The organism is Streptomyces albofaciens JCM 4342 (genome assembly GCF_008634025.1).
Taxonomy (GTDB): Bacteria; Actinomycetota; Actinomycetes; order Streptomycetales; family Streptomycetaceae; genus Streptomyces; species Streptomyces albofaciens.
The window spans coordinates 3163793-3279135 of the sequence record NZ_PDCM01000001.1 but is presented as its reverse complement, the minus strand read 5'-3'; the positions used below and the strand labels follow the sequence as shown (position 1 = coordinate 3279135).

The following is a 115343-nucleotide window of genomic DNA, read 5'->3' as shown; positions in this document are numbered from 1 at the left end:
CGAGGGGACGACGTGCTGTGGCTGCACCCCCACCGGAATGGTCTCGATGACCTTGTACGTCTTGGGGTCGATGACGCTCACCGTGTCGGAGCCGGTGTTCGGCACGTACACCCGCGAGGGGAAGTCCTTGACCTGCGGCGCCAGTTTGCCGGGGCGGTCCGCCGCGTACAGGTCGTGCTCGTCCAGCAGCGGCGGCATGCCCGGCAGCAGGGGCCGGGCGGCCTTGGCGGGCGAGGCCGGGGCCGAGGCGCCGGGGCTGTGGCCGGCGTCCTTCGTCCCGCCGTCGCTGCACCCCGCCGCCATCAGTGCGCAGGCGACGGCCAGCAGCGCGGCCCGGTGGCCGCCGCGTACACGCTTCGGGTCTTGGATACGGGTACGGTCAGCCATCAGGTCACAAGCTCCGTTGTCGTCACCGCGCGCAGTCCGCGCCGGTGCAGGCCGTCGAGGATCGGGGGCAGCGCGGCAACCGTGCCGGGGTGCCCGAGGTGGAGGCTCACGATGGATCCGGCGCGGGCCCGGTCCAGCACGGTGCGCCGGACGGCGGGGGCGCCCGGGTCGTCCGCGTCGAGGGAGTCGACGTCGTAGGAGAGGATGTGCGGGTATCCGGCCCGGCGGGCCAGCCGGGTCACCAGCTCGGTGGCGTACTGCGTGCGGGAGGGCCGGAACCAGCTGCCGATCGTGCCGGTCAGCTTGCGCAGCCGCTGTGCGCAGCCGGTGATCTCGGCGTACGCGGCGTCCGCCGGCAGGGCGCAGATGTCGAGGTGGCGCAGGGTGTGATTGCCCAGCTCATGGCCGCCGTCGAGGATGCGGCGGGCCATCGCCGGCTGTTCGTCGAGCCAGCTGCCGACGGCCAGCACGGTCACCCGGGCCCCGGCCCGCTCGGCCTCGCCGAGCAGCGCGGTGGCGGTCTTCGGGTCGCCCTGGCCGTGGAAGGTGAGGGCGACGGCGCTGCCGCGGGGCGGGCCGTGCTGGATCTGTACGGGCAGGCCGGGGGCGCGGGTCGGCGGGCGGGCGGCGCCCGGGCCCGAGGGGCGCGCCCCCGAGGCCGGCGGGCCGGTCCCGCCCGGCGGCGGGGGGCCGGAGGCCCGTACGGACGCGGTGTCCGTACGGGCCGTCGCGCACCCGGTCGCGAGCGCACCGGCGGCCGCGGCCGGGGCGGCACGCAGCACGGAGCGACGATGCAGGGAAGTCACCCCACCATTACAGGGCAACTTGTCCGTATTCTGGCTATTTATCCGATTAAACGGAGGACGTGTCTCGGCCGCGCTGCGGCGTCCGGGCTATGCCGTCCCGCGCGTCCGGACTACTGCGGCCAGACGTCGGCCAGCATCTGCCGGGTGTCGGCGAGCAGCTGCGGAAGCACCTTCGTCTGGCCCACTACGGGCATGAAGTTGGTGTCCCCGCCCCACCGCGGCACCACGTGCTGGTGCAGGTGGGCGGCGATGCCCGCGCCGGCGACGGCGCCCTGGTTGAGGCCGATGTTGAAGCCGTGGGCACCGGAGGCGGTCCGCAGCGCGGTCATCGCCCGCTTGGTGAACTCGGCCAGCTCCAGCGTCTCGGCCCGGTCGAGGTCGGTGTAGTCGGCCACATGGCGGTAGGGGACGGACATCAGGTGGCCGCCGTTGTACGGGTAGAGGTTGAGCACCGCGTAGACGTGCTCGCCGCGGGCGATCACCAGCCCGTCCTCGTCCGACTTGGCCGGAATCGTGCAGAAGGGGCAGCCGTCCTCGGCGCCCGGTCCGGTCGGTTTGTTCTCCCCCTGGATGTACGCCATCCGGTGGGGCGTCCACAGTCGCTGGAAGGCGTCCTGTGTCCCGACTCCGATCTGCTGCTCCGGCTCACTCGTCATGCGGGCCAGCATATTCCCCGGCCCGGGCGGGAATGCGGCGAGGGGCGGCCCCCGGCCGGGACCGCCCCTCGTACACCCCGCCGACGCGGGGCCCGTCTCGGGTGCCCCGCGTGCGCGGGGCCCGTCTCACACCTGGACCCGGCGCTCCACCGCGTCCAGCATCTCCTGGATGGCCTGGGCCTTCGGGATGCCGTTCTTCTGCGACCCGTCCCGGTAGCGGAACGAGACCGCGCCGTTGGACACGTCCTCGTCACCCGCGATGATCATGAACGGGACCTTGGACTTCTGCGCGTTGCGGATCTTCTTCTGCATCCGGTCCGCGGAGGAGTCCACCTCCACCCGCAGGCCCGCCTTCTTGGCCTCGGCCGCGAACTCCTGGAGGTACGGGACGTGGTCGTCGCCGATCGGGATGCCGGTGGCCTGCACCGGGGCCAGCCACACCGGGAAGGCGCCCGCGTAGTGCTCCAGCAGCACCGCGAAGAACCGCTCGATCGAGCCGAACAGCGCCCGGTGGATCATGACCGGCTGCTGCTTGGAGCCGTCCGCCGCGGTGTACTCCAGGCCGAAGCGCTTGGGCTGCTGGAAGTCGACCTGGATGGTCGACATCTGCCAGGACCGGCCGATCGCGTCGCGCGCCTGCACGGAGATCTTGGGCCCGTAGTAGGCGGCGCCGCCCGGGTCCGGGACCAGCGGCAGGCCCTGCTTCTCGGCCGCCTGGCGCAGCGCCTCGGTGGCCTCCTCCCACTCCGCGTCCTCGCCGATGAACTTGTCGGACTCGGGGTCGCGGGTGGACAGCTCCAGCTCGAAGTCGTTCAGGCCGTAGTCGCGCAGCAGGTCCAGCACGAAGGTCAGCAGCGAGTCCAGCTCGTCCGCCATCTGCTCCTTGGTGCAGTAGATGTGCGAGTCGTCCTGGGTGAAGCCGCGGGCCCGGGTCAGGCCGTGCACCACGCCGGACTTCTCGTAGCGGTAGACCGTGCCGAACTCGAAGAGCCGCAGCGGCAGTTCACGGTACGAGCGGCCGCGCGCCTTGAAGATCAGGTTGTGCATGGGGCAGTTCATCGCCTTCAGGCGGTAGTTCTGCCCGTCGAACTCCAGCGGCGGGAACATCGCCTCGGCGTAGTTCGGCAGGTGCCCCGAGGTCTCGAAGAGGCCTTCCTTCGAAATGTGCGGGGTGTTGACGAACTCGTAGTCCGCGTCCTCGTGGCGGCGGCGGGAGTAGTTCTCCATCTCCCGGCGGATGATGCCGCCCTTCGGGTGGAAGACGGCCAGGCCCGAGCCCAGCTCCTCCGGGATGGAGAACAGGTCCAGCTCCGCGCCCAGCTTGCGGTGGTCGCGCTTCTCGGCCTCGGCGAGGAACTCCAGGTACGCCTTCAGCTCGTCCTTGGTCGGCCAGGCGGTGCCGTAGATGCGCTGGAGCTGCTTGTTCTTCTCGCTGCCGCGCCAGTAGGCGGCGGCCGAGCGCATCAGCTTGAAGGCCGGGATGACCCGGGTGCTCGGCAGGTGCGGGCCGCGGCACAGGTCCTTCCAGCACAGCTCGCCGCTCTTGGCGTCGAGGTTGTCGTAGATGGTCAGCTCACCGGCGCCGACCTCGGCGGACGCGCCCTCGGCGGCCTCCGCGGCGGAGCCCTTGAGGCCGATCAGCTCCAGCTTGTACGGCTCGCCTGCCAGCTCGGCGCGGGCGTCGTCGTCGCTCACCGGGCGCCGGGCGAACTTCTGCCCGCGCTTCTGGATCTCCTGCATCTTCTTCTCGATGCGCTTGAGGTCCTCGGGGGTGAACGGGGTCTCGACGTCGAAGTCGTAGTAGAAGCCGTCCTTGATGGGCGGGCCGATGCCCAGCTTCGCCTCCGGGAACAGCTCCTGCACGGCCTGCGCCATCACGTGGGCGGTGGAGTGCCGCAGGATGTCCAGGCCGTCCTGGCTGCTGATCTCGACGGGCTCGACCTCGTCGCCCTCGGCGACCTCGTACGCCAGGTCCTTGAGCTGCCCGGCGACGCGCGCGGCGACGACGGAACGCTCGCCCTGGAAGAGGTCGGCGGCCGTAGTGCCCGTGGTCACCACGCGTTCTTCCCGCTCGGAATCGCGTTGGATGGTCACACGGACGTCTGACACCGGTCTCTCCTGACTTCTCGGGCGCGTCAGCGTTTGCTGCGCAGCCGAATCGTACCGAGCCACCGGTCTTCCTCGCGAAACGGTTGTGCCGTGCGCTCCCCCGCGCGGACGGGCGCACCGGCCGGCGGCCCCTCCCGGCCGGTGCGCCGCGCCCGCTCAGTCGCCCGGCAGCGGCCCGCCGCACGCCTCCTCGAAGAAGTCCAGGTTCTCCTGGAGCGACTTCAGCAGCCGGTCCCGTTCGGCCTCGTCGACCTGTACGGGGGTGACGTCCGACGCGCCCGTGATGCGGCGGAAGCCACCCCGGCTCTCCAGGCGCCCGCTGACCCGGATGGGCAGGCCCACCAGGTGGGCGTGTCCGGCGATGCGGTAGTCCTCCTCGTCCAGCGCGACCCGTACCTGCATGACGTCGGCCCCGGTCAGCACCCGCAGCCGCACGGCGCCGGGACCGCCGGGCCGCTCGCGCCGCAGGCGTACCACCGCGCCGGTCACCCGCACCGGCAGCGACGGCTCGTCGCGGACGTAGCGCTGGGCCGCCGCCTGGAGCGCGGGCAGGTCGCCGGGCGAGAACTCCACCGGCTCGGGCCGGGCGGCGAACCCGGGCGGCGGGCCGGCCCCCGGCGACCACTCCACCGAGATCCGCACCCCCTCCGCCTCCCGCACCAGCGAGATCAGCGCCTCCGCCAGCTCGTGGCACACCCCCAGCTCCACGGCGGCCTCGAACGCCTCCATGCCGCCGGTCGCCCGCTGGTAGTCCGTGGCGTCGCGGGTGGCGTGCAGCGCGCGCTGGAGTCCGGCGACGGCCGCCCGGCCCGCCGCCACCGGGACGTACGCGGTCAGCCGCCGCCCGGCCGGCGCGGGCCCCACCAGCACGTCCGCCATGAACGCCTCGGCCTTGCGCTTGTGCCGCGCACCGTAATAGCCCGCCCGCCCGTACGTGCCGAGCGCGCCGGCCATCAGCATCGAGCGCGCGGCGGTCCGCAGCTGCTCCTGCGCCACCCACGGCGTGCCGCCCACCCCGTCGTCCGGCACCTCGCGCTCCCAGCGGACCTCGTCGCTGGGCACCGCGAGCGCCGCCAGCACCTCGCGCGCGGACGGCGCGGCGCTGTGCGCGAGGGCGGCCAGCGCCTCCGCGATGAGATCGGTGCTGTCCGGGAAGGTCCGGGTCTGGGGTACGAGCAGGCTGGTGCCTCCGGTGGCGCCGCCCGGCGGTGTCCAGCGGGCGTAGTGGCCGGCGGCGCCTCCCCGCCGCCGCCAGCCGTGCCGCGCCAGCAGGGCGCCGAGCACCGCCGGGTCCAGCTGAGCCGGATCCGGGAGCCGCAATTCGTATGCGTCGATCGGCCGGTGCATCAGGGTCTCCCTCCCGCCCCGACCCGCGTCATGATCTCGCAGAGCGCGCGGTCGTCGAAGATCCGCGTGGTCGGGATCCGCACGTTGGTCCTGCGCCGGCCGGTCACCCGGTGGCCGGCCAGGTTGATCCAGTAGCAGCAGTGCCGCAGTTCGAGACGGTCGTGGCCGGCCCGCAGCCAGTCCTCCTGGGTCCGCGGCACCAGCATCACGACCAGGATCTTGTGCACCGCCACGGGCGTGCGCGCCAGCTTCGCCAGGTGGTCGTTGTCCAGGGTGAAGGAGAAGCCGGCACCGGGCGGCCCGGGGGCGACCTGGTACGTGCACTTCAACTGCACCTTGATGGTCACTTCGTCGTCGACGGCGTGTCCGGGCGCGCCGTGGCTGACGTGCCAGTCGATGCCGTTGTCCGGGAAGGGCTGGGCCAGCGAGCAGCCCGACGCGGCGGCCACCGCGTGCAGATAGCCCACCTGGAGCGTCTCCATGCAGGCCGTGGTGGCGAGCGCGCCGCGCAGCGAAGCCGTGCGCGCGGGCATGGGTCCTCCCGGTTCGGGCTGCGCGAGCGTCATCGCTCAAGTGCCTTCCGGGCCGGGTCGTTCGAAGGGGCCGTCATCGTGGCGACGGCCCGTTGCTGTGTTCTTGTCCGCCTCAAGTGGTCAACAAACCAGGACGGTTCGACAACCGGAAGCCTCGGGTATCACCAGGTCGGGTGGCCGTGTCGGCCATCCGCCGCACGAGCGCGAGGAGTTGTGAGAATGCCGTGCTGGTACGACGGTCCGCTGGCCTCCTTCGACACCGAGACGACCGGGATCGACGTGGAGCGAGATCGCATCGTGTCCGCCGCCCTGGTCGTCCAGGAAACCCCGCGCAGCGTGCCCCGCGTCACCCGGTGGCTGGTCAACCCGGGCGTCCCGATCCCCGAAGCGGCCGTCGCCGTGCACGGCCTGACGGCCGAACACCTGGCGCTGCACGGCCGCTGGCCGTCGCCCGTGATGGAGGAGATAGCCCGGGCGCTGACCGACCAGTCGCTCGCCGGGCGGCCGCTGATCGTGATGAACGCGCCGTTCGACCTGACCCTGCTGGACCGCGAGTTGCGGCGGCACCGCGCCGCCTCGCTCCAGCACTACCTGGGCGCCCACCCGCTGTCCGTCCTGGACCCGCGGGTGCTGGACAAGCACCTCGACCGCTACCGCAAGGGCCGCCGCACCCTCACCGACCTGTGCGCGGAGTACGGCGTCGAGCTGACCGGCGCCCATGACGCCGCGGCCGACGCGGACGCCGCGCTCCAGGTCGTACGGGCGCTGGGGCGCCGCTTCGCGGAGCGGCTGGAGTCGCTGAGCCCGGCCCAGCTGCACACCCGGCAGGCGGTGTGGCACGCGGCGCAGGCGCGCGGCCTGGAGGCGTGGTTCGCGCGCAACGGCACGGAGGAGGCGGTGGACCCGCACTGGCCGATGCGCCCGGAGCTCCCGGCCGCGGCCTGACCGGCGTCCGCCGTACATCGCGCATCAACGCCGAGGGCCGGGCCGCCTGTTGGCAGCCCGGCCCTCGGTCCCGGTGGGCGATACTGGGTTCGAACCAGTGACCTCTTCGGTGTGAACGAAGCGCTCTCCCACTGAGCTAATCGCCCGGGTTTCGCGTCCCCGGAGTTTCCCCCGCGAACGACCTGAACAATACAGGCCGTCGCGCCTTTCCATCAAATTCCCCGCCGCCGCGTTCCCGTTCCGGCGCCGTCCGGCCCGGAAACACCGGCCCGGAGATCATTCACGGGCCAGCCAGGAGGCCAGGCCCCGGCGCCCGGCGCGCATCATCAGCGAATGGTTGACGACGAAGAACGGCCGCCCGGGCAGCGCGAGCCGGCGCATCGACGGCTTGCGCACCTCGACCTCCTGCTCGAAGACGGCCCGGGTCCCGCCGCCGGCCGCGCCGACCGTCCAGCGCGCGAAGCCCTCCAGGTCCCCGCACATCGCGATCTCCAGGATCCCGGCCTCCGGGTCGCGCCGCGCCGCGGTGGCGGTGACGGTCAGGACGTACGGCAGCAGGGACCGGAAGGACGCGGTGCCGCTGCGCTCGTCGACGGGGACCACCCGGCGCACCTGGGGCCACCAGCGCGGGTACGTCTCGGCGTCCTCCAGGACGGCGTAGACCGCCGTGGGCGGCGCGGACAGGCGCCACTCGCTGCGGAACCGGTAGCGGTGCAGGGCGTACAGCCGTTCGGGCATGACCCGAGTCTGCCGCGCCGGCGGCGCCCGCGAGGGCGGAACCGCGAGATCGCACGCAAGACGGCCCGGAGGTCGGGGACCTCCGGGCCGTCGGCCGGTGTGGGCGATACTGGGTTCGAACCAGTGACCTCTTCGGTGTGAACGAAGCGCTCTCCCGCTGAGCTAATCGCCCGGGCGCAGAGAGAACATTACCGCACGTCGGAGGGGTCTCATGACCACCTGGGGGCCGGGCCGCCGGACCGCGGTCAGCGGTCCGCGTTCCACGGCAGCACGAAGCCGAACTTCCACAGGTAGAGAGCCAGCCCGGCCACGATGATCACCGCGCCGACACTGGTCAGGATGATGTTGCGGCGCCGCACCTTGGGGTCCAGCGCCTTCTGTGTGGCCTCGGTGACCTTGCGCTTGGTCCAGCGCAGCACCAGCTGCGCCCAGACGAACTCGGTCGCCCAGATCGCCATGCCGGCGAAGATGACCAGCCAGCCGGGACCGGGGAGCGGCAGCATGATGACGCCGCCGACGACCACCGCCAGGCCGACGATGAAGATGCCGACCTGCCAGCTCAGGTGCAGCGGGCGGGAGCGCCTGATGAAGTGCGGCGCCCGCGAGCCGAGACGCTGTTCCACGCTCGCAGTCTCCCCCGCGGCGGCCGGTTCCGCAGCCGGGGCCGCCGCGTCGGCGATCCCCGCCCCCCCGTTACTCTCCGTATTCATGCGGCCAAAACTACCGGACGGAAGCCGGTCACCGGAATGGCCGTCCAGGAGGATCGGCAACTCCGCCGTAAGAGGTACCGGAAGTCACCCAAAACCCTCAGAGGGGTTTACAACGGCACCGTAGGTGGCATGTCGATTTCGCCGACGTGCGAATCCCCGAGCGCACACTGAGCGAAAGGCCCTGGCGCTTATGAACACCACGGTCAGCTGCGAGCTGCACCTGCGCCTCGTTGTGTCGAGCGAGTCGTCACTGCCTGTACCCGCGGGCCTGCGGTATGACACGGCCGATCCCTATGCCGTGCACGCGACCTTCCACACCGGAGCCGAGGAAACCGTCGAGTGGGTCTTCGCCCGCGACCTCCTCGCCGAGGGCCTGCACCGGCCCACGGGCACCGGAGACGTCCGCGTATGGCCGTCCCGGAGCCATGGACAGGGCGTCGTCTGCATCGCCCTGAGCTCCCCGGAGGGCGAGGCCCTTCTGGAGGCCCCGGCACGGGCCCTGGAGTCGTTCCTGAAGCGGACCGACGCGGCGGTGCCACCAGGCACGGAACACCGGCACTTCGATCTCGACACGGAGCTCTCCCACATCCTCGCGGAGAACTGAACGGCGGCGCAGCGGCCCCTCGCGGCCCATCACCGCACCGCACCGCGCACACCTGCACCGTCCGACTCGGGGCGACGGGACAGGCCCGACAAGTTCATACGACACGAGCCGGCGCCGTAGCCGCGGACCCACCGCGGAGACGGCGCCGAGGCTTGTTGGACGCGCTAGAGTCGGCGACCATTCGGCAAGGACCCCGGGGCGGCGCCGTCCGACCCCGCCCGGCCAGGGAGCGAACCCGTGATGATCACCCACGACACCCGGTGCGCGCTCGACGCGGTCGTCGACCTGTTGAACACCGCTCCGGACGGCGACACCCCCGGCGCCCCGGACAGCCTCACCGGCCTGCCGGCGCTCCAGGCGTTCGTCGCGCGCAACGCGATCAGCGACGTGGGCACGCTCGACGAGCGCGACCTGGCGGCCGTGCGGTCGGTGCGGACGCAGTTCGCGCAGGTCTTCGCGGCGCCGGACGACCGTACGGCCGCCGAGCGGCTCAACGAACTGGTCGCGGCGGCGGGCACCACCCCGCGGCTGACCGACCACGACGGCTACGACTGGCATGTGCACTACTTCGCGCCGGGCGCCTCGGTCGCCGAGCACCTCGCGGCGGACGGCGGGATGGCGCTGGCCTTCCTGGTCGTGGCCGGGGAACGGGAGCGGCTGCGGCACTGCGAGGCTCCGGACTGCCGGTTCGCCTTCGTCGACCTGTCCCGCAACCGCTCGCGCCGCTACTGCGACAGCCGTACGTGCGGCAACCGGCTGCACGTCGCCGCGTACCGGGCGCGCCGCCGGGAGGCCACGCGCTGACGCCGGCGCGCCGGCCCGTCCGCCTCACAGCAACAGGAGGTCGTGCAGGGCGCCGATGAGCAGGAGGACGGCGATGAAGGTGAGGAAGAGCATCAGCGGCGGCTGGGACAGCGCGTAAAGGCAGCCGCGCGGTTCGGGGGACGGGGGTTCCGCCGGTGTGACGGCGGGGTCCCGGGGGAGGGCGCACTCGTCGTTCATCTCCCGCCGATGATGGCGCAGGTGATCACGCCGCGGCGGCCGGATCACTCCCCGGCGCCGGGAGTTCACCCCTTCCCGTGCACTTGCGTGATCGCTACGGTGTCCGAGATGTCACCCGCGCGGGCCGCACGACGGCCCCGGAGGCGCCCGCACCAGCGGCAACGCCCCTCAGATGCCGTGCTTCTTCAGGATGGCCTCGATGTCGGAGAAGTCCTCCTGCGGCGCGCCGCCCTTGTCCCGGGCCGCGGGCTGCTTCGCCGGGGCGCCCGCGCCGAGCGACGGCGCGGAGGCCGCCGGCGCCACCGCGGCGGACCCCCGCTGCCGGGCCGCGGCCCGCCGCTCCTTGCGGCTGCCGCCGGCCTTGAGGGAGTGCCGCTCGGCCACCCTCGCGATCATGAACAGGACGACGGAGAGGGCCAGCACCCCGAATCCCGCCCAGACCATGGGCTTGAAGACCACATCGGTGAGCCAGTCGATCACCCCGGTCATCACCAGGCCCACGGGCACCAGGGAGAACGCCGCGATGCGCGTGGCGGCCAGGAAGCGCTTGCGGTAGGCCGTCAGCGCGGCGATGCCCAGGCCCGCCGCCGACACCGCGGCACAGACGGTCGAGGTCAGCATCCGGTCCTCCTGCCGGTCGATTCCGTACGGCGCGGCGCACACGGCGACGCCCCCGTTCCTCCTTCCATCCTGCCCTGTCGCGGACGCCCGGGGCCACGATCGGGAACGGGCTCAGGGACATCTCGGGGTCGGGCTCCTCCCCAGGTCCCGGTTCGGGCCCGGCGGCGCTTGCTGGGAGACTGGCCCCATGAACGACGCCACGACCTCCGGCCCGGCCCGCCCCGTCGTCCTCGACGTGTGGTGCGAGCTGCAGTGCCCGGACTGCACCGCCGCGCTGGACGACCTGCGGGCCCTGCGCGAGCGCCACGGGGACCGGCTGGACATCCGGCTGCGCCACTTCCCGCTGGCCAAGCACCCGCACGCGTACGCCGCGGCCCAGGCCGCCGAGGAGGCCGCGGAGCAGGGCCGGGGCTGGCCGTACGTGGAAGCCGTCCTGGCCCGTACGGAAGAGCTCGGCGGCAAGGGCGAGCGGCTGCTCGTCGAGGTGGCCGGCGAACTGGGGCTGGACGCCGAGGAGATGGACACCGCGCTCATCGACGGCCGCCACCTGCTCGCCGTCGACGCGGACCAGGCGGAGGGCAAGGCGATCGGGGTGACCGGCACGCCCACGTACGGAATCGGCGGGGAGCTGCTGGACGGCAGCAAGAGCCAGGAGGGCCTGCGCGAGCGCGTCGAGGAGATCATCGAGCGGCTGTCGGCCGGGCAGGGCTGACGCGGCCCGCCGGGGCGGGCGGGCCGCGCCCGTTCACAGCAGCAGTTTGTGCAGGCAGTGGTCGGTGGTCCGGTAGCCCAGCGATTCGTACAGGCCGCGGGCCCGCGCGTTGTCGGCGAAGACGGTCAGCCCCAGCACGTCCCGGCCCGCCGCGAGGACTTCCCGCTCGGCGACGAGCATGAGCGTACGGCCGTGGCCCCGCCCACGGTGCTCGGGCGCCACCTGGACGTCCATGACGTAGCCGCCGGGCCGGGCCGGGTCGTACGTCGTGGTCCAGACGGTGCCGACGTCCGTGCCCTCGTGGGCCAGCACGCGCAGCGACTGGTGCGGGCTGGCCGGGCCGTCCGGCAGCAGCCGCGCGTGGTCCTGCGTCGCCCGCTCCTCCGCCCGCGCGCGGGACATGCCGTGGGCGACCTGCACATCGACGTACTCGGCGTGCGCCGCGGCCAGCCAGGCCGGGTACTCCGCCGCCTCCATCGGCCGGTCGGCGCTGCCCGCGGGGAGCCCGGGCCGGGCGGCCAGCTCCTTGCGCATCCGGCGGCTGTGCTCCGTGTACCCGAGGGCGGCGGCCAGCCGCAGGGCCGCCTCCGCGTCGGCCGGCACGTCCACCGTGATCCGCCGGCAGCCCCAGCCGCGCAGCACCTCTTCGGCGGCGAGGGCCGCGACCGTGCCGCGGCCGCGGTGCCGGTCGGGGTCGTCGATGCGCAGGTCCGCGATGCGCCCGGCGGACGGCCCCAGCCGGGCGTCCGTGGTCAGGCTTATCCGGCCCACCGGACGGCTGTTGACACAGACTTCGTACGTACGGGCCCGGCCGCCGTCGGCGCGTCGCTCTTCGGGGCCGGCGGGGCGCAGCGTAGTGGTCACGCTGGCTTTCTACCCGGTTTCCCGGGCGTCCGTCATCAGCGCGGGTCGAAGTCGGCGGCGGCCCGCTCCGCGAAGACCCGCATCGCCTCGGCGGTCAACGGGCCCGGCGCGTCACCCAGTTGCCGCCCGTCCACGCGGGTGACGGCCTGGACGTCGCGCAGCGTGGAGGTCAGGAAGACCTCGTCGGCGTACTCCAGGACGTCCAGCGGCAGATCGGTCTCCTTGGCGCCGGTCCACTCGACGGTCAGGGCGCGGGTGATGCCCGCCAGGCAGCCGGAGGACAGCGGCGGGGTGTGCAGCACGCCGTCCAGGGCGACGAAGACGTTGGAGCCGGTGCCCTCGCAGAGCCGGCCGACGGTGTTGCCGAACAGCGCCTCGGAGGCGCCCTGCGCACGGGCCCGGGCCAGCGCGACGACGTTCTCCCCGTACGACGTGGTCTTCAGGCCCGCCAGCGCGCCGCGCTCGTTGCGCGTCCAGGGGACGGTGACGACCGCGGTGGTGTCCGGGTAGCGCGGGGACTCGCTGAGCGCGACGAGCAGGGTGGGGCCCGCCTCGCCCCGGTCCGAGCCGAGCGGCGCGAGGCCGCCGGTGTAGGTGATGCGCAGCCGGCCGAGCGGCACCGGGTTGGCGTCCAGGACGGCCGCGCAGGCGCGCCGCACCTCGTCGAGGTCGGGGTCGGGCAGGCCCAGGCCGCGGGCGGAGGAGGCCAGCCGGTCCAGGTGGCGGGTGAGGGCGAAGGCACGGCCGTTGATGGTCCGCAGCGTCTCGAAGACGCCGTCGCCGACCGTCAGGCCGTGGTCGAAGACCGAGACCCGGGCATCGTCCGCGTCGCGCAGCTCCCCGTCGAGCCACATCCTCATGGTCGCCTCCCTCCGCTCGGCTCGTACCGGCCCGACGCTACCTCCAGCAGCCGGCGGGCCTTCAGCTCGGTCTCGTCCCACTCCCCCTCGGGATCCGAGCCCCAGGTGATCCCGGCACCGGCGCCGAAGCGCAGCACCGGGCCCTCGGGGGCCGCGCGGTCGATCCAGAACGTACGGATGCCCACGGCCAGCTCGCCGGTGCCGCGGTCGGCGTCCACCCAGCCGATGCCGCCGCAGTAGGGGCCGCGCGGCGCGGTCTCCAGCTCCTCGATGATCCGCTGGGACGCGAGCTTGGGGGCCCCGGTGATCGAACCGGCCGGGAAGGTGGCGTCGAGGAGGTCCGCCCAGCCCGTCTTCTCGTGCTCCGCCGCCAGCTCGCCGCGCACGGTGGACACGAGGTGGACCAGGCCCGGGTGCGCCTCGACCGCACACAGCGCGGGGACGGTGACGGAGCCGGTGCGGCAGACCCGCCCGAGGTCGTTGCGGACCAGGTCCACGATCATCACGTTCTCCGCCCGGTCCTTGTCGCGCAGGTCCTCGGGGACCCGGCCGGTGCCCTTGATCGGGCCGGACTCGACCGTGCGGCCGTAGCGGCGCAGGAACAGCTCCGGCGAGGCGGTGGCGACCTCGGTGCCGTGTGCGGGGAGCCGGACCACGCCCGCGTACGGGGCCGGGTTGCCGCGGGCCAGGACGGCGGACAGCGCTTCCACGTCCGCGCGCGCGGGATCCGGCAGCGGCGCGCTCAGAATGCGGCAGAGGTTCACCTGATAGACCTCGCCGGCGGCGATGTGCTCGCGTATGCGCCGTACGCCCGCGGTGTAGGCGGCGCGGTCCAGGGAACTGCGCCAGTCCCCGGGGGCCGGGCCCCGCCAGCGGGCGGGGTCGGGCGGGGGCACGGACCCGGTGTCCCGCACATCGCCGAAGCGCGCGCAGATCACGCCCCCCTCGTAGTCGGCGACGACGGCCCACCAGCCGGCCGAATCCAGGGCCTCCGGATCACGGGTGACATCGCGCAGGTCAGTGGCTGTACGGCCGCCGAATCGGGCCAGCGGGGGGAGGTCGTTCACGCCTTCGAGTCTATGGCCGGGGCCCGCCGGCCGCCCCGATCGGGCGAGCAGCGCAGCACGCTGCACAAACGCGTTTTTGTACTGGCCCAGGAATCCGCTAGAGTTCAACACGTCGCCGGGACGCGGAAGCGAAACGGAGACGGGGTTCCTCCCCGGATCTGGTCCGGGAAAGGCACCTGCGGACGTAGCTCAGTTGGTAGAGCACCACCTTGCCAAGGTGGATGTCGCGAGTTCGAGTCTCGTCGTCCGCTCGAAGTGGGGGATCTTCCCGAGCCCCCGCACTCCTGGTGGAGTGGCCGAGAGGCGAGGCAACGGCCTGCAAAGCCGTCTACACGGGTTCAAATCCCGTCTCCACCTCCAAGGACGATTAGCTCAGCGGGAGAGCGCTTCCCTGACACGGAAGAGGTCACTGGTTCAATCCCAGTATCGTCCACTGGTCCGCAAGGACCGCTCCCCCCGCCTTCGGGCAGGGCGGATCCCGCGCGATTAGCTCAGCGGGAGAGCGCTTCCCTGACACGGAAGAGGTCACTGGTTCAATCCCAGTATCGCGCACGCAGCACCCCGCGGCCCCGGCCGCGGTCCCGAGGACGATTAGCTCAGCGGGAGAGCGCTTCCCTGACACGGAAGAGGTCACTGGTTCAATCCCAGTATCGTCCACACCTGCGGTCGAGGGCCGGAGCACACGCTCCGGCCCTTCGCCGTTGTCGGGGCGGGTCCGGAGCGGCCGGGTAGGCCTGCGGCCGGGCCGGGGGCGGTGGCGGCCGGGTGCACCTCTGGGCCTCCATACGGGACCAACCCCCTTGGTACACAAGCCGGCGGAGCGGGCAGGCGGCAGGCGGGCGGACGGTTCGCCGTGATCGAAGGCGGCAGGGCCGGGCCCCCACGGTCCGCCGCCCGGCCCCGCACGGTCCGCCGCCCGCCCGGAACAGCCCATGGCCGCCCCCGAACAGGCCGATGGCCGGGCATCTCCCCAGATGCCCGGCCATTCTGCCGTCCGCCGCACCCCCGTCCCCACGGGGTTGTCGGCCGGAAGTCCCCCGTCCCGGGCCGCTCTCCCGGGACCGGGGCGCCTCAGCGCCCCAGCATTCCGGCCACGGACGACGCCTGTGTCATGACGGCATCCCAGCCGCCGAACACGACGGCGAGCAGGACCGCCAGCGGCAGCACCATGGCCACCGCGACGAGCGGATGACGGCGCGCCCCGGAGGTCCGCCCGCCGAACGCCGAGGCGCCCCTGCGCCCTTGCGTACGGACAGCCGTGCGTCCGAAGAGGTCCGACATCGCCCCGCTCCCGTCAGTCTTGGGGCGGCGGGCGTCTGACCTCGGGGGACGAGTGCGTTCGCCCGCCGCTTGCAGACAACATTAGGCAGCCCGCGGGCCGCGGGCGTCATGCCGTCGTACCGATTGGGCGGCCTACGCCAGGATGACGGTACGCCGCGGCGCGTACTCCCCTGGGTGGAGACGTCCCCCTCAGGGCCTGGGGTCATCCCGGAGGGGACGCTCCCCGGCCGCCCCGGCCGCCTCGGACTCCTCGACCCGCGGCACGGGGTGTTCGACCAGGGCGAGGACCCGATTGGCCATGAAGCGGGCGGTACGGACCACCGAGCCGCTCCGGGTGACTTCGCTCACTTCCACCACTCCCCTGCGCACCGCCGTCTCGACCCTGCGGCCTGCCCTGCTCGCCACCACTTCATACGCCCGGGTGGTGTCCCCGGCGTCCACGACGATCTCGACCCGGTCACCCTTCACCGCGTCAATCCCCCTTCCGCGACGGATCATTGGGCACACGCGGGAGAGGCCGGACCGCGCCGCGTCCGGATTTCCCCCACTCCGTCAGCATCCCACCGGCCACCGACAATCAGGTCGCCGACGCATGCGCGGCCTATCAGCACAGCGAGCCGTCAATCCGTAAGCTGTGCCACGTCAGACGGGACCGGGCAGCGGGGATGGACATGGCGATGATGCGGCTCCGGCGCGAGGACCCGCGTGTCGTCGGTTCGTACCGGCTCCACCGGAGGCTCGGCGCGGGCGGGATGGGCGTGGTCTACCTCGGCTCCGACAAGCGCGGGCAGCGGGTGGCCCTGAAGGTCATCCGGCCCGATCTGGCCGAGGACCAGGAATTCCGCTCGCGGTTCGCCCGCGAGGTGTCGGCCGCGCGGCGCATCCGCGGCGGCTGTACGGCGCGGCTGGTGGCCGCCGATCTGGACGCGGACCGGCCGTGGTTCGCCACGCAGTACGTCCCCGGGCCCTCGCTGCACGACAAGGTCAACGACGAGGGGCCGCTGCACCCGGCGCAGGTCGCCTCGATCGGCGCCGCGCTGTCCGAGGGCCTGCTGGCGGTGCACGACGCGGGGGTGGTCCACCGGGACCTGAAGCCGTCCAACATCCTGCTCTCCCCCAAGGGCCCGCGCATCATCGACTTCGGCATCGCGTGGGCCACCGGGGCGAGCACCCTCACCCACGTCGGTACGGCGGTCGGGTCGCCCGGGTTCCTCGCGCCGGAGCAGGTGCGGGGCGCGGCCGTGACCCCGGCGACGGACATCTTCGCGCTGGGCGCGACGCTCGCGTACGCGTGCACGGCGGACTCGCCCTTCGGCCAGGGCAGTTCGGAAGTGATGCTCTACCGCGTCGTGCACGAGGAGGCGCAGCTGTCCGGTGTGCCGGACGCGCTGGCACCGCTGCTCGCGGCGTGCCTGGCGAAGGACCCGGCGGACCGGCCCAGCACACTGTCGCTGTCGCTGCGGCTGAAGGAGATCGCGGCGCGCGAGGCGCAGGGGCTGTCCATGCCGGGCGGGCCCGGCGGCGAGGCGCTGCCCGGCGGGAGGCGGATGCGGCCCGGGCGCGGCCCGTCGTCCGAGCGGGGCGCGGGGGTGCCGCCCGAGCGCGGGGCACCGCCTGAGCGGAGCACTCCGGACCGGGTCAGGTCCGTACGGCCGCAGTCGGACCGGCCGACCGGAAAGCGCGCGGAGGAGTACGCGCGGCAGCGTACGGAGCGGCGGGCGGCCAACACGCCGACACCGCGTCCTCAGGCGCCGCGCGGCAGTGGGACGGGCCGGGGAGCCGCGCCGGTCCGGCCCCAGGGAACGCCGGGGCCGAGCGTGCCGGCCGCGGGCGCCCCGGGCGCGGGGCCTGCGGGGGAAGCGGCGCCGAAGGCCCGTGTCGGCAGGCGGCCGTCGGCGCGCCCGTCCGTGCCGGGAGCACGCACCCCGGGCCGAAACGGTTCACGCCCGGCCCGGACCTCTCGTACGGGATCGCGCACGCCGCCCGGCGCGCGCAGGCCCGGACCCGACCGGCGGCTGCTGCGCCAGCGGATCATCGTGTTCATCACGGTGACGCTGCTGGTCGCGCTGGGGATCGCGGTGGCGCAGGGGTGCCAGGGACCGGCCAGGAGCCTGGGGACCGAACGGTCGGAGTACGTCGCGTCGTGGTCCGCCACGCTGCCGCCGGAGGCCGGGCAGGGCTGACGGCCCGGCGGCAGGCGGCTGGCAACTGGAGGCGGGCGGCAGGTGGCCGATTCGAACATTCCGTCCCGTCCGGTGGCGGGCGGGTGCTAATTTCGCGCCATGTCCAAGATCGAGACCGACCGTGCCGAGAAGACCGGCCAGGCGGACCAGGCCGACAGGGCCGACAGGGCCGACAAGGCCGAGATAGACGCGCTGACCGCCGAGTTCTTCGGCGTCTTCGACAACCGGGGCGGCCGGACCCCCGAGGTGGCCCGGCTCCGACGGCTGGTCCTGCCGGAGGGCGTGATCGTGGTGACCGGCCCGCGGTTCACGGTCTACACCCTGGACGCGTTCATCGAGCCGCGACAGCGGCTGCTGACCGGGGGCCGGCTGGTCGAGTTCTCCGAATGGGAGACCTCCGAGCGGACCGAGATCGCGGGCGACATCGCGTCGCGGTTCGGCACGTACCGCAAGTCCGGGTTCCTGGACGGCACCCCCTACGAGGGCGAGGGGACCAAGTCCTTCCAGTTCGTCCGCACCCCGGAGGGCTGGCGGGTCGCCTCCTTCACCTGGTACGACCAGCCGTGACCGCGTAGAACGCCACCGCCGCCGCGGCTCCCACGTTGAGGGAGTCCACGTCGTGGGCCATCGGGATGCGGACCCACGTGTCGGCGGCCCTCAGCGCCCGCGGGGACAGGCCGTCGCCTTCGGCCCCGAGCATCAGCGCCGCGCGGTCCATGCGGTGCGGGGCCGCCTCGTCCAGCGGGACGGCCCGCTCGTCGGGGGTGAGGGCGAGGAGGGGGAAGCCCGCCTCGCGGACGGTTTCCAGGTCGCGGGGCCAGTTCTCCAGGCGGGCGTACGGCACCGCGAAGACCGCGCCCATGGAGACCTTCACCGAGCGGCGGTAGAGCGGGTCGGCGCTGTCCGGGGAGAGCAGGACGGCGTCCATGCCGAGAGCGGCGGCGCTGCGGAAGATGGCGCCGATGTTGGTGTGGTCGTTGACCGCTTCCATCACCGCGATACGGCGGGTGCCGGGCCGGGCCAGGAGTTCGGCGGCCGTCGGCAGCGGCTTGCGGGCCATGGAGGCCAGGGCGCCGCGGTGGACGTGATAGCCCGTCACGCGCTCGGCGAGGGCCGGGCTGACCACGTACACCGGTGCCGTCGCCGCCTCGATGACATCGCCCATCACCTCGGCCCACTTGGCGGACAGCAGCATCGAGCGCATCGCGTAACCGGCCTGCCCGGCGCGCCGGATGACCTTCTCGCCCTCCGCGATGAACAGGCCCTCGGCCGGCTCGCGGCGGCGGCGCAGCTCCACGTCGGTCAGGCCGGTGTAGTCGCCCAGGCGGGGGTCGTCCGGGTCGTCGACGGTGATGATGTCAGCCACGGGGTGGGTGCCTTGTCGGTGGTGGGGCGGGGGGTGAGTGCTCGGGTTCGGGGGGCAGTGGGTCAGTCCGTGGGGTGCACGGCCACGACCTCGCCGATGACGATGACCGCGGGCGGCCGTACGCCTTCGGCCCGTACCGTCTCGCCGAGCGTGCCGAGGGTGGCGTCCACGCGGCGCTGGGCGGCGGTGGTGCCCTCCTGGACGACGGCCACGGGCGTGTCGGCGCCGCGCCCGTGGGCGATGAGCGTGGCGGCGATGGCGCCGCTGTTCTCGACGCCCATCAGGACGACGAGGGTGCCGCGCAGGCGGGCGAGGGCCGACCAGTCGACCGTGGAGCGCTCGTCGTCGGGTGCGACATGGCCGCTGACGACGGTGAACTCCTGGGCGACCCCGCGGTGGGTGACGGGGATGCCGGCCGCGGAGGGCACGCTGATGGAGCTGGAGATGCCGGGGACGACGGTGCAGGGGAGGCCGGCCTCGGCGAGGGCCTGGAGTTCCTCCATGCCGCGGCCGAAGACGTACGGATCGCCGCCCTTGAGGCGGACCACGGACTTTCCGGCGCGGGCGTGTTCGATCAGGGCGTTGTTGATCGCTTCCTGGGCCATGAACCGGCCGTACGGGATCTTCGCGGCGTCGATGACCTCGACGTGCGGCGGCAGTTCGGCGAGCAGGTCGCGGGGGCCGAGCCGGTCGGCGATGACCACGTCGGCCTCGGCGAGCAGCCGGCGGCCGCGCACGGTGATCAGGTCGGGGTCGCCGGGGCCGCCGCCGACCAGGGCGACCCCGGTGGCGCGGGCGCGGTGGTGCGGGGCGGCGAGGGTGCCGTCGCGCAGGCCCTCGACGATGGCGTCCCGTACGGCGGCGGAGCGGCGCGGGTCGCGGCCGGTGAGCACCGCGACGGTGACGCCCTCGCTGCGGCCGGTGGCCGGCGTCCAGGCGGTGGCGGCCTCCGCGTCGTCGGAGCGCACGCACCACACGCGGCGGTCCTCGGCCTCCTGGGAGGCGGCGGCGTTGGCCTCGGGGTCGTCGGTGGAGATCAGGGCGTACCAGGCGTCGGCGAGGTCGCCGGGCGCGTAGCGGCGGCGCTCCCAGCGGATCTCGCCGGTGTCGGCCATGGCCTCGACGGACGGCTTGGCGGACGGGGAGATCAGCAGCACGTCGGCGCCCGCGGCGACCAGGGAGGGCAGGCGGCGCTGGGCGACCTGGCCGCCGCCGAGGACGACCACGCGGCGGCCGGACAGGCGCAGTCCGACGGGGTAGGCGGCGTGTTCGGCGTGCTCGGCCATGGCGGTACGGCTCCTTGTGGGGGTGGCGCGGTGGTGCGGGCAGCGCGCGCTGGCGAAGGTGGGGACGCGTCGCCGCTGCGGCACTGGAGCGGCGGTGGGGACGGGGCGGCTGCCGCCCCGGGGGCCTGGTGAGAGGGTACGGCGACCTGGTGAGAGGGTACGGCCCCCGGCCCACAGCCTATGAGGCTGCGGGCCGGGGGTCATGCGCAGGGGCCGTGCCCGCGCGGTCAGCCCTTCTCGGTGACTCCGGCGGAGTCGAAGGTGGCGACCTCGTGCATGGCGCGGGCGGCGCTCTGGACGACGGGCAGTGCCAGCAGGGCACCGGTGCCCTCGCCGAGCCGCAGGTCCAGGTCGACCAGCGGGCGCAGTCCGAGCTTGTTGAGCGCGGCGACGTGGCCGGGCTCGGCGCTGCGGTGGCCCGCGATGCAGGCGGCCAGCGCCTCGGGGGCGATGGCGCGCGCCACCAGGGCGGCGGCCCCGGCGCTGACGCCGTCCAGGATGACCGGCGTACGCAGCGAGGCGCCGCCGAGGATCAGGCCGGCCATCGCCGCGTGCTCCAGGCCGCCGACCGCGGCGAGGACGCCGATCGGGTCGGCGGGGTCCGGTCGGTGCAGCTCCAGGGCGCGGCGCACCACGTCGATCTTGCGGGCGTGGGTCTCGTCGTTGATGCCCGTGCCGCGGCCGGTGACCTCGGCGGGGTCGGCCTCCGTGTAGACGGAGACCAGGGCGGCCGAGGTGGTGGTGTTGGCGATGCCCATCTCGCCGGTGATCAGCGCCTTGTTCCCGGCGGCCACCAGGTCGCGGGCGGTCTCGATGCCCACCTCGATGGCGCGCAGCACCTCGTCGTGGCTCATCGCGGGGCCGACGGTGAAGTCGGCGGTGCCCGGCCGGATCTTGCGCGGCAGCAGGCCGGGGGTGGCCGGCAGCTCGGCCGCCACGCCCACGTCCACGACGCAGACCTCGGCGCCCACCTGGTTGGCGAAGGCGTTGCAGACCGCGCCGCCGCCCAGGAAGTTGGCGACCATCTGCCCGGTCACCTCCTGGGGCCAGGGGGTGACGCCCTGGGCGTGCACACCGTGGTCGCCCGCGAAGATCGCGACGGCGGCCGGCTCCGGGATCGGCGGCGGGCACTTGCGGGACAGGCCGCACAGCTGCGCGGAGATGATCTCCAGCATGCCGAGGGCGCCCGCGGGCTTCGTCATCCGCTTCTGCCGCTCCCACGCCTCGCCGAGCGCCTTGGCGTCCAGCGGGCGGATGCCCTGGAGGGTCTCCTGGAGGAGGTTGGCGGGCGCCTCGCCGGGCAGGGCGCGGCGGCCGTACGTCTCCTCGTGGACCACCCAGGACAGCGGGCGGCGCTTGGCCCAGCCGGCCTGCATCAGCTCGGGCTCGTCGGGGAACTCGTCCACGTACCCGACGCAGAGGTAGGCGACGACCTCCAGGTGCTCGGGCAGCCCCAGCTCGCGGACCATCTCGCGCTCGTCGAAGAAGCTGACCCAGCCGACGCCCAGGCCCTCGGCGCGGGCCGCCAGCCACAGGTTCTCCACCGCGAGCGCGGAGCTGTAGGGGGCCATCTGGGGCTGGGTGTGGCGGCCGAGGGTGTGCCGGCCGCCGCGGGTCGAGTCGGCGGTCACCACGATGTTGACCGGCGTTTCGAGGATGGCCTCGATCTTCAGCTCGCGGAACTGCTTGGCGCGGGCCTTCGGCAGCGACTTCGCGTACGCCTCGCGCTGCGCCGCGGCGAGCTGGTGCATCCGCTCCCGGGTCTCCTGCGAGCGGATGACGACGAAGTCCCAGGGCTGGGAGTGGCCGACGCTGGGGGCGGTGTGGGCCGCCTCCAGGACGCGCAGCAGCACCTCGTTGGGGATGGGGTCGGAACGGAAGCCGTTACGGATGTCCCGGCGCTCGCGCATGACCCGGTGCACGGCGGCGCGCTCGGAGTCGTCGTAACCGGCGGCCGGGGGGCCGGCCGGCTGGGCCGGGACGGCGGGCTCCTGTGGCTCGGCCTGCAAAGCGGTTCCGTCCTGCGGAGCGGTCCCGTCCTGCGGAGCGGGGGCCGTGGCATCCGGGGCCGCGGGGGCCTCGGCGGAGGGTGCGGCATCGGCGGGCGCCGGGGCGGGCTGCGCGGGGACGGCTCCGGCCGGTGCCCCGGGGGCGTCCGGCACGTCCAGGACGACCGGGGCGTCCGGGGTGTCACCGAGCTGGACCAGCTCGGCGCCGTCCTGCTCGACGGCCGGCTGCCCGGCGTCGGAGCCGTCCTCGGCCGGGGGCCGGGGGGCGTCCGCCGGGGCGGCGGGCTGAGCGGCCGCGGGGGCCTGCTCGGTGGCCTGGGTCGGCTCGGGAGCCTGGGCGGGCTCCTCGGGGTGCTGTGCTTCCGCGGGGACGTTCCGGACTTCTCCGGGAGCGTCCTGGGTGACCTCGGCGATGTTCTGTGCCTCCTCGGGCTGCTGGGCACCTTCGGGGGCGGTGACCTGCTCCGGCTGCGGGGCGACGGCCTGCGCGGCGACGGCCTGCTCGGCGTCAGCAGGAGCGGCGTCGGCGGGAACGGCATCAGCAGGAACGGCGTCGGCGGGAACGGCCTCCGCGGCGGGAGCCTGCGCAGCCGAAGCCTGTGCGGCCGGAGCCTGTGCGGCCGAAGCCTGCGCATCGGCGGCCGGAGCGGACTCGGCGGCCCCGGACGGCTGCGCCGCCTCGCCGGAAGCCTCCGCGGCCGCCTCCACGGCGACCGCCTCAGCCTGCTGGTCCGCCTGCTGGTCCACGGCCTGCTCGGCCTGCGCCTGCTCCGTCGGACCCTGCTCGGCCTGCACCACGGCTTCCTGCACCACGGCTTCCCGCGCCTCGCCCGCCGCAGGCTCCTCGGCCGCCGCAGGCTCCTCCGCCTCAGGCGCGGCTTCCTGCTCCTGCTCGGCCACGGCGGTCTCCTCCGCCGCCGGCTCCTCCGCGCCGGGCACGGCCTCGGCCGGTGCCTCCTGGGGCGCGTCCTGCTCCTGCGCGGCGGGTACGGCTGGGTCCTGGCCCGCCGCGGGGGCCTCGGCCGGGTCCGCCGCGGGGTCTTCGGCCACGTCGGCCGGTGCCTCCTCGGCGGCCTGTATGGGCTGCGGCGCCTCCACGGGCTGCGCGCCCTCGGCCGTACCGGCGGCGACCGCTTCCTGGACCGGCTCCGCCGCCACAGCCTGCTCCGGCTGCTGGGCCTCGGCGGCCACCACCTGCGGCGCGGCTTCGGCCGCGGCCGCCTCGGTAGGCGCGCCCTCGGCCGCGGCCGCCTCGGAGGGCGCGTCCTCGGCCGCGGCAGGCGCGACCGTCCCGTCAGCCGGAGCCTCGGTGCCCTCCGGCGCGGGCACCTCACCCGCCTCAACAGTCACACCAGCCACCGCAGCCTCCTCAGCACCGCGATCGACCGTTTCTGCACCCGGAGCCGTGGGCACGGCGGCAGCGGCCGGCCCGGCGGCTGCCGCGGCGACCGGCGCCACGGGGGCGGCCTGGGCCGGGGCGCTGTCCCAGGACGGCGCCCCGGCGGGGATCCCGCCGGGCTGCTGCCCGGGCAGCGGCGCCGCGCCGGGGGCCGCGTACTCCTCGGCGGCGGCCTGCTGCGCGGCGGGGGCGCCGCCGGAGGTATCGCCCTGCGGGGCGCCCTCCTCGACGTCCAGGTACTCGGGGCCCGGCGCGGGCCGGGCGGTGGCGGCGCGCGGCGGCGCGCCGGCCGGGCCGCGGTCGGCGAGCGAGCGGACCACGCCGCCGCTCGCGTCGGGGACCGGCGGGCCCATGTGGAGCGGGCGGCGCGGCGGCGCGGGGTTCTGCTGCGGCGCGGCGGGCGGCGGGACGCGTACGCCGCTCATGTCGACCGAGCCGGTGTCGCGGCCGCCGCTCTCGTGGTCGCCGGCCTCGGGCGGCAGGGGCTCGTACGCCATGGCGCCGAGCGGCGCGGAGTCGTACGGGCCCGCCTGCTCCGGCACGGACTGCTGGGGCGGCGCCTGCGGCGGCCGGGTCTGCTGCGGCTGGGCCTGCTGGGGGAACTGCGGCGGCACCACGGGCTGGTGGTGCTGCTGCTCGCTGCCCCACGCGCCCTGTGCTCCGGGCATCAGCAGGAGGTCGTCGTCCTCGGCTCCCGGGTCGGCGGGGTCGAGGTAGGGATAGGCGTCGGGAGCCTGGGGCGCGCCCGGCGCCTGCGTCGGGCCGGCGTCGGCAGGGGAGGGAACGGCCGCCGGCTGCGGCTGTCCGGGCTGTCCGCCTGCGTTCTCCGGCAGCCCCTCGCCCGGGACCTGGCCGGTGTCGGTCATGCGTACCCCTCGCCCATTGGTAGTGCTCCTTCCAACCGCTCGTGCGACGCGCTCCACCGCGGCGCGCCGACCGCCCCGATAGCTAGAACGAGCGAGCGCGCCTCGCGGCACGTCCGCCCTTGAGCGCTTCATTTACGGCCAAAACCACGGCATGTTCCGGATATTGGCGTACGAAACCGAACGCGGGACGGCGGCGCAACGATCCGCCAGCCTACCCCGCGCCGGGGCGGCACCCGGTCACGGGTGAGGAACCCGATAGCCGCTGAGCAGGAAGACCACGGCCCGTTCCCGCTCGACCCAGGCGGAGGTGTCGAGTTCCACGGACTGCAGCAGCGCGCACTCGGCCTCGTAACCGCCGTCGGTCAGCGCCCGCCCGATCGCCTCGGCCTCGTCGCGGGTGGCCGCGTGCGCGACGATGCGCTCCGGCCGGCGGGCTGCGCAGGCGGTGACCACCGCCGCTCCCCCGCCGCCGACCCGTACGACGTCCGGTTCCGGCAGGTCCTCCAGTACCTGGGGCGCGCGGCCCTGTACGACCTGGAGCTGGACGCCGTACCGGCGGGCCACCGCGGCGGTGCGGTCGCAGGCGTCCGGGTCGGCGTCCACCGCGATGACGGCCGCCCCGAAGCGCGCGGCCTCCACGGCGGCGGCGCCGCTGCCCGCGCCGATGTCCCAGACCAGGTCGCCGGGCCGGGGCCCGAGGCAGGCCAGCTGGGCGCTGCGCAGCTGGACGGACTCCCCCTCGCCGAGGACGCCGCCGTACGCCTGTGCGGGCAGTCCCCAGCCGCGCGGCGACGACGGGTAGGCGACGTCCCGGCCCGCCATCCAGCCGCTGCCCTGGGCGGCGGCGCTGGCCCCGCCGACGACGATGACGACATTGGGGTCGCGCCAGACGTGGTCGGCGGCCTTGTCCGAGGTGAGGACCGTCACCTGCTCGCGTTCGGTGCCCAGTTCCTCGCAGATGACGAAGGTGCGGTGCACCCCGTCCAGCAGGAGGGCGAGTTCGGCGGGCCCGGCGCCGGGTGCGGTCAGGACCGCGACCTTGGTGTGCGCGCGGCAGACGTTCACGGCCCGGCGCAGGTCACGGCTGTGGGCGACGACGATCTGGGCGTCGTCCCAGGGCATGCCGGCCCGGGCGAAGGCCGTGGCCACGGACGAGACGGCGGGCACCACCTCGACCTCCAGGCCGTGCTCCGGCGCGCGCAGGGTCCGTACGACGCCGAAGAAGCCGGGGTCCCCGTCGGCGAGCACCACGGCGGTGCCGCGGTGCTGGGCGATGCGGCGGGCGGCCAGGTCCACACTGCCCAGCCGGATCTGTTCGGCGTGCGGCGGGACTTCGGGCAGGGTGAGGTGGTGGGCGGCGCCGGCCACGAGCGTCGCCGCGCCGAGGGCGGAGCGGGCGGCGGCGGTCAACGGCGAACCGTCCCACCCGATCACCGTGACCCGGTCGGCCATCGTCGTCAGTCTCCTGGGCTTGACTTGCTACGGAACAGAACTGGGGAGGTACGGAACGGCTGCGCCCGCGGAACGCGCCGGCGCGCGCGCCGGGCGGGGCGCACGGCGGCGGTCGGCCGGTCACCGGGTTCGGCGGGCAGGCCGAGACTACCCGCAGAGGTCCGGACCACAGCGCGCGGGCCGCGCCGGTCCCGGCCGAAACCGTCCGGCCGGGGTCCGGGGAGGGGGCTTCAGTTCCATTCGGGATAGGCGAAGCCGTTGGCGTCGGCCATCCGTCCCGGTACGCCGTCGAGGTCCTCGGGCAGCAGGCTCCAGACGATCAGGTCCGTACGGATGTCCGTCCAGCCCCCGTCCTCGGTGCGCGAGCGGGCTATCCAGGCGTTGCGCAGCACGCCCTCGCTGATGCAGCCGATCTTCTGGGCCACCTGCTGGGCGGCGGTGTTGTCGGCGGCGGTGCGCAGTTCGACCCGCTCGAACTTCTGGTCCCGGAAGAGCCACTGGGCGACCGCCAGGACCGACTCGGAGGCGTAGCCCTCGCCGCGGGCCCAGGGGGCGGTGACGTAGGCGGCCTCGGTGCTGAGCACCCGCCAGTCGGTGTGGTCGAGCTGGACGGTGCCGACCAGGCGCTGGGTGAGGAACTCGGTGACGGCGAAGGCGATGCCGCGGCCCTCTGTGCGCACCGCGGGGGCCCGGCGGGTGGTCCAGTCGCGGGCGAGGTCGGCCGTGTAGGGGTGCGGCAGCGCGGTCCAGGCGGTGGTCAGCTCGTCGTTCATCATCTCCGTGAGCGCGGGCACGTCGGCCTCTTCGAACGGGCGAAGCACCAACCGATCCGTGCTGATGGAGATGTCCGGAAAGGTGGATGTCATGCCGCTGCTCCAACGCCGTTGACCGTGCTGCTCCGAAGTTCGGGCCGGGTTGACCGTCTTTGAGTGCACCAGCATGCAGCATCCGACCGGCGATGTGCCACGCGCGCGGGCCCCGGTGGCGCGCAGGTGCGCGTCCGGGGCCCGTCGTCGAACGGCTCGAAAGCCGGTACGAACGTCATGTGCGGGTCGGCGGTCAGCTCTTGGGGGTGCCGAAGGCCGGAATGACCGAGCCGTCCTTGTACTTGTCCTCGATGAACTTCTTCACCTCGGGCGAGTTCAGCAACTTCGCCAGCTTCTTGACCCGCGGGTCGTCCTCGTTGCCCTTCTTGACCGCCAGGAAGTTGGCGTACGGGTTGTCCTCCGCCTTCTCCAGGGCCAGCGCGTCGGTGGACGGCTTGAGCTGGGCGCCGATGGCGAAGTTGCCGTTGATCACGGCGGCGTCCACGTCGGCCAGGCGCGGCGCGATCTGGCCGGCCTCCAGCTCGGTGAGCTTGATGCCCTTGTCGTCCTTGACGTCGGTCAGCTTCGCGTCGGAGCCGACGCCGTCCTTGAGGGTGATGACGCCGTTGTCGGCGAGCAGCTTGAGCGCGCGGCCCTCGTTGGACGGGTCGTTCGGGACGGAGACGGTGTTGCCGGCGGTCAGCTCGGAGAGCTTCTCGACCTTCTTCGAGTAGACGCCGAGCGGCTCGATCGCGACGTTGACGACCGGCACGATGTGGGTGCCGTTCTTCCGGTTGTAGGTGTCCAGGAACGGCTTGTGCTGGAAGAAGTTCGCGTCGACCTGGCCGTCCTCGGTGACCTTGTTCGGCAGGTTGTAGTCGTTGAACTCCCGGACCTCCAGCGTGAGGCCTTCCTTCGCCGCGAGCTTGTCCTTGACGAAGTTCAGGATCGCGCCGTGCGGGGTCGGGCTGGCGGCGACGGTCAGCGGTGCGCTGCTGTCCTCCTTCTTGCCGCCGGAGGAGGAGACGTCGGAGGGCGCGCTGCAGGCGCTCGCGCCGAGGGCGACGGCTGCCGCGGCCAGGGCGGCCACGGTGATGTTGCGGGTGGTACGCACGAAGAGTGCCCCTATCTCGTTTCTCGGACGCGCGGGACCGGCGGTCCCGCGCGGGTGCGCCCGGCAAAGGGTCCGGGCTCAAGAGGGTCCGGTGCGGACCCGGTCTAGGCGCCGACGCGCTCCTTGGGGGCGTCGGCGGTGGCGGCCGCGGGCTGTCCGTCTGCGGCGGGGACGGGCGCCCTGCGCAGGCCGACCCGTACGGCGGAGGACCCGCGGCTGCCGCGGGCGGCCAGGCGGCGCACGATCAGGTCGCCGAGCAACTGGACGGCGATGACCAGGACGATGAGCAGCACGATGGTGATCACCATCAGGTTGGTCTCGTACTGGAGGTAGCCGTAGGTGTACGCCAGGTTGCCCAGGCCGCCGCCGCCGACCGCGCCGGCGATGGCGGAGTAGCCGATCAGCGTGATGACGGTGGTGGTGACGGCCGCGACCAGCGCGGGCAGGGCCTGCGGCAGCAGCACCTTGAAGACGATGGTCCAGGTGCCGCCGCCCATCGACTGGACGGCCTCGACCAGGCCGTGGTCGACCTCGCGCAGCGCGGCCTCGACCAGCCGGGCGAAGAACGGGATGGCGGCGATCACCAGGGGCACGACCGCGCCGGTGGGGCCGATGGAGACGCCGACGACCAGGCGCGTGAAGGGGATCAGCGCGACCATCAGGATCAGGAAGGGGAAGGACCGGCCGATGTTCACCACCGCGCCGATGACCTTGTTGACCACGACGTTCTGCAGGACGCCGCCGCGGTCGGTCAGGATCAGCAGGACGCCGAGCGGAATGCCGATCAGCACGGCGTAGAACGTCGACCACCACACCATGAAGAGCGTGTCGAGCGTGTTGTTGTACAGCAGCGGCTGCATCTGCGACCAGGTCACTTGGCACCTTCCTTCACCAGCGCGCCGGCGGGCGCCGTCGTCGCGGGGTCGGCCGGGTCGCCGGCCACGTCCACCTGGAGGCCCTGCTCGCGCAGGAAGCCGATGGGCACGACGTTGTCCTCGAAGCGGCCGGGCAGCTCGATGCGCATCCGGCCGATCTGCTTGCCGCCGACGGTGTCCATGGCGGCGCCGAGGATGGAGATGTCCACGTTGTACGTACGGGACAGCTCGGAGATCACCGGGCGGGTGGCGGCCTCGCCGTGGAAGGTGACGTCCACCACGGTGCGGTCCGGTCCGGAGGGCTCGCCGCCGACCGGGAACAGCTCGCGGGCCAGCTCGGAGCCGGGGGTGGCGAGCAGCTCGGCGACGGTGCCCTGCTCGACGACGCGGCCGTTCTTCATCAGCGCGGCCGAGTCGCAGATCGTCTTGACGACGTCCATCTCGTGCGTGATCAGCAGCACGGTCAGGCCGAGCTGGCGGTTGAGGTCGCGCAGCAGCTGGAGGATGGAGCGGGTGGTCTCCGGGTCGAGGGCGCTGGTGGCCTCGTCGGAGAGCAGCACCTTGGGGTCGCCGGCCAGCGCGCGGGCGATGCCGACGCGCTGCTTCTGGCCGCCGGAGAGCTGGGCGGGGTACGCCTTGGCCTTGTCGGCGAGGCCGACCAGGTCGAGCAGTTCCAGGGCCTTGCGGGAGCGCTCGCGGCGGTCGGCCTTGAGGATCTCCAGCGGCAGCTCGATGTTGTCCTGGACGGTGCGCGAGGACAGCAGGTTGAAGTGCTGGAAGACCATTCCGATGTGACTGCGGGCGGCGCGCAGCGCGGCGTTGGCGCGCTGTCCCCTGCCGGCCAGCGCGGTCAGCTCCTGCCCGGCGACGGTGACCGTGCCGGAGGTGGGGCGCTCCAGGAGGTTGACGCAGCGGATGAGGGTGGACTTGCCGGCGCCGCTCTGGCCGATGACGCCGTACACCTCGCCCTCACGGACGTGCAGATCGACGCCGTCCAGGGCGGTGACTTCGCGGTCTCCTGAGCGGTAGACCTTGGTCAGGCCCGTTGTGGTGATCACAGGGAATTCCGTCACTGTCGTGTGCCGGGCGGCTCGTCCGCCGGGCACGGGGCATTCATGGCAAAAGTGCGGCAGGGGGGACCCGGAGGGCGTGCTGGCCCGGCTTCGGGTTCCGGTGACGCGGGGCGGCCGGGAGCCGTGGCGTACGGCGGCGTACGGCGGTCACGGCGCGGGGCGGCGGGTCTCGCTTCGGGGCGCGAGGCTCGGCGGGGGCCCTCAGCGGTCACACATTCGACACATACGACGAGCACCGGGCGTCATGGTCGCCTCGGTCGCAGGGGTGCGGTTGCTCGTCGTGGTCATGTTCGCCAGTAAACCAGACAGGTGTACGGACCGATCAAGCCTGTCCGGATGGCGGACAGGCCCGACCGGTGCGTGGACGTCGGGTCAGCCCGCCGCGGTGATCTCCAGGCCGTCCGCCGTGGCCTGCACGGACACCGCCGACAGGTCCTCGACGACCAGATCGGCGGACAGCTCGTCGGCCCGGTGCGTTGTGGTCAACGCCACGGTGGTCATCCCGGCGGCACGGCCGGACGCGAGCCCGGCGGGCGCGTCCTCGAAGACCACGCAGCGGGCCGGGTCCACGCCGAGCCGCCGGGCGGCCAGCAGGAAGGGCTCCGGGTCGGGCTTGCCGCGGGTGATGTCGTCGGCGGCTATCAGGGTCTTCGGGTGGATACCAACCTCGGCCAGCCGTGCCTCGGCGAGCCGGGCCGTGGCGGAGGTGACCACCGCCCAGCGCTCCGGCGGCAGCTGGGCGAGCAGCGCGAGGGTGCCGGGCAGCGCGTGCACTCCGCCCGCGACGTCCTCGTACTCCAGCTGCTCGATCCGGGCCAGCGCCTCCGGTATACGGGCGGCGGGCAGCAGATCGCCGATGATCTCGACGGCGGGGCGCCCGTGCAGCTCGACGCGGGCGAAGTCCTCGGCCGTGATCCCGTACTCCTGCGCCCACCGGGTCCAGCACCGGTACACCGAGTCCAGGGAGGAGACGAGCGTCCCGTCGTTGTCGAAAAGCAGCGCGGCTGCGGAGATCTTCATACTGCGCCAGCGTACGTGACACGGGGTGACCGGCCGGGGCGGGCACCGGTGACCGAAGGTGACCGGCGGGGTCGCGCACCAGGGGCGGCGGCCCGCCGATTAAAGTCGCCTCATGGCCATTTCCACCAGTGTTCCCGCCCCTGCGCGCACCCGCGCCGCGCGGAGGTCCCGGTGATCGACGCGCTGACGGTCGCGATCGGTGTGACCGCCCTCGCCCTGGCCGCCTGGTGCGGCTTCGCCGCGTACCGCGACGAGCCGACGAAGGACTGGCACTTCATCGGCATGGCCGTGGTCTCGCTGCTCGCCATGGTGCAACTGGTCGTGGGCCTGGTGCAGTTGGGCCGCGGCGAGACACCGCGGGACGGTACGGCGATCTTCGTCGCCTATCTGGTCGGCGCCGCCGCCTGCGTACCGGCCACCGGCTTCCTGTCGCTCTCGGAGCGCACCCGCTGGGGCTCGGCGACCGTGGCGGCGGGCGCGGTGGTCCTGGCCGTACTGGAAGTGCGACTGTTCGACATCTGGGGAGGCGGCCATGCCTGAGACATCCGCGGGGTCCCGGACCCCCGAGGCCGCGGCGGACGGCGCGCGGCGTTCCCTGGGCACCGGCCCCGGCCGGCTGCTGGTGGCGCTGTACGGCGTCTTCACCGTGGCCGCCGCGTCGCGCGCGGCCTACCAGCTGATCGCGCAGTTCGACCGGGCGCCGCTGGCGTACATCCTGTCCGCGGTCTCCGCGGTGGTCTACGCGTTCATCCTGTTCTCGCTGGTGCGCGGCGGCGAGGGGGCCCGCAGGGCCGCGCTCGTGTGCTGCGCGCTGGAGCTGGCCGGTGTGCTCGGCGTCGGCACGTGGACGCTGGTGGACCGCTCGGCCTTCCCGGACGCCACCGTCTGGTCCGACTACGGGATGGGCTACCTCTTCATCCCGGTCTTCCTGCCGGTGACCGGACTGCTGTGGCTGCGGCGGGCCCGCCGGGCGTGACGCGTTCCCCGGCGGGCCGCCGCTGCGCGGCTCCGGCCGGTCAGGCGCTCGCCACGTAGGCCTGCGGCGTGCCGTCCGCCCCCGTGGGAGCGGCCTCCTTCTCCAGCGTGATCACGCTGAGCCGGGAGCTGACCTGCTCGGTGCCGACGGGCGCGTAGCCGTGGCTGCGGTACAGGCGCAGGTTGCCCTCGCTGCGGTGACCGGTGGACAGGCGGTAGCGCTTGGCGGAGCGTTCGGCGGCCAGCCGCTCCTCGACGGCGGTCAGCAGCCGTCCGCCGAGGCCGTGGCGCTGCATGCGCGGGTGGACGATGAGCTTGCCGATGGCGGCCGTACCGTCCGCGTCGACCGTGCCGCGTACCGCCCCGACGACCTCCGTGCCGAGCCGGGCCACCACCGCGCAGGCGTCGCCCAGTTCGGCACGCAGGTCATCCAGGGTCTGGGTGAGCGGTTCGATCGAGTAGTCGTCGTACAGCGCGGCCTCCGGCTGGTAGCAGAGGTACTGGAGTTTGAGGATCTGCTCGGCGTCCTGGTCGGTCGCCGCCGAGATGGTCACGCTCATGCCCATGCGCGTATGCCTCCCCTTTATTCGGTTCGGTGCGGCCGGGCGTGCAGAGGGTGTGAGGGTGCGCCCGGACCGTTGCCCTGACCGACGGAGCCGTGTGGTGCACGCCGCCGTCGTGGCGTGACTGACGCTGCTCCTCCCGGACTCCCCGGTTTCGGGCAGCGGCAATCTCCGCCGTGAGCATTCTGCGCAGGCGTTCCGGGCAACGGGAACGGACCGGCCTCAAGCTCCTCTGTGACATTCCCAACTCAGATGAGAAGTCATGGGGGCGGGGCCGGCCCGGTCACACGGGTCGTGCGGGGTGCCTCCGGGCGGGGAGGCGGTCAGTGCTTGCGGAACTCCGCGGCGGCCAGCAGCGCCGTGTCGCAGTTGTCGGAGAAGAGGCCGTCGATGCCGGTGGCCAGGCACTTCTTGAAGTAGCCCAGCGCGTCGCCGTACGCGGCCGGGTCGCTGCCGCGGCGGAAGTCGGCGGGCAGGAAGGTGTTCTCGTTGCGCCCGGTGTACGGGTGCAGGACCAGCCCGGCGGCGTGCGCGTCCCGGACGACGGAGGTGGGCTTGCCCAGCTTGTCATCCTTGGTGCGCGGGAGGATGACGGTCAGGTCCGGGCCGATGCCCTGCGCGAAGCCGGCGATCCACTTCAGGCCCGCGGGCTTGACCAGGTCGGCGGTGGTACGCGGGTCACCGGCCACCTCGAAGTCCCAGGGGCGGTCCTTGAGGGTGCCCAGCAGGACGACCTTCGGGCAGTCGACGAGCTTGTCGAGCCGCTGGATGCTGCTGGGCTCGAAGGACTGCAGGAAGTTCGGGGAGTTCTTCCTGTGGCGGCCGTACTTGCGCAGCAGCCGGGCGAGACGCTCCTCCAGCCCCAGGCCCAGCTTGCGGAAGTAGGTGGGGTGCTTGGTCTCGATGTGCAGCCATATACGGCGGCCCCGCTTGCGGCCCTCGCGGTCGGCCCACTTCAGGACCTCCTCGAAGGTGGGCACGTCCCACACGCCGTCATAAAGGGTGTTGTGCTGCCGGGTGCCCGGAATGCGCTCCTTCGCCCGCAGTGTCTTCAGCTCGGCGAGCGTGAAGTCCTCGGTGAACCAGCCGGTGAGCTCGACCCCGTCGACCGTCTTCGTCGTCCTGCGGTCCGCGAACTCCGGGTGCGCCGAGACGTCCGTGGTGGCCGTGATGTCGTTCTCGTGCCGGCAGACGAGATGGCCGTCCTTGGTGGGCACCACGTCCTGTTCGATGACGTCCGCGCCCATGTCCAGCGCCAGCTGGTAGGAGCCGAAGGTGTGCTCCGGGCGGTAGCCGCTGGCGCCCCGGTGGCCCACGATCAGCGGGACGGGCAGCTCGCCGTGCGTGCCGTGGCCGCGCCCCCGGGAGCTCGCGGCACTCGCCGTACCGGCGCCGCCCCAGACCGCCGCGCCCGCGCCGAGGGCCGCCGCACCCAGTACCGTCCGGCGTCCCGGCAGCTGCCGTTCCTGCATGTCGCGCTCCTTGCTCCAGGGCACCGGCGAGGGTGTCCGGCACCTGTCAATGGGTCGGAGCGATCCTAGGCACGTACACCTTTCGAACGGGAGACGTGGTCCGAAACGCCCGGAAAACCCGCGTCAACTCTGCGTATCGGTCCCATGAACCCGATGTGCGATCGTGCGCGGCCGACGAGTATCGTCCAGGGCTGCATACCCGTGCACGCCCGCGGCGACCGCCGCAGACCACCCACGACCGGAGGGCCCGTTGTCCCGCATTCTGCTGAAGGCGTTTCTCGGATTCGTCATGCGTGTCCTGTTCCGCCCGAAGGTCGAGGGCGCGGAACACATCCCGGACAGCGGAGCGGTGATCCTGGCCGGCAACCACGTCACGTTCATCGACTCGCTGTTCCTCACCCTCATCGTGAAGCGGCCGGTGTTCTTCATCGGCAAGGACGAGTACGTCAAGGGCAAGGGCCTCAAGGGCCGCCTGATGGCCTGGTTCTTCACCACCGCCGGCATGATCCCGGTGGACCGGGACGGCGGGCACGGCGGCGTCGCGGCACTGATGACCGGCCGCCGGGTGCTGGACGAGGGCCACGCGTTCGGCATCTACCCGGAGGGCACCCGCTCCCCCGACGGCCGCCTGTACCGCGGCCGCACGGGCATCGCCCGCCTCGCGCTGATGACCGGCGCGCCCGTCGTGCCGTTCGCGATGATCGGCACCGACAAGGTGCAGCCCGGCGGCAAGGGCCGTCCGCACCTGGCGCCGGTGACCTGCCGCTTCGGCGAGCCGCTGGACTTCTCGCGCTACGAGGGCATGGACCGCGACCGCTACGTGCTGCGCGCCGTCACCGACGAGGTGATGAGCGACGTGATGCGGCTCTCCGGCCAGGAGTACGTGGACATGTACGCCACCAAGGCCCGCGCGGCCTGACCCCGCACACCCACGACGCGCCGGTCCCCGTCCGAACTCCGGGCGGGGACCGGCGCTTTGACGTGTCCGCGGACGGCCGTACGGCTCAGCAGGGCACGCGGAATCCTTCCGCCGTGGGCCGGTTGGCGGCCAGCGCCGCGGCCTCGGCGCGGGGCAGCACCGCGCCGGCCGCGCTCCGCAGCCGCTCCGGTGCGTGGATCTCCCCGATGCGCGCGCCCGTGACGCCGCCGTTCTTGACCGTCACCCGGTTCAGCGGCGCGGGCTCGATCCGCTGCCGCTCCTTGACGTACGCGACGAAGCTCTCGAAGTCGCGGTTGTGCCGGAAGGGCTTGGTGAAGCCGGTGAAGGCCGGGTACCCGTCCTGGTTGAGCAGCGTGTACGAGGGCGCCGCGATCCGGTACGAACGCGACACGTCCAGCGGCCTGCCGTCGATGAGCACATCGGCCGGGTCCACCCGGTCACCCGCCGGGCCGGTCGCGTCGAAGCTGTAGCGGACGTTGGCGGAGACCGCCAGCGGCGCGTACTTCAGACCGCCGCCGGCCGGCACGGTCCACTGCTGTTCCAGCGCGTCGTGGATCTGCTGCCCGGTGACGGTCGCGGTGACGATCGGGTCGCCGAAGCCGACCGCGTTCCACGCCTTGCCGAACGCCACCGTGCCGCCCGTCGCCGCGTCGTACACCAGGTCCCCGGCGATGATGGCCTGCCCGAGGCGCGGCGCGATGGCGATGACGGCCAGGTCGGCGGGGACCGGCGGGTCGAGGTTCGCGTCGTTCATCGGGCCCTGGGGCTGCCGCCCGGCCCACAGCGCCCAGTCGGCCACCAGGTCGCCCATGGTGGACTCGCCCGCCGCGTTGCGGGTGCGGGTGAAGGAGCCGGTCTGCTTGCCGAGGGGCACGGCGGCGCGCCGGGTGCCGTACCCCGCCCAGTACTTGACGACCTCGGCCAGTTCCGGGTGCGGGGCCACGTCGCGGGTGTTGGGGTGGTTGGTGGAGGTGGTCAGCTCGCGGACGACCTTGCCGGTGGACGGGTCCAGCCGGAGGTTGATCTCGTTGATGATCTGGCCGTGGCAGCCCGCCTCGACCAGCGGGCGGCGCACCCCGTTGGGGTCCGGGACCATCAGGTTGAAGGCGGTGTGCCAGTGGCCGCAGACGATGGCGTCGATGTCCGGCGAGCAGCGCAGCGCCAGTTCGTAGGCGGGGCCCGAGGGGTTGGTGCCGCTGTTGAAGTCGCCGCCGGCCACCGCGCCGTCGTGCATGCTCAGGACGATCGCGTTGACGCCGCGGGCCTTGAGTTCGGCGGCGCAGCGGTTGGCGGTGGCCAGCTGGTCCAGGGTGCGCAGCCCCGGCTGGTAGGAGGCGGGCATGGTCTCGGTGCCGAGGACGGTCAGATGGATGAACCCGACCGGCAGCCGGCGGCCGCGCCCGGCGTCCACCCACTCGACGTTGTACGGCGGCAGCACCGTACGCCCGTCCTTGGCCCACACCATGTTGGCGCTGTAGTAGGGGAAGTCGGCGCCGTGGAAGCGCTGCCCGGCGGAGTCGAGGAAGGAGTTGTCCCAGTCGACCGTCGGGTAGGAGATGCCGTCCACCATGTGCTGCGAGAGGAAGGCGGGCGACTTGTCGAACTCGTGGTTGCCGGCCGACGCGAAGTTCATGCCCATCCGGTTCAGGGCCTCGATGGTCGGCTCGTCGGCCAGCGACTCGGCCGGGAACTCCCAGCCGGAGAAGAGGTCGCCGGGCGCGAAGAACAGGGAGTTGGCACGGCCGGCCCGCAGCCGTTCGAGGTGCGCGGCCATGTAGGCCACGCCGCCCACGGTGTACTTCTTGCCGCCGGCGCCGGTGATGACGGAGTTGCCGGCCGGCGCCGCCTGGAGGTAACCGTGGAGGTCGGTGATGTTGAGCAGTTGCACGTCCACGTACTCGTCCGCGGACCGCGCGTCGCGCGCGTGGCCGGAAGCGAAGGCGTGGGTGCCGACCGCGGTGACGGTGGCGAGGGCCCCCGCCGCGGTGAAGAACATGCGTCTGCCGAGCTCTGCCAAGGTCGTCACCCTCCTGAGAGTGCCCGAGTGCGGGGGAACGACTGGAGAGTCAAACGAGCCATGGGAGCCTCCCGGCCCACACGAGGCGACCGGCACGTGAACGGGCGGGGGACAACGGCCGTCCCCCGCCCGGTTACCGACATCATCCGCGCTCAGCCCCGTACCGCCTCCGGCGCCGTTTCCGCTTCTCCAGGACTGTCCGCCAGCCGCTGGCCGCGCAGCAGGAACCACGCGGCGCAGGCGGCGGCGAGCAGGACGGCGGCCCCCACTCCGGCGGCCGTGTCCAGGCCGTCGACGAACGAGTGCTGGGCGGCCGCGAGCAGGCTCGACCCGGCGTCGGCCGGGAGCGTGCCGGACGCCTCGACGGCTCCGCCCAGCGACTCCCGCGCCGCGTCGGCGGACGCCTCCGGTACCCCCGCCGGGGTCGTGAAGTCCCGGTAGATGCCGGTGACGATGGAGCCGAGCAGGGCGATGCCGAGGGCGGCGCCCAGTTCGTAGGCCGTCTCCGAGACCGCGGACGCGGCGCCCGCCTGCTCCTTGGGCACGCTGGAGAGGATCACGTCGGCGGTGACGGTGAACGCGAAGCCCGCGCCGATGCCGACGACGAACAGGATCGTGCCCAGCGTGAGGGTGCTGGTGTCCTGGCCCAGGCCGATGCAGCCGGCCAGGGCCAGGCCGACCACCGCCAGGCCGCCGGCGACGACGAGCCGTACGGACAGCCGCCGGGCGACGTACCCGGCCGCGAGCCCCGCGCCCACCGCGCCGACCGCCGCGGGCAGTTCGACCAGCCCCGCGTTGAGCGGCGAGCGCAGCTGCACCATCTGGAGGAACTGCGAGAGGAAGAAGACCAGCCCGGACAGGCCCAGGATGGTCAGCAGGTCGGCCAGTACGGCGCCGGAGAAGCCGCGGTTCTTGAAGAGCCGCATGTCCAGCAGCGGTGAGGCGAGCGTCTGCTGACGGCGTACGAAGGTGATGAGGGCGAACGCGCCCAGGACGGCGGCCGCCGCGATGTCCCAGCGGATGCCGTGCACCGCCGCTTCCTTGATCGCGTAGACGATCGCGACCATGCCCACCAGCGACAGTCCCACGCTGATCAGGTCCCACGGGCCGGGATCGGGATTACGGGACTCCGGCAGCACCTTGGCGCCGACGAGCACCAGCAGCGCCATCACCGGCAGGTTGATCAGGAAGACCGAGCCCCACCAGAAGTGGCCGAGCAGGAACCCGCCGAGCACCGGGCCGACGGCGGCGCCCGCCGAGGCCATGGCGCCCCAGATGCCGATGGCGAGGCTGCGCTCCCGGGGGTCGTGGAAAAGGTTGCGGATCAGGGCGAGGGTGGAGGGCATCAGCGTCGCGCCCGCCACACCCAGCAGGGCGCGCGCCACGATCATCATGGCCGGGCTGCCGGCGTACGCGGCGAGCACCGACATGGCGCCGAACACGACCGAGCCGGTCAGCAGCAGCTTCTTGCGCCCGATGCGGTCGCCGAGGCTGCCCATGGAGACCAGCAGTCCGGCGATGACGAACGAGTAGACGTCACCGATCCACAGCAGCTGCGTGCCGGAGGGCCGCAGGTCCTCGCTGAGGAAGGGGGTGGCCAGGCCCAGCACGGTGGCGTCCACGCCGACCAGCAGAACGGCGAGGACCAGGACGGCGAGCGCGAGCCAGCGTCCGGGGCGGGGCTGGTGCTCCGCGGTGGCGCCGGTGCGCTCCGCGGTCTCCTTGGCGGGCTTGCTCATTTCTCCATGCTCCGTCGGATGCCGCCGAGCAGCAGCTCGGCGATCGAATGGGTGAGGTCCTTGGACGCCACGCGCCCCTCGTGCACGGCCCACGCGCCGGCGCCGATCAGTCCGTACAGCGCCTCGGTGAGCCAGACGGGCGTGAGGTCGATCCGGAAGGCGCCTTCCTCCTGGCCGCGCCGGAACAGCGCGTGGATACGGGCGTCGAGCCGGTCCCAGCCCTCGTTGACCTGCTCGCCCTCGAAGAGCTGGTTCTCGGTGTAGAGGAAGGCGAGGAAGCCGGCGACCGGCTCGGACTCGGCGATCAGCCGGCGCAGTGCCGTGACCGCGTCGTCCTCGTCGAGCCGGGCCGCGTCCAGCGCCTCGGTGAACTGCCGGATGCCCAGTTCCTCCAGCGCTTTGATCAGGGCGTCGCGCCCCGCGAAGTGGCGGTGCAGGGTCGCCCGGCTGATCCCCGCGGCCCGGGCGATCTCGTCCATTCCGGCGGTCGCCTTACGGGTGAGCAGGCCGGCGGCCTCTCTGAGTACGTGTTCTCGGTCTACGGCCATGAGACACAGAATAGCCGAATGAGACATAGATGTCTCATTAGCGGCGCGCAAGTCTCACCCACACGGAGGGCCGCGCACGCAAAAAACAGCTCCGGCCCCTCGCCTGCCGCGAGGGGGCCGGAGCCCGGAGGTTTCCGCTCAGCCCTTGGCGTCCGCCCACGCCCGCTGCGCCGCCAGGTCCGTCTTGACCTCGGCCAGCTGGACGGCGACGGCGGACGGGGCCGTGCCGCCCCGGCCGCTGCGCGAGGCGAGCGCGCCCGGCACGTTCAGCACCGTCCGCACCTCGGGCGTCAGATGCGGCGAGATCGCGGCGAACTGCTCGTCGCTCAGCTCGTCCAGCTCGATGCCGTGCCGCTCACACTCCTTGACGCACTCCCCCGCCACCTCGTGCGCGACCCGGAACGGCACGCCCTGCCGCACCAGCCACTCGGCGATGTCCGTGGCCAGCGAGAACCCGGCCGGGGCCAGCTCCTCCATCCGCTCCCGGTTGACGGTCAGCGTGGCCATCATCCCGGTGAACGCCGGCAGCAGGATCTCCAGCTGGTCGCAGGAGTCGAAGACCGGCTCCTTGTCCTCCTGGAGGTCCCGGTTGTACGCCAGCGGCAGCGCCTTCAGCGTGGCCAGCAGGCCGGTCAGGTTGCCGATCAGCCGGCCGGACTTGCCGCGCGCCAGCTCGGCGATGTCCGGGTTCTTCTTCTGCGGCATGATCGAGGAACCGGTGGAGAAGGCGTCGTGCAGGGTCACGAAGGAGAACTCCTTCGTGTTCCAGATGATGACCTCCTCGGCGATCCGGGACAGGTCCACGCCGATCATCGCCGTGATGAAGGCGAACTCGGCGACGAAGTCCCGCGACGCCGTCCCGTCGATGGAGTTGGCCGCGCTGCCGCCCTCGAACCCGAGGTCGGCGGCGACCGCCTCCGGGTCCAGGCCCAGCGAGGACCCGGCCAGCGCCCCCGATCCGTACGGCGAGACGGCCGTCCGCGCGTCCCACTGCCGCAGCCGCTCCGCGTTCCGCGACAGCGCCTGGACGTGCGCGAGGACGTGGTGCGCGAACAGCACCGGCTGCGCGTGCTGGAGGTGCGTACGGCCCGGCATCGCCACATCCGGATGCGCCTCCGCGAGACCGACCAGTGCCTCCTGGAGATCCGCGATCAGCCCGCCGATGATCCGGGCGTGGTCCCGCAGATACATCCGGAAGAGCGTGGCGACCTGGTCGTTACGGGACCGGCCGGCCCGCAGCTTGCCCCCGAGGTCCGGGCCGAGCCGCTCCAGCAGGCCCCGCTCCAGCGCGGTGTGCACGTCCTCGTCGGCGATGGTGCCGGTGAATCCGCCGTCGGCCACATCGGCCTCCAGCCGGTCCAGCCCTTCCAGCATCCGCGTCAGCTCGTCCTCGGTGAGCAGCCCCGCCTTCTTCAGGACGCGGGCGTGCGCACGGGATCCGGCGATGTCGTACGGCGCCAGCCGCCAGTCGAAGTGCACGGACGCGGACAGCTTCGCCAGGGCCTCGGCGGGCCCGTCGGCGAACCGCCCGCCCCAGAGCCGGACGTCACCGCTGTTGCTGCTCACTTGCTAGCTCCTCGTGGATGGTGAGATGTACGGACCGGCCCCCGGCGGCCGGACGCACCGGCCCCGGGGACGGAATTCGAAACGGACGGTCCGTGGCTAGGCCAGATCCCGCTTGGCGGCGATCTTCGACGACATCCCGAAGATCTCGATGAAGCCCTTCGACAGCGACTGGTCGAAGGTGTCGCCCGTGTCATAGGTGGCCAGGTTGAAGTCGTACAGCGACTGCTCGGACCGCCGCCCGGTGACCACCGCGCGCCCGCCGTGCAGCGTCATCCGGATGTCACCGGACACCGCCTGGTTCGCTTCCTGGATGAACCCGTCCAGCGCCCGCTTCAGCGGCGAGAACCACAGACCGTCGTAGACCAGCTCGCCCCACCGCTGCTCGACCTGCCGCTTGTAGCGGGCCAGCTCGCGCTCGACGGTGACGTTCTCCAGCTCCTGGTGGGCGGTGATCAGCGCGATGGCGCCCGGGGCCTCGTAGACCTCCCGGGACTTGATGCCGACCAGCCGGTCCTCGACCATGTCGATCCGCCCGACGCCCTGCGCACCGGCCCGCTCGTTGAGCTGCTGGATGGCCTGGAGCACGGAGACGGACCTGCCGTCGATCGCGACCGGCACACCCGCCTCGAACGTGACGACGACCTCGTCGGCCTCGCGCGGCGCCGCCGGATCGGCCGTGTACTCATACACGTCCTCGATCGGCGCGTTCCAGATGTCCTCCAGGAAGCCGGTCTCCACGGCCCGCCCGAAGACGTTCTGGTCGATCGAGTACGGCGACTTCCTGGTCGTCGCGATCGGCAGGTCCTTGCTCTCGCAGAACGCGATCGCCTTGTCCCGGGTCATCGCGTAGTCCCGGACCGGAGCGATGCACTTCAGACCGGGAGCGAGCGACGAGATCCCGGCCTCGAACCGCACCTGATCATTGCCCTTGCCGGTGCAGCCGTGCGCGACGGTGGTGGCGCCGTGCTTATGGGCGGCGGCGACCAGGTGCTTGACGATCGTGGGCCGCGACAGCGCGGAGACCAGCGGGTACCGGTCCATGTACAGCGCGTTCGCCTTGATCGCCGGCAGGCAGTACTCATCGGCGAACTCGTCCTTGGCGTCCGCGACCTCCGCCTCGACGGCACCGCAGGCGAGCGCGCGCTTGCGGATGACGTCCAGGTCCTCACCGCCCTGGCCGACGTCCACCGCCACGGCGATGACCTCGGCGCCCGTCTCCTCGGCGATCCAGCCGATGGCGACGGAGGTGTCCAGACCGCCCGAGTAGGCGAGTACGACGCGCTCGGTCACGGGATTCTCCTTACGGCGGTGCATTCACTGATAGGCATAACTATGCACTCCACCGCATGATTCGTCAACGCACCTCACCCGAACGACGCGCCCTGCCCCCGCCCCGCCTGCCGACTCCCTGTCTCCTACTCCTCCACCCCCTCCAGCACCTCCGCCAACACCGTCAGATGGCTCCCCTCAATGCTCTTGGTCGCGGTCAGCAGGGTCAGCGGCCCGGCCGCCGCATACTCCCGCAGCCGCCCCAGCACCTCCCGGGCCGGCGACTCGGCCAGCTCATGCCGGTACCGCTGCGCGAACTCCGCATACCGCTCGGCCCGATGCCCGTACCAGGTACGCAGCTCACCGGAAGGCGCCACGTCCTTGCACCACTCGTCCAGGTGAGCGGCGTCCTTCGCCACCCCCCGCGGCCACAGCCGGTCGACGAGCACGCGCGTCCCGTCCGCGGCCTCCGGCTCCTCGTACACCCGGCGCTGCCGGATCTCTCCGCGCTGATCACCCATACCGCCATGCAACCACGCACCGCCCCACCCCGCCCGGCACTTCCCGGCCCGGCACGGGGCGCCGCGCAGGCCCACTCCAAGCCCCTTCCGGCCACCCCGGCACCTCCGCCGGCCAACCCCGCGAGCCACCGAAACGACCCCGCTTTGGATTCCGGGGCCCGGACAGGGTATTTTTCTTCTGCACGCCGCGACCGGGGAAACCCGGCCGAAGCGAGCACCGGGACGTGGCGCAGCTTGGTAGCGCACTTGACTGGGGGTCAAGGGGTCGCAGGTTCAAATCCTGTCGTCCCGACTCGTAAGAGTCGCAGGTCAGGGCCTTGTTTCACTTCGGTGGAGCAGGGCCCTCGATCGTTTCTGCCGCCTGCGGTGCACTTCAGCGGCAGGTTCGGCGATCATGACCGCGTACGCCGGAGAGGACGCCGTCGCAGCGCCTCCACGAGCAGGCGCCCCTCCTTCAGAACGAGGAGACCGGGGCGGCACGGCATCGTCCCGTATAACGGCATCGTCCCGTATATACGCGGCGGCCCCTTCACCCCACCCTCGTCCCATCCCGCACCACCGCCACCACCTCCCGCACCACCCCCACGTCCGCCAGCGGATCTCCGCCCACCGCGATCAGGTCCGCGTCGTACCCCGCCGCGATCCGCCCCTTCCGCCCGCCCACCCCGCACACCATCGCCGCCGTCGAGGTCGCCGCCCGCAGGGCCTGCGCCGGTGTGAAGCCGAAGTCGGTCATGGCGGTGATGCCGTACGGGTAGCTGCCGTGGGCCTTGACCGGGAAGATTCCCGAGTCGCTGCCGAGGGCCATGGTCACGCCGGCTTCGCGGAGGGTGGTGAGGCCGGCGATGAGGGACGGGATGCGGCGGGCGATGTGGGCCGGGGGCGGTGGGCCGCCGGGGAGGGCGCCGAGGGTGAGGGAGGCGGGGATGGCCCGGCGGACCATTTCCTCGATCACCCGGCGGTCGAAGTCGACGCCGGATTCCGTGAGGAAGAAGCAGTGCTCGACGGTGTCGAAGCCGGCCGCGACGGCTTCGCGGATGCCGGTGACGGCGTGGGCGTGGGCCGCGGTCGGCAGGCCGTGGCGGTGGGCCTCGTCCACGACGGCGCGCAGTTCGTCGCGGCCGTACTGCACGCTGTACGGGTCGGAGCCGGGCGTGAGGTCGCCGCCGGTCACCATGACCTTGACGACGTCCGCGCCGCGCTCGGCCCGTTCCCGTACCGCCGCGCGGACGCCCGCCACGCCCTCCGCCTGCCCGCCGAGGAACCAGCAGTGGCCGCGGGTGGTCGTCAGCGGTGGGCCGGAGGCGACGATGTGCGGGCCCGCGGCCGGGTTCCGGGCCGTTTCCGCGCGGAGGCGCAGGGTGAGGTACCCGCGGTCGCCGAGGTCCCGTACGGTCGTCACCCCGGCGGCCAGCGAGGCCCGCGCCGCGGCCCGGATACGTTCCAGGAGGGTGGCGTCGTCGGCCGCCGTCAGCCGGCCGATCACGTCGTCGCTCGCGTCGAACGCCAGGTGGGTGTGGGTGTCGATGAAGCCGGGGAGGAGGGTGGCGGTGCCGAGGTCGAGGATCTCGGTGCCGACCAGCGGTATGCCGCCGGGGCGTACGGCCGCGATCCGGCCGTTCTCGATCAGTACCGTGGGCTGCTCGACCAGACCTGGTCCCACCCCGTCGAACAACGCTCGTGCGCGTACTGCCAGCATCGCGCCTCCCGTGCCGCGTACCGCCCGGCCGCCGTAGCCGGGACACGGTCCCAGTACAGCGGCCGGACGGGGGCTCGGCCAGAACGCGGCGCCTCGGCGATTTCAGCGCAACCTCGGCGCGGGCGCCTCAGCGCGGGCGCCTCAGCACACCTCAGCGCGCCTTCTGCGCCAGGTTCAGCAGGTGATCGGCGAGCGCCTGCCCGCCGGCCGGGTCGCGGCTGATGAGCATGAGCGTGTCGTCGCCGGCGATGGTGCCGAGGATGTCGTGCAGTTCGGCCTGGTCGATGGCGGAGGCGAGGAACTGCGCGGCGCCCGGCGGGGTGCGCAGGACCACGAGGTTGGCGGAGGCCTCGGCGGAGATGAGCAGTTCGCCGGAGAGCCGGCGCATCCGCTCCTCCTTGGCGGACTCCCCCAGCGGCGCCCGCGGCTTGCGGTCGCCGCCCTCGCTCGGTACCGCGTAGATCAGCTCGCCGCCGGTGTTGCGGATCTTGACCGCGCCCAGTTCGTCCAGGTCGCGCGAGAGCGTGGCCTGGGTGACGGACAGACCGTCGTCGGCGAGCAGCTTGGCGAGCTGGCTCTGGGAGCGGACCGGCTGCCGGTTGAGGATGTCCACGATCCGGCGGTGGCGGGCGGTGCGGGTCTGCGGTACGGCGGGGCCCCCGCCCCCGTGCGGCGTCTCGTTGTCCTGCGCCTCGGTCATCGTTGTCGTCAGTCTCCGGATCGTTGTACCCCGTGTGCCCCCGCGAGGGCCGCGTCGAGGACGGCGGGGAGCTTCCGGAGGAACGTATCCGCTTGGTCGTCCGAGACGATCAGCGGCGGGGCGAGCCGGATGACGTCCGGCGCGACCGCGTTCACCAGGAGGCCCGCGTCCTGGGCCGCTCGCTGCACCTGCGGTGCGACGGGCTCGCACAAGACGATACCCAGGAGCAGGCCCGCGCCGCGGACCTGGCCGACCAGCGGGTGCGCCGACGCCTCGATCCCGCCACGCAGCCGCTCGCCCACCCGCTTGACGTGGTCGAGCAGCCCGTCGGCCTCGATGGTGTCCAGTACGGCGAGCGCGCCCGCGCACACGACCGGGTTGCCGCTGAACGTCGAGCCGTGCGAGCCGGGGGTGAGCAGACCGGCGGCCGGGCCGAAGGCGAGGGTGGCGCCGATGGGCAGGCCGCCGCCGAGGCCCTTGGCCAGCGTGATCACGTCCGCCTCGACGCCCTGGGCCTGCGACTGGAGCCAGTGGCCCGTACGGCCGATGCCGGTCTGGATCTCGTCCAGGACGAGCAGGGTGCCGGTGGCGGCGGTGATCTCGCGGGCGGCGGCGAGGTAGCCGGGCGGCGGGACGACGACGCCGTTCTCCCCCTGGAGGGGCTCGATGATCACGAGGGCCGTTTCGGTGGTGACGGCGTCGCGCAGGGCTTCGACGTCGCCGTACGGTACGAAGTCGACCTCGCCCGGGAGCGGCCGGAACGGGTCCTGCTTGGCGGGCTGGCCGGTGAGGGCCAGGGCGCCCATGGTGCGGCCGTGGAATCCGCCGGTCGTGGCGACCATGTGCGGGCGCCCGGTCAGCCGGCCGATCTTGAAGGCGGCCTCGTTGGCCTCCGCCCCGGAGTTGGAGAAGTAGACCCGGCCGGGCCGGCCGGCGATCCGCAGCAGCCGTTCGGCCAGTGCGACGGTCGGCTCGGCGACGAAGAAGTTGGAGACGTGGCCGAGGGTGGCGATCTGTTCGGAGACCGCGCGGACGACGGCGGGGTGCGCGTGGCCGAGGGCGTTGACCGCGATGCCGCCGAGGAAGTCCAGGTAGGCGTTGCCGTCGGCGTCCCAGACCCGGGCGCCCTCGCCGCGTACGAGGGGGACGCGGGGCGTGCCGAAGTTGTCCATCATGGCGCCCTGCCAGCGCTCGGTGAGCGTGGTGTTGGACGCCGCGGTGAGTGTCGTGTCCGTGGCCGTGCCGCTCATGCCGCTCCCGCCTTCTCGGTCTCGCTGCTGCCCTTGATGTCCGCGACGCCGGCGGTGTCCGTGGTACCCGCGGTGTTCGTGGCGCCCGCGCTGTCCGCGAGGCCAGTGGCGCCTGCGGTGTCCGTGGTGCCCGCGGCGTCCGTCGGCTCGTCCGGCACGACCATCGTGCCGATCCCCTCGTCCGTGAAGATCTCCAGCAGGATCGAGTGCTGGACCCGGCCGTCGATGACCCGGGCGGTGTGCACCCCGTTGCGCACGGCGTGCAGACAGCCCCGCATCTTCGGCACCATGCCGCTGGCCAGGTCGGGCAGCAGCTTCTCCAGCTCGGTGGCGGTGAGCCGGGAGATCACCTCGTCGCTGTTCGGCCAGTCCTCGTACAGGCCCTCCACGTCGGTGAGGACCATCAGCGTCTCGGCGCCGAGGGCCGCGGCCAGGGCCGCCGCCGCGGTGTCCGCGTTGACGTTGAAGACGCCGGTCCCGTCGCCCTCGTCGGCGCTGCGCGCGACGGAGGAGATGACCGGGATGCGGCCGTCGTCCAGCAGGGCCTGTACGGCGCCGGTGTCGATCGCGGTGACCTCGCCGACCCGCCCGATGTCCACCCGCTCGCCGTCCACCTCGGCGTAGTGCCGGGTGGCGGTCATCAGGTGGGCGTCCTCGCCGGTCATGCCGACGGCGAGCGGGCCGTGCTGGTTGAGCAGGCCGACCAGCTCGCGCTGCACCTGTCCGGCGAGCACCATCCGTACGACGTCCATCGCCTCGGGCGTGGTGACCCGCAGGCCCGCCTTGAACTCCGAGGCCAGGCCCAGCCGGTCCAGCTGGGCGCTGATCTGCGGGCCGCCGCCGTGCACGACGACGGGCCGCAGTCCGGCGTGCCGCAGGAAGACCACGTCCTGCGCGAAGGCGGCCTTCAGCTCCTCGTCGACCATGGCGTTGCCGCCGAACTTGATGACGACGGTCTTGCCATGGTGCCGGGTCAGCCAGGGCAGCGCCTCGATGAGGGTGCGGGCCTTGGGCAGCGCGGTGTGCTTGCGGGCGCTCATGACGAGTACGCGCTGTTCTCGTGGACGTAGTCGGCGGTGAGGTCGTTGGCCCAGATGACCGCGGACTCGGTGCCGGCGCTGAGGTCGGCGGTGATCCGTACCTCCCGGTAGCGCATGTCGACCAGGTCCCGGTCCTCGCCCACCGACCCGTTCCTGCACACCCACACGTCGTTGATGGCGACGTTCAGCCGGTCCGGGTCGAAGGCGGCGGAGGTGGTGCCGATGGCGGACAGCACCCGCCCCCAGTTCGGGTCCTCACCATGAATGGCGCACTTCAGGAGGTTGTTCCGGGCGATGGACCGGCCCACCTCGACCGCGTCGTCCTCGCTCGCCGCGTTCACGACCTCGATGCGGATGTCCTTGGTCGCGCCCTCCGCGTCGCCGATGAGCTGCCGTGCCAGATCGTCGCAGACGGTACGGACCGCGTCCGCGAACGCGTCGTACTCCGGCACCTCCCCGGACGCCCCGGAGGCCAGCAGCAGCACCGTGTCGTTCGTGGACATGCAGCCGTCGGAGTCGACCCGGTCGAACGTCGTGCGCGTCGCCTCCCGCAGCGCCCGGTCCAGGACCGGCGCCTCCAGGTCCGCGTCGGTGGTCAGCACGACCAGCATGGTGGCCAGCCCCGGCGCGAGCATCCCCGCGCCCTTGGCCATCCCGCCGACCGTCCAGCCGTCCCCGCCGGCCACCGCGGTCTTGTGCACACTGTCGGTGGTCTTGATCGCGATCGCGGCCTTCTCCCCGCCGTGCACGCTCAGCTCGACGGCGGCCTTCTCGATGCCCGGCAGCAGCTTGTCCATCGGCAGCCGCACCCCGATCAGCCCGGTCGAGGCGACGGCGATCTCCCCCGCGCTGTGCCCCTTGAGCACCTCGGCGGCCTTCTCGGCGGTGGCGTGGGTGTCCTGGAAGCCCTCGGGGCCGGTGCAGGCGTTGGCCCCGCCGGAGTTCAGCACCACGGCCGAGACCCGGCCGCCCTTGAGGACCTGCTCGGACCACAGGACCGGGGCGGCCTTGACACGGTTGCTGGTGAAGACGCCGGCGGCGGCCAGTCGCGGCCCGTTGTTCACCACCAGGGCGAGGTCCGGGTTCCCGTTCTCCTTGATCCCGGCGGCGATGCCCGCCGCCGAGAAACCCTTGGCTGCCGTGACGCTCACGGTGCGACTCCGATCGTAGAGAGCCCGGTGGCCTCGTCGAGGCCGAGGGCGATGTTCATGCTCTGCACCGCGCCTCCGGCGGTGCCCTTCGTCAGGTTGTCGATGGCGCTGACCACGACGATCCGGCCGGCCGCCGCGTCCAGGGCCACCTGCACCAGCGCGGTGTTGGCCCCGTACACGGCCGCGGTCGACGGCCACTGCCCCTCGGGCAGCAGCCGTACGAACGGCTCGTCGCCCAGCGCCTTCTCGTACGCGGCCCGCACGTCGGCCGCGTCCACGCCCGGCCGGGCCTTGGCCGAGCAGGTGGCGAGGATGCCGCGGGGCATGGGCGCGAGCGTCGGCGTGAAGGAGACGGTGACCGGCTCGCCCGCCGCGGCGCTCAGGTTCTGCGCCATCTCCGGCGTGTGCCGGTGGACGCCGCCCACGCCGTACGGGCTCATCGAGCCCATCACCTCGCTGCCCAGCAGGTGCGGCTTGGGCGCCTTGCCCGCGCCGGAGGTGCCGGAGGCGGCGACCACGACGGCCTCCGGCTCGGCCAGCCCCGCCGCGTACGCCGGGAAGAGCGCCAGCGAGACGGCCGTCGGATAGCACCCCGGCACCGCGATACGCCGCGCCCCGCGCAGCGCCTCGCGCGCCCCCGGCAGCTCGGGCAGCCCGTACGGCCAGGTGCCGGCGTGCGGCGAACCGTAGAACTTCTCCCAGTCCGCGGCGTCCGCCAGCCGGAAGTCCGCCCCGCAGTCCACCACCAGCACCTCGGGCCCCAGGGCCTCGGCCACCGCCGCGGACTGCCCGTGCGGCAGCGCGAGGAACACCACATCGTGCCCGGCCAGCGCTTCGGCCGTCGTGGCCACCAGCTCCCGCCCGGCCAGCGGCAGCAGATGCGGCTGCACCGCCCCGAGCCGCTGCCCCGCGTTCCCATGCGCGGTCACGGCCCCGATCTCCACCTCCGGATGCCCCAGAAGCAGCCGGAGAACCTCACCTCCGGCGTATCCGCTCGCTCCGGCCACTGCTGCTCGTACTGGCATGGGTCCTCCTCCTTGAGGGCATGACTATACGGATAGCAGCAGTTTTATGCAATGACGGGATGCGGGTGGTCCACCCTGTTGTGACTGCGACTTTTAGTTGGCGGATGAGAGTTTCAGTGGGCGGATCTTGGTCTCGTGACGCTCCGTTGCGACCAGTTACGAAGAACTGGCCCCTTCATCGACCGAGTAGTGCTGCTGTGGGTGAGTGAGCGAGGTAACGAGGGCGCAGATCCCGTCGGATTCGAGTCATCTGGACCAGCTTGTCACGGCATACAACGGGGACGTCGGACTTCGGGATCGACTTAGACAGCGTTTCCTTTGGTGCTGGCGAGTCGTTGAGCGGTTCATGGTGGGCTTGGTGGAACGGCTGGTTCCCGATGAGTTGTGGGAGTTGTTCCGGCGGGTGGTGCCGCCCACGGAGGTCAGGCGTCCGCAGGGCGGTGGCCGGCGGCGGTCCGGGGACCGTGAGGTGCTGGCCGCGGTCATCTTCGTGGCGACCTCGGGCTGCACCTGGCGGCAGCTGCCGCCGGTCTTCGGTCCGGCCTGGCCGACCGTCTACCGGCGCTTCGCCCACTGGAGCCGGGGCCGTGTCTGGGCCAGGCTCCACCGGGTGCTCCTCGACGAGCTGGGCGCCCGCGGTGAGCTGGACTGGTCGCGGTGTGCGATCGACTCCGTCAGCCTCAGGGCGGCAAAAGGGGGCCGTTGACCGGACCGAATCCGACCGACCGCGGCAAGAGCGGATCGAAAATCCACCTGATCACCGACCGCAACGGGCTGCCGCTGTCGCTGGGCATCTCCGCCGCCAACACGCACGACAGCCTGGGCCTGCAGCCGCTGGTGCGTGGCATTCCGCCCATCCGTTCCCGCCGCGGGCCTCGCCGCCGACGGCCGGCCAAGCTGCACGCCGACAAGGGCTACGACTACCCTCACCTGCGAAGATGGCTTCGTGAGCGGGGCATCCGTCACCGCATCGCCCGTAAGGGTGCCGAGTCTTCACAGCGGCTGGGCCGTCACCGTTGGGTGGTTGAGAGAACCGTGTCCTGGCTGGCCGGCTGCCGCCGCCTGCACCGCCGTTACGAGCGCAAGGCCGAGCACTTCCTCGCCTTCGTCGGCATCGCCGCAGCACTCATCAGCTATCGCAAGCTCACCAACTGAAACAACGTCTTAGGCTCGGGGACGACTGGGTACGTCGGTGGAGCTCGACATGGCAGGTGGGCGACGGCAAGGTCTGCTGGCCGATCCGGGATATGGCCCACGTACCGGTGCTGTCGTCCCGCCCAATGCGCGGGTTCACGTGGCAGGCGAAACAGCGGCACCGCCCCGGGCTTGAAGTGATGGCCTCTACGGGCAGGAAGCACGGCTTTGAGTCGCTGGAGGAGATGCGGCTGCTGGTCGCGCTGGACTTCTTGAGGGCATCGGAGGTGCTGTCACAGCCGTTCCGGGTGGACTTCGAGCATGTGGGCGGGCAGGCCTGGCACATCCCGGACTTTCTGGCCGTGATCGGCGGCGGAATGTGGTTGCTGGACGTGCGCCCGATGGAGCTGATCAAGGAAGAGGACGCACTGAAGTTCGCGGCGGCCAGGGAAGTGGCGGCGGCCTGCGGCTGGCGGTACTCGGTAGTCGCGGGCTGGCGCCCGCATGTCTGGAGCGTCCTCGATCACCTGTCCTCGCGCCGACGGCCGACGGCCGACCTGCTCGGCACGCGAGACCAGCTGCTCTCCGCCATCGGCGGGCAGCAGGGGCAGGTGATGACGTTCTCCGAGCTGGCGGGCGCGACCAGCGTGCCTTCTGTGGGCCGGGCGAACATTGTCCGGCTGCTCTGGCAGCGCGAGCTAGGTGTTGACCTGGGCAGTCCCCTGCGGGACAGCTCGCTGATCTGGGCGGCGTGATGGCAGCGAGAGGATTCTTGCAGATCGCGCCTGGCAGGCGGGTCACGCTCAACGGCGTCGAGTGGACGATCGAAGGCGTCCATGGCCAGTTCGGCCGGCTCCTCCTCGTGGATGACGACGGCCGCACGGAGACCCGCTCGTTCCGCTGGCTCCTCAACCATCCCGATCTGCGGCTCCTGGCGACGGCCGAAGAGGCGGGTCGCCCGTCGCCGGTCTCCCGGCAGCCGAGGACACTGGCCGACCTGACCGAGGACCAGTTGGAACGGGCCCGGCTGCGGGCTTCGCATGTGCTAGAAGCCGAGAGGGGGTTCCGGGAGGGCCATCCGGCTCGGGCCCTGCCAGGTGAGCCCCGGCCCGCCTACGATCCGGACCGCACGACGCTGACCCAGCGCCGCTACGCAAAGGCCGCAGAGATAAAGGCGATGCCTCGCCCGGAGGCGGTCCGTCTTGGTCTGCAGCACCTCAGCTACCGGACGCTGGAGCGCCTGTCGGCGCTTTCGCGCGACAGTCTTCTGCTGGCCTGCGCGGACGGGCGCTGGACACGGCGACGCAGCGGGCACCGCAGCATCACCGAGGAGGTCCGCGAGGCGATCTTCGCCGTCAAGGCCGAGTGCAACGAACGCGCCCGCCTGAGCATGTCCGCCAAGCACCGGTTGATGCACCAGTACATGAGCGAGCGGTTCCCTGCGTTTCCGATCAAGAAGATCCCTTCCCGCTCGACGCTCGACCACGTCGGGGCGGAGTGGTTCGGCCCCGGCGGAGCCCGGCCGCGTTACGCGCGGACGGCCGAGGCCGCCGCGGAGGCTGGGGTCTCCGGCCGGATGGTGGTCCACCGGCCGGGCCAAGTTCTGGTGCTGGACTCGACCCCGATGCCGGTGAAGCTGCGCGAGACCGTGTTCGGGGACGCGGTCACCGCGACGTTGACCCTCGCGCTCGATCTCTACACGCACGGGCTGCCGGCCTTCCGGCTCACGCTCCAGTCCGACACCTCGGTCGACATCGCGATGCTGCTGCGGGACGTGATGCTGCCGCTTCCGATGCGCGACGGCTGGGGCGAGGACATGGAATGGCCCTACGCAGGGGTGTCGGCCGAGGTGATCGCCGAGTTCACCGGGCACCGGGTCGCCGCTCTGCCGTTCTTTGCCCCGGAGACGGTCACCACCGACCACGGCGGCCCCTACAAGAACCACGACCTGATGGAAGCCGAACGGGAGATCGGCTGCCGGATCCTGCCCGCTCGCGTCCTGCGGCAGACCGACAAGTTCGCAGTCGAGCGCCAGTTCCTCACCATCCAGACCATGCTCTTCGAGCACCTGCTGGGCTTCACCGGCGGCGATGTCGCGGACCGCGGGGCCGACCCGGAACGCGATGCGAGCCTCACGCTCGCACAGGCCGAGCACATTATCGCGACCTGGATCGTCCAGATCTGGCAGAACCGCAAACTAGGCGAATACGCCCCGAGCTGGGCGCCGGGTGATGACCACAGCCCCAACACCCTGTTCGCTGCGGCGATGGAACAGGGCGGCTTCGACCTGGACTTCCCCGAACCAAGCTTCTACTACAAGGTCCTGCGCAAACACCACGTGAAGATCCATCCGCGACGCGGGGTGAAGATCCTCGGGCTCTGGTATCACCACCCGGTCCTCGATGAGCCGCGCTTCCTGCACCCTTCCGCTCGAGGCGGCAAACACGCGGGCAAGTGGGTAGTCCGCAGTGACCGAAGGGACCGCCGGCAGGTCTTCTTCCAGGACCCTGCCGACCACGAGACCTGGCACATCCTGCGCTGGCGAGGGCTGCCGCCCGAAGGCGAGATCCCCGCATTCTCGGACAAGACCGCCGACGCCCTGCTGACACGCGTGAGGGCGAACAAGATCAGGATTCACTCTGAGAGCCAGCTCTTGGAACATCTGCTCGGGATCCTCGGCTCGGTCACCCCAGTCGATCAATGGCCCACCCAGGCCAAGCAGAAGGCCGGAAAGAAGCAGCGCGTCGCCCAAGCCCGCGAGATCACCCGCGCACAGGCTGCGGCCGCTGACCGCCCCGCCGCACCCGCCATCGCGGATGAGCCAGCTCGGGCTGAGATGCCCGCGGCCTGGGCCGAGCACGCCCGCTCGATCGACCACGCGGTCGACGCCGACCGCCGTCGACGACGCGAAGAAGCCCTCGCCGACGTCAAGCCCGTGGCCCCGGCAACGCTGCACGAGGCCCTAAACCGGCGTCCCATGTTCCGGCTTCCGCCCCCCGACGACTCGGAAGCCGATACACCTGTCCAGGAGGACGACACGTGACCCGAGCCCTCTCTCACGATGATCCGCTGGACGGCCTGCCTTCACGAGCCAGGATCGCCGAGCTGATCCTGGGCACCCGCCCGCCCCTCGACACCTACGCCGGCTGGCAGCACTACCGCACCCGCTACGACCTACTCGTCCCCGCTCCGACGATCTCCCCGCAGCAGTGGTCGATGCTCCCTGAGAGCCGCCAGTACGACTACGACCTCTACCGGGAGCTGACTAACGCGAACCTCCCGCTGCAGGACACCCCCATGCACGACAAGGTCGGCAAGCTGATCCGGCGCCGGTTGAGCGGCAACACGAGGAAGAAGAACGACCCGACCCGCGCCGGCGTCATGATCAGCGGCTGGGGCAACTACGGCAAGACCGCGTCTGTCTGCTCAGCCGGAGCCGTCTTTGAAAAGCAGTGGCTGGAACTCCACAGCCACCTCAACCCCCAGGCTCTGCCGGGCACCCGTGATCTCCACGCACCGGTCGTCTATGTCTCGACCCCGGTGACAGCAACCCCGAAAAGCCTTTGCACGTCGATCTTAGGCTTCTTCCGGGCCCCGACCCGCAAGTCGGCCACTCTGCCGGAACTGGTACGGCAGGTCGCCGACTCCCTTTATGACCATGGCGTCAAAGCTCTGATTCTGGACGACATCAACCGGCTGCGGATGCACAGAGCCGACGACCAGGACGTCCTCGACCTGATGCGGGCATTTATGAGCCTGGACGTCACTCTGATCCTGACCGGCGTCAACATCTCGGGCATCGGGCTGCTCCGTGAGGCTAAGTGGAACAAGAAAACCCGGCAATGGGAGATGCCACCGCTGGAGTCGACCCGCATCCACGGTTTGGAGGTCACCCAGACGGAACACCGCTTCGAGCTCATCGAGATCGACCGGTTCCGCTACACCACCCCGGAACAGATCGCGGCCTTCGTCAATCACCTGAAGGGAATCGAGAAGCACCTGCGGCTGATGAACGCGACGCAGGGCATGCTCACCGACGGCAGTATGCCGGAGTACTTGATGCGTCGCACCGGCGGTGTCATCGGCCTGCTGGGACGCCTGCTCGAAGACGGCGCCCAGGAAGCCATGGAGTCCGGGAAGGAAATGATCGACGAGAGCCTGCTGGACGAGATCGTGCTCCGGCGCGACGCGCCAGAGCAGCCGCCGGATGAGCCCGTGATCCCGGCCGCGCCACAGACCGCCGCCAAGAAGGCCACGCGGGCGAAACGACCCCGAAACACCGTTTTCGATGACCCTGGCCCGGCTGCCCGCGCGGGCGCCTGACGGATGGAGCCGTGATGCATCCATTGCCCCGAAGTCTCGAACCCTTGACGGGAGAATCCCTGGTCAGCTATCTGCTTCGGCTTTCTCACCGACTCGGCCTTCCGCCTCTTCACCTGGCCCGCATGGCGGGCTTGGCCAACGGGTTTCACCGCAACCGCATCTCCCGCAAACTGCTGTTGGACCTCGCGCCGTCGCAGGTCGAGGGCTTCGCCCATCTGACAGGACTGTCCCCACAAGAAGTCACTCACTTGACCCTGTTGTCCTGGCATGACCGCTATCCATCGATCATGCGTTCCCTCGATCAGTTCCAGCGCACATGGGCAGACCCCTGGCTGTTCCTCAGCTCCCCGAGGTTCTGCACCTCTTGCCTGGCCGGCGATTCAACAACTACCCAGCGTCTGCACGGAGGCCCTTGGCACAAGTCATGGCATTTGCCCGTCGTCTTCGCTTGCATCAGACATGAGCAGTTTCTGGAGCCGTTCTGCCCGCACTGTGGTCGGCCGAGTTCCGGATCCGAGTTTCTGATCCCACGAGTCAACGACAATACGCTTCATCCCGCGCAGTGCCGGTGGACGTCCGCTGAACCGCATGCGAAGAAGCGGATGACCCGAGCCTGCGGCGGATGGCTCAACGAAGCCAGCCCGCATTGCGTCCAGCCGCGGCCCACTGCAGCCTCCCTCGGATTCCAACAGGCCATTCTTACCCGTCTGTCTTCGCCGGCGCCCGCGGCAGAGACCGCTGCATACTTCACCGATCTGCGAGTGGTTGCCACTCTGATCAGCACATCCTGGCCGCAAGCGCGAGAACTGATGGACACCGCCTCGGCCGAGAAAGTCGATGTCTATGTCCGCGGTCGGCGCGGACCGCACGAACGTCAGGCCCGCGACGCGCCTCCGCGAGATCCGGTTGTCTGCGCCGCCGTTCTGCAGGCCGCTGACCAGGTTCTTGCTGCCGAGGGCCTCTCCGGGGTTTTATCACATTTCATCCGAGCTGCCTTCCGAACCAGCCCCAGCCACACACCGTGGGTGCGGCTCCTGGCCCGACACGAGAATGCATGCTCCGAGCGGTTGCAGGCGGCCACCGAGCCCCTCACACGTGCCTTCCGCAAGGTTGGCGGCAGCCAGGGCATCCGGGCGCCGATTCGAGACGACTACCGGGCTGAGCACATCCCGGCGTTCCTGGAGCACGACTGGTATCAACGCCACCTCGCCCGCTTTTCTGGCCATGCTCCCAAGTTCCTTCGTCGGGCTGCCGCGGTCCAACTCGTTCAGTGGTCTATGGGCGGCTCCCGGAGCGACGCAGCAGCGTTCCTTGGGATCAACCCCAGTCGGGTCCAGTTCAAGGTTGCCAGCGAGCCCCGATTCTGGGCACAAGCGGGTTGCGATCCGACCGAGCTCGATACGGCACTCCGGGAACTTGCTTCGCAACTGGGGGCGCACCCGCACCTCTTCGTCGACTACCGGCGCAGACGCGAGGCGCTTCAAGACTGGGCACTCGACCGGACCACCTGGATTGTCCTGATCAACAAGATGCAGCCACTGCCGGGATCGATACGACCCGACTTTGATGACCGCAAACGCCAGGAAGCCTCAGTCTTCGTCTGGACCCAGGTGACACAGGGAGAGCATCTCTTCGCCCCACGAACCATCGCAGCTAGACAGCCATCAAGCGTGCGACGGAGGTGGGCGCAGCGTCGGAGCACCACGTGGTTCCAACTCACCCGCCCCGACCCACTCCCGCACTACGCTGACCTGCGGAGAGTTCTTGGCGATTACGCACGCCAGCTCACCAGCACCATCGACTCGGGAGCCGCTTCCGCCGGTGAATCCTAGATTTTACGGGTCAGGACGTTGGTGACAGCTCCCGCGAACGCGGGCGCCAGCGCGTCGACATCGCTTCAGAACGCCGACAGAGACCAGACACCACCGAGGGCATGCAAAGTGCCTGATGACCCTGGTTGGACCTTTTAGATCCAACCAGGGTCAACTGAGTCCCGCCGTCCACTGAGTCCGGCGCACAGTGGTGATGTGACGAGAACCACAGGAGTGGTTTTTTGACGGAACACCCTCCCCTCCGGCCTAGAGGTGAAGCTGTTGCTACGACCAAGGAGCATCACCTGTGACCGCCGCACCACCCGCTGGAGACACCCTTCCGTCCCCCTTTGCGATGAACTCCCAGGGATCGACGCGCTGTTCGCCACGCTGAACATGTTCGGCGTCCGCTATTCGGCATAGCCCTGCCCACGGATGACGCGTACGCGCCTGTGGTGCACGCGACGGCAGCGTCGCCCTGCTGTCCGCCAGGGACTTCCTCCGGCGTGGCGGTTACGCCAACTGGGGTCCCTGGCTCTGGGAGCACGCCCTGACGATCCTCGCGTCGTCAGGGTTCTGGGTCAACTGCGGCCTGAGGACCAGCTGGTCACCTTGATGTGGGCCCACTCCTCGGGCAGCACCTGGGCCGAGGCGGCGTTGCTGGCCGGAGCCACCGACCCGCTCGCCTTCGGTAGGCAGGTACGCCGCAAGCTCAAGCGGTTGGGTGCCCGACACACTTCCCGCGCACAGGCGGCTCGGCAGTCGGACCAAACCAGCAGCGAACGATCCGCAGACGCACCGCCCTCTGGTCCGCGACTGACCAGCCCACGCCGCCGGGCGTGGTGTCATTTCGGACGGCCCACGACTCCGTGGCCATCACGTGTCGGCGACGGCTGAAAAGTGGACCATGGGCGACGCTTGAAAGTTGACCCCCTGCAAGGGGCTGGCTCGCTGAGTCAGACCGGGAGGAGTGGTGATCAGCGTGGAGGACTGGGCGGAGATCCGCCGGCTTCGCCGGGCCGAGCAGATGCCGGCTCGGGCGATCGCGAGGAAGCTGGGGATCGCGAGGAACACTGTCCGCAGGGCAATCGCGGACGACGCGCCTCCGAAGTACCAGCGGGCGCCGAAGGGCTCGATCGTGGATGCGGTCGAGCCGGAAATCCGTGAACTGCTCAAGCAGTGGCCTGAGATGCCGGCGACGGTGATCGCGGAACGAATCGGCTGGGACCGAGGTCTGACCGTGCTCAAGAACCGTGTCCGGGACCTGCGGCCGGCCTATCGGCCTGCGGATCCGGCCTCGCGGCCGCGCCGGTGCCTAGCCTGACGGTCAGACAGCGCGCAGTCGAGGGGGATCTGGCAGCTCCGGCTCGGCCTCCGCAACAACCGTGAGGGGAACGGGGGTCTCGGTGTCGGTGGTCTCGTCCGCCCGGCGGCGCAGCTTCGACTTAAGGCTGATCAGCCCGCTCTTGACGTGCGGCGCGACAACGACCCCCAGCGCGAAGCACGTGCTGGCGATCGCCAAGGTCGTCTTGGTGCCGTCGAACAGCACGGCGTGCGTGTTGAGCGTGTTGTCGTCATCCCGCGCCAGCGGGCTCTTTCCGCCCGGAGTACTCGACTGCGAGAAGTGTGTGCCGGAGGGACGCTTCGTCAGCATCAGCTCCCAGATCGAGTCACCCAAGTTGAACTTCATGACGCAACTGTAGAGGCGACCGGGTACGCCGCGGCCCGGAATGCCATGTTCTCCACTTTGGTCAGCAGGGGGACGCGAAGGCCTTGGCACCCTTGTAGAAGACCTTGTCAAGGTCTTCGGGTGCCCAAGGAGTGGCCCGCCAGCTGCTATAGCGCCAGGCAATCTATGTCGGTTGGGTACCGTCGGGTCCCCGGCTCTACTCCTGAACGAGGTCGTAGACAGCCCGTTGAGGTCGGTTTTGACGATAAGGCCGTCCACGCACAGGTCGCGCAGGATCTGCCGGTCCCGCAGCCGTCACTGCGTGATATCGCGCCACCAGGCGGCCACGCGGCTGTCCATCCAGTAGAGCATCTCGGCCTTGCCCGTGGTGCTCTCGGAGCCGCCTTGACTGTTCTCGATGGGCCAGCGCTTCTCCTTGAACAGCTGCGCGGAGATGCGGCTGAGAGCTGCGTGCTCGTTGCTCTGCTGACGCTCAGGAAGTTTCGAGCGCTCGAGAATCTCCGTGAATGTCACCTTCTCGTCGGGGCGTTCGGCGGTGGCCTCGAAGAGCGCCCGAACCCCAGCGAGGTGGTTCACCTTGTGCCAGAGCAGCTCTACCTGAGCCTTTGTCCACAGGCCCTGGCGTCCGAGGTCGACAGCGGTGTCGGTTCCATCGATCTCCGCGAGCAGGCCGTTGAGCTTGGCGCTGAGAGATTCGGTGTCGGCGAGCGCGGCAACGACAGCGGCGCGCAGCGTAGCGTGGTCCATCACAGGACCCCCTGCTCGGTTTCGTAGGCGAAGCCCTACGACTGAGACTGTAGGACTTCGTCCACGAAACCACAGTGGCCTGATGGTTGGTCGCGGTTGCCGCTGCGCAAGTTGGCGAACCGCGGCTTGCCATGTAGGCGGATGAACACGTCGATCAGGTCCGCTTCGGCTTGCGCCGGATCCACCTCACGGGTCGTGCGCCAGGCAACCAAGAGCGATGAAGAATCATGGAGCTGCCAGATGTAGCGGCCGCCCCAGTGGCCGGACGATCCGGCGCCCGACCGGCTGTACTGCCGCAGCCGGCGCCTCAGCCCGTGCTTCACCTCTGCCTCCGGCATCGGCCTTGCCGATATAGACGAGCTGAGCGCCTTCGACCCACTTGGTGGCCAGCTGATCGATCGAGACTGTCGGGTCGCGGTCGCCACGCCGCCCAGTAGGGCTGGTTGCCAGGAAGCGCGGAGAAGCGGAAAAAGACCGCAACACCACATAAATGCCGCTCTCCGGCGGAACGTCGGTGCTGGGCAGCTCGTCGAACCGGACGAATCCGCGAAAGCCGCGATCCTCCAGGTCGCGCCAGGTCAACGCCGTGGCACTGTCCATCGCTGTATCCCCCTCGAGGCATAGCAATGAGACATTGTGCCCCGACAGAAGACACGCCTGCCCAGGAGTGAGCGCCTGACATTCGGCGGCAGACGGCGGTTTCACCATCTCAGGGCAGACCAGTGTCGTTGAGGGCCTTTGTCGGTGCGGCGGGTGCAGTAGGCGATCAGTGCTCCAAGGGCACGTTGCTCGTCCGGGGTAGTGGCGTGTTCGGCTGCGGTACGGATCTCGGTGACGCAGTCGTCTGTGATCGTTCCGGTGCTGGACAAGGCGTAGAGCGGGCTGGATTGGCTGTCGTAGAACTGCGTGGCGATGATCCGTGCCGTGAGGTCCGAGATCACCCGTTGTTCGTGTTCGGCCGTGTCCAGCTCGGACCGAATGATGTCCCAATCGCCCATGTCGCCCTCATCGCAGACTGGAGCGCCGCCCGGCCGAGGTGTTCGCGCCCCTTCGCCGATGTTGCTGCCGTGACCAGTGCTCGTGTCGTGCGGGGTCTGACTCTTACGCGCGGCTGAACGGCCAGCCCCTTGTTGGGCGGGATCCTGGCAGGTTGATGGACTGGCAGGGGACATGAATGGCCGAAGGCTCCCGAAAGAGACCTGAAAGGGTGACGTCGCGTTGTGCGCCGGGCCTGATCGATCTCGCCGGTACCTGACTGCGGCCTTGGCCGTCCGGGTTACAGCCTCTGCAGGACGCCGTGCTGGTCGTTCATGAGAGTGCGGAAGTGGGCGACCAGGCGTCCCACCACGTCGGGGTTGTGGAGGACGACTCCGATCTCGAGGTTGTGGGTGAGGGCTTGTCCGGTGAGGTTCGCGCTGCCGAGGAGAGCGGTGTGCTCGTCGGCAGCGACGAGCTTGGCGTGCAGGGAGGCCTGGCCGGAGCCGTTGCGTCGTTGCTTCGCGGGCCAGTGCCAGAAGTGGGCGGTGAGGGCGCCGAAAGCAGTACGGGCGTCTTGGCGCAGCGGGCCTCCGGCTTCTCGGGAGGATTCCAGGATCACGTCGAGGTGAACTCCCCGAGCTGCAGCGGCGTGCAGTGCGGTGACGACTTCGGGGATCCGGTAGGCCGCGAAACTAACGACAAGCAGGCGCTGATGGGCGGCGCGGATGACCTCGGCGATGACCTGGGCGGTGTACCGGACGGGCACAGCCGGTGTCGCCGGGCCGCTGACGACGAGGTCGACGCGGCGTGACTCGGCGGCAGCGGTGTGAGCGAGGGCAGCGGTCTGCAGGGCGAGAGCGAGCGCGGGCCCGTCCGGGACGGGTTGGGCGGTGTTCCAGGCGCGTATCAGGGTTCGGGCCAGTTCGGTGCGGGGGCCGCCGGGACTGGCGGTGAGCAGCCACGCTTCCGCGTCCGGGGTTGGCGCGGATGTGGTGTTCAGTACGCGGATCCAAGCCCGACGGTGGGCGGTGGGAAGTTCGGCTGCCAGGTGGGCGAGTACCGCGGGAAGGCTGCTGTCGGGCGTCCGCTTCGATTCCGGGCCAGGCGGGGGCAGGGTGGTCATGGGGTGAAGAAGCCGATGGCGGGGCCGGTGAGGGTATCGACTACGAGGGTGCGGTCGAGGTACTGGTTGCCGCGTTCGCAGGTGGTTTCGGCGGCGAAGAGGCAGGCGTGGCAGGCGGCTCCGTACAGGTGGCCGTGGACGCGGGGGTCGTGTTCGGCGCACAGGGGGTCGGAGCTGCACAGGCCGGCGGCGTCGAGGGCCTGGTCGAGGAGGGGGCCGAGTCGTTCGGGGCGGCCGAGGTCGACGAGGCCGCCGAGGGTGCCTTCGCTGTCGGGTGCGGCGGTGTACAGCAGGACGCCGGCCATGGGGTCGGTGCCGCCGCGTGCGTAGATGCGTTCGCTGATGCCGGCGGCGCTGTAGCCGGCTTCCAGTGCGAGCTGGCGGATCAGTACGTGGGAGATGGTGTGCAGCAGCAGGTAGCGCATGCCGGGCCAGCCGTCGTCCGGGTCGAGGTTGCGCTGGGCGCGCCATTTGCGGTGGGCGGCGACCAGGACCTTCTGGCGGGCTGCGACGTCGGGCAGTGCCTCCCAGGCGGCGATGCGGTCTTCCTGGAAGCGCAGGAAGACGCCCTCGCCGCGCATCTCGGCACAGGGCAGCCAGGTGGGGGCATGGGTGGAGAGCGGGGCGAGGCGGTGTTCGTCGGTGCCCAGGACACCCCACTCGGGGGCGTCGATGCGGGTGAAGCCGTACAGGGCAGCGACCTCGCGCAGGCGAGGTACGAGGACGACCTCGTCCAGCCATTCGGTGGCGGTTGCCGGCACGGTGGTGCGGCGGGTTTTGAAGTCAGGCAGGTCGGTGGCGCGGGGGTCGGTGAAGGCCCGCCATTCGGGTGTGGCGAGGTCCAGAGCGTCGTCTTCGCCGGTATCGCCGTTCTTGGCGATGGCGGTGTGGCGGCGGATGGCCTCGAGGACCGCTTGTGTTCCGAAGGGCTCGAGTTCGGGCCAGCACTGCAGGTGCTGCAGCACTTCCCCGGCGTCCTGGTCGTCCAGCACGGTGAGCACTTTCAGTTGCTTGAAGTACTGGCTGACGGCGTGGTCGAGGGGTTCGGTGGCCTTGGGGAGGCTGAAGACGCTCATCTGCATGGCGAACCAGCTGTTGGTGGCGCCCAGGGCCACGGTGCGGGCGGGGGCATCACAGGGCGCGAAGGTACCCAGGTGCGGGTGGCGGCCGCGGCAGGCGGGCAGGCTCCGTGCGGCGGCTTCGCCGTAGGCCTCGGACATGGCGCGTCGGGCGCCGCAGGAGCACTCGACGTAGACGCTGGTGACCTCACCGGTGGTGCCGTGGCCGATCAACTTGAGAGTGCCGCCCGGGCAGGCGTCGGCGCCGCGGTGGACGAAGTAGATCCAGGGAAAGTCGTCCATGTGGCCGTCGGAGCAGGCGAGGACGAAGCGGGCCGGCACGGCGGTGGGCCTGTTGCGGCCCTGGCCGCGGCAGCTGTGCACGTAGCGGGTTCGGTCGGGCGCGTAGGGGCTGGTGATGAGGTCGAACAGGCCGGTGGTCACCGGAGCGAGTCGGTTGCACTGCGGATTGGAGCAGCGCAGCCACCGGGGGAAGAGCCCGACAGGGACGCCGACGCGGGTCCAGTCGCCGAAGGGGTCGGTTTCCTCGGGAGTGTAGGGCGGGGTGCGCAGGGTGGCGACCTGCGGCCCGAGGATCTTGCGGACGGCGGCCAGCAGGCGTTCTTCCGGAATGATCTGTGCGCGATCCAGCTGCCAGTCCTCCAGGCCGAGGAGCATGACGGACAGGTGCGGCAGGTCGGCGATGGCGCCGACGCCGAAAGTGTGGAGCAGCTGGTTGGGGCGCAGTTCCCCGACCCGGGCGGGGGCGGTGCTGGTCACGGGTTTCCTCCGGTGGCGCCGGGCGGGGTGAGCGGGGGCAGGAAGGGCGGCGCGCCGTCGTCACCGAGGTCGTCGGCGGTCAGCAGCAGCCGGACGCTGGGCTCGACGTCCCGCAGCGAGGTGGGGCAGGTCGCGATCCGCCAGGGGCCCTGGTCAGGCTCGTGCAGCAGGCCAGCGATGTCGTCCGCCTTGCTCCATGGGCGGCGGTAGGCCAGACGGCGAGCGGGTACGGCCTGCTCGTTGCCCCAGTGGTCCAGCCGCTGGTCCAGGGCCTTTTCGATCTCGGCGCCGATGGCGGTGGAGCCGGTCGTCTCGGCGGCACGCTGCGCCAGGTGGGCCACCACTTCCTTGGCCAGGGTGCCGTGGCGGTCGACGTCCTGGGCTCGCAGGTTGCCGTTCCAGTCGGCCTCCAGGTTGCGGATCAGGCCTGTGAGCACTCCCGTCAGGCCGCGGTCCACGGCACGTTCGGCGAACGGGGTCACCGACAGTGCCTCGACGCTGCGGTAGATGGTGGCGTGGTAGTGCTCGAACCGCTCGTAGTGGGACAGGTCCCGCGGCCGTGCCCAGTTGAGCACGGTCAGTACCAGGCCCGGGGCGGCACGGCCGACCCGGCTGGTGGCCTGGATGTACTCGGCGGCCGACTTGGGCTGGTTGGCCACCACCATCACCCCCAGCCGCGACACGTCCACACCGACGGCGATCATGTTGGTCGCCAGCAGCACATCGATCGGCCGCTTGCTCCCCCTGCCGCCGCCCTTGCCCTTCTTGACCCCGGGGGCAGAGAAGTCGATCGCGAGCTGGTCGAGGATCTCCGGGATGTCGCTGCTGGACAGCCGGGAGGTCAGCTCCCGCAGCACCAGGTCATAGCGACGGGCCAGCACACCAGCGTCCGCCCGGGCGAGACGAGTAGTGACGTCATCCTCGACAAGGCGGCGCATACCACCCAGCTCGCGCAGGCTGTTGAAGTAGCCGACGAGTGTCATGTAGGGGTCGGTGACCGGGTTGTGGCCGTACTTCTCGTGCAATCGCTGCGCGGCGCCGAGCACGGCAACGTAAACACGGATCAGCGTGGACTTGATGCGCACGCCGTGGGCGCAGATGCCCAGGTAGCGCCGTCCGGGCGTGTCGGGGACAGGCCGCTGCCGGGCGAAGAAGCTGTCGCTCACGTCCAGGCCCTGTGGCGGAAAGATCCGTGTGTGCCGCAGGAACAGGGCACCGATCTGCCGCTGGGCGCGCCGCACGGTCGCGGTGGAGGCGATCACCTTGGGGCGCACTTCCTGGCCGCTGCGGGTCCTCCAGGTGCACAGCCGGTCCACCCCGGCCTCGTACAGTCCGACCAAGGAGCCGAGGGGGCCGGATATCAGGTGCAGCTCGTCCTGGATGATCAGATCCGGCGGGCGCAGCGGGCTCACCGCTACGGTGCGGGCCGCTCGTGCGTTCCCCTTGGCCGGGTGGGATCCGCTCTCCCAGTCGGCGTCCTTCAGGTCAGCGGTCAGGTAGCCGTGGCGCTCGCATCGCTGCGTGACGTTTCCGAACAGGGCTTGTGTCTCGCCCTTCCACGGCAGTTGGGCAAACTTGTCCACGGTGGCGATGACCAGGGCCGGCAGCAGCCGGTAGATCTCCTCGTCCACGACCACCACCGGCAAGCCCTCGCTGCGGTCCTCGCCGCTGCTCGCCCACTCGGTGAACGGGCACGCGAAGTGCGGGTCCGGGCACATCACCAGGGTGCGGCGGCGCACCATGTCGACCTGGATGTCCCGGCCGGCGTTGATCGGGGTGCCGCACCACGGGCAATTGGTCAGCTGGTGCGGGGAGGAGCGGTGCGACTCGCCCTTGTCGTTCTTCAGCCGGGTCAACCAGTCGTCCGCGTGGTCAGTGCGGTTCGGGGTGACCTTGCCACCCACCCACAGCCCGATCCGGAACGGCTCGTCCCCCCACGTGGTCCGATCGGCTTGCCGCAGCACCTCGCAGGCGCAGATCAGCGTCGCGGCCCGCTGGAACTGCTGGATCGTCAGCAGCCGAAGGGTGTAGCGCATCAGCACCGCCAGCCCGGCGTGCGGGTCCCGCCCGCCCCACGCCGGCTGCAGACGCCGCATCGCCAGAGTGAACGCGGTCAGCCCTAGATAGGCCTCTGTCTTGCCGCCACCGGTGGGGAACCACAGCAAGTCCGCGATCCCGCTCTCCCGTCCCCGCTCGGCATGGGTGGGGTCGGCCAGCGAGGGCAGGTTCAACAACACGAACGCCAACTGGAACGGCCGCCAGCTGTGGAATCGCGGGTCCTTGTAGGCGTCCAGTGCCGCATCGAGCGTGATGCCCTGCGGGTCGGTGCGCCGCTTTTCCGCCGCGAGGGAGTGCACGCGCTGCAAGTGCATGGCACGGTTGGCGAAGGCGAACGCCTGACGGGCGGTGGCGTCCCTGACGACCAGCCGGATGCCGGCCTCGATCCGGTCCGCCGCCTCCCGCGCCTGCGACAGATTCGCGTTCGCCTCATGCGCGAAACCGTCCAAGTGCGCGCGTGCGGAACCGATCTCGGCGCCGCGTTCCTCGATCCACCGCCGATAGCCGGTCACCAGCGGCATCAAAGCGGCCTGCAGCTCGGCCGGGCCCATCGCACCCAGCCGCTCCATGTCCGTCACCAGCTCGGCAAGCTCGGGCAGGTCCACGTCGTCCTTGGCGTTGGGCAGGCCGGTCTGCGGCACCTCGTACCAGGGGGCAGCCGTGGTACTAATGCGGCACGCGGCCATCGGATCGGCCGGGTCCGGCTCGACATGGACGGCCACGCCGTGGCCGACGGCGAACTCCGGATGGAACCGGTACGTCATCGCCAGCCGGTTCTGCTCGTTCCGGTCCTCGGCGTCCCCTCCCGAAGCCCGATCCGTCACGCGCCGCAGGAACACGGGGCCATCGTCCAGGGCGGCGGCGGACAGTTCGGCCTGGAACAGCCACGCCTGCTGCTTGTGCGAACTGCCAGGCTGGTCGTTGACGAGAAACAGGGAGACTAGCCAGTTGCCGTCGAAGCGCCGCGCCCGGCCGCGTATACGCACGTGCGGCGCGTCGGGGTGCAGGGGCGCGGGACCAGGGCGCAGGTCGCCCTCGGCGAGCGGCACCGTGATCGAGCCGGACATCGGCACCCTGCGCCACACGGTGGAGCGGTAACTGCCCTCCGGCGCCGGAGCCTGCTCGTACCGCGCCCACGACGCGGACACCGTCAGCTCGCGGACAGCACCGTCCACGCAAGCGGTGAACCCGAACGTCGACGGGAACAAGCTCGGCACATTCGGGGCGTCTGGCTCGGGGTCCCCTTCCTCCCCACCGCTGGGCTCCGCCTCCGCCAGACTGTCCTGCTCGTCCGGTGAGATCACCGCGCCGCTCGGCGCCAGCCGGCCGAGCAAGTACCGGTCGGTGGGGCGCTCCCCGATCTCCTCCTGATCGCCGCCGACCGGGCCGAGCAGGTCCGCCACCACGGCGTCTACCAGCTCATCCCGGATCACAGCTGCCGTCGGCGCCTGCAGCACACCCTCGTCACTCATACAGGCCACCCTAGAGACCGGCACTGACACATCGACAGATCATTCTCAGAACAGGGCATCCGGCGGTGGCATCAGCGCGCCGTCGTCGAAGACGGCGGCGTCATCGCCTTTTCCGCGGCTGCCACCGCCCTTGCCCTTCCCCTTGCCGGAGTGCGCACCACGGCGGACCTCCTCGTCGTAGCGAGCGTGGTTCAGCTCCAGCAACCGGTCCAGCACCTCAACCTGCGCCTCTAGCACGATGGTGAACCGGACGCCCTGGTGCGTCTCATGGAAGCCATGGCCCAGATCCAGATCGGACCAGCCATAGGCCTCGTTGACCGCATCATCGATCTCTACGTGGATCTGCCGCAACCGCTCAATGGCCGGATCGAACACCTTTGGGTCGTGTACCTGGTTGTAGAGCTTTGTCAGCCCCAACTGTCGCTCCAGCATGAGCGTACGGCGGTAAGCGTCCAACTCCTTACCAGCCTTGTCCATGCGGTCAGTGAGGCCAGGCTTGGGGAAGGTCTCGTAGACGTCGGAGGGGGTGTAGCGCAGATCCCCCTTCAAGCTGGATGCCCTTGTGATCGCCCACCAATAGTGATGGGCGCTGGAGAGCAGAGACAAATCGGCATCGCGATCCGTGGCAAAGATGACTGTCTGTTCGCTAGTGACCTGGCCAGAAGGAACAAAAACCGGCAAGGCTGTCTTGCTCACGCGTGCGATCGCCAATATCCGGCCGATACCAGAGATGGCTTGTTGGAGGCCAGGGCGAGGATTCCAAAATTTCCACCACTCATGGACCATTCGCGGGTACTTCTTCGAATCCTTTTTGATTCGCTCTGGCTTGACGTTATTTTCGACGCGTGTCCAACATGTCGGGTATCGACGGGCTTCTTCCTTGGTCATCTCGCCAAAATTGATTACCCAGCGCCTTGCCGAACAATCCGGTCGGGAGTTTAGGTCCTCGCCGTTGAGGTAGGGGAATACGACATCGGCGTTCCGCGGATCCTTCTCTATGTATGCCCGCGCTTCTTCCGGATCAAGCACGAATCCCATGCCGAGGACAATCGAGCCTTGAAATGACTGGCCTGCGTTGACGGTCAGTCGATATGGGTTTCCGCTCACTCGACTGACTACGTCGAGCGCAGGTGTGATGCCACGTACGCGTCTGTCATCGAGCACTGCTGGCTCGTTCTCATGGCATCGTCCCAACCATAGGAGCGATATTTCCAGCGCAGCGGTACCCGGCCACGGCTGGGATTTCACTGCACGATATATCGTTCGACCGCGTTCGACTATTTGATCCAATCCAACTTCACGGGTGTCCCCCTGGGCGATCGTATTAGTGGTTATGATTCCCATTCGACCGGTCGGCGTCAGGGAAGTGTCACGAAGCAGGAAGTATGCGCATAGGTCGGCATTGCCTCGCCTACCTCTGGCAATGCGCTCAACCATATAAGCTCTGTAGTCTTCACCCATGGTCGGTGAAATTTTTTTACCGCCAACAAATGGGGGGTTCCCTACGATGGCGTCGAACCCGCTCCCTGCTGGCCCAAACAGCTCAGGGAACTCCAACGGCCAGTGAAGAGGGCGTATAGGTTCCATCCGATGGCCCCTCAGCCATCGGTCGATTCGCTCTCGCGTCGTCTCTTCCGCCTTGTCGTCGCCGCGCAGTGCGGCCTGGACTTCCTCGGAGAGGCTGGTCAGCCGGTCGTCGTATGAACTCGCCTTCTCCCCGGCGGTGGACAGCGCCGCGCCCACCACTGCGTCGGCGGCGAGCCGGAGCTTGTCGGTTAGATCGTCGGCGTACATCAGCTTCTGGGCCTTGAGCTGGGCCTGGCGGATGTCCACCACCGGCATGGCCGCGATGTCCTGGCGGACTTCGGTGGCGCGGGCGACGATGCGGGCGGTGTCCTCCTCGATGTCGCCGTGCAGGCGAGCGTTGATCTTCCGCCCAACCTCGGGCTTCAAGTGGAAGGCGGTGATTTGATCGATAGAAGTGACGCCGATAAGAGAGTCCCCGTGGCGCAGGGCGTGGTCGAGGAAGCTGAAGGGCTTGTCCTTGGCCAGGGTGACCAGCCATAGCGACAGCTTCGCCAGTTCGACGGCCATGGGGTCGCGGTCCACCCCGTACAGGCAGCGGTCGGCGACCAGGCGGCGGGCAGTGCGGGCCAGTTCGTCCCGGTCGGCGTCCTCACCGACCAGCGAGGAGACATCGGCGGGCAGGCCGTCACGCTTCCACGCTTTGACGAGGCGGTCGGCCAGGTAGCGGCAGGCGGAGACGAGGAAGGCGCCGGAGCCCATGGCGATGTCGGCGACGCGCAGGGCGAGCAGCTGCTCGGCGGGCTTGACCTGCCAGGCATCCGACTCGGCACCTTCCGCGGGTCCGGGGGCGTGGCAGAGCGGGGCGAGGGTGTGTTCGACGACTTCTTCGGCGAGGGTGCGCGGGGTGTAGTGGGTGCCGGTGGCGCGGCGGTCGCCGACCTGGGTGAGGACGACCGAGCCGGCGGGGCCGACGACGGGCCAGCCGCGCAGGTCGCGGCGGAGCAGGCCGAGGTAGGGGCGGATGCGTTCGGCGAGGGTCGCGTTGTTGTCGCAGGCGCTGTGCAGGTTGGACAGGTCGTCCGCGGCCGGTTGGGCGGTGAGTGCCTTTTTCACGGTCGCCGTGGTGAAGCCGGCTCGGGCTTTGAGCCATTCCGCGAACGCCTCGTCCCCTTCCCCATGGGCCTGTTCCAACTCGGCGAGGGGCAGTTCGGGGGCGAGCTTGCCGCCGAGGCCGACGTAGGGCTCGGTGACGCGCAGGCAGGAGAACTCGAGCAGGCCCTCGTAGACGTGGCCGATTTGTTCGACGTCCAGGCCGGCGTATGAGAGCTGCTCGGCGCCGTGCTTGCCGCGCAGGACCAGGAGGGCGTCGAGGATTTCGCGTACGACGCGGTCGCTGACGCGGGTGCTGGTGAGCCAGGGGAAGCGTTCGGGATCGAAGAGGGAGCCGCCGTAGGCGGGGATGCGCAGGTCGGGGTGTTCGCTGCCGCCATGTAGAGCGGTGCAGGTGGCGAGCAGGCGGGGCCAGGCGGCGGAGCGGCGGTCGCCGATCTCGTCGCCGTACAGGCTGCGCTCGTCTTCCAGACGGCGATGGAGAGTGGAGACGGCGTAGGCGTCGGCGTAGAGCTCGGATTCGATGGGCAACAGGCGCTGTTCTTCGGCGTAGAACAGGAAGACCAGGCGCATCATCATGGTCAGTGCGGCCCGGTAGACGTCCCGCGGCGCGACCTGCTCCAGCAACTCTCCACCGGATTCGCGGTCCAGGCGGGAGAGCTCGCCGATGAGGAGGTCAACGGCGGCGCGGACCTGCCGCCCGAGAGTGTCGGTGACCTGAGCATGGGCATCGGCGCTGCGCTGGAAGAGGGCGGCCAGGCTGGTGGTGGGCGTCCCGTCCGGGCCGGCGGCGGGCGGCAGGACTCGCTGGGCGCCGAGCAGGGTGGCGAAGGCACGCAGCAGCAGCCGCTCCTCCAGCCACATGTCGGCGTCGAAGGTAGCCTGGGTGGTGGGTTCGCCGCGGCGGGCGTGGACCAGGACCCACAGGCGACCGTTGGTGACCAGGGCGAGGGGGACGTCGGTGCGGCGGCATGTCTCGGCGGCATGCTCGAGAGCGGACGGCTCGCCCTGAGATGCGCGGGTGAGGCGCTCCTGCCAGGGGCGACGATAGAGGAGCATGCGGGCGGCCCGCCCGCCCTTACCGTCGGGTCCGAGTGCGACGGCGTCCTGGCGCAGGCTGCCGGCACCGGCCGGTGCGGTTGTGAACTCTGTGGGGACGGCAGCGCCTTCGGCCAGGAGGGGGCCGCTGTAGGAGAGCACTTCGCGCAGGATCAGCTCGGACCAGGCAGGGGCGAGGAGGTCGGGGGCCGCGTTGACCTCGGCCCATCCCTGCCTGAGGCGGTCCACGGTCTCGTCCGGGACGAGGTCCAGCCCGTGCTGGAAGACGTCGGTGAGTACGGGCAGCGCGAGGAACGGGCCGTCGGCGGGGAGCAGGCGCAGCCAGTCGGCGTGCTGATGTGCCGGAGTGGAACCGGTGGGCTTCTTGGGGCGTGGCATCAGCGTGCACCTCGGGACAGCGCGGAGGGGACCAGGAAGGTGACGGCGGCGGGGAAGTAGCGAGCGGTGGGGTCGGCGTAGCGGCGGCGCAGCGCCGCGGTCTCCTGCTCCCGCATGCCGGGGATGGCCTCGAGCCGTTCGGCGAGGGCGGCGCGGTCCTTGCGGAGCTGGTTGGCCTCCGCTACGACCTCGAAGAGGCTGGCCTGCTCCCAGTGGGCGTGATCGTTCAGGGCACCTCGGATGGAGTGCTCCAGGTCCGCCAGGATCGTTTCGATGCCGGCGACTTCCTCGTCGCAGCGGCGCTCGAGCAGGCCACCCAGGCTGCGGGCCCGCTGGTCGGCGCGCACCTTGAGGGCCCGGCTCAAGGACTCTTGCAGATCAGGCCACAGAGTGGTGAGGCGGTCGAGGAAGGCGGTGGCGGGCAGTTCCTCGGTGGCGGCGGCGAGCCAGGCGGCCAGGTCCGTCTCCTTGGCGCGGGTCAGCTTGCCGCCTTCGATCAGTCCGCCTGCGGTGACGATCTCCTCGTGCAGGCGGGTGCCTTCGGCCCCGGTGACGACGACGCGACCGTGGGCGATGACGGCAGGGGCGCGCAGGACGTCGCCGGGAACCAGGCGGGCGGTGACGCGGGAGAGCTTCGCTGCGGCACCGCCGGCCCATATCTCGGCGCGCAGCAGGCGCAGGCACATCTGCACCAGCCGGTGGCCAAGGTGGAGCAGTACCACGTCGGTGCGGTCGGCGGCGGCGTCGCCGTCGAAGGTGACGAGCCGCTCGACGCCGGTGACCGGATGGTACAGACCGTCGTTGCGGGCCTCGGCCCAGGCGCCGGGCAACTGCGGAAGGCGGAAGCACGCGGCCCGCATCCCCTGGGGCGGCTCGGCGGTGAGGAGATCCTTGCCGTGGGCCAGGGCCAGGCCGGTGCGCACCACCCGCTCGAGCGTGGCCGGTGAGAGGTTGAGGTCGGTGCGGCTGCTGGAGAGGGTTTCGGTGAGTCGCTCGAGATCTCGGGCAAGGTCGCGTTCAATCTTCAGTACGGCCCGGCCGGAGCGGCGGGTGATCTCCGCGTCCGCGGTCTGCCAGTCGGTGCGCTTGCCCAGCATCTTCTGCTCTACCTGGGCGGCGATCACCTCGCCGGCGCTGCCGAGGTCCTCACGGATCTGGTCGACCTTGTGCGCCGCGTGGTGCAGGAAGTAGAGCTCGTTCTCCAGGGTGCCCTCGGCGAAGGCGTCGGGGTCCGCCTCGGCCTTCTCCCAGCCGGCGGGCACGAAGTGGTAGACCTCCACCCGGGCGGCGTGCTGGCCGTGCCGGTCGATGCGGCCGTTGCGCTGCTCGAGCCGGTTGGGGTTCCACGGGATCTCCCAGTGCAGCAGCCGGTGGCAGTAGCGCTGCAGGTTGATGCCCTCGCTGGCCGCGTCCGTGGCTAGCAGGATGCGCGGCTCGCCGCCGGGCAGGTCGGGGGACTCCTGGAAGACGTTCTTGACGTGCTCCCGCTCTTTTTCGTCCTGGCCGCCGTGCAGCTGGGCGATCCGCTCGGTCGGCACGCCGGCGGCGATCAGCCGCTCGTACAGCCAGCGCTGAGTGTCGCGGTACTCGGTGAAGACGATGACGCGCTGGTCGGACCACTGGCCATTGGGGCGGACGATCGGGTCGAGCCAGTCGGTGAACGCGCGGAACTTGCCGTCCGCCCGATCCTGCGCATCTCGAGCCCAGGAACGCAGCTGCTGCAACAACCGGCGTTCCTCGTCCGACAACGGCGGCGCGACTTCGCGGACGGCGGTGAGCGCCTGAGTGGCGGCCGGGGCGAAGGCCTCATCGTCGCCCGCGGTCTCCTCAAGCCGGTCGATCAGTGGCCGCAGCACACGACTGCCCGCCTCTCCGACCGCCCCCGCCTTCGCGTCCGGCTCGAAGGGGCCCGTGGCGCGGGCCTCCATCGTCGCCAGGTGCGTGTCCACCGTTTCGGCGAACGCCTTCGGTGAGGAGAACAGGCGCTTTTTCAGCAGCGTGGTGACGAAGTCCGCCGCGGTGCGCTGCGCTGTCTGGCCGGCCGCCCGGCGGCGGCTGGCCGCATAGACGGAGAGCATGCGGTGCGCCTCACGCTCGGCCTCGTCGTAGTGGACCGGCAGTTCCTGCAGTACGCGCTTGGGAAAACGTGGGGTGCCGTCCCAGCGGGGCGGCAGGTCCCGCTTGAGGCGGCGCACCATCACCCGCGCGAGCTGCTCCGGGTTCGGCTTGACTCCACGGGCGAAGCGCTGATCGTCCAGCAGCTCCAGCAGCGCAGTAAAGGACTCCAGGTAGCCGTTGTGAGGGGTGGCCGACAAGAACAGACGGTGCTCGCAGTGCGGGGCCAGCGCGCGGATGGCCTGAGTGCGCTGGGAGTCCACCGCGTAGCGGCCGTTGCCCGAGGGCGCACAGGTGTGCACCTCGTCCACGATCAGCAGATCGAAGGCGCGCGGATAGCTCGGCACAGTGGGCAGGACCTCGCGCAGCAGGCGCATCGGCCGCTCCCGCTTGAGCCAGTCCACACTGACGATCAGCCGCGGATAGTGCGTCCATGGGTTCGCGTACAAGCCCCGGGAGCGGCGCAGTTCCTTCAGCAGCTTCGTATCGACTATGCGGAAGTCCAGGCCGAACTTGTCACGCATCTCATCGCGCCACTGCACCGTCAGGCCGGCCGGGCACACCACCAGCATCGTCCGAGCCCGGTGGCGCAACATCAGCTCCTGCGCCACCAGTCCGGCTTCGATCGTCTTGCCCAAGCCGACGTCGTCGGCGACCAGCAGGTTGGTACGCGGCATCGACAGTGCCCGCACCACTGGATCCAGCTGGTATTCCTCGATCTGGACACCCGAACGGAACGGTGCCTGCAGCGCGGTGCGGTCCGCCGAGGCGACCGCTCCCCAGCGCACTGCGTCCAAAAAGGCATCCAGCCGCTGCGGCTCGTCAAAGCCACGCTCAGGGGTCGGCAGGGAGTGCTGGTCGTGCGCGACAGCGCCGTACTCCAGCTCCCACACGACCCGCAACTCCTCGTCGCGAGCGTCGTCCTCTATGGACACCAGGCTCACCACATGCTGGGGCGGTGTCGTGAACGACCCGGTCGGATCGCTGGAGGCGACTGTGCCCGCCAGCACACCCGACACGATCCACTGCCGGTTCCGAACTGTCACCAACTGGCCCGGCGCCGGAGCCCCCACCCTGTCGGACACAGCAAGATCAGGCATATCTGCCCCCTACCCCTCGAATCCCCCTCCCCCACAGCTGTGACGGACCATCACAGTGCCCATTCCGAGAGGATGCAGTGGAGATCTTATGCAAAGTTGGCGCTTTGTCGATGCCCCGTGCACCTTTTCGACGAGCAGAATCGATACAGCGCCGGCAGACCGGCGCTCCGCCTTCTTCGACGAGCCGGTGAACCACGCGCCCAGATATCGACCTCGCCGTTGGTCTGCGGCCGGTAGGTCGGGGTGTGCTTGCGGGGTGATCCAGGCCGCGTTGGCAGGGCGTTGCGCCAGTCGCCTGAGCGGTAACAAGCGCGCCGTTGTCGGTCAGTACCCGCTCGCCGGTGATCCCGGCCTGAGCGAAGAGGGTGTGGGACCGCTGCCGGAAGTCGGTGGCGGCTTCCTTCGTTTCGTCGGTGGCGATCTTCCTGTAGGTGAGACAGAAGTGGTCGTCGACGGCAGTGTGCGCATAGTTATAGCTGGCGCTCCTGCGGTTCTTGAGCCTCGCTGCCCGGCCGAGGACCCTGTGTCCGCCGCCATCGGGTACGTTGCCGGACTTCTCGATGTTGACATACGCCTACTCGCCGGGCTTCTCACGTTCGTAGCGGCGTATGACCCGGCTGGTCGCCCGGTGCGGAAGCGCCAGGCGGAACAGCCGACCTGTGCTTGCGGCACGGCTCCGCTGGCGTCGTCGAGCAGCATCTTCTCTTCGCCAGGCTCACGGTGATGGCGCTGTCATCCTGGCGAGAGGACGAACTGTGGGTGGTAGTGCTGTCCCAGGACCCTGCACCCGTATGGACTCCGGCGGCAGTTGCTCGCTCTCCGCCCTTCGGCTGGACGGAAACAACAGGGCACAGGGCACGGGCAGCCTGGGGCCGTCAGTCGGTCACAGCTCGGTCAGAGGCACGCGGCAGCGTGTCCAGTGGACGCTCCAGTCGCCGTCGAGCGGGTAGGGGCCGGCCTCCCGCACCCGTTCCGTCACCGGCTCCAGGTGGCTCCGCAGTTCTTCGAGACCGCCTCTGCCCAGCTCCTTGGTGTCAGCATCCAACTCCAGCTGGAGGTACATGACGTGGTCCTCTCAGCGGTGCTTCACACTGAACTCGACGGTGTAATAGCCGTCGGTGCCCTGGCTGTAGATGGACGACACATAGTGCTGCGTGATCGCCGAGCGGCTGCCCGAAGCCTGACGACCCCGTTCGTCACACGGCAGCCAATCCGGACTGGAGCGGGCTCGGACTGGTGCTCGGGACCTTGGCGCTGATCGCGACTCTCTCGCTAGTGATCACAGCAGCGCCGAACGGGTGGTTGTTCGTCGGCGGGGTGATCGTGGGGAGCGCCGCAGCATCGACAATCCCCAGCTCCGCCTGCCGCACGGACGCGGCGCACAGACCCTGCGAGAACCGCAGGCCCTTCACCTGGACCAAGACCGCGGACGAGATCCTGAAATCCCTCGCCGACTATCCCACCAAGGTCGCTCCGCCAGCCACCGAGAATCAGCGAGAGACTTAAGTCCGCGATTTGAGGCGCATCACACTAGACCAGGTCATGGTTCTCGATCCATGCAAGCCCTCCGAGGTCGAGGTGACGACGGGCCCGCGTTACAGCTACATAAGCGAGGCGGGCATCGGTTGCACTCACGGGTTCCGGAGCCGGACAGCCCCGGTCGTCGAGTCGGTTGGCGTCCGGGGGTGGCGGGAAGTCATCGGCGATCTTGACCTTGGCCCATTCCCGGCCTTTGGCCTTGTGAGCGGTCGAAACGGTGACGTCGGCCCGTTTCTCGTCGGTCAGCGCATCGATCGCAGCGATGATGGCCTGTGGACCGTAGGTGTCGACGAGTTCCACGAACGGTTGCAGGTCACGACCTGCGGGATCGTGCTCGGCGTAGTCCTGCAACTCACCCCACGAGGCGAACAGCACGAGTTCCGGGTGGGAGGTGCGCCTTCCGTCCTTGAGGTCTCGGGCTGCAAGAGCCAGCGCAACCAGCGTTTTCCCGCCCCGGGCCAGAGCGACGCGGTGGCCGCTCGAGAGCAGCCTCATGACCTCCGCCATGGCCCCGATGTTGGTACGACACAGAACAGCGTCCGGAGAGCTGACCAGGCCAACTTCTGTGGTGATCGAGTCGGTGCCCGTCAGCCGGATGGGCACCTCGGTGAGCGCGAGCCACAGGTTGGCCTGTTCTGCAAGGAGCGGGCCGAAGCGAAACGAGCGGGTCAGGGTCAGGTGGGTGGCGTCGAAGCCTGTCATCACGTCTCGGGCTCCGCGCCAGCCGTAGATGGCCTGGGCGGAGTCACCGACCATGACCAACTGGGCGTGTGCACGCTGTGCGGTGAAGACCTGTTCCAGGACTGGATTGGTGTCTTGTGCCTCGTCGAGGAAGAGGAAGTCTGCGTCGATCTTCGGTTCTGTCAGGGCCCACATCTTCAGGTAGTGGTCGTGATCGAAGCGAACCACGCCCTGCTCGGCATCCTGCAGATCGCCCCAGGCCTTCTGGGCGAAGGGCATAACCGCCTCGGCGAGCTGGGCGTGCTCAACGTGTGTTCCGAGGCCGCGCAGTGTCGGAACGTGGTGAGGCGCCAGAGATCGATCGGCTGATTGGCAGAAGCGGGTCACGGTGCGCAGGACGCTGTGCGACAGGGCTCGGTGGCTGATTTCGTGGCCCCCGATGCGGACCGGAGCGGTGATCCCGAGGGCTTGCCCGATCCTCCATGCTGGTTGACGCGGGCTGTTGAGGCGGCGGGCGTAGCGGTGACCGAAGGCGGCGTAGGCAGTGGCATGGGCGGTCTTGCACACAACGGACCGAGGGAATCGGGTCGAGGCGTCGTGTGCGATGTCCTTGTTGAAAGCGAGATAGCGGCCGCGGCGTTCGGTGCTCGCAGCGAGCAGGCCCAGTGTGCTGGTCTTACCTGTTCCAGCGCCGGCCTGCAGCACGAGGTGGCGGCCGTCGCGGAGGACCTCGATGGCGCGTTCCTGTTCATCGGTGGGCGTGTGCAACAAGGGCTCCGAGGAGTGATGGGCTAAGCGGTCGGAAGTGAGCAGCTCAGATGAATGCCAAGACGTGGACAGGCCTCCGGGCTGACGCATGGGTCGCGGTGAAACAAGGTGCGGGCTGCGCAGGCCAGCACCTCTTCCGGACGGTGGTGAGCGAGAAGCCCCTCAACCTGCGCTGCCAATGCTCGCAAGCGATCGTCTTCTCTCCGGCACAAGGCGTCGTCACGCTGTGGCCGACGTACTCGGCAGGCCGCTCTCCCCTGGCGGCCGCGGCTTGGCCGATCAGCGCTCTCACGGCCGGGCCGAGCTCGACGTTGAGGATGACCTGACCAGAGGGGCTGGGGTAGTGGGTGGTCAGGACATCGAGAGGCGAAACGTGTTGAAGTCGGCGGCGAACCGACTTTAAGGCGCGGCCTGGCGTTTTGGCCGGGTGGACGGTCATCAGCCGGGTGCGGTCGCTGTTCGTCCCGAGTGGCAAGGTGCGGCAGGCTGGGCGCAGTTCGCGGTGCGTGACCGGTTTGGTCAGCAGGAGTTCAACCACGTGATGGGTCATGGTCGGGCTCCGTGCCGAGCAGGGCCTCCCGGACGGGGTCGGCGGCTCCCGACCGGCAGGCGACTCTGGATGTGTGCGTGGTGGACGAGAGGGTCGAAGGGCTCCCACTCGGCCATCGCCAGGTCTGCGGCCGAGGGGACGGCGGCGTGGACGGAGCAGCGCTGCATACGCCAGCGCAATTGTTCCTTGTAGGGCAGAGCAGCCAGGTCGTACAAGGCCATGACCTGTGCCGGGAAGGCTAGTTGGCCGCGAACGGCCGTCGTGGGAACCAGCTTCCAAATGCCGGCCGGGCTGTCTGAGGTGAGCAGCGTCTGGGTACAGCGGTCGCGGTGGCGCGTCTGGGCGACGCATTGGATCTTGTCCACGGGATGTGCTGCTAGGTAGTGAACGTAGAGAAGTTGGACGATGGGCCGCGCCGGTCGGCATGCATCTTGGGATGGCGCTGCACTGTCCGTTGTCACCGAAGGTGCGAAGGCGCCGGCATCGATCAGGCGACGGGTGCGAAGAGCCAGCTCCCGTCGCAGGCCAACCAGCCCGGAGGCCGACGGGAGGGCCACTGCTTCGCGTGCGGGACAGATGACGGCATGGGCCAGACGGCACCATGCCGTGCCGTCCCCGGCAGGGTGAGCGATGCCCGAGCTGACGTGCCAGCGGAGGTCGACAGGCACACCCGCTGCTGGTAGTTCCCCAGGGTGCAATCGAATAGATCGGTCGTCACCGCGGGAGTACCGCTCGACCGAATTGCCGCATTCACGGCAGCGATCGCGCTGAGCGCAGCGCAGAAGCCGACTGGGCTGTCAAGAGCCACACGCAGCGATCGGGCACGACAGGCGGCGAGGGGGCTACCGTCCCAGTGGCGACGGGGTCGTGGTGAGGGGCGCATGCCCGTGAAGGTGCCAGGCAACACGCCGCATGGCCCGCGCCTAGGCCGCCTTCGTCCCCCAGACGGCCGCAATCGCTACACGCGCGTTCGATCACTCGCTCACGCTTTCGCGCGGCGTCGCCGGTTTGGGTGGTTGCCTCAGGTCGCCTCAGTGGGCCGTGAACCCGGACATCGCCCGGGAGGCTCGTGGTGGCCGCACAAGGCGCCGAAGAGCTGATCGAGTGGAGTGCTCAGTGCGTGAGCGAGGGCGTGCCACGTCTTCAGAGTGCCGATGGTGCGCCCTTGCTCAATCTCGATCAGAGTCCGCCTGGCCAGTCCGCTCCGGGCGGCCAGCTCGTCATAGGTCCACCCGCGCACTGCCCGCAGCCGAGCGAGTTCCAGGCGCAAGGCCTCGAAGTCGGGGTCGGGCGGGAAGATCGTCACCAGACCATCCGACGGTGCAGACACCTGCCCTGTCAGTGCAGACCTCTGCCCTAATTTGGGACAGGTGGCCACAACCGAAGGGCAGATGCCTGCACTAGCGTGTGCGCCCGATTCCGGCCCGCAGAGGCCGGTGCGAGCGAAGGCGGGAGGAAGGCACACGCCATGAGGCTCTGCTTCACACGTCCAGGAGTCAGGCGCACCTGGACGGTGGAACTGCGCCCGCAACCTGGCGGGCCAGTCCTCGTTTGCCAGCAGTGCACCCACGGCGAGCGGCGACTCATCGGCTCCACGGCCCGGGCAGAGGTTCTTGCCCACCTGGGCTGGCACGCATCTCGAAATCTGCTGCCGTCACATCTACGGACATGTCAATGCCACGAGCGAGGATGCAGCTGGCACTCCCGTCACCGCGGATGTCAGGGTCCGATCCGGCTTCTCCTGAGTCGCGAGGGCGGCGGGCGCCTCTGGCGTCTTACGGACGCATGCGCCGCCTGTGCGGCCGCAACCTCCCAAGCCGCTATCGTTCCGGACACGATCCTGGCCACTGCGGATTCGCCTCGACGGCAAGCAAATCCACGCCGCAGGCGCCACCCCAGAGGACCCGACAGTCAAACCCGTGTGCGGGAAATGCTGAACTACCTTGCCGCCACCCTGCCGACCGGGACAGGGGCCGAGGCAAGATTGATGGCCCTGCAGTTTGCGCTGCGCATGAACAACAAGGCCCAAGCCAAGATCCCCCGCGGGGTGCTGCGCAGCCTTCGCCTCGGCGCGGCACCGCAGGGCTGGGACGAACTGTTGCAAGCAGGGTGGCTGCTCCGCCTTCCGCCCAAAGGCCCTGCACTCGAGGTCCAGCTACTCGACACGACCCTGCTCACGCAACATCCCGCCCGCCCAGATCGGCTCCGCGCAGCCGACTGGGCTCTGCGCACCGCCTGCCGCCCCCGGGACGGCTTGGCGCCTCTCCCTCTGCTCGCCACTCTGTGCCTCGCGGCTCATTCCGCCCCTGGCGAGGACAACGGCACTGCCAAAGCAGAATTGCTGGCGCGAGAGTGCGGGACCTCTCTTCGTGGGCTCACCGTCACCCTCGACCACCTGACGACCAAGCAGGTCCTGAGGTCCTGGCACACCGGCGCGACGCCAGAGGATCTGTGCTGGACGCTGACGGAATCAGTCCGCGATCAGTAAGCACCCCACACTTGATCAACTCACCAGGCCGAGATTGATCAAACGGAAGCCCATCGCCGAATCGCTGACCTCAAAGCGTGCTGCCAGCGCGGCAGCGCTGCGATCCGGGTCCTGGCGGACTACTGCGGGCAGTCGCTGAAGCTCCGACCGGACAAGGTCAGCCGGCATCAGCAAACTCGCAGCAAAGGCGTTCGCTTCGATCTCCTCACGGTCCGTCGCCGTGCTTGAGGTCTTGTCCCGAAGATTGACCCGCACGGGCCGGTCCAGCACCACTTCGCGTCCGGGATGCAGAAGCAGATGGCCGAATTCATGGGCGATCGTGAACCGCTGACGGTGAGCGGAGTGGGCGTCGTTGACGCCCACAACAGGGGATCGGCCGTCCTGACGCACGAGCATCCCGGAAACATCCCCGTCCTTGAACGTGCTTCGGGAGAGCACAACCCCGAGATGGGCAGCCAGACGTTCCACATCGACGGGAGCGACCACCTCACCCGCCTCCGCCAGAAGGCGACCGGCAGCCTGCTCTGCCCGCCTAGCCACGGCCTTCCTCCTTCTGTGCGTTGGCCAGCACGTCCTGCGCCCAGCCGCGTGCATCCTCGGGTAGCTCGTCCAGGACGTCCGAGCGCCCGTCCGGTGACGGCAACAACGACTCCGGCTCCACCCGCAGCGCGGCGGCGAACTCGAAAAGCATGTGCAGCGCGATCCTCTGGCGCCCCTTCTCAATGTTGCTGATCGACGTGCGATTGAGACCCACGGCGTTGCCCAACTCCTGCTGGTTCACCCCAAGGGCGGCACGCGCTCGTCGGACCCGATCGCCGAACACCTCATAGAACTCGTCCATACGTTCGTATCCTCTCGCACCCCCGGGCAGAGTTCCAGTCTCACAAACGCTGTTGCTAAAACTGGAATCACTATGGTTTGCTGGACCGGAAACACTGGGGGCCACGAGTACAGAGAGGTACCGATGGTTCGAAAAGAGTCCCTTGCGTCGCTCCTTGATGAAGGACGTCGCAAGATCCAGGTGACCGATCACGAACTCGCAGAGGCCAAGCGCCGACGCCGGCTCCTGGCAGCGTCAGTACGCCGGGCCTTCCCCGGCTCCACCACCTATTTCAACGGGAGCGTCGCGCACGGCGACGCCAACACCCCCCTGACCGACGTCGACCTCGGCGTCGTCCTCACCAAGAAGGACGCCGAACCATACGGCCCGGGCAAGAAGAGTGCCCTCCCCCTCATGGAGATCGCCCGCGACGCGATCCACAACGACCTCGACGACGAATTCGACAAACTCACCATCGAGATCGTCGGCCGCCGCCGCGCCGTGCTCGTACGCTTCGGCGACCCGGTCACACAAGGGCAGACCGATTTCACCGCGGACGTCATGACCGCGATCCCTCACCCCTCAGGCTGCGGGCTGTACATCCCCAACACGAAGATCGCGGCCCAGTGGGACCGCGCCGACCCGATCACACACACCCAGATGGTGCTTGAGGCCATCACGGACACCAAGGTCGTGTTCGCCCGCACTGTACGACTGCTGAAGCACTGGAACGGCACCCACAGCAAGCCCATGTGCTCCTGGAACATCAAAGCCCTATGCCTTGAGTGCCTCAACGAGCCCATGCCACTGATCAATGCGCTGCAGGATTTCTTCACCTACGCGGCGGACGAGATTGGCAGAGGGCCCACAGCGGACCCTGCTGGCGTGGCCGACCCCATCCCCCTGAACATGCCGCGCCGTGAGGTGCACAAGCGACTGTGTACCGCCAGGGACTACGTCGATCTCGCAATCGAGCACGAGAAGGCCGGACGTCCCCTCAGCGCGCAACACGCCCTCCACCAAGTCCTCCCGGAACTCGTGCCGGACGCGGACTGTACGGAGGAGGAAGCGGACCGCCTCGCGAGGACCGTCCGCTCGGGCGGTACGGCCGCATCCGGCCTGGGCCTCTCCACCGGGCTCGTCACGCCCACCCGAGCCTGGGGAATCTGACGCCATGCCAGTCTGGTACGGGGCCCAACCAGCCTGGTGGGCCCCACTGGAACGGGACGCCCGGCGGCGCTTTGGCGACTCCCTTCGGCACACCTACCACCGCAGCTCGCTAGCGTACGACCTCACGGGCCTTGACGTCATAGGCGAGCCCGACCCGATCGACATCCGGATCCGCTTCTACGAGCAACCGCCGTACTCGACGTACGGCCAGCGCCCCCAGGACTTCCCACGCGTTCACGCCAAGCCTGGGGCCCCTTCGAAACACCGTTACTCGAGCGACGACGCCCTCTGCCTCTGGCATCCGCTCGACCCGGACGAAAGACGATGGACAAGTTCCAAGGGCCTTCTGGACCTTATCGAGGTAGTCCGCACACACTTGTTCCTCGAACACTACTGGCGGCTCACCGGCGGTGAGCCGAACGGCCGGTGGTTGGTTGAGGATGCGCCTCACGGCTTGCCGAGGAGTGCTGTGTGGAACTCGTCGCGGCGGCGGAGGCGACAGGCGGTAGCTGGACCTGGGCCCAGACTGCCGCGCTGATCGTCCCGTGCATCGCTCTCGTCGGCGCCTTCCTTACGTACGTCCTCAACCAGGGTGCCGCGCGAAGGGAACGACGGGCGCGGACCTTCGCCGAAGCTCTGACGGCGGTCGAGGAGTACCTGGAAATGCCGTACCGCATACGGCGTCGGCCCGATTCCTCGGCCGGCGTACGGCAACAGCTCACCGACGAGGTCAGCGGCCTTCTGGCGCGTATGGCCTTCCACCAGGCGTGGCTCCAGATCGAGGCATCGGCCGTCGCAGGCCCCTACTCGACCCTCGTGGCCGCCGCGCGAGCGGAATCCGGCGCACAGATGAGCCTCGCCTGGCAGCAGCAGCCAATCACCACCGACAGCGGCATGAACCTCGGGACCGCCTACTCACGTGAGCGTTCCAATGCCGCCCGAGCTGTCTGCATCGAAGTGATGCGCCGTCGCCTTTGAAGACCGAAGAGCGAGACGACCCAGCACAGTTGGCAAATCAGCATGCTTATTGGCAAACGGCCCCGATGTCGCTCCGCAGTAACTCTGCGAAGCGATCAGTTGTGATCAACTGCTGCGGGAAGCCGTACGAGCTGATGATCTGGTGCGGTGAACTCCAAGGCCGCCGCCCAGGTCCGTTCCGACGTATGCGTCCTGGATGAGCTGATATCGCCGTACGGGAGCCCGGATGAGGCACGTACGCCCGTCAAGCGCCGCTCCCGCAGCGGCAACACCGTCTTCGACGACCACGGGCCCCGCATCCACCAGGCCCCAGGCTGATCCGTGCGGCGCCCGCTCGCACAACTGCCCCGGAGCCTGTCGCCGCTGCCCGACGAAGACCTTCACGGCTTCATCCTGCGGCTCGCCCACCGCCTGGACCTGAAACCTGTCGTCCTTCTGCAGCACACCGGGCTGATCGGCCCGCGCAGCAACTCCGCGCCCGCGCGCCGGATGTTCATGCTGGAGAGAGACGTACTCGCCGCATTCTGCGCTACCACTGGCATGTCGACGCAGGAGGCGGACGCGCTCACCTTCAAGCCCCACGTCAACAGCTACCCGCCCGTGGCCGAAGCCCTCCTGGGCATGCGCGGCCTGTCGCCCGCTCCCCGAGGCGTCTTCCCCGTCTGGCTCCTGACGACATCGACACGCTACTGCCCCTCCTGCCTCGCCGGCGACGGCTCGGCCATCCAGCAACGCCACGGAGGATCCTGGAAACTGGCATGGCGGATGGCTGCCAACTTCGCCTGCCTGGAGCACCGCTCCTTTCTTTTGACCACCTGCCCCGCCTGCGAGCTGCCGGCACTGATGATCCGAGGCAACTCACGCCGTCTGATCGTCGAGCCGCATCTCGACCCACTCCATCCAGCCCAATGCCGCAACGTCGTCGACCCCGGACAGGGCCCCTGCGGCGCCCGGCTCGACACCATCGATCTCACCGACAGCGACATCCCGTCGGACAACCTGCTCGACTTGCAGCAACGCCTTCTGCAAGCCCGCCCCTACGGCGCCCACCGCTCACTGGACCCTCTGGCCGGCCACAACCGCATGACGGACCTCCTCGTTCTGGCCGCGCTCATCCGCGCCACCTGGCCCCTGACGGCCAACCTGGCACCGAGCGGCCCGCTCACGCAGGCCCTCGATCACGACCTCAGCCGATCCGGGCCAGCTCCGTCTCTGAGACTCTCCACCACCGCCCAGACACGATGGGACAGCGACGTCTTCTCGGCCCGGGGCACAGCCGCCCTCCTGGCCATCTCGGCGCGGATCCTGAACCTGCCCCTGCCGGAACTCCGCCTGGAACTCGGTCGGCTCATCGCCGAACTGCCTCCCCGCGAGATCCCCGCCTGGGGCCACACATGGCTGACTCTGCGGCGCGACAGCTCTCCGTTGTTCCAACACGAAGTCTTCCAACTTCTCGATCAGCGGTTCCCCCGGCCGCTGCCCACCCAGGTCGCTCTACCGGGGTTCCTGCACATCCGCCGACGTAGCTACTCCCCGCAAGCCATCCCCCAACGCCTTCCCGAGGAATGGACGGAGATCATCGCGGCACCGCTCGGACTCTTGGGCCGCTCGCCCGCGAACGTCGCGACCCGCAGGGGCCTCGCAGCCCATCTCGTCCAGGCAGCGATGGGTATGTCACTGCAAGAGGCAGGGGCCTACCTCGGCATCCCTCCGGATTGGATGGGCTCCTGGGGGAGATTCCGGCCGTTGGAGGAGCGCCTGCACGGACGCCGAGCAGACCTACCCACCCTGTTCCAGCGCTTCACCGACCATGTCGCCGATCAGCCGCCGGTGGACTACCACGATCGGCGAAAGCGCTTCGCGAACTGGACACTCCCGGTCTCGGAGATGCAGAAGATCACGGAGAACTACCCCGGCAGGCGTCGAACCATCGCCGCCGGCTCCAAGAAGGCATCCCGCATCCGCGTCGGCTTCTCCGCCCTGATCTGGTCCCGCCTCACCGGTAGCGAGTGGCGTTTGGCGCCGGACTTGCAGCCACTGCCCGTAGGGGGAGTCGCTGTGATCGACGCCGCGGTCATCTCGTCACTCCTGCACCAACGTCCGGACCACCCCTTCTACGCATACCTCCACGACCTCCTGCCGGACTACGCCAGCGCAATCCTCGGAGGGGGAGATCACCAATGATCAATGTTGGTCAATGCTGCGGGGCCGTCGTCCGGAGCGGCGGCGTATGACGCTGCTGCCTGTCCACGGTGCGATAAGCGCGGCGGCCACCGAGACGGTGGCGAGAAGGAAGAAGAGTAGTCCGTAGCTGCCGAGAGGCACGACCAGGGCGTCGCCGGCGAACGGCGCGAGGGCTGCTGCTGTGTGCGGAGAGGCGGCCGTATCGCCCGTCGAGACTCGGCGCAGCTCATCAACGCACCGGCGCTCACTCACAGTCAACCTCCGCGCTCATGATCCGCCAACTATCCCTCTCAAGATCTGCCAACAAGAATTCTCCAAGCCCATGTGACCTGCACGGCTCAGACCAAGATCCGCCAACTAAAATTCTCGGTCACAGCGGAATCCCGGCAGCCGGCCGGACCGTCACATCGGGAGCGAGAACAAGCGCACCGTCCCTGTGGGCCAGCGCGCTCCGTCGCGCAGGGGCGTCACCATGGTGTGCAGCGGCATGGGGACGAGGCGGGCTTCGGGCTGTTCCACGAGGACGTCCGCCTCCAGCAGGTGCCAGCCGAGGCGCTGGTACAGCGGCACGAGGGGCGGCCGGCAGAACAGGAGGGCGTGCTGCGGGCCCATGGTGCGGGCGTGTTCCAGTGCGGCCGCGACGACGCGTCGCGCCAGGCCCTGGCCCTGCATATCGGGCGCGACGGCCACCCCGCCGACACCCACCGCCTCGGTCGCGACGTCCCCGATCAGCACGGGCAGCCGCAGCAACCCCGCGTGGGCCACGAGCCGGCCGCCGCTTCGGATGCCGAAGTGCTCCTCCTTGGGCAGAAAGGCCAGCCCGGTCCCGGCGACGCCGAAGGGGTCGTCGCCTTCGCCGAGGATCTCCTGCTGGTCCGTCTTCGTGTACCGAGGGAGGCGTATGACGGGTGATGGGTTCTCAGCCATCCCCACATGATCGCCAACTCAGCCGAGCGTGCCGCGGCTCAGCCCGTGGGCGCGGCGTGCGGGTCGACACCGTCGGCCGTATCGACAGCCGCAGGGGCACCCGTATCGGCGTCGGTGCCGGCGCCGGTAGCAGCGCCGGCACCGTCAGCCGAGGGCCACACCGCATCAGGGAAAAGCGCGGCGTCCGAGTCGCTGTCGGGCAGGAGCGTCGCGAGCAGCTGCTGTGCCGTCCTCGCGTGGTCGAGGGCGCGGGGCAGCATGACGCTTTCGTATACGTCGAGGGCCCGGTCGATGGTGGGGTGATCGATGACGGAGCGGGCCAGTTCGGCGCCGTCGAGCAGGGCGAGGTTCACGCCGACGCCGATGGGCGGCATCAGATGGGCGGCGTCGCCGAGCAGGGTGACGCCGGGGACGCGCCGCCACGCATGGGGAACGGGCAGGACGAACATGGGCCGGTTGACGAATGCGCCGTCGTTGGCGCGCAGGATGTCCAGCAGGCTCTCGTCCCAGCCCCGGTACCGGGCGAGGAGGCGGGCGCGTACGGCTTCGGTGTCGGCGAGGTCGAGACCGGCGTGCCAGTCCAGCGGCCCGCGGAAGGTGATGTAGCCGCGGACGTGCCCGTCGCTGTTGCGTTGCAGCACCAGGCTGCGGTGGCCCGCCTTGGCCGACATGGTGCCGCTGCCGACCAGGCGGGCGATGCCGGGGCGCCGGCGGTCGACGTCTTCGAAGCGGACTTCCACCATCGTGACACCGGTGTAGGCGGGGCGGGCGCCGGAGAGCGCGGGGCGCACCCGGGACCAGGCGCCGTCGGCGCCGACGACCAGGTCGAAGTCCTCGGCGGTGCGGTCCTGGAAGTGGAGGCGGGCCAGGCCGCCGGTCAGCGGAGTGACGGCGGTCGCACCGCGCCCCCAGCGGACCGTGCCGGGGGCGAGGGAATCGAGGAGAAGCGCGCGCAGCAGGCCACGGTCGATCTCCGGCCGGCTCACATCGCCCTCACCGGCCCGGTCATGACGTATCAGGTGCGCGTGACGGTCGTACAAGCGCCACTCCTGGCCTTCGGGCCGGGACAGCGCGAGGAACCGGTCGAACACTCCGGCCGCACGCAGGGCGGCCTGACCCGTTTCCTCATGGATGTCGAGCGTGCCGCCCTGCGCGCGGGAGCCGGCGTCGTCCTCCCGCTCGAAGACCGTGACCGGCACGCCGTGCCGCTGCAGGACGCAAGCGCAGGCGAGGCCGCCGGGACCGGCGCCGACGATCGCGATGCGAGGGGTGGTGGGCATGAGGACGTGCTCCGTTCTGTGGAGGCATTGCGGTACGGGGACGCGCCCCGGGCCCCGGGAGCGAGGCCCCGGCGAGGGGAGACCAAGGTCCCGGCAAGGCGAAGCCAGGTCCCGGCGAGACGACACCAGTACCCGGCGAGGCGAGGCCCCGGCGAGGCGACTCACAGAAACACATCCGCTTCAAAAGTACAACTGATCCGACTTTTGATCCGCTTGCTTTGACGTGTCGATCGCCTTTACGTGCCGATCTCTTTTACGCGCTGCTCGCCTTTACGATCGGATCACCCGTCGTGGGCTAAGGTGGCACCATGGCCGACACGACCACAGGGCGCCGCGAGCGCAAGAAGGCGCAGACCAGGCAGGCCCTGGCGGACGCCGCGGTGCGGCTGTTCACCGAGCGTGGGTTCGACGACGTCGGCGTCAGGGAAGTGGCGGAGGCGGCCGACGTCTCACTGAGCACGCTGTTCAAGCACTTCCCCAGCAAGGAAGCGCTCGTCTTCGACCTCGACACGGACATCGAGAGCGCGCTGGTCGCCGCCATCCGCGACCGAGACCCGGGCAAGCCCGTCCTGCACGCCCTGCGCGACCACCTGATGCGGACCCGCACCGCCGCGCGGCCCGACGACCCCACCTTCGTCCTCGTCGAATCCACCCCCGCCTTGCGGGACTACGCCCGGCGCATGTGGCTGCGCCACGAAAAGACGCTGGCCGGCGCCCTCGCAGAGGCGACGGGACTCCCCCCGGACGACCTCGCCCTCACCGGCCTGGCCCGCTTCGCCCTGGAAATCCCCAGTCTCGCCCGCGCGAGCGACGACCCGGCGAGGGCGATACGGGAGCTGTTCGCGCTGCTGGAGGACGGGTGGGTCACCACCCCGCTGATGCGGCGTGCGGAGCGCTCCGGTGAGGACGCATAACCGCGACCGGGCGCACGTATCGCGGTCGGGGGCGTACCGGAACGTCAAGAAATCCTGATCGTTCTCCTGGCGGACATGGCAGGCTGACGCGGTGCTACCCGAACTGACCCCGCTCTTTCTGGCCTGGGACGAGGTGGACCCCGCCCGTCATCCCTTCGACAGCGCGTCGGCCGCGCACGTCGTGCACTCGCTGGGGCCGGCCCGGTGCGTGCCGCGCCGCCCGGACCTCCCGCTCAGCGATATGACACTGATCCGTTGGAGTCGCGGCGAGGGCACGTCCTGGGCCGACGCCATGTCGTATGCCCTCGTGCGGCACTACGGACCCTGGGCCATCGGCTGGCGCTGGTCGCACGACGAAGGGGACTTCGACGGGGGGCCGGTCGGTAGCTGGTGCTGCCCTCGGGATTCGATCAGCACTCCGAAGGAGACGCTCGCCCGGGTCGTCGCGGCGCTGTGCGAGTGGCGCGGGTGGGTGGAGACTCTGGTCGGGTGGTTCGAGGCGTACCCGTTGGAGCCGGCCGCGATCGAGGAGCAGCGGATCCTGTGGGAGCGCGCGGCCCGCAACCTGATCCTCCAGGTGAGCGACCGCACCGGTGCCGGCAGTGGCTGGCACGGGCACTGCAAGCAGGTGCTCACCTGGTTCCTCGGCTACTGGGGGTTCGCGCCCGACGTGGCGGAGGAACTGGTCGAGCAGGCGATCGGCGGGCGGTTCGAGAGCTGGACCGCGCCCGGCACGGTGCTGGTCGACGATGTCGCGGAGCGGGTGGCGCTGTCGCTGCGGCCACAGTACGAGGCATGGTCCGCCGGGCCCGCGCCGGACCACCTGGAACGCTGGCTGGCGGTACGCGAGATCGTGCCGTGGCACGAGGACCCGGACGGCGGTGTGGACGGGCCGGTGCTCCCGTCGAGTGACGGCGCGGCCGAGGACATCCGTTCCTTCGACGGCGCCGTGGACCCCGCCCGCGCCGAAGGTCTGCTCGCCGCCCTGGAGATGCTGCGGGCCGACGCGGCGCGCGGCGCCCCGCTCGACTTCGAACTGCTCCGTGGCTGGCAGAAGCACGTACTGGGTACGCCGCACCCGCCGCCGTTCCGCAGCGCTCCCGCTTTCGCCAAGAGGGGGCGGGAACGTTACGGCATAGGCCCGGACACCCGTGCCAGGCTCGACGCCTGCTTGGCCGAGAGCGGACCGGGCAGCAGCAGCGGGCCGGGCGGCGGAGGCGCACCGGACGGCGGAGGCGCACCGGACGGCGGGCAGCCCCTCTCCCTGATCGCCCGTGCCGCACGTGCCTACCTGGACGTCTGCTTCTTCCACCCCTTCGACGACGGCAACGCCCGGTCCGCCTTCCTCACCCTCGTCTACGTCCTGGCCCGCGAGGGCGTCGCGCTGGACTCGGTGTTCCTGGTGCGTCGCGTCGCCTTCCGCGCCGACGACCCGGAGGACGCGCTGACCCTCGTCCGGTACGTGGACAGCCATGTCGTGGGAACCCGGGAACGCGCGCGGAGCGCCCACTGAGCGAACCGCGCGCAGCGCCTGGTTTGCGGTTTCCGCAAAGAACTTTGCGGGCTCGTGGCGGGGAGCGGCACATTGACCGCGGAGGTGGTCATGATGACCCAGCAGTTTCGGCCCGCCACCGGGCCTGTCGGCATACAGGAGAGCGCCGAATCCTGGGACGCGATGTACCGCAGCCGCGAGCAGGTCTTCAGCGGCGCGCCCAATCCCGTACTCGTCGGCGAGGTCACCGGCCTGCCGCCCGGGCAGGCGCTCGATGTGGGGTGCGGTGAAGGCGCCGACGCGCTGTGGCTGGCCCGGCGCGGTTGGCAGGTCACCGCGGTCGACGTTTCCCAGGTCGCTCTGCGACGCGCCGCCGCGACGGCGGCGGACCTCGCCACGGACTTCGCCGACCGGGTGGCGTGGGCCCGGGCCGACCTGACCGCGACTCCACCCCCGGCCGAGGCGTTCGATCTGGTGTCCGTCCAGTACTTTCCGCTCCGGCGCGAGCCGGACCACACCGCGCTGCGCGGTCTGCTGAGGGCCGTCGCGCCCGGCGGCACCCTGCTCTTCGTCAGCCACGACCTCAGCGGCCTGGCCCCGCGCCCGGAAGACGGCTTCGACCCCGCCGACTACTACGAGCCCGACGGCATCGCCCGGCTCCTGGACCCCGCTGACTGGAGTGTCGAATCCAACGAGACCCGCCCCCGGACCACCCCGCCCCCCGCCGGCACCCACCACACCCACGACACGGTGCTACGGGCGCGACGGGTGCGGTGAGAGGCGCGTCCCGAGAGGCGCGCCGAAGGGGGCCGGGACAATCCGGCCCCGGAAGCGCGAGCGGCCCTGCCCGCCCCCGCGCCTCTCCTGCTCCCCGCGCCTCTGCTACTCCCCGCCCGTCTCCCGCTCCGCCCGCTTCTCGCGCTCCTGCTTCTGCTTTTCCCTGATCCGCACGGCTTCCTTGCGGACCTCGGCCTGGGTGGCGCGCTCCTTCTGCAGCCACTCGGGGGACTCGGCCTTCAGGGCCTCGATCTGTTCCGTGGTGAGGGGCTCGGTGACCCCGCCGCGGGCGAGGCCCGAGATGGAGACGCCCAGCTTCGCGGCGACGACGGGGCGCGGGTGGGGGCCGTTGCGTCGCAGCTCCCGGAGCCACTCGGGCGGGTCGGTCTGCAGCGCGTTCAGCTCGGCGCGCGAGACGACACCCTCCTGGAACTCGGCGGGGGTGGCTTCGAGGTACACACCCAGCTTCTTCGCCGCGGTCGCGGGCTTCATCGTCTGGGTGTTCTGGTGCGACGTCATGATGTCAAGGGTATCGATCGTGTGCGCCACCTCTGACCACGACCGGTAACCTGGCGGAGTGACAGGCTCGGAAGAAACCCCTTCGTTCCGGCTCGCGTACGTCCCGGGGGTGACGCCCACCAAGTGGGTGCGGATCTGGAACGAGCGGCTGCCCGGCATTCCCCTCACGCTCGTCGCGACGCCCGCCGCCGAGGCGTACGACGTGCTGCGGGACGGCGGCGCCGACGCGGGTTTCGTACGGCTGCCGGTCGACCGTACGTACTTCAGCGCGATCCCCCTCTACACGGAGACGACCGTGGTCGTCGTCCCGAAGGACCACCTGTTCACGGCGGCCGACGAGATCACCGTCGAGGAACTGGCCGACGAGATCGTGCTGCACCCCCTCGACGACACCCTCGGCTGGGAGCGCCCGCCGGGGCAGCCCGCGTTCGAGCGGCCCGCCACGACGGCGGACGCGATCGAGCTGGTGGCGGCGGGCATCGGCCTGCTGGTCGTCCCGCAGTCGCTGGCCCGGCTGTACCACCGCAAGGACCTCAAATACCGGACGCTGACGGACGCGCCCCAGTCGCAGGTCGCGCTGGCCTGGCCGGAGGAGCGGACCACCGACCAGGTCGAGGACTTCATCGGCATCGTCCGCGGCCGTACGGTCAACAGCACCCGCGGCCGTGCGCGTCCCGAGGCCACGGACCGGCCGAAGGCCCGGCAGTCCGGCAAGGGCGGCGCGCGCCAGAAGGCCGCCGGCGGCAAGCCGGCCGGCAAGTCCCCCCGAGGTCCTCGGGGCGGCTCCGCCACGTCGAAGTCCGCGAAGGGCCGCAAGCCCCGCCGCCGGTCGTAAGCGACATCACGGGGGCGGTGGCGCGGGGCCTGCCGCCCGGCACCGGAGGCGCGGGGCCTGCCGCACGGCATGAGTGACGTGCGCGGCTCACGTCCCGGGCCGCACCGCCGCCCACCCCCGTTCCAGCAGCGCGAAGATCTCCTCGGCGGCGCGCTTGCGATCGGTGTACCGCTGGGCGAGTTCGCGGGATTCCAGGGCGAAGTGGGCCAGTGCGGCGCAGGCGGGGTCGTCTTCCGGGGCGCCGGCCTCCTGGGCGATGGCCCGCGCCAGGGCCGTTTCATGGCGCATCCACATGCGGTGGGCGTAGTCGCGCAGCGCCGGGGTGTCGGCCACCAGGCGGGCGAAGGGGGCGAAGTCGTGCTGGGCGGCTTGGTCCTCGGTCAGCAGGACGTAGTCGCACAAGGCCTGCGGGACCGACCGGCCGGGCGCCCGGTCGCGTACGGCGGCGACGAGGGCGGCCTCGATGTCGTCGTCCAGGTCGAAGACGAGCGCTTCCTTGCCGGCGAAGTGCTTGAACAGGGTGGTCACCGAGACATCCGCGGCGTCGGCGATCTCCTTCACGCTGACCTGCTCGAAGCCGCGTTCGAGGAAGAGTTCCAGCGCGGCGTCGGCCAGGGCCTTGCGGGTCCGGGCCTTCTTGCGTTCGCGGCGGCCGACCGGGGCGTCGCTGTCGGCGGGGGCGGGGGGCTCGATGTGCGGGGCGGGTCCGGTCATGAGGGGAGGATAGCCCGCCGCTTAGCCAGTTCGAAAGTTTAGTGATTGCGCTTTTTTAGTGGCTGTGCTTTTTTGGAGAGGCGTCGGACGAGCGGTCCGGCGTCCTGATCACCCCTGGAGGGGAATCCATGAAGCTCACCCGTGACGCCCGCGTCGCGATCGTCGGGGGCGGCCTCGGCGGCCTCGTCTGTGCACGCGTCCTCCAGCTGCACGGCCGGTCCGTCACCGTCTTCGAACGCGAGACGGCCTTCGACGCCCGTCCGCAGGGCGGCACACTCGACCTGCACCCGGACACGGGCCAGGCGGCCCTCCGCGTGGCGGGCCTGCTGGACCGGTTCCACGCCCTGTCCCGTCCCGAGGGCCAGGAGTGGCGGAAGGTGGACCACGTCACCGCGGCCGCCCAGGAACAGGAGTGGCCCCCCGGGGACGAGGGCGCGGGTGTGGAGGACCGTCCGGAGATCGACCGAGGGCACCTGCGCGGGCTGCTGCTGGACTCGCTCGCGCCGGGGACGGTCCGCTGGGGAAGCGCCGTCAACAGCGCGCTGCCCCTCGGTGACGGCACCTGCCGCCTGGAGTTCGCGGACGGTGCCACCGAGGACTTCGACCTGGTCGTCGGCGCCGACGGCGCGTGGTCGCGGGTCCGCCCGGCCGTCTCGGAGGCGCTGCCCGCGTACACGGGCGTCGCCTTCATCGAGACCGGCTTCGACGACTGCGATGTGCGCCATCCCGAACTGGCGCGGCTGGTCGGCCCGGGCACGCTGGTGGCGGGGTCCGACTCGTCGATCCTGTTCGCCCAGCGGAACAGCAACGGCCACATCCGCGCGTATGTGGCCTTCCGGGCCCCGCAGGACTGGCACACGGCCGCCGGGGTGGACCTGGAGGACAGGGCGGCGACCCGCGCGTACCTCTCGGAGCGGCTCGACGGATGGGCCGAAGGGCTGCGTTACGCCCTGCTCGACGGCGACCACGACTTCGTCAACCGCCCCCTGTTCGCGCTGCCGGTACCGCACGTCTGGGAGCACGTGCCGGGTGTGACGCTGCTGGGCGACGCCGCGCACCTGATGCCGCCCCTCGGCGTGGGCGCCAACCACGCGCTGCTCGACGGCGCCGACCTGGCTCAGGCGCTGGTCACCGAGGAGCGGGTGGACGACGCCGTGCGGGCGTACGAGGAACTGATGCTGCCCCGCTCCTCGGAGCTGGCCAAGCAGTGCGCGGAGGGACTGCGGCATCTGGTGCCGTAGGCGGGGGGCGCCGCAGACGGGGGGCGCCGCAGACAGGGGGCGCCGCAGACAGCGGGTGGCCGGTCGGCCGGCGGGGCCTCAGTAGCCGGTCGGCCGTACCAGCCCGGTCTCGTACGCGAAGACCGCCGCCTGGGTCCGGTCACGTACGCCCAGCTTGACCAGGATGCGGCTCACGTGGGACTTCACGGTCTGCTCGGCCACCACCAGGCGGTCGGCGATCTCCGCGTTCGACAGGCCCTGGGCGATCAGGCACAGGACCTCGGTCTCGCGTTCCGTCAGATCACCGGCACGGTCCTTGAGGGGTGGCCGTGGCGCGGCGGTCATCCGGGAGAACTCGGCGATCAGGCGTTTGGTGATGTTCGGCGCGAGCAGCGCGTCGCCCGCCGCCACCACCCGTACGGCCTGCGCGAGTTCGGCCGCCGAGGCGTCCTTGAGCAGGAAGCCGGACGCGCCGGCGCGCAGCGCCTCGTACACGTACTCGTCCAGGTCGAAGGTGGTCAGTACGAGGACCTTGACGGTCGATCCGGCGGCCTCCGTGAGGCGGCGGGTGGCCTCGATGCCGTTGAGGCCGGGCATGCGGATGTCCATCAGGACGACGTCGGGGGCGAGTTCGGCGGCCTTGCCGAGGGCGTCGAGTCCGTCCACGGCCTGCCCGGCCACCTCGATGCCGGGTTCGGCGTCGAGCAGCACCGTGAAGCCCTGCCGGACCATGACCTGGTCGTCGGCGATCAGCACGCGGATGGGGGTCGTCATGGGGTGGCGTCCTCGGTGGGGTCGGCGGGCGGGTGGGGAGATGGCGTGGGGGTCGGAATGGGAGCCGGAGTGGGGGACGGATCGGGTGCCTCGGCGGGGGCTCCGGTGGGGGTTCCGGTGGGCAGGACCGCGGTCACTTCGTAGCCGCCGTCGGGCGTCGGGCCGGTGGCCAGTTCGCCGCCCAGCATGGCGGTGCGTTCGCGCATCCCGAGCAGCCCGTGGCCGGCGCCCGGGGAGGCGGTGACGGGCCGGTCCGGCGCGGTGTTGGTGACGCGGAGGGTGAGGGCGGCCGGGCGGTACGCGACCGCCACCGCGACGCGCGCGCCCGGCGCGTGCCGCATGGCGTTGCTGAGCGCTTCCTGCACGATGCGGAACGCGGACAGTTCGACGCCCGGCGACAGCGGGCGCCGCGTTCCGGTGACGTCGGTGGTGACCGTCACCCCGGCGGCGCGGACGTTGCCGACCAGTTCGTCCAGCCGGTCGAGCGTGGGCTGCGGGGCGTGCGGCGCGGTGCCGTCCCCTGCGTACTCGGGAGTACCGTACGCGGGGGCCTCCTCCGACCGCAGCACGCCCAGCACACGGCGCAGTTCGGTCAGCGCTTCCACTGCGTTGGCGCGGATGCCCGCGAGGTTCTCCTTCAGCGCGTCGGACGGGTTCTCGGCCAGGTACGGGGCGACCTGCGCCTGGATGGAGATCACCGACATGTGGTGGGCGACCACGTCGTGCAGTTCGCGGGCGATCCGGTTGCGCTCCTCCAGGAGTGTGCGGCGGGCCCGTTCCTCCGTGGTCATCCCTTCCTGGGCGACCAGTTCGGTACGGGCCACCTGGCGGCCGCGGAGGGCGGCGCCGACGATGGTGGCGGCGACGAGGACGGCCACGACGAGACCGATGGAGGAAGCCCGGAGCGGAGCGCCGAGCCGTACCGCTGCGACCCCGCACACCAGGCCGGCGAGAAGGGTGACCCCCAACGCCCCGGCCGCCGCGCGGAAGCGCAGCCGCAGCGCCAGCAGCAGGAGCACGACGGCCTGAGCGGCAAGCCCCGCAGCCGTCCAGGGGTAGAGCCCGCCCCGGTCGACAGGGAACTCCCTGATCGCCGCGGGGCCTGCGCCCGGCCACGGGTGCAACCCGTGCCGCGCGGCCCCGTATTCCACGCCCACCACGACGACCACCATCGCCGCCGTCACTATCCACCAGGCCACCACCGGCCGAAACGCCGCCACGATGAGCGCCAGCCCCTGCACGACACCGAGCAGCAACGCCGACCGCTGGCCGAACCCGTCCATCCCTTGATAGAGGAGGTCGTTGACGCTCAACGCACAGAGGAACGGCGCACCCAACGCCAACAGCAGCACGATCACCGGCTGCCAGATCAACCACCCCGGCCGCTCCCCCGGCGGCGGCCCCACCGCCCCCGCCACCAGGTCCTCGCGTAGCGCGCGCGGCAGCCCCTTCACGGCTGTGACCAGCCGCTTCCTCGCCCACGTACGGGCGCTCGCCCCGTTCTCCCCCACAAGCTGCACCTTATGCACCGTGCACCGTCTCCTTCCGGGCGGGCCGCCCTTCGTGTACCGACGTCGTTCCGGACGGCTTCCGTCGCTCGTGCGTCTCGTACGCCTCGTGTGTGCGGAAGGCCGCCCAGCAGATCAGAAGCGCCACCGCGAACACCGGCAGCCAGGCGATCCGGGCCGCCACCCAGACGGCGCCGTCGGGCGCGGTGTGCAGGCCGGGCAGCGGGTGGCCCGCGAGCAGGCCGGTCGCGGTGACCGCCATCAGGGCGGTCTGGTGCCAGAGGAAGACGGTCATCGCGGAGAGGTTGAGCAGCGCGACCGCCGCCCAGGCCGCGGGCCGCGTGAGGAGCCGCCGCAGCGGGTCGCGCAGCAGCAGGGCCGCTCCGCACTGGGCGAGGCCGAACGTGACGGCGGCCAGGGTCGGTGGGTCGAGGTTCGAGACCGCGGCGCCCGGTACGCCGACCATCGAGGCCGGGTATCCGGCGTACTCGACGAGGAGCGCGGTGGCGGCCGCTCCCCCGGCCAGCAGCGCCCAGCCGGTCGTACGGCCCCGAAGCCCTTTCCGCGCCCACAGCGCGCCCAGGCAGTACGGGACCAGCCAGCCCGCCGCCACATTGACCCAGCCGAGCGCGTCCGGCCCGCCGAGCCCGAACCGTATGACGTCGATGTGCAGGACGACCGCCAGTGGCCACAGCGGGTGCACCTTCGCGACCAGCGGAGTGGCCGCCGTGAGCGCCGTGAGGACGAGCAGGAACCACAGTGGCGACCAGACCAGCTTGAGCAGGGTCCGTACGGTCGCCAGGTCCGTCCCCGAGGCCAGCAGCGCGCCCGCCACCACGGCCCACAGCGCGAGCAGGGCGACGACGGGCCGGTAGAACCGGGCGATACGGGTGCCGAGCCACCGCCCGTACGAAACGCCCCGGGCGCGGGCCGCCGCGTGACTCCGCGCCGCCACGTGCCCGCCGACGAGGAAGAACACCGCCAGGGTCTGGAACAGCCAGGAGACCGGCGCGAGTTGGGGCAGGTGCTGGAGCGGACTGGCACCGCGTACGGTTCCGCTGTCGGCGACCAGCGCGGTCACCAGCCAGTGCCCGAGCACGACGCCGAGGATGGCGGCGGCCCGGAGCGCGTCGACGGCGCGGTCCCGGCCGGGCGGTGTGGCGGTGTCGATCCGCCGGGCGAGGCGCCGCAGGCCGACCCGCCGGAGGGCCGAGGCACTACGCACCGTCGCTCACCGCCGCGTACTCCCCCGCCACAATGCGCGCGATGTTGCGCAGCGGCACCGAGCCGGGCTTCAGATAGTCGCCGTGTCCACCGGAACCGGCGTCGAAGAGCCGGGCGCCGAACGCGCCCGATACCGGGTCCGTCCCGAACCCGAGGGTCGCGAACGGAAGGTGGAGCCGTATGTGCGGCACGTGGGCGACCCAGTCCCCGGTGCTCCGGCCCGCCCACACGGTGGCCTTCGTGTGCAGGTCGCGGACGGTGTCGGCACCGGTGCCGGGGCTGCCGTACAGGACGATGTCGGCGACCGGGAGGCCCGCGGCGGCACGGGCGCAGGTGACCGAACCGTACGAGTGGCAGAGCAGCGAGACGCGGGCGGCAGGCTTGGCGTCCCTCAACTCGTCCAGGAAGCGCACCAGTTGTGGGGCCGATGCCTCGGCGAGCGCCGGGGTCAGGATGTCCGGGCTCGTCAGGCTCGGCGTCGCGTGGCCGAGCCAGGCGACGACGGCCGACCGGCCGCCCAGTTCCCGTTGCAGCGCCACGGCTTCGGAGCGGAAGCGCTCGTACGTGTCGAGGTTGGTGTCCGAGCCCGGCACGAGGACGGCGATGCGCTCGGCCCGCGCCAGGTCGCCGACGACTTCGGCGGTCCGGCCGCCGTCCCGGCCGTCGAAGGAGAGGAACTGCCGCGACGGCGCCGCCAACGCGCGCAGCGTGGCGGCACGCGCCCGGTCGCCGTGGTGCGCCGCCGCCCGCTCGGCCGCCAGGATGCCGTCGCGGCCGGCGGCGTAGCGCTCGGCGAGGGCGGCGGGGGTCGCGGCGGTGAGCGGCGCGAGGGCGGCGGGTTCGGGTGCCGGTACGGCCGCTGGGCGGGCCGCGCCGGACACCGGTACCGCCACCGAGGCGGTGACGAGCGCGGCGATCAGGGCGCGGTGCAGGCGGCGGGCGCGTGGGCGGGTCGCCATGTCGGGGTCCTTCCGTACCGGGTGAAGTGCGGGCTGCGGTACGGAATGTAGGGATCACGCCACGTGGTCGGCGTCCCGCCGGGGAGCGCACCCGGCGTCTGGCTCCTGAGTACTACGGGTAGGGGGCGGCCACGGAGAGCGGAACGGGTCCGCCCCGGCCGGGCGAAGGTGCCGGCCGGGGCGGACCCGTGCGGGTGGCGCGGCGGACGGTGCGTCCCGTCCGCCGGTGCCGGAATCAGCTGCCGAGGGTCGCCAGCGCGTCGTTGAACGTCTGCGACGGGCGCATGACGGCCGCGGCCTTGGCCACCGAGGGCTGGTAGTAGCCGCCGATGTCGGCCGGCTTGCCCTGGACGGCGATCAGCTCGTCGACGATCTTCTGCTCCTGCTCGGCCAGCGTCGCCGCGAGGGCCGCGAAGGACTGGGCCAGCTGCGTGTCCTCGGTCTGCTTGGCCAGCTCCTGGGCCCAGTACAGGGCCAGGTAGAAGTGGCTGCCGCGGTTGTCGATGCCGCCGAGCTTGCGGCTGGGCGACTTGTTCTCGGCCAGGAACGTGCCGGTCGCGCGGTCGAGGGTGTCCGCGAGGATCTGGGCACGCGCGTTGCCCGTCTTCTGCGCGAGGTGCTCGAAGCTCACCGCGAGCGCGAGGAACTCGCCCAGGCTGTCCCAGCGCAGGTAGTTCTCCTTGACCAGCTGCTGGACGTGCTTGGGCGCGGAGCCGCCGGCGCCGGTCTCGAAGAGGCCGCCGCCGTTGATGAGCGGCACCACCGAGAGCATCTTGGCGCTGGTGCCCAGCTCCAGGATCGGGAACAGGTCGGTGAGGTAGTCGCGCAGCACGTTGCCGGTGACGGAGATGGTGTTCTCGCCGCGGCGGATGCGCTCGACCGAGAACTTGGTCGCCTCGACCGGCGACATGATCTCGATCTGCAGGCCCTCGGTGTCGTGCTCCGGGAGGTACTGCTTGACCTTGGCGATGAGGTTCGCGTCGTGCGCGCGGTCCTCGTCCAGCCAGAACACCGCCGGGTCGCCGGTCGCGCGGGCGCGGGTGACGGCCAGCTTGACCCAGTCGCGGATCGGGATGTCCTTGGTCTGGCACATGCGGAAGATGTCGCCGGCGGCGACCGTCTGCTCCAGTACGGCGTTGCCGTCCTTGTCGAGGACCCGCACCGTGCCGGTGGTGGGGATCTCGAAGGTCTTGTCGTGGCTGCCGTACTCCTCTGCCTTCTGCGCCATCAGGCCGACGTTGGGCACCGAGCCCATGGTCGACGGGTCGTAGGCGCCGTTGGCCTTGCAGTCCTCGATGACGGCCTGGTAGACGCCGGCGTACGAGCTGTCCGGGATGACGGCGAGGGCGTCCTGCTCCTGGTCGTCCTTGTTCCACATGTGGCCGGAGGTGCGGATCATGGCCGGCATGGAGGCGTCCACGATGACGTCGCTGGGGACGTGCAGGTTGGTGATGCCCCGGTGCGAGTCGACCATGGCCAGGTCCGGGCCCTCGGCCAGCTCCGCGTCGAAGGACTTCTTGATCTCCTCGCCCTGCGGCAGCGACTCCAGGCCCTTCCAGATGCCGCCCAGACCGTCGTTCGGGGTCAGGCCGGCCTCGGCGAGCACGTCACCGTACTGGGCGAAGGTCTTCGGGAAGAAGGCGCGCACCACGTGGCCGAAGATGATCGGGTCGGAGACCTTCATCATCGTGGCCTTGAGGTGCACCGAGAACAGGATGCCCTCGGCCTTGGCACGGGCGACCTGCTCCTTGAGGAACTCGCGCAGCACGGCAACGCGCATCACGGACGCGTCCACGACCTCGCCCGCGAGGACCGGTACCGACTCGCGCAGGACGGTGGTGGAGCCGTCGTCACCGGCCAGTTCGATGCGCAGCGCGCCGTCCTCGGCGATGACCACGGACTTCTCGGTGGAGCGGAAGTCGTCGCCGGTCATGTGCGCGACGTTGGTCTTCGAGTCGGCGGACCAGGCGCCCATCCGGTGCGGGTTGGCCTTGGCGTAGTTCTTCACCGACGCGGGGGCGCGGCGGTCGGAGTTGCCCTCGCGCAGCACCGGGTTGACGGCGCTGCCCTTGACCTTGTCGTAGCGGGCGCGGATGTCGCGCTCCTGGTCGGTCTTCGGGTCGTCCGGGTAGTCCGGCAGCGCGTAGCCCTGCTCCTGGAGCTCGGCGATGGCCGCCTTCAGCTGCGGGATCGAGGCCGAGATGTTCGGCAGCTTGATGATGTTGGCCTCGGGCGTCTTCGCCAGCTCGCCGAGCTCGGCGAGGGCGTCGTCGATGCGCTGGTCCTCCTGGAGCCACTCCGGGAAACCGGCGATGATGCGGCCCGCCAGGGAGATGTCACGGCTCTCCACCGTGACCCCGGCCGTCGAGGCGTAGGCCTCGATCACCGGCAGGAACGAATACGTCGCCAGGGCCGGGGCCTCGTCAGTGTGGGTGTAGATGATGGTCGAGTCAGTCACCGGTGCTCCGCTCCACGTCTGCAACATTGCTCGACATCAAGATATCTCGTGATCGGGCCCTTACAGGAAGGGCCCTGCCCGTATGAGGTGGACGAGGCGGGGCGGGCGGGCCGGCGGCCTGCGTGAAGCCGCCGCCCCAAGCCGCCCGGCCGCCTCCCCAGCGCGTTCTCCCGGGCCGCCGTCCCGGGCGTCCCACTCTGCCCCACTCCCCCCGCGCTTCCCGTTCCGACGCCCTCTTCCTGCTGCCACCTGCTGGAGGAAACTTACAAAATCCAGCGGCCGGACTCCGTTGAGGTCGCCACCTGAATTCACGGCAACCGCCTGGAAGAGTCGCCCCTAAGTTGATCTCTCCCCGGCTGCGGACGGCTCGGGGAGTTGTATCCGTACGACAAAGGGGGAACACCCATGTCCACTGCCACCGACGCCGTACTGGTCACCGGGCTCGGCGCCACGACTCCGCTGGGCGGGGACGCCGCCTCGACCTGGGACGGCATGCTGGCCGGGCGGTCCGGCATCAGCGTTATAGAGGAGGAGTGGGCGGCCGCGCTGCCCGTACGGATCGCGGGCCGCCTCGCGGTCGAACCGACCGAGGTCCTGGACCGCGTGCAGGCCCGGCGCATGGACCGCTGCGAGCAGGTCGCGCTCGTCGCGGCGCGCGAGGCGTGGGCCGACGCGGGCGCGCCGGAGGTCGAGCCGGAGCGGCTTGCCGTGGTGATCGGTACGGGTACGGGCGGCGCGCTCACCCTGCTCGGCCAGGACGACGTACTGGAAACCTCCGGCGTACGGCGGGTGTCCCCGCACACCGTGCCGATGCTGATGGCGAACGGCCCCGCCGCCTGGGTCAGCATCGAGCTGGGCGCGCGCGGCGGCGCCCACACCCCGGTCAGCGCCTGTGCCTCCGGGGCCGAGGCGATCGCGATGGGCCTGGACCTGATACGTCTCGGCCGCGCCGACGTGGTGGTCGCGGGTGGCGCCGAGGCCTGTGTCCATCCGCTGCCGCTGGCCGGGTTCGCCCAGGCCAAGGCGCACTCGACGCGGAACGACGAGCCGCAGCGGGCGTCCCGCCCGTTCGACGCCGACCGGGACGGCTTCGTGATCGGTGAGGGCGCGGCCGTGGTCGTCCTGGAGCGCGCCGGATTCCGCGCGGCCCGCGCGCACGCCACCCTCGCGGGGGCGGGCGTCACCGCGGACGCGCACCACATCACGGCCGCCCACCCCGAGGGGCAGGCCCGCGCGATGCGGCTGGCGCTGGCCGCCGCCGGCCTGGCCCCGCGCGAGGTGGCGCACGTCCACGCCCACGCCACCTCCACGCCCATGGGCGACCTGGTGGAGGCCCGGTCGGTGACGGACGCCATCGGCACCCACCCGTCCGTCACCGCGACCAAGTCGATGACCGGGCACCTCTTCGGGGCGGCCGGAGCGGTCGGCGCACTCGCCGCGATCCTGACCGTACGGGACGGCATCGTGCCCGCGACGCGGAACGTGGACACGCTCGACCCGGAGATCGGACTCGACGTCGTCACGGGCGAGCCGCGCAAGGGCGCGGTGTCCGCCGCCCTGACGAACTCCTTCGGCTTCGGCGGGCACAACGCTTCGCTGATCTTCACGCCCGCGCCCTGACGGGCGTGCGGGACGGGCGGGGCGCGGCCGGGCGCGGGCGCGCCGTGTTCATCCCCGCGCCCGCCGGTACGCCGCCACGCGCTCCCGGGTCGCGCAGCGCCGCGAGCAGTAGCGGCGCGGCGGGCCGCTGCCGAGGGTGAGATAGACGTTGCGGCAGGCGGGCGAGGCGCAGACGCCGCCGGGCGGGCGCTGGTGGTTCCACAGGAGGACCAGCAGGCTCAGGCACGACGAGGCGAGGAACCATTCGCCCCACGGCGCGTCGTCGGCGCTGTCCAGGTGCGGGTGCCAGGGGGCGGTGCCGTGGTGCGAGGTGAGGCGCAGCGTACCGGCGGTGTCCCGGAGGAGGCGGTTGAGCGTCTCGGCGGCGCGGTCGGTGCATTCGGCCGCGAACACCTCGCGGAGCCGTAGGGCGGCGGACCGCAGCTCCGCGAGATCGCCCGCGGACAGTTCGATCGGACCGTCCTCACCGTGTTCGCGCAGGACCCCGGCGACCGTGTCCGCCGACGGCACCTCGTCCACCAGGGCGTTCACGAGGGCGGCGGTACGCCGGGCGGTGGTCTGCACCGAATGCCGGGTGGTCCATTCACGGCGTGCGGCGGGTGTCCGTGTCTCGCCGTGGTGTCCGGCGGGTGGGGGTGTGGGCTGCGCGGCGGGCTGGGGGCTGGGCTGCATGGCCGGTGGGGACGTGGACTGCTTAGCGGGCGGGGGCGTGGACTGCCTGGCCGGTGGGGACGTGGACTGCCTGGCCGGTGGGGACGTGGACTGCCTGGCCGGTGGGGACGTGGACTGCCTGGCCGGTGGGGACGTGGACTGCCTGGCCGGTGGGGACGTGGACTGCCTGGCCGGTGGGGACGTGGACTGCCTGGCCGGTGGGGACGTGGACTGCCTGGCCGGTGGGGACGTGGACTGCCTGGCCGGTGGGGACGTGGGCTGCATGGCGGGCTGGGGCGTGGACTCCATACGAGCCGACGGTAGTGCGGCATCCGGCGGCGTGTAACGCATCTGGTCAGAGTTTCCGTTACGTACCTACCGTGGCGCGCATGCGAAAGCATTACGCGGTGGGATCCGCCCTCACCGGCGCGGCACTGGCGCGCGCGGGCGACGAGATGTCGGGCCCCGCCCTCTTGGTGGCCGGGCCCGTGTTCACCGGATCGGCGTCCACGGGCCCGGCGCTGCTGGCCGGCATCACGGCCGCCGCGGCGGTCGGCGGCCCGCTCTTCGGCGTCCTGCTCGACCGGTCCGCCAGGCCGGGACGCCTGCTGGCCGGCGCGCTCGCCGGTTACGCGGCGGCGCTGACCGTCGTCCTGGGGAGCCTGGGGCACGTACCGGTCGTCGTCACGCTGCTCGTCGCGGTGGGGGCCGGGCTGCTGGGACCGGCCCTGTCCGGCGGCTGGACCGCGCAGATGCCGCGCGTCGCGCCGCGCGGACTGCTGCCCCGGGTGACCGCCCTCGACGCGATGACGTTCAACGCCGCTTCGCTGGCGGGCCCCGTGCTGGCCGGGCTGGTCGCCGGGGCGGCCGGGGCGGCGGCCGGGGTGCTGGTGGCGGCCGCTCTGATCGTGGTGGCCGTGCCGTGTGCGTATGCGCTGCCCGGGGGGCCGCGCCGCGCCAACCCGCGCCGGTCGCCGACGGCCCCCTCCGTCCTGGCCGGGCTCGCGGCCGGGTTCCGGGCCGTCCGCCACACCCCGCCGCTGGCCCGCGCGACCGTGACCTCGGTGGTCTCCTGTACGGGCCAGGGCGTACTGACCGCTTGCAGCCCGCTGCTCGGGGCGCGGATCTTCGGTGACGCGCGGCACGGCGTGCTCCTGCTGTCCGTCGTCGCCGCCTCCGCCCTCCTCGCCAACGCGGGGCTCGCCCGCCGGCCCGGACTGCTGCGCCCGGACACCGTCCTCGCGTGCAGCACCGCCGTACTCGCCGTCGCGCTCCTGATGACGGCGGCGGCCGGGCCGCCCGCGCTGCTCCTCGGCGCGGCGGTGCTCGTGGGCCTGGGCGAGGGGCCGCAGCTGACGGCGCTGTTCGCGGTGCGCCACCGGGAGGCGCCGGAGCACCTGCGCGGCCAGGTCTTCACCACCGGCGCGAGCCTGAAGATCACCGGCTTCGCCCTCGGGGCGGGCCTCGCCGGACCGCTCGCCGCCCGGTCGCTGTCCGGCGCCCTGCTGACCGCCGCCGCGCTCCAGCTCCTCGCCGGGCTGCTCTTCCTCGGCTGCACGCTGCTGATCCGCCGCCGTACCGGTACGCGGACCGCATACGCCGAGGAGGACCACATACGCCGATGAAGCGCGTACCCCCTCGCCCCACCGGACACCGGGCTCGTAGGGTGCTGCCCATGCTCCTGTGGATCAACGGCCCTTTCGGCGGCGGCAAGACGCAGACCGCGCACGAGATCCGGCGCCGTCTTCCCGGCAGCGTCGTCTGCGACCCCGAACGCGTCGGCTTCGGCCTGCACCGGATGACGCCCCCGGCGCTGCGCGGCGACTTCCAGGACTTCCCGGCATGGCGGCAGGGCGTCTACGAGGTGCTCGACCTGGTGCTGACCAAGCACCCCGGCACGGTGATCGCGCCGATGACGCTCGTGGAACCGGTGTACTTCCAGGAGACCGTCGGCCGGTTGCGCGAACGCGGTCACGACGTACGGCACTTCGCGCTGCTCGCCGAACGGCGGACGGTGCTGCGGCGGCTGCGGGAGCGCAACTTCGGGCATGTCGTGGGGTTCCTCGCCGGGAAGGACACCCCGCTGCGGCGGGAGAGCTTCGCCGTGGCGAAGCTGGACCGCTGCCTGGAGCGGCTCAGCGGCCCGGAGTTCGCCGACCACGTGTGGACCGACCGGCTCACGGTGCCGCAGGTCGCCGACCACATCGCCGCCACGACCGGGCTCGACCTGGCGCCCAACACCGACAGCGCGCTCCAGGGGCGGATGCGCCGTACGTGGACGAGCCTCAAGCACATCCGCTTTTGAGGCGGTGGGGTGTGGGGAGCACCGGGCGTGGGGTGTAGGGCGTGGAGTGGGTGTGGAGTGGGTGTGCGTGGGTTGTGTGTGCGTGGGGTGTGCGGGTGCGGGCTGTGGGCGGGCGCGGGGTGGGCGGGCAGCCGGTCACATTGCACGGAAACGGTTCGTCATAGAGGTGACGGAACCCGACGGGAGAATGTGACCGGTGGACGAGAACGATTTTCTGGCGGAGCGCTTCGAGGAGCACCGAGCGCATCTGCGGGCGGTGGCGTACCGCATGCTCGGTTCGCTGAGCGAGGCGGACGACGCCGTGCAGGAGGCCTGGCTGCGGCTGAGCCGGTCCGACGTGAGCGGTGTCGGCAACCTCGGCGGGTGGCTGACGACCGTGGTCGGCCGGGTGTGCCTGGACATGCTGCGTGCGCGGACGGCGCGCGGTGAGGAGTCCCTCGACGTACGCGTGCCCGACCCGGTCATCGGCGGAGCCGCGGACGGGATCGACCCCGAGCACCAGGCGCTGCTGGCCGACTCGGTGGGACTGGCCCTGCTGGTGGTGCTCCAGACACTGGCGCCTGCGGAGCGGCTGGCGTTCGTGCTGCACGACATGTTCGCCGTGCCCTTCGAGGAGATCGGACCGGTGGTCGGGCGCACCCCGGCCGCGGCGCGGCAGTTGGCCAGCCGGGCGCGCCGCCGGGTGCGGGGAACGGCCACGCCGGACACCGACCTGGCCCGGCAGCGGGAGGTCGTGGACGCTTTCATGGCCGCGTCGCGCGCCGGTGACTTCGAGGCGCTGGTCGCGGTCCTCGATCCGGACGTGGTGCTCCGCGCCGACACGGGCGCCGGGTTCCCGGGCCTGGCCGCGACGGCCCGTGGGGCGCGGGAAGTGGCCGGGCGGGCCTTCATGTTCCGGCGCTTCGCGCACTTCGCCCGGCCCGCGCTGGTGAACGGGGCCATGGGCATCGTGACGGTCGCGGACGGGGAGCCGGTGTCCGTGATGGGGCTGACGATCACGGGCGGCAAGGTCGTCGCGATCGACATCCTCGCGGATCCGGAGCGGTTGCGGGGGCTCGGGCTGGGGCCGGATGTGGCGGAGAGGGAGGGGCGGGGGTAGCGGGGCCGTCTTCCGGGCGGGGCGGCGCGGGGGCGGCATTCCGGGCGGGGCGGCACGGGGGCATTCCGGGCGGGCGGCGCGGGGGGCATTCCGGGCGGGGCGGAGCTCTGGGCGGGCCTGCGGAGTTCCGCAGGTGGAACCGGGGGTTTTCCTCATGGTCGCGGGCCCGGCGCTCCGCATAGCCTGGGAATCGCCGCAGCGGGAGGGCGGCAATCCGCGAGGCGCACCCGACCCGTGTGCCGCGTCCGTGCACGACTTGGGGGGAATCCGTGCGTCGTCATCTCCGCGTTCTCGGGGCCGTCGCCGTGGCCGCTGTCGGTATGAGCGGACTCGGCGCATGCGGCTTGGTGAAACAGTCCACGTACGAGGACGACGCCCGGCTCCCGGCCCGCGTCACCTCCGTCCGGCTGGACAGTGGTTCCGGCGGTCTCACCCTCCGCGGGAAGACGTCGCTCGACACGGTCTCGGTCCACCGCAAGCTCCGGTACAGAGGCGACCGGCCGCAAAAGGCGTCCCACCGCGTGGAGAACGGCGTGCTGGTGCTCGGTGGTTGCGGGAACGGCTGCTCGGTGCATTACACGGTCGAGGTGCCGGCCGGCCTTCCGGTGACCGGTGAGACCTCGTCCGGCGCGGTCGGTCTGTCGAACGTCGGCGAGGTACGGGTGCGCACCTCCTCCGGCGCGGTGAATCTGGACGGCGTGACCGGCGCGGTGGACGTCCGCACCACCAACGGCCGTATCCACGGGCGCGGTCTGAAGGGCAACGGCGTACGCGCGCAGACGTCCAACGGCGCCGTCGACCTCACCACCGAAACACCGCAGAGCGTCCGCGCCAAAACGACGAACGGCGCCGTCACCCTCACCGTGCCCGGCGGCAAGCGCGACCACTACCGAATATCGGCGAAGACGGACAACGGGGACAAGAACATCGGCGTGCCCCACGATCCGGCCGCCGCGTACCGGCTCGACCTCACGACGACGAACGGAGATGTGACGGTCAAGGAGAGCTGAGCGCCGCGGGCGCGGTAGCCCGGGGTGGCCGGACGGCGGCACCGCGGCTTCCCTGGCGTATCGGGGTCCTGCCGGTCGGGTGTCGGCGGCTTGTCGGCGGGGTCCGGCACCTTTGCGCAGGAACTGCCGGGTGCCCTCCCGACAGGTATGCGAGACGCAAGGAGCCCCCATGACCACCTCCGACGAGATGACCACCTCGGCCACCTCGGCCACTTCCGACGAGACCTTGGTCCTCATCCACGGCGCGCAGCACGGCGGCTGGTGCTGGCGCAAGGTCCTCGGCCCGCTGCGCGGCCTGGGCCACGACGTGCACGCGATCACGCTCACCGGCCTCGGTGAGCGGGCCCATCTGCTGACCCCGGACGTCGATCTGAACACGCACATAGCCGATGTGCTGGCGATGATCGAGGCGGAGGAGCTGAGCGGTGTGACGCTGGTCGGCCACAGCTACGGCGGTATGGTCGCGGCCGGCGTCACCGCCCGGCTGCGGCATCCGGCCGTACGCCGTCTGGTCTATCTGGACAGCCCGGTACCGGTCGACGGCGACAGCGTCAGCGCGGTGCACCCGCAGGTCCACCGCCTCGCCCGGGCACACACGGTGGTCGACGGGGTGGCTGTGCTTCCGGTCGGCGAAGCGACCGCGATGGGGGTCCGGGGCGGCGACGCGGCCTGGGTGCAACGCCGGTTGACCCCGCATCCGTACGGCACGGTCCGCACGCCCCTGCGCCTGCCCGACGGCTGGAACGACGGCGTCGAGCAGGTCTACATCCGCTGCGTCTCCGGAGCGGACGGCCGGGCCCGGTCCCACCTGGACACGTCCCGGGTCGACGAGGCGGCCGGCTGGCGCTACTTCGAGTTGGAGAGCGGCCACGACGCGATGATCGACGCGCCCGACGGGCTGGTCGCGCTGCTGAAGGAGGTGTGCGCCACCGGGCAGACCACCGTATGACCGCGATGTCGCGGGCGGCCGTTCACCACGCCGGCGCACCCCCGCGTCGAGAGGGCAGAGGGCGATGAGGCCGTGCGGGCGCCCGTGGACCGATGCCACGGGCGCCCGCCCCCGTCACGTGGTCAGGTGGCGAAGCGGAGGCCGCTGCTGCTGCCGGGGCGTCCGGCGTTCCGGCAGGAGGGCCACGGCCGGAACTCTCAGGTGGCGGAGTCCTCTTCCACGGCGCCGCCCCCGTACGGCCGGGTGATGAGTTCCATTCCGTGGCCGGCCGGGTCGAGGAAGTAGACGCCGCGCCCGCCGTCGTTGTGGTTGATCTCGCCCGGCTGCTTTCCGTGCGGGTCCGCGTAATAGGTGAGGCCCGCCTGCTGGATGCGGGCGAAGGCCGTGTCGAATTCCGCTTCGCTGATGAGGAACGCGTAATGCTGCATGACGATCGACTCCGCCGGGATGGTGGCGAAGTCCAGGGTGACGCCGTTGCTGGTCTCCAGCGGGACGAACGGGCCCCATTCCTCGCCGACTTCGAGCCCGAGGATGTGCGCCAGGAATTCCGCGGATTCCCGGTTGTCCCGGGAGTGGATGATGGTGTGGTTCAACTGCACTGACACTGTGGAATGCCTCCGTAAGGCAATCTCACGGGCACCTCCATGCCTCACCCGGCCGGTGACCGACACGCGATGCCGTCGCGGCCGATGGTAGGCGGCGATGCCCGTTCCGTCGAGCGGCTCAGCGGCCCGGGCGCTTGACCGCGTGACCGACGAGGACCGTTTCGACGCCGCTGATGCCCAGGCCGGTCAGATCGTGGGTGATCAGCCGGTAGAGGGCGGCGAGGTCCCGCACCCAGACGGCGGCGTGCAGGTTGGCGGCGCCGGTGGTGGCGAACGCGCCGTGCACGGCCGGGTGTCGGGCCAGGGCGCGGCCGACGGTGTTCAGGTGGTCCGGGGGCACCTGCATCATCACGTTCGCGTCGATGTGCAGTCCGAGGCGCTTGGGATCCACGACCACCTGGGTGCTCAGCCGGCCGTCGGCCATCAGGCGGGCGAGACGGCGCCGGACGGTGGAGGCGGGGTGCCCGGTGCGGGCGGCGATCGCCGCGGCGGGGGTACGGGCGTCGTCCTGAAGGGCGGCCATGATGTCGCGGTCCACCGGGTCGGGGACGGAACCGCCCCCTGGTGGTCCGAAGTCGCCCGGCGGCAGGGTCAGGGCGGCGCGTTCCTCGGGAGTGAGGACGTCGTGGCGCCAGTCGGACGCCTCGGCGAAGACGTGCAGCACCGTGGCGGCGGACACGGACGCCACCGCGGGCGTGGCGGGCAGCTGCCGGAACACGAGGTGGTCGCGGGAACCCGGTTCGGTCAGCGATACGGCGGTGATCTCGTCGCCCGAGGCGGACAGGTCGATGAACGGGACGTCCGGGCGGGCGGCCAGGGCCGCGGTGAGGGCGTCCAGCTTGCCCTTGAGGACCTTGATGCGCAGGAACAGCGCGCCGACCGAGTCGGGCCGTACGGGCACGGCGACGACCTTGACCGTGCCGTCGCCCGTCAGTGCCCGCCAGCGGCGGTGCACCGTGCGGGGGTTCTCCCCCAGCACCTCGGCGGCCCGTTCGGCGCTCAGCCGCCCGTCGCACTGCAACGCGGCGATCAGCCGCTGATCACGGAGGCCAAGAGGGGAGGTGTCACGCACACATTCGCTCGTTTCTTGCGCCATGCAGGACAGTTTCGCTCACTCTCCCGGGCTGGATCGACCGATCCGAGCCCCCACAGCGCAGGATCAGCACATCGTCCGCCCCGAAATGCGAACTCAGCGGGCTCCAGCGGGCCCGACAACCCCACCAGCCCAACAGCTCAGCAGCCCAACAGCCCAACAGCGCAGCCGGAGAAGCCCCGGAACGCGGACATCCCGCAGAACACGAGAAGAAATTATGACGACGACGGAAAAGAACATGACGACGTACGCCTCCCTGCTCGCCCCCATGGCCGCCGCCGCCCACGAAGTCGGTGCCCTTCTGGTCAACTCCCCGCAGCCCGCCGCCGCTCCGCCCGCCGACACCATGGACGAACTGGCCACGGCCTACCTCGCCGTCGAGGGCCCGGCCACCGCCGTCATGCGCCGGCATCTGGACGCGCTGCTCCCCGGCGTGCCCTGGGCCGAGGAACTTCACGGCGAGCACAGCCTCGGCAGCGGCGCGGACGCCGGGCTGCCGGCGGCCGGTGACGCGTGGATGGTGGACGTGATCGACGGTGCCGTGCAATACATGCAGGGCCTGCCGCAGTTCTGCGTCAGCCTCGCCCTGGTACGGGACGGCGAGCCGGTGGCCGCCGCCCTGCACGCGCCGCTGCTCGGCGAGACGTACCTGGCCGCGGCCGGGCACGGCGCCACCCGCAACGGGGAACCGATCGCCCCGTCGTCCCGGTCCCGGCTGGAGGCGGCCCTCGTGGCCACCAGCGCTCCGCCCTTCATCGCGGAGCAGCCCACGGCCGCGGCGTCGGCCGGGCGGTCGCTCGCCGCGGTCCTGCCCGCCGTGAGCGCCGTCCGCAACCTGGGCCCCACCTCGTGGCAGATAGCCGACACGGCGGCGGGGCGGCTGGACGCGTTCTGGGAGTACGGCCGGGACGACGCCAACCTGCTGCCCGGCGCGCTGGTCGCGCGCGAGGCGGGTGCCGTCGTCACCGACCTGGAGGGCCGCCCGTGGCAGGCCGGGGCGGCCGGATTCCTCGCGGCACCGCACGGGTTGCACGCGTCGCTGCTGGAACTGCTGAAGCCGTGACCGGTGGTGCCGCTCCATCGTCCCCGACGACCCGCCCGCCTGAACGGCGGCCTGAGGTGGCCTGGGACAGCCTGAAGCGGTGAAGCGGCCAGAAGCAGGCAAAAGCGGCCAGTTGAGCCTACGGCCGGATTACCCCTGTCCGGCCGCAGGCGTGACGGAAGGGGCGTAACGGGAACAGCCGTACGGGCGATGACGGGGAGCATGACGACTCGATTAGCAGCGGCCTGGTGGGCCCTCGTCCTCGCCGTGACCGCCCTGTTCGCGGCGGGCCCCGCCCTCGCCGCGGACGCCGCCACCACCGCACACACCACCGCCACCACCACGCACGCCACCACCACCACCGCCACCGCCACCGCCACCGCCACCGGCCCGGACATGGCCGTCTCCCAGGCGGGGAACTACCCGACGCGGCCCAACAGTTACGGGAACTTCTCCGTCCAGTGGACCTCGGTCGGCACGGCCGACGTCACCGGGATCACTCATCTGACCGTGGACCTGCCGCCCGGCCTGAAGACCAGTGGCGCGCTGATGTACTCGACGCCGTACGACTACACGTTCAGCGAGCGCGTGTCGCCGGACGGGCGGCATCTGGAGGCGACCTTCCGGGGGACGCGGGTGCCCGGTCGCGGTGACTTCATGAAGGTGCAGGTGACCTCGGGTGCGGATCGGCCGGCCGGGGTGATCAGGGCCACCGTCGCCCACCGCGACGACGTGAACCCCGCCAACAACGTCAGTACGTATACGGTCAACGGCCCGCAGCAGCCCGCCGGGACGCCGGACCGGCCGGTGGTGACCGCGATCGACACGGTCACCGGGCCGGGCGTCGGCGGCACCGCCGTCACCCTCACCGGGACCGGCCTGGACACCGGATTCGTCCTCTTCGGCAACGACCAGGCCAAGAACGTCAGCTGCACCGCCACCCAGTGCACCGCCACCTCGCCGGGCGGCTCCGGCAGCGTCCCGGTCACCGTCGTGACGCCGGGCGGAGCGGCCGGAGCGCCGGGCGGCTTCGCGTACACCGGGCCGCCGCCCACGCCGCCCGCCGCCCCGGTGGTGACCGGGCTGAGCGTGCGCGGCGGCCCGTCGCGGGGCGGGACTTCGGTGTATGTGCTGGGCTCGAACCTGGCGGGCGGCACGATCGCGTTCGGGGACGCGGCGGCGGCGCACGTGTCCTGCGGGGATTCGTTCTGCAGCAGCACCTCGCCCGCCGGATCGGGCACCGTGCACGTCACCGTGACGACGGCGGGCGGCACGAGCGCGACGGTGGACGCGGACCGGTTCACGTACACGGACACGGACACGGACGCGGACACGGACGCGACACCGTAGCGCGAGGGACGGTGCCCCGCGGCGCCTCACCCGTCGCGGCAGCACCATTGCACCGATCGGTGCCTGCTGGTTAGCTCTTGAGGGCTCCCGACCGTCCGGCTCGGGGGCCCGGGAGCGGCCGCACACGGTTCTTCGGAACCTCGGACCGGTTCTTCGAGGGGGTGGCCGGTGATGGGCGACGCACCGGGCGGGGGCACGGGCAAGAGACGCACGGCTGCGGGGCGCAGCGGCACAACACGCGCGGATACGGGAAGCGCGAGTACGGATACGGGAAGCGCGAGTACGGATACGGCAGGGCTCACGGCAGGGTTACGGGTGCGGGACCCCCGTGTCCCGGCCCCCACCCCACCGCCCCGGCCAAGCGCCCCCGCACGCCGCCACCTCCTCCGCACCGGCGCCGCCCTCGCCGTGGGCGCCGCGAGCGCGCCGCTGCTCGCCGGCTGCGCGCCTTCGGAGGCGGACAGCGTCGGTGCCGACGGCAGGATCACCGTCGAGATGTGGCACGGCCAGGCCGACACCGGCCGCAAGGCCATCCAGTCCCTGGTCGACGACTTCAACCGCCGGCAGTCCCGTATCCGGGTGGACGCCGGGGGCGGCGGCGTGGTGGCCGACGCGATGCTCCAGAAGGTGACGGCGGCGCTGGCCGCCGGCTCGTACCCGGACATCGCGCTGATCTTCGGGGCCGATCTGGCGCGGGTCGCGCGCAGTCCGCGCGTGGTCGACCTCACCGACACGCTGCGGGACACCCCGTACTGGCCCCGGTTCTGGGGCTCGGTCCGCGAGGCGGTCACCCTCAACGGCAAGGTGCGGGCCGCGCCCGCCGTCCTGGACACCCTGTGCGTCGTCTACAACCGGAAGCTGTTCCGGCAGGCCGGGGTGCCCTACCCCAGACCGGGCTGGACCTGGGACGACTTCATCCGTACCGCGCGCCTGCTGACCGACCCGGGCCGCGGCACCTTCGGTACGGGCTGGCCCGGCACCGGCGACGAGGACACCGTCTGGCGGCTGTGGCCGCTGGTGTGGGACCTCGGCGGCGAGGTCATCGCGCCGGACGGGCACAGCATCGGCTTCCGGGACGTCGGGGAGCGGGCGCTCGGCACACTGGCGCGGCTCGCCGCCGACAAGAGCGTCTACGTGGACCCGAAGCCGGGCAGCGAGCAGATGCACCAGGTCTTCATCGGCGGCCGGATGGGGATGATGGCCACCGGCCCGTGGGAGCTGCCGGACATCGTGGCGGGCGAGGTCGACTACGACGTGGTGGCACCGCCGACATACAGCGGCCGGCCGTGCACGATCTCCGGGCCGGACACCTGGACCGTGTTCGACAACGGTCCGGCCCGCTCGCGGGCGGCGGTCGAGTTCCTGCGCTGGCTGGGCGACCCGGCGCAGGACGTGCGGTGGGCGGTGAACGGCGGCAGCCTGCCGCTGAGCACGGCGTCCGCCCGGCGGCCCGAGTGGCGGCGCTACGAGGGGCGGACCACCGGACTGCCGGTGTTCACCACCGCGTTGAGCACCGCGCGGGTCCGGCCCGTCCACCCGGCGTATCCGCAGATCTCGCAGGCGGTCGGCGAGGCGATCGTCGCCGTGCTGCTGGGTCGCCGTTCCCCCGCCGAGGCGCTGCGCACCTGCGCCGAGAAGGCCGACGCGGCGCTGCTGATCCCCCGATGAGACCGGACGACGCGCACGACGCAGCGGCCGGACACGGCCGGACGGGAGAGGGTGCCATGCCGCCGAGGCCGCGCGGTGACCACCGTACGAGACCGGGACGTACCGACTCGGAGCGCATGGAGAAAGGGCGTACGGAGAAAAGGCGTACGGACTCGGAACATGCGGAGAAAGGGCGTACGGAGAGCACGGACACGGGGCGTACGGAACCGGACCGTCCGCCCCGCCGCACCACCCCCCGGCGCACCATCCCCCGCCCCCTCACCCTGAGCCCCCGTCACGACACCCCCGGCCGCCGCCGGCCCGGAGACCGGCACCCGTCCGGCCCCACCCCCCGCCGCCCCCGTACGCTCGCCGCCCGCACCCGCCGGGAGAACGCCACCGCCTGGGCGTTCATCAGCCCCTCCGTCCTGATCATCCTGGGCCTGAGCATCGTCCCCGTCGTCTGGTCGCTGCTGCTCTCCTTCCGGGCGGACGACCTGGTCACGCCGGGGCGCTGGGTGGGTCTGGACAACTACCGCGCGCTGGTGCGCGACCCGGGCTTCCGTACGGCCGTGGAGAACACCCTCGTCTACGCGGGCCTGTACGTGCCGCTCAGCCTGGCCGGCGGCCTGGTGCTCGCGCTGGCGCTCAACCGCCGTATCCGGCTGATCGGCCTCTACCGGACGCTGATCTTCGTACCGTTCGTGATCTCGGCCGCCGCGCAGGGCGTGCTGTTCTTCTTCATCCTCGACCCGCAGTTCGGCGTGGCCAACTCCCTGCTGCACCACCTGGGCGTGTCCCGGCAGGGCTTCCTCTCCGACCCCGGGCAGGCGCTGTACCTGCTGGTGCTCATCTCGCTGTGGAGCGGCGTCGGCTTCTGCGTCGTCGTCTACCTGGCCGCGCTCCAGGACGTGCCGCAGGAGCTGATCGAGTCCGCGCGGCTGGACGGCGCGAACCGGCTGCGGGTGCTGTGGCACATCAAGCTGCCCTCCCTGACGCCGGTGACCGTCTTCCTGCTCCTGTGGGAGCTGATCACCGCGCTCCAGGTCTTCGACCTGATCTATGTGACCACGAAGGGCGGCCCGCTCGGGTCGACCACCGTCATCGTCTACTTCGTATGGGAGCAGGCGTTCCAGATGTTCACCGCCGGATACGGGGCCGCCGCCGCGTACGTCCTCGCCGCCGCCCTGCTCGTCGCGGGCGCCGCCCTGCGCCTGTACCGGCGGCGCCGGCCGGACGCCACGCCGGACGGAGCGGTGCGGTGACCGCGCCCGCGGCCGTGCCGCCCGGCACCGCGCGCCCGCGCGGGACCACCGCGCCACGGCGCCCGGCCCGCCGCCGTCGCCTGCCCTTCAGCGCCTGGCACCTGCTGCTCGCGCCGCTGTCGGTGGGCTTCGCGCTGCCACTGGTGTGGCTGGTGCTCAGTTCGGTGATGACCAACGCCGAGATCAACCGCTTCCCGCCCGCGCTGTGGCCGTCCGGGATCGATCTCGGCGGGTACGACTACGTGCTGGGCAACGCGATGTTTCCGCGCTGGTTCGCCAACTCCTCGGTCGTCGCGGTC

102 protein-coding genes, 8 tRNA genes and 1 pseudogene (2 of these 111 running past the window's edge) are annotated in these 115343 nt (G+C 71.1%); 43 read left to right on the top strand and 68 right to left on the bottom strand.

Annotated features, from left to right (window positions below):
• The 6 genes from CP973_RS14770 to CP973_RS14745 all read right to left on the bottom strand — a co-directional run.
• Window positions 1–387: the beginning of a YncE family protein gene (locus tag CP973_RS14770; RefSeq protein ID WP_150240889.1), read on the bottom strand. Its footprint begins 819 nt before the window's first position; 387 of the gene's 1206 nt are visible here — the first part of the coding sequence; its start codon is at window positions 385–387; its stop codon lies beyond the left edge, outside the window.
• Window positions 387–1169 carry a polysaccharide deacetylase family protein gene (locus CP973_RS14765; RefSeq protein ID WP_150240887.1) on the bottom strand — a complete coding sequence of 261 codons (783 nt, stop codon included), beginning with the start codon at window positions 1167–1169 and terminating at the stop codon, window positions 387–389. Before CP973_RS14765 ends, CP973_RS14770 begins: the two co-directional genes overlap by 1 nt.
• Window positions 1170–1303: 134 nt before the next feature.
• Window positions 1304–1861: an HIT family protein gene (locus CP973_RS14760; protein ID WP_150240885.1), complete on the bottom strand. Its 558-nt coding sequence runs from the start codon at window positions 1859–1861 to the stop codon at window positions 1304–1306.
• A 114-nt stretch (window positions 1862–1975) separates the two neighbouring features.
• A complete protein-coding gene (thrS, locus tag CP973_RS14755; RefSeq protein ID WP_150240883.1) occupies window positions 1976–3958 on the bottom strand; it encodes a threonine--tRNA ligase in 1983 nt (660 codons plus the stop codon).
• A 156-nt stretch (window positions 3959–4114) separates the two neighbouring features.
• Window positions 4115–5305: a hypothetical protein gene (locus tag CP973_RS14750; RefSeq protein ID WP_150240880.1), complete on the bottom strand. Its 1191-nt coding sequence runs from the start codon at window positions 5303–5305 to the stop codon at window positions 4115–4117.
• Complete coding sequence (locus CP973_RS14745) at window positions 5305–5871, bottom strand: DUF4365 domain-containing protein (protein WP_150240878.1); 567 nt, start codon at window positions 5869–5871, stop codon at window positions 5305–5307. The genes CP973_RS14750 and CP973_RS14745 overlap by 1 nt, the downstream gene beginning before the upstream one ends.
• Before the next feature lie 186 nt (window positions 5872–6057).
• On the opposite strand from CP973_RS14745, the gene CP973_RS14740 reads away from it, so the two are divergent.
• A complete protein-coding gene (locus CP973_RS14740; protein ID WP_150240876.1) occupies window positions 6058–6783 on the top strand; it encodes a 3'-5' exonuclease in 726 nt (241 codons plus the stop codon).
• Between the two features lie 74 nt (window positions 6784–6857).
• Here the strand turns inward: CP973_RS14740 and CP973_RS14735 are convergent.
• The 4 genes from CP973_RS14735 to CP973_RS14720 form a co-directional block, all read right to left on the bottom strand.
• Window positions 6858–6929: transfer RNA gene (locus CP973_RS14735), tRNA-Val, on the bottom strand.
• A 130-nt stretch (window positions 6930–7059) separates the two neighbouring features.
• On the bottom strand, window positions 7060–7521 hold the full coding sequence (locus tag CP973_RS14730) for an SRPBCC family protein (protein ID WP_150240874.1): 462 nt from the start codon (window positions 7519–7521) through the stop codon (window positions 7060–7062).
• A gap of 100 nt (window positions 7522–7621) precedes the next feature.
• A tRNA-Val gene (locus CP973_RS14725) sits at window positions 7622–7693 on the bottom strand.
• A 73-nt stretch (window positions 7694–7766) separates the two neighbouring features.
• Entirely contained in the window at window positions 7767–8231 is a 465-nt protein-coding gene (locus CP973_RS14720) for a TIGR02611 family protein (protein WP_150240872.1), read from the bottom strand.
• A 190-nt stretch (window positions 8232–8421) separates the two neighbouring features.
• Here CP973_RS14720 and CP973_RS14715 point away from each other — a divergent pair, with 190 nt between their 5' ends.
• Window positions 8422–8835, top strand: a complete 414-nt coding sequence (locus CP973_RS14715) for an SsgA family sporulation/cell division regulator (RefSeq protein ID WP_003987206.1) — start codon at window positions 8422–8424, stop codon at window positions 8833–8835.
• Window positions 8836–9072: 237 nt separating this feature from the next.
• Complete coding sequence (locus CP973_RS14710; RefSeq protein ID WP_150240870.1) at window positions 9073–9639, top strand: CGNR zinc finger domain-containing protein; 567 nt, start codon at window positions 9073–9075, stop codon at window positions 9637–9639.
• Window positions 9640–9663: 24 nt separating this feature from the next.
• Here CP973_RS14710 and CP973_RS39995 read toward each other — a convergent pair whose 3' ends face one another.
• A complete protein-coding gene (locus CP973_RS39995; protein ID WP_167538338.1) occupies window positions 9664–9837 on the bottom strand; it encodes a hypothetical protein in 174 nt (57 codons plus the stop codon).
• A 168-nt stretch (window positions 9838–10005) separates the two neighbouring features.
• Window positions 10006–10458, bottom strand: coding sequence for a hypothetical protein (locus tag CP973_RS14705; RefSeq protein WP_150240868.1), 453 nt, complete (start codon window positions 10456–10458; stop codon window positions 10006–10008).
• A 187-nt stretch (window positions 10459–10645) separates the two neighbouring features.
• Between CP973_RS14705 and CP973_RS14700 the strand changes: the two genes are divergently transcribed.
• Window positions 10646–11170 (top strand): DsbA family protein, encoded by a 525-nt coding sequence (locus CP973_RS14700; protein WP_150240867.1) that lies wholly within the window; start codon window positions 10646–10648, stop codon window positions 11168–11170.
• Window positions 11171–11203: 33 nt separating this feature from the next.
• On the opposite strand, the gene CP973_RS14695 is transcribed toward CP973_RS14700, so the two are convergent.
• The 3 genes from CP973_RS14695 to CP973_RS14685 are packed head-to-tail and all read right to left on the bottom strand — an operon-like array spanning window position 11204 to window position 13961.
• Window positions 11204–12034 carry a GNAT family N-acetyltransferase gene (locus CP973_RS14695; protein WP_150240865.1) on the bottom strand — a complete coding sequence of 277 codons (831 nt, stop codon included), beginning with the start codon at window positions 12032–12034 and terminating at the stop codon, window positions 11204–11206.
• Between the two features lie 35 nt (window positions 12035–12069).
• Window positions 12070–12894, bottom strand: a complete 825-nt coding sequence (locus CP973_RS14690; protein WP_150240864.1) for an aminotransferase class IV — start codon at window positions 12892–12894, stop codon at window positions 12070–12072.
• Window positions 12891–13961 carry a chorismate-binding protein gene (locus tag CP973_RS14685; protein ID WP_150240862.1) on the bottom strand — a complete coding sequence of 357 codons (1071 nt, stop codon included), beginning with the start codon at window positions 13959–13961 and terminating at the stop codon, window positions 12891–12893. Before CP973_RS14685 ends, CP973_RS14690 begins: the two co-directional genes overlap by 4 nt.
• Before the next feature lie 178 nt (window positions 13962–14139).
• On the opposite strand from CP973_RS14685, the gene CP973_RS14680 reads away from it, so the two are divergent.
• From CP973_RS14680 to CP973_RS14660, 5 genes are all read left to right on the top strand, one after another.
• Window positions 14140–14212: transfer RNA gene (locus CP973_RS14680), tRNA-Gly, on the top strand.
• 35 nt (window positions 14213–14247) lie between these two features.
• Window positions 14248–14321: transfer RNA gene (locus CP973_RS14675), tRNA-Cys, on the top strand.
• 1 nt (window position 14322) lies between these two features.
• Window positions 14323–14394 (top strand) — tRNA-Val (locus CP973_RS14670).
• A gap of 47 nt (window positions 14395–14441) precedes the next feature.
• Window positions 14442–14513: transfer RNA gene (locus tag CP973_RS14665), tRNA-Val, on the top strand.
• A 33-nt stretch (window positions 14514–14546) separates the two neighbouring features.
• Window positions 14547–14618: transfer RNA gene (locus CP973_RS14660), tRNA-Val, on the top strand.
• A gap of 414 nt (window positions 14619–15032) precedes the next feature.
• Here the strand turns inward: CP973_RS14660 and CP973_RS14655 are convergent.
• Window positions 15033–15242, bottom strand: a complete 210-nt coding sequence (locus tag CP973_RS14655) for a hypothetical protein (RefSeq protein WP_150240860.1) — start codon at window positions 15240–15242, stop codon at window positions 15033–15035.
• 189 nt (window positions 15243–15431) lie between these two features.
• Entirely contained in the window at window positions 15432–15710 is a 279-nt protein-coding gene (locus CP973_RS14650) for a hypothetical protein (RefSeq protein WP_150240858.1), read from the bottom strand.
• A gap of 197 nt (window positions 15711–15907) precedes the next feature.
• Here CP973_RS14650 and CP973_RS14645 point away from each other — a divergent pair, with 197 nt between their 5' ends.
• Both CP973_RS14645 and CP973_RS14640 read left to right on the top strand, forming a co-directional pair.
• Window positions 15908–17425: a serine/threonine-protein kinase gene (locus CP973_RS14645; RefSeq protein WP_167538337.1), complete on the top strand. Its 1518-nt coding sequence runs from the start codon at window positions 15908–15910 to the stop codon at window positions 17423–17425.
• Window positions 17426–17524: 99 nt separating this feature from the next.
• Entirely contained in the window at window positions 17525–17992 is a 468-nt protein-coding gene (locus CP973_RS14640; RefSeq protein WP_150240854.1) for a nuclear transport factor 2 family protein, read from the top strand.
• Here CP973_RS14640 and CP973_RS14635 read toward each other — a convergent pair.
• The 9 genes from CP973_RS14635 to CP973_RS14595 all read right to left on the bottom strand — a co-directional run bounded on the left by CP973_RS14635 (window position 17970) and on the right by CP973_RS14595 (window position 30691).
• On the bottom strand, window positions 17970–18791 hold the full coding sequence (locus CP973_RS14635) for a TrmH family RNA methyltransferase (RefSeq protein WP_150240852.1): 822 nt from the start codon (window positions 18789–18791) through the stop codon (window positions 17970–17972). The genes CP973_RS14640 and CP973_RS14635 overlap by 23 nt on opposite strands.
• Window positions 18792–18853: 62 nt before the next feature.
• The gene (gene cobA, locus CP973_RS14630) at window positions 18854–20077 is read right to left on the bottom strand and encodes a uroporphyrinogen-III C-methyltransferase (RefSeq protein WP_150240850.1); all 1224 of its coding nucleotides are present in this window, start codon (window positions 20075–20077) and stop codon (window positions 18854–18856) included.
• 227 nt (window positions 20078–20304) lie between these two features.
• Complete coding sequence (cobT, locus tag CP973_RS14625) at window positions 20305–24351, bottom strand: nicotinate-nucleotide--dimethylbenzimidazole phosphoribosyltransferase (protein WP_150240848.1); 4047 nt, start codon at window positions 24349–24351, stop codon at window positions 20305–20307.
• Between the two features lie 237 nt (window positions 24352–24588).
• Window positions 24589–25803, bottom strand: a complete 1215-nt coding sequence (gene cbiE / locus CP973_RS14620) for a precorrin-6y C5,15-methyltransferase (decarboxylating) subunit CbiE (RefSeq protein WP_150240846.1) — start codon at window positions 25801–25803, stop codon at window positions 24589–24591.
• A gap of 230 nt (window positions 25804–26033) precedes the next feature.
• Window positions 26034–26669, bottom strand: a complete 636-nt coding sequence (locus CP973_RS14615) for a GNAT family N-acetyltransferase (RefSeq protein ID WP_150240844.1) — start codon at window positions 26667–26669, stop codon at window positions 26034–26036.
• A gap of 193 nt (window positions 26670–26862) precedes the next feature.
• A complete protein-coding gene (locus tag CP973_RS14610; protein WP_150240842.1) occupies window positions 26863–27723 on the bottom strand; it encodes a MetQ/NlpA family ABC transporter substrate-binding protein in 861 nt (286 codons plus the stop codon).
• Between the two features lie 104 nt (window positions 27724–27827).
• Entirely contained in the window at window positions 27828–28598 is a 771-nt protein-coding gene (locus CP973_RS14605; RefSeq protein WP_150240840.1) for a methionine ABC transporter permease, read from the bottom strand.
• On the bottom strand, window positions 28595–29656 hold the full coding sequence (locus CP973_RS14600) for a methionine ABC transporter ATP-binding protein (protein WP_167538336.1): 1062 nt from the start codon (window positions 29654–29656) through the stop codon (window positions 28595–28597). The genes CP973_RS14605 and CP973_RS14600 overlap by 4 nt, the downstream gene beginning before the upstream one ends.
• Window positions 29657–30043: 387 nt before the next feature.
• Window positions 30044–30691, bottom strand: a complete 648-nt coding sequence (locus CP973_RS14595) for an HAD family hydrolase (protein ID WP_150240836.1) — start codon at window positions 30689–30691, stop codon at window positions 30044–30046.
• 171 nt (window positions 30692–30862) lie between these two features.
• On the opposite strand from CP973_RS14595, the gene CP973_RS14590 reads away from it, so the two are divergent.
• Entirely contained in the window at window positions 30863–31231 is a 369-nt protein-coding gene (locus tag CP973_RS14590; protein WP_150240834.1) for a hypothetical protein, read from the top strand.
• Window positions 31224–31667 (top strand): hypothetical protein, encoded by a 444-nt coding sequence (locus CP973_RS14585; RefSeq protein WP_150240832.1) that lies wholly within the window; start codon window positions 31224–31226, stop codon window positions 31665–31667. Before CP973_RS14590 ends, CP973_RS14585 begins: the two co-directional genes overlap by 8 nt.
• Window positions 31668–31707: 40 nt before the next feature.
• Here the strand turns inward: CP973_RS14585 and CP973_RS14580 are convergent, their stop codons facing one another.
• Window positions 31708–32232 carry a GNAT family N-acetyltransferase gene (locus CP973_RS14580; RefSeq protein WP_150240830.1) on the bottom strand — a complete coding sequence of 175 codons (525 nt, stop codon included), beginning with the start codon at window positions 32230–32232 and terminating at the stop codon, window positions 31708–31710.
• Between the two features lie 320 nt (window positions 32233–32552).
• Window positions 32553–33701, bottom strand: coding sequence for a glycerophosphodiester phosphodiesterase (locus CP973_RS14570; RefSeq protein ID WP_150240828.1), 1149 nt, complete (start codon window positions 33699–33701; stop codon window positions 32553–32555).
• A gap of 250 nt (window positions 33702–33951) precedes the next feature.
• Between CP973_RS14570 and CP973_RS14565 the strand changes: the two genes are divergently transcribed.
• On the top strand, window positions 33952–34620 hold the full coding sequence (locus CP973_RS14565) for a lysophospholipid acyltransferase family protein (protein WP_150240826.1): 669 nt from the start codon (window positions 33952–33954) through the stop codon (window positions 34618–34620).
• Between the two features lie 85 nt (window positions 34621–34705).
• Here CP973_RS14565 and CP973_RS14560 read toward each other — a convergent pair whose 3' ends face one another.
• The 6 genes from CP973_RS14560 to CP973_RS14535 all read right to left on the bottom strand — a co-directional run bounded on the left by CP973_RS14560 (window position 34706) and on the right by CP973_RS14535 (window position 42301).
• Window positions 34706–36637 (bottom strand): bifunctional metallophosphatase/5'-nucleotidase, encoded by a 1932-nt coding sequence (locus CP973_RS14560; protein WP_244409848.1) that lies wholly within the window; start codon window positions 36635–36637, stop codon window positions 34706–34708.
• Between the two features lie 173 nt (window positions 36638–36810).
• Window positions 36811–38397: an MFS transporter gene (locus CP973_RS14555; protein ID WP_150240824.1), complete on the bottom strand. Its 1587-nt coding sequence runs from the start codon at window positions 38395–38397 to the stop codon at window positions 36811–36813.
• Window positions 38394–38945, bottom strand: coding sequence for a TetR/AcrR family transcriptional regulator (locus CP973_RS14550; RefSeq protein ID WP_150240822.1), 552 nt, complete (start codon window positions 38943–38945; stop codon window positions 38394–38396). The genes CP973_RS14555 and CP973_RS14550 overlap by 4 nt, the downstream gene beginning before the upstream one ends.
• A 138-nt stretch (window positions 38946–39083) precedes the next feature.
• Window positions 39084–40511: an argininosuccinate lyase gene (argH, locus tag CP973_RS14545; protein WP_150240820.1), complete on the bottom strand. Its 1428-nt coding sequence runs from the start codon at window positions 40509–40511 to the stop codon at window positions 39084–39086.
• 96 nt (window positions 40512–40607) lie between these two features.
• Window positions 40608–41801 (bottom strand): argininosuccinate synthase, encoded by a 1194-nt coding sequence (locus CP973_RS14540; protein ID WP_150240818.1) that lies wholly within the window; start codon window positions 41799–41801, stop codon window positions 40608–40610.
• 125 nt (window positions 41802–41926) lie between these two features.
• Window positions 41927–42301, bottom strand: a complete 375-nt coding sequence (locus tag CP973_RS14535) for a DUF488 domain-containing protein (protein ID WP_150240816.1) — start codon at window positions 42299–42301, stop codon at window positions 41927–41929.
• 218 nt (window positions 42302–42519) lie between these two features.
• On the opposite strand from CP973_RS14535, the gene CP973_RS14530 reads away from it, so the two are divergent.
• Window positions 42520–42593 (top strand) — tRNA-Pro (locus tag CP973_RS14530).
• Window positions 42594–42830: 237 nt separating this feature from the next.
• Here CP973_RS14530 and CP973_RS14525 read toward each other — a convergent pair.
• The 6 genes from CP973_RS14525 to argC all read right to left on the bottom strand — a co-directional run bounded on the left by CP973_RS14525 (window position 42831) and on the right by argC (window position 49166).
• A complete protein-coding gene (locus CP973_RS14525) occupies window positions 42831–44000 on the bottom strand; it encodes a metal-dependent hydrolase family protein (RefSeq protein WP_150240814.1) in 1170 nt (389 codons plus the stop codon).
• 151 nt (window positions 44001–44151) lie between these two features.
• Entirely contained in the window at window positions 44152–44700 is a 549-nt protein-coding gene (locus CP973_RS14520) for an arginine repressor (RefSeq protein WP_150240812.1), read from the bottom strand.
• A gap of 8 nt (window positions 44701–44708) precedes the next feature.
• The gene (locus CP973_RS14515) at window positions 44709–45950 is read right to left on the bottom strand and encodes an acetylornithine transaminase (RefSeq protein WP_150240810.1); all 1242 of its coding nucleotides are present in this window, start codon (window positions 45948–45950) and stop codon (window positions 44709–44711) included.
• Window positions 45947–46990, bottom strand: coding sequence for an acetylglutamate kinase (gene argB / locus CP973_RS14510; protein WP_150240808.1), 1044 nt, complete (start codon window positions 46988–46990; stop codon window positions 45947–45949). Before argB ends, CP973_RS14515 begins: the two co-directional genes overlap by 4 nt.
• On the bottom strand, window positions 46987–48141 hold the full coding sequence (argJ, locus tag CP973_RS14505; RefSeq protein ID WP_150240807.1) for a bifunctional glutamate N-acetyltransferase/amino-acid acetyltransferase ArgJ: 1155 nt from the start codon (window positions 48139–48141) through the stop codon (window positions 46987–46989). Before argJ ends, argB begins: the two co-directional genes overlap by 4 nt.
• On the bottom strand, window positions 48138–49166 hold the full coding sequence (gene argC / locus CP973_RS14500; RefSeq protein ID WP_150240805.1) for an N-acetyl-gamma-glutamyl-phosphate reductase: 1029 nt from the start codon (window positions 49164–49166) through the stop codon (window positions 48138–48140). The genes argJ and argC overlap by 4 nt, the downstream gene beginning before the upstream one ends.
• A 346-nt stretch (window positions 49167–49512) precedes the next feature.
• On the opposite strand from argC, the gene CP973_RS14495 reads away from it, so the two are divergent.
• From CP973_RS14495 to CP973_RS14470, 6 genes and pseudogenes are all read left to right on the top strand, one after another.
• A protein-coding gene (locus CP973_RS14495; RefSeq protein WP_150240803.1) for an IS5 family transposase occupies window positions 49513–50321 on the top strand; the annotation gives its coding sequence in 2 pieces (ribosomal slippage) (window positions 49513–49867 and window positions 49867–50321; 810 coding nt in all).
• Window positions 50322–50377: 56 nt separating this feature from the next.
• On the top strand, window positions 50378–51055 hold the full coding sequence (locus CP973_RS14490) for a TnsA-like heteromeric transposase endonuclease subunit (RefSeq protein WP_244409493.1): 678 nt from the start codon (window positions 50378–50380) through the stop codon (window positions 51053–51055).
• Complete coding sequence (locus tag CP973_RS14485; protein ID WP_150240800.1) at window positions 51055–53343, top strand: transposase; 2289 nt, start codon at window positions 51055–51057, stop codon at window positions 53341–53343. The genes CP973_RS14490 and CP973_RS14485 overlap by 1 nt, the downstream gene beginning before the upstream one ends.
• Window positions 53340–54623 carry a TniB family NTP-binding protein gene (locus CP973_RS14480; protein WP_150240798.1) on the top strand — a complete coding sequence of 428 codons (1284 nt, stop codon included), beginning with the start codon at window positions 53340–53342 and terminating at the stop codon, window positions 54621–54623. Before CP973_RS14485 ends, CP973_RS14480 begins: the two co-directional genes overlap by 4 nt.
• A gap of 14 nt (window positions 54624–54637) precedes the next feature.
• A complete protein-coding gene (locus CP973_RS14475) occupies window positions 54638–56455 on the top strand; it encodes a TniQ family protein (protein WP_150240796.1) in 1818 nt (605 codons plus the stop codon).
• Between the two features lie 952 nt (window positions 56456–57407).
• Window positions 57408–57737 (top strand): annotated as a pseudogene (locus CP973_RS14470) (helix-turn-helix domain-containing protein); the annotation flags it as partial.
• Window positions 57738–57761: 24 nt separating this feature from the next.
• Here the strand turns inward: CP973_RS14470 and CP973_RS14465 are convergent.
• From CP973_RS14465 to CP973_RS14395, 14 genes are all read right to left on the bottom strand, one after another.
• A complete protein-coding gene (locus CP973_RS14465; RefSeq protein WP_150240794.1) occupies window positions 57762–58124 on the bottom strand; it encodes a hypothetical protein in 363 nt (120 codons plus the stop codon).
• A gap of 294 nt (window positions 58125–58418) precedes the next feature.
• On the bottom strand, window positions 58419–58871 hold the full coding sequence (locus CP973_RS14460; protein WP_150240793.1) for a hypothetical protein: 453 nt from the start codon (window positions 58869–58871) through the stop codon (window positions 58419–58421).
• Between the two features lie 225 nt (window positions 58872–59096).
• A complete protein-coding gene (locus CP973_RS14455; protein WP_208853184.1) occupies window positions 59097–59471 on the bottom strand; it encodes a hypothetical protein in 375 nt (124 codons plus the stop codon).
• A gap of 101 nt (window positions 59472–59572) precedes the next feature.
• A complete protein-coding gene (locus CP973_RS14450) occupies window positions 59573–59869 on the bottom strand; it encodes a hypothetical protein (protein ID WP_150240791.1) in 297 nt (98 codons plus the stop codon).
• A 278-nt stretch (window positions 59870–60147) separates the two neighbouring features.
• Complete coding sequence (gene drmC / locus CP973_RS14445; RefSeq protein WP_150240788.1) at window positions 60148–60972, bottom strand: DISARM system phospholipase D-like protein DrmC; 825 nt, start codon at window positions 60970–60972, stop codon at window positions 60148–60150.
• Entirely contained in the window at window positions 60969–62810 is a 1842-nt protein-coding gene (drmB, locus tag CP973_RS14440; protein WP_208853183.1) for a DUF1998 domain-containing protein, read from the bottom strand. The genes drmC and drmB overlap by 4 nt, the downstream gene beginning before the upstream one ends.
• The gene (drmA, locus tag CP973_RS14435; protein ID WP_150240785.1) at window positions 62807–66340 is read right to left on the bottom strand and encodes a DISARM system helicase DrmA; all 3534 of its coding nucleotides are present in this window, start codon (window positions 66338–66340) and stop codon (window positions 62807–62809) included. The genes drmB and drmA overlap by 4 nt, the downstream gene beginning before the upstream one ends.
• 45 nt (window positions 66341–66385) lie before the next feature.
• Window positions 66386–70414 carry an Eco57I restriction-modification methylase domain-containing protein gene (locus tag CP973_RS14430; RefSeq protein ID WP_150240783.1) on the bottom strand — a complete coding sequence of 1343 codons (4029 nt, stop codon included), beginning with the start codon at window positions 70412–70414 and terminating at the stop codon, window positions 66386–66388.
• Window positions 70414–73629 carry a DISARM system SNF2-like helicase DrmD gene (gene drmD, locus CP973_RS14425; RefSeq protein WP_150240782.1) on the bottom strand — a complete coding sequence of 1072 codons (3216 nt, stop codon included), beginning with the start codon at window positions 73627–73629 and terminating at the stop codon, window positions 70414–70416. Before drmD ends, CP973_RS14430 begins: the two co-directional genes overlap by 1 nt.
• Window positions 73630–74512: 883 nt before the next feature.
• On the bottom strand, window positions 74513–74692 hold the full coding sequence (locus CP973_RS14420) for a hypothetical protein (protein ID WP_150240780.1): 180 nt from the start codon (window positions 74690–74692) through the stop codon (window positions 74513–74515).
• 467 nt (window positions 74693–75159) lie between these two features.
• Window positions 75160–76617, bottom strand: a complete 1458-nt coding sequence (locus CP973_RS14410) for a UvrD-helicase domain-containing protein (RefSeq protein WP_150240776.1) — start codon at window positions 76615–76617, stop codon at window positions 75160–75162.
• Window positions 76618–76663: 46 nt separating this feature from the next.
• Complete coding sequence (locus CP973_RS14405) at window positions 76664–77167, bottom strand: hypothetical protein (RefSeq protein ID WP_208853182.1); 504 nt, start codon at window positions 77165–77167, stop codon at window positions 76664–76666.
• Window positions 77164–77949, bottom strand: a complete 786-nt coding sequence (locus tag CP973_RS40830; protein ID WP_150243587.1) for a DUF6083 domain-containing protein — start codon at window positions 77947–77949, stop codon at window positions 77164–77166. The genes CP973_RS14405 and CP973_RS40830 overlap by 4 nt, the downstream gene beginning before the upstream one ends.
• Before the next feature lie 239 nt (window positions 77950–78188).
• Window positions 78189–78473, bottom strand: a complete 285-nt coding sequence (locus CP973_RS14395; RefSeq protein WP_150240774.1) for a helix-turn-helix transcriptional regulator — start codon at window positions 78471–78473, stop codon at window positions 78189–78191.
• A gap of 615 nt (window positions 78474–79088) precedes the next feature.
• On the opposite strand from CP973_RS14395, the gene CP973_RS40825 reads away from it, so the two are divergent.
• The gene (locus CP973_RS40825; protein ID WP_244409491.1) at window positions 79089–79655 is read left to right on the top strand and encodes a hypothetical protein; all 567 of its coding nucleotides are present in this window, start codon (window positions 79089–79091) and stop codon (window positions 79653–79655) included.
• A gap of 15 nt (window positions 79656–79670) precedes the next feature.
• Here CP973_RS40825 and CP973_RS14385 read toward each other — a convergent pair whose 3' ends face one another.
• Complete coding sequence (locus CP973_RS14385) at window positions 79671–80195, bottom strand: ImmA/IrrE family metallo-endopeptidase (RefSeq protein ID WP_244409489.1); 525 nt, start codon at window positions 80193–80195, stop codon at window positions 79671–79673.
• Window positions 80188–80496: a helix-turn-helix domain-containing protein gene (locus CP973_RS14380; RefSeq protein WP_150240768.1), complete on the bottom strand. Its 309-nt coding sequence runs from the start codon at window positions 80494–80496 to the stop codon at window positions 80188–80190. The genes CP973_RS14385 and CP973_RS14380 overlap by 8 nt, the downstream gene beginning before the upstream one ends.
• Window positions 80497–80676: 180 nt before the next feature.
• Here CP973_RS14380 and CP973_RS14375 point away from each other — a divergent pair, with 180 nt between their 5' ends.
• The 4 genes from CP973_RS14375 (at window position 80677) to CP973_RS14360 (ending at window position 84807) form a co-directional block, all read left to right on the top strand.
• Window positions 80677–81645, top strand: coding sequence for a hypothetical protein (locus CP973_RS14375; RefSeq protein WP_208853181.1), 969 nt, complete (start codon window positions 80677–80679; stop codon window positions 81643–81645).
• Window positions 81646–82116: 471 nt separating this feature from the next.
• Window positions 82117–82623, top strand: a complete 507-nt coding sequence (locus tag CP973_RS14365; RefSeq protein WP_150240764.1) for a hypothetical protein — start codon at window positions 82117–82119, stop codon at window positions 82621–82623.
• A gap of 147 nt (window positions 82624–82770) precedes the next feature.
• Window positions 82771–82941: a hypothetical protein gene (locus CP973_RS39990; protein ID WP_167538335.1), complete on the top strand. Its 171-nt coding sequence runs from the start codon at window positions 82771–82773 to the stop codon at window positions 82939–82941.
• A gap of 3 nt (window positions 82942–82944) precedes the next feature.
• Complete coding sequence (locus CP973_RS14360) at window positions 82945–84807, top strand: TniQ family protein (RefSeq protein ID WP_150240762.1); 1863 nt, start codon at window positions 82945–82947, stop codon at window positions 84805–84807.
• 402 nt (window positions 84808–85209) lie between these two features.
• Here the strand turns inward: CP973_RS14360 and CP973_RS14350 are convergent, their stop codons facing one another.
• Window positions 85210–85734, bottom strand: a complete 525-nt coding sequence (locus CP973_RS14350; protein WP_150240760.1) for a GNAT family N-acetyltransferase — start codon at window positions 85732–85734, stop codon at window positions 85210–85212.
• Window positions 85735–85772: 38 nt separating this feature from the next.
• Window positions 85773–87014 carry an FAD-dependent oxidoreductase gene (locus CP973_RS14345; RefSeq protein ID WP_150240759.1) on the bottom strand — a complete coding sequence of 414 codons (1242 nt, stop codon included), beginning with the start codon at window positions 87012–87014 and terminating at the stop codon, window positions 85773–85775.
• A 308-nt stretch (window positions 87015–87322) separates the two neighbouring features.
• On the opposite strand from CP973_RS14345, the gene CP973_RS14340 reads away from it, so the two are divergent.
• From CP973_RS14340 to CP973_RS14330, 3 genes are all read left to right on the top strand, one after another.
• The gene (locus CP973_RS14340) at window positions 87323–87928 is read left to right on the top strand and encodes a TetR/AcrR family transcriptional regulator (RefSeq protein ID WP_150240757.1); all 606 of its coding nucleotides are present in this window, start codon (window positions 87323–87325) and stop codon (window positions 87926–87928) included.
• A gap of 91 nt (window positions 87929–88019) precedes the next feature.
• Window positions 88020–89441 (top strand): Fic family protein, encoded by a 1422-nt coding sequence (locus tag CP973_RS14335; RefSeq protein WP_167538334.1) that lies wholly within the window; start codon window positions 88020–88022, stop codon window positions 89439–89441.
• A 93-nt stretch (window positions 89442–89534) separates the two neighbouring features.
• Entirely contained in the window at window positions 89535–90197 is a 663-nt protein-coding gene (locus tag CP973_RS14330) for a class I SAM-dependent methyltransferase (RefSeq protein WP_150240754.1), read from the top strand.
• 105 nt (window positions 90198–90302) lie between these two features.
• On the opposite strand, the gene CP973_RS14325 is transcribed toward CP973_RS14330, so the two are convergent.
• The gene (locus CP973_RS14325) at window positions 90303–90716 is read right to left on the bottom strand and encodes a DUF5997 family protein (RefSeq protein WP_150240752.1); all 414 of its coding nucleotides are present in this window, start codon (window positions 90714–90716) and stop codon (window positions 90303–90305) included.
• A 58-nt stretch (window positions 90717–90774) separates the two neighbouring features.
• On the opposite strand from CP973_RS14325, the gene CP973_RS14320 reads away from it, so the two are divergent.
• On the top strand, window positions 90775–91551 hold the full coding sequence (locus CP973_RS14320; protein WP_150240750.1) for a LysR family transcriptional regulator substrate-binding protein: 777 nt from the start codon (window positions 90775–90777) through the stop codon (window positions 91549–91551).
• 87 nt (window positions 91552–91638) lie between these two features.
• Here the strand turns inward: CP973_RS14320 and CP973_RS14315 are convergent, their stop codons facing one another.
• On the bottom strand, window positions 91639–92265 hold the full coding sequence (locus CP973_RS14315; protein ID WP_150240748.1) for a TetR/AcrR family transcriptional regulator: 627 nt from the start codon (window positions 92263–92265) through the stop codon (window positions 91639–91641).
• 128 nt (window positions 92266–92393) lie between these two features.
• On the opposite strand from CP973_RS14315, the gene CP973_RS14310 reads away from it, so the two are divergent.
• Window positions 92394–93506, top strand: a complete 1113-nt coding sequence (locus tag CP973_RS14310) for an FAD-dependent oxidoreductase (RefSeq protein ID WP_150240746.1) — start codon at window positions 92394–92396, stop codon at window positions 93504–93506.
• Window positions 93507–93584: 78 nt separating this feature from the next.
• Here CP973_RS14310 and CP973_RS14305 read toward each other — a convergent pair whose 3' ends face one another.
• The 5 genes from CP973_RS14305 to CP973_RS14285 all read right to left on the bottom strand — a co-directional run bounded on the left by CP973_RS14305 (window position 93585) and on the right by CP973_RS14285 (window position 100408).
• Window positions 93585–94259: a response regulator gene (locus tag CP973_RS14305; protein WP_150240744.1), complete on the bottom strand. Its 675-nt coding sequence runs from the start codon at window positions 94257–94259 to the stop codon at window positions 93585–93587.
• Window positions 94256–95770, bottom strand: coding sequence for a sensor histidine kinase (locus CP973_RS14300; RefSeq protein WP_150243580.1), 1515 nt, complete (start codon window positions 95768–95770; stop codon window positions 94256–94258). The genes CP973_RS14305 and CP973_RS14300 overlap by 4 nt, the downstream gene beginning before the upstream one ends.
• 10 nt (window positions 95771–95780) lie before the next feature.
• Complete coding sequence (locus tag CP973_RS14295; RefSeq protein ID WP_244409487.1) at window positions 95781–96992, bottom strand: acyltransferase family protein; 1212 nt, start codon at window positions 96990–96992, stop codon at window positions 95781–95783.
• Complete coding sequence (locus CP973_RS14290) at window positions 96985–97950, bottom strand: alpha/beta hydrolase (protein ID WP_150240741.1); 966 nt, start codon at window positions 97948–97950, stop codon at window positions 96985–96987. Before CP973_RS14290 ends, CP973_RS14295 begins: the two co-directional genes overlap by 8 nt.
• Window positions 97951–98185: 235 nt before the next feature.
• Complete coding sequence (locus tag CP973_RS14285; RefSeq protein WP_150240739.1) at window positions 98186–100408, bottom strand: NADP-dependent isocitrate dehydrogenase; 2223 nt, start codon at window positions 100406–100408, stop codon at window positions 98186–98188.
• Window positions 100409–100813: 405 nt separating this feature from the next.
• Between CP973_RS14285 and CP973_RS14280 the strand changes: the two genes are divergently transcribed.
• Window positions 100814–102028: a beta-ketoacyl-[acyl-carrier-protein] synthase family protein gene (locus CP973_RS14280; protein WP_150240737.1), complete on the top strand. Its 1215-nt coding sequence runs from the start codon at window positions 100814–100816 to the stop codon at window positions 102026–102028.
• Between the two features lie 48 nt (window positions 102029–102076).
• On the opposite strand, the gene CP973_RS14275 is transcribed toward CP973_RS14280, so the two are convergent.
• Window positions 102077–102700 carry a CGNR zinc finger domain-containing protein gene (locus tag CP973_RS14275; RefSeq protein WP_150240735.1) on the bottom strand — a complete coding sequence of 208 codons (624 nt, stop codon included), beginning with the start codon at window positions 102698–102700 and terminating at the stop codon, window positions 102077–102079.
• Here CP973_RS14275 and CP973_RS39985 point away from each other — a divergent pair.
• The 6 genes from CP973_RS39985 to CP973_RS14245 all read left to right on the top strand — a co-directional run bounded on the left by CP973_RS39985 (window position 102699) and on the right by CP973_RS14245 (window position 108042).
• On the top strand, window positions 102699–103025 hold the full coding sequence (locus tag CP973_RS39985) for a hypothetical protein (protein WP_167538333.1): 327 nt from the start codon (window positions 102699–102701) through the stop codon (window positions 103023–103025). The two genes, CP973_RS14275 and CP973_RS39985, sit on opposite strands and share 2 nt — an antisense overlap.
• Before the next feature lie 43 nt (window positions 103026–103068).
• Window positions 103069–104304, top strand: a complete 1236-nt coding sequence (locus CP973_RS14265) for an MFS transporter (protein WP_244409485.1) — start codon at window positions 103069–103071, stop codon at window positions 104302–104304.
• 50 nt (window positions 104305–104354) lie between these two features.
• The gene (locus CP973_RS14260; protein WP_150240733.1) at window positions 104355–104984 is read left to right on the top strand and encodes an ATP-binding protein; all 630 of its coding nucleotides are present in this window, start codon (window positions 104355–104357) and stop codon (window positions 104982–104984) included.
• Between the two features lie 196 nt (window positions 104985–105180).
• The gene (locus CP973_RS14255; protein ID WP_150240731.1) at window positions 105181–106083 is read left to right on the top strand and encodes a sigma-70 family RNA polymerase sigma factor; all 903 of its coding nucleotides are present in this window, start codon (window positions 105181–105183) and stop codon (window positions 106081–106083) included.
• A gap of 269 nt (window positions 106084–106352) precedes the next feature.
• Window positions 106353–107093: a DUF4097 family beta strand repeat-containing protein gene (locus CP973_RS14250; RefSeq protein ID WP_208853180.1), complete on the top strand. Its 741-nt coding sequence runs from the start codon at window positions 106353–106355 to the stop codon at window positions 107091–107093.
• Window positions 107094–107262: 169 nt separating this feature from the next.
• Window positions 107263–108042: an alpha/beta fold hydrolase gene (locus tag CP973_RS14245; protein WP_150240727.1), complete on the top strand. Its 780-nt coding sequence runs from the start codon at window positions 107263–107265 to the stop codon at window positions 108040–108042.
• Window positions 108043–108239: 197 nt separating this feature from the next.
• On the opposite strand, the gene CP973_RS14240 is transcribed toward CP973_RS14245, so the two are convergent.
• A complete protein-coding gene (locus CP973_RS14240) occupies window positions 108240–108647 on the bottom strand; it encodes a VOC family protein (RefSeq protein WP_150240725.1) in 408 nt (135 codons plus the stop codon).
• Window positions 108648–108765: 118 nt separating this feature from the next.
• Complete coding sequence (locus tag CP973_RS14235) at window positions 108766–109719, bottom strand: AsnC family transcriptional regulator (protein ID WP_244409483.1); 954 nt, start codon at window positions 109717–109719, stop codon at window positions 108766–108768.
• A gap of 238 nt (window positions 109720–109957) precedes the next feature.
• Between CP973_RS14235 and CP973_RS14230 the strand changes: the two genes are divergently transcribed.
• The 5 genes from CP973_RS14230 to CP973_RS14210 form a co-directional block, all read left to right on the top strand.
• Window positions 109958–110803: an inositol monophosphatase family protein gene (locus CP973_RS14230; protein ID WP_244409481.1), complete on the top strand. Its 846-nt coding sequence runs from the start codon at window positions 109958–109960 to the stop codon at window positions 110801–110803.
• A 201-nt stretch (window positions 110804–111004) separates the two neighbouring features.
• A complete protein-coding gene (locus CP973_RS14225; protein WP_150240721.1) occupies window positions 111005–112132 on the top strand; it encodes an IPT/TIG domain-containing protein in 1128 nt (375 codons plus the stop codon).
• 171 nt (window positions 112133–112303) lie between these two features.
• Window positions 112304–113800 carry an ABC transporter substrate-binding protein gene (locus tag CP973_RS14220; protein ID WP_425281965.1) on the top strand — a complete coding sequence of 499 codons (1497 nt, stop codon included), beginning with the start codon at window positions 112304–112306 and terminating at the stop codon, window positions 113798–113800.
• A 116-nt stretch (window positions 113801–113916) separates the two neighbouring features.
• Window positions 113917–115044 (top strand): carbohydrate ABC transporter permease, encoded by a 1128-nt coding sequence (locus CP973_RS14215; protein ID WP_244409479.1) that lies wholly within the window; start codon window positions 113917–113919, stop codon window positions 115042–115044.
• Window positions 115041–115343, top strand: partial view of a carbohydrate ABC transporter permease gene (locus CP973_RS14210; RefSeq protein ID WP_167538332.1) — the beginning only. Its footprint extends 591 nt past the window's final position; only the first 303 of its 894 coding nucleotides appear in the window; the start codon lies at window positions 115041–115043; its stop codon lies off the right edge, out of view. The genes CP973_RS14215 and CP973_RS14210 overlap by 4 nt, the downstream gene beginning before the upstream one ends.

Bases quoted from the DNA above. Each gene is read 5' to 3' on its own strand.
- CP973_RS14760 (WP_150240885.1), bottom strand. From the start codon at position 1,861: ATGCTGGCCCGCATGACGAGTGAGCCGGAGCAGCAGATCGGAGTCGGG.
- CP973_RS14750 (WP_150240880.1), bottom strand. From the start codon at position 5,305: ATGCACCGGCCGATCGACGCATACGAATTGCGGCTCCCGGATCCGGCT.
- CP973_RS14745 (WP_150240878.1), bottom strand. From the start codon at position 5,871: ATGACGCTCGCGCAGCCCGAACCGGGAGGACCCATGCCCGCGCGCACG.
- CP973_RS14740 (WP_150240876.1), top strand. From the start codon at position 6,058: ATGCCGTGCTGGTACGACGGTCCGCTGGCCTCCTTCGACACCGAGACG.
- CP973_RS14730 (WP_150240874.1), bottom strand. From the start codon at position 7,521: ATGCCCGAACGGCTGTACGCCCTGCACCGCTACCGGTTCCGCAGCGAG.
- CP973_RS14720 (WP_150240872.1), bottom strand. From the start codon at position 8,231: ATGAATACGGAGAGTAACGGGGGGGCGGGGATCGCCGACGCGGCGGCC.
- CP973_RS14715 (WP_003987206.1), top strand. From the start codon at position 8,422: ATGAACACCACGGTCAGCTGCGAGCTGCACCTGCGCCTCGTTGTGTCG.
- CP973_RS39995 (WP_167538338.1), bottom strand. From the start codon at position 9,837: ATGAACGACGAGTGCGCCCTCCCCCGGGACCCCGCCGTCACACCGGCG.
- CP973_RS14705 (WP_150240868.1), bottom strand. From the start codon at position 10,458: ATGCTGACCTCGACCGTCTGTGCCGCGGTGTCGGCGGCGGGCCTGGGC.
- CP973_RS14700 (WP_150240867.1), top strand. From the start codon at position 10,646: ATGAACGACGCCACGACCTCCGGCCCGGCCCGCCCCGTCGTCCTCGAC.
- CP973_RS14690 (WP_150240864.1), bottom strand. From the start codon at position 12,894: ATGAGGATGTGGCTCGACGGGGAGCTGCGCGACGCGGACGATGCCCGG.
- CP973_RS14655 (WP_150240860.1), bottom strand. From the start codon at position 15,242: ATGTCGGACCTCTTCGGACGCACGGCTGTCCGTACGCAAGGGCGCAGG.
- CP973_RS14645 (WP_167538337.1), top strand. From the start codon at position 15,908: ATGGACATGGCGATGATGCGGCTCCGGCGCGAGGACCCGCGTGTCGTC.
- CP973_RS14640 (WP_150240854.1), top strand. From the start codon at position 17,525: ATGTCCAAGATCGAGACCGACCGTGCCGAGAAGACCGGCCAGGCGGAC.
- cobA (WP_150240850.1), bottom strand. From the start codon at position 20,077: ATGGCCGAGCACGCCGAACACGCCGCCTACCCCGTCGGACTGCGCCTG.
- cobT (WP_150240848.1), bottom strand. From the start codon at position 24,351: ATGACCGACACCGGCCAGGTCCCGGGCGAGGGGCTGCCGGAGAACGCA.
- cbiE (WP_150240846.1), bottom strand. From the start codon at position 25,803: ATGGCCGACCGGGTCACGGTGATCGGGTGGGACGGTTCGCCGTTGACC.
- CP973_RS14615 (WP_150240844.1), bottom strand. From the start codon at position 26,669: ATGACATCCACCTTTCCGGACATCTCCATCAGCACGGATCGGTTGGTG.
- CP973_RS14595 (WP_150240836.1), bottom strand. From the start codon at position 30,691: ATGAAGATCTCCGCAGCCGCGCTGCTTTTCGACAACGACGGGACGCTC.
- CP973_RS14585 (WP_150240832.1), top strand. From the start codon at position 31,224: ATGCCTGAGACATCCGCGGGGTCCCGGACCCCCGAGGCCGCGGCGGAC.
- CP973_RS14580 (WP_150240830.1), bottom strand. From the start codon at position 32,232: ATGGGCATGAGCGTGACCATCTCGGCGGCGACCGACCAGGACGCCGAG.
- CP973_RS14570 (WP_150240828.1), bottom strand. From the start codon at position 33,701: ATGCAGGAACGGCAGCTGCCGGGACGCCGGACGGTACTGGGTGCGGCG.
- CP973_RS14560 (WP_244409848.1), bottom strand. From the start codon at position 36,637: ATGTTCTTCACCGCGGCGGGGGCCCTCGCCACCGTCACCGCGGTCGGC.
- CP973_RS14555 (WP_150240824.1), bottom strand. From the start codon at position 38,397: ATGAGCAAGCCCGCCAAGGAGACCGCGGAGCGCACCGGCGCCACCGCG.
- CP973_RS14550 (WP_150240822.1), bottom strand. From the start codon at position 38,945: ATGGCCGTAGACCGAGAACACGTACTCAGAGAGGCCGCCGGCCTGCTC.
- CP973_RS14535 (WP_150240816.1), bottom strand. From the start codon at position 42,301: ATGGGTGATCAGCGCGGAGAGATCCGGCAGCGCCGGGTGTACGAGGAG.
- CP973_RS14525 (WP_150240814.1), bottom strand. From the start codon at position 44,000: ATGCTGGCAGTACGCGCACGAGCGTTGTTCGACGGGGTGGGACCAGGT.
- CP973_RS14520 (WP_150240812.1), bottom strand. From the start codon at position 44,700: ATGACCGAGGCGCAGGACAACGAGACGCCGCACGGGGGCGGGGGCCCC.
- CP973_RS14515 (WP_150240810.1), bottom strand. From the start codon at position 45,950: ATGAGCGGCACGGCCACGGACACGACACTCACCGCGGCGTCCAACACC.
- argB (WP_150240808.1), bottom strand. From the start codon at position 46,990: ATGAGCGCCCGCAAGCACACCGCGCTGCCCAAGGCCCGCACCCTCATC.
- argC (WP_150240805.1), bottom strand. From the start codon at position 49,166: ATGCCAGTACGAGCAGCAGTGGCCGGAGCGAGCGGATACGCCGGAGGT.
- CP973_RS14485 (WP_150240800.1), top strand. From the start codon at position 51,055: ATGGCAGCGAGAGGATTCTTGCAGATCGCGCCTGGCAGGCGGGTCACG.
- CP973_RS14475 (WP_150240796.1), top strand. From the start codon at position 54,638: ATGCATCCATTGCCCCGAAGTCTCGAACCCTTGACGGGAGAATCCCTG.
- CP973_RS14465 (WP_150240794.1), bottom strand. From the start codon at position 58,124: ATGAAGTTCAACTTGGGTGACTCGATCTGGGAGCTGATGCTGACGAAG.
- CP973_RS14460 (WP_150240793.1), bottom strand. From the start codon at position 58,871: ATGGACCACGCTACGCTGCGCGCCGCTGTCGTTGCCGCGCTCGCCGAC.
- CP973_RS14455 (WP_208853184.1), bottom strand. From the start codon at position 59,471: ATGGACAGTGCCACGGCGTTGACCTGGCGCGACCTGGAGGATCGCGGC.
- CP973_RS14450 (WP_150240791.1), bottom strand. From the start codon at position 59,869: ATGGGCGATTGGGACATCATTCGGTCCGAGCTGGACACGGCCGAACAC.
- drmC (WP_150240788.1), bottom strand. From the start codon at position 60,972: ATGACCACCCTGCCCCCGCCTGGCCCGGAATCGAAGCGGACGCCCGAC.
- drmA (WP_150240785.1), bottom strand. From the start codon at position 66,340: ATGAGTGACGAGGGTGTGCTGCAGGCGCCGACGGCAGCTGTGATCCGG.
- CP973_RS14430 (WP_150240783.1), bottom strand. From the start codon at position 70,414: ATGCCACGCCCCAAGAAGCCCACCGGTTCCACTCCGGCACATCAGCAC.
- drmD (WP_150240782.1), bottom strand. From the start codon at position 73,629: ATGCCTGATCTTGCTGTGTCCGACAGGGTGGGGGCTCCGGCGCCGGGC.
- CP973_RS14420 (WP_150240780.1), bottom strand. From the start codon at position 74,692: ATGTACCTCCAGCTGGAGTTGGATGCTGACACCAAGGAGCTGGGCAGA.
- CP973_RS14405 (WP_208853182.1), bottom strand. From the start codon at position 77,167: ATGACCCATCACGTGGTTGAACTCCTGCTGACCAAACCGGTCACGCAC.
- CP973_RS14380 (WP_150240768.1), bottom strand. From the start codon at position 80,496: ATGGACGAGTTCTATGAGGTGTTCGGCGATCGGGTCCGACGAGCGCGT.
- CP973_RS14350 (WP_150240760.1), bottom strand. From the start codon at position 85,734: ATGGCTGAGAACCCATCACCCGTCATACGCCTCCCTCGGTACACGAAG.
- CP973_RS14345 (WP_150240759.1), bottom strand. From the start codon at position 87,014: ATGCCCACCACCCCTCGCATCGCGATCGTCGGCGCCGGTCCCGGCGGC.
- CP973_RS14340 (WP_150240757.1), top strand. From the start codon at position 87,323: ATGGCCGACACGACCACAGGGCGCCGCGAGCGCAAGAAGGCGCAGACC.
- CP973_RS14330 (WP_150240754.1), top strand. From the start codon at position 89,535: ATGACCCAGCAGTTTCGGCCCGCCACCGGGCCTGTCGGCATACAGGAG.
- CP973_RS14325 (WP_150240752.1), bottom strand. From the start codon at position 90,716: ATGACGTCGCACCAGAACACCCAGACGATGAAGCCCGCGACCGCGGCG.
- CP973_RS14315 (WP_150240748.1), bottom strand. From the start codon at position 92,265: ATGACCGGACCCGCCCCGCACATCGAGCCCCCCGCCCCCGCCGACAGC.
- CP973_RS14310 (WP_150240746.1), top strand. From the start codon at position 92,394: ATGAAGCTCACCCGTGACGCCCGCGTCGCGATCGTCGGGGGCGGCCTC.
- CP973_RS14305 (WP_150240744.1), bottom strand. From the start codon at position 94,259: ATGACGACCCCCATCCGCGTGCTGATCGCCGACGACCAGGTCATGGTC.
- CP973_RS14290 (WP_150240741.1), bottom strand. From the start codon at position 97,950: ATGGCGACCCGCCCACGCGCCCGCCGCCTGCACCGCGCCCTGATCGCC.
- CP973_RS14280 (WP_150240737.1), top strand. From the start codon at position 100,814: ATGTCCACTGCCACCGACGCCGTACTGGTCACCGGGCTCGGCGCCACG.
- CP973_RS39985 (WP_167538333.1), top strand. From the start codon at position 102,699: ATGGCCGGTGGGGACGTGGACTGCTTAGCGGGCGGGGGCGTGGACTGC.
- CP973_RS14275 (WP_150240735.1), bottom strand. From the start codon at position 102,700: ATGCAGCCCAGCCCCCAGCCCGCCGCGCAGCCCACACCCCCACCCGCC.
- CP973_RS14265 (WP_244409485.1), top strand. From the start codon at position 103,069: ATGCGAAAGCATTACGCGGTGGGATCCGCCCTCACCGGCGCGGCACTG.
- CP973_RS14260 (WP_150240733.1), top strand. From the start codon at position 104,355: ATGCTCCTGTGGATCAACGGCCCTTTCGGCGGCGGCAAGACGCAGACC.
- CP973_RS14245 (WP_150240727.1), top strand. From the start codon at position 107,263: ATGACCACCTCCGACGAGATGACCACCTCGGCCACCTCGGCCACTTCC.
- CP973_RS14230 (WP_244409481.1), top strand. From the start codon at position 109,958: ATGACGACGACGGAAAAGAACATGACGACGTACGCCTCCCTGCTCGCC.
- CP973_RS14225 (WP_150240721.1), top strand. From the start codon at position 111,005: ATGACGACTCGATTAGCAGCGGCCTGGTGGGCCCTCGTCCTCGCCGTG.
- CP973_RS14220 (WP_425281965.1), top strand. From the start codon at position 112,304: ATGGGCGACGCACCGGGCGGGGGCACGGGCAAGAGACGCACGGCTGCG.
- CP973_RS14215 (WP_244409479.1), top strand. From the start codon at position 113,917: ATGGAGAAAGGGCGTACGGAGAAAAGGCGTACGGACTCGGAACATGCG.